At 53.2% G+C, this 115,318-nt stretch carries 106 protein-coding genes and 1 other annotated feature (1 of these 107 cut by a window edge); of the genes, 37 read left to right on the forward strand and 69 right to left on the reverse strand.

Annotated elements, in window-relative coordinates; genetic code table 11:
* From OGX93_RS21755 to dagR, 14 genes are all read right to left on the reverse strand, one after another.
* On the reverse strand, positions 1 to 570 hold the 5' portion of the coding sequence (locus OGX93_RS21755) for a helix-turn-helix domain-containing protein (protein ID WP_012135796.1). It extends 69 nt beyond the left edge of the window; the window shows 570 of its 639 coding nt (coding positions 1-570); the start codon lies at positions 568 to 570; the stop codon falls past the left edge of the window.
* A gap of 16 nt (positions 571 to 586) precedes the next feature.
* On the reverse strand, positions 587 to 1,318 hold the full coding sequence (locus OGX93_RS21760; RefSeq protein ID WP_286448752.1) for a fimbrial biogenesis chaperone: 732 nt from the start codon (positions 1,316 to 1,318) through the stop codon (positions 587 to 589).
* A 10-nt stretch (positions 1,319 to 1,328) separates the two neighbouring features.
* Positions 1,329 to 2,414: a fimbrial protein gene (locus tag OGX93_RS21765; RefSeq protein WP_049008083.1), complete on the reverse strand. Its 1,086-nt coding sequence runs from the start codon at positions 2,412 to 2,414 to the stop codon at positions 1,329 to 1,331.
* 14 nt (positions 2,415 to 2,428) lie between these two features.
* Complete coding sequence (locus tag OGX93_RS21770) at positions 2,429 to 4,849, reverse strand: fimbria/pilus outer membrane usher protein (protein WP_223849112.1); 2,421 nt, start codon at positions 4,847 to 4,849, stop codon at positions 2,429 to 2,431.
* A 94-nt stretch (positions 4,850 to 4,943) separates the two neighbouring features.
* Positions 4,944 to 5,690 (reverse strand): fimbrial biogenesis chaperone, encoded by a 747-nt coding sequence (locus tag OGX93_RS21775; RefSeq protein WP_286448755.1) that lies wholly within the window; start codon positions 5,688 to 5,690, stop codon positions 4,944 to 4,946.
* 52 nt (positions 5,691 to 5,742) lie between these two features.
* Complete coding sequence (locus OGX93_RS21780) at positions 5,743 to 6,300, reverse strand: fimbrial protein (protein WP_012135801.1); 558 nt, start codon at positions 6,298 to 6,300, stop codon at positions 5,743 to 5,745.
* A 901-nt stretch (positions 6,301 to 7,201) separates the two neighbouring features.
* The gene (gene nlpA, locus OGX93_RS21785) at positions 7,202 to 8,020 is read right to left on the reverse strand and encodes a lipoprotein NlpA (protein ID WP_049008078.1); all 819 of its coding nucleotides are present in this window, start codon (positions 8,018 to 8,020) and stop codon (positions 7,202 to 7,204) included.
* Positions 8,021 to 8,180: 160 nt separating this feature from the next.
* Positions 8,181 to 8,924: a 2-dehydro-3-deoxy-phosphogluconate aldolase gene (gene dagF, locus OGX93_RS21790; RefSeq protein WP_071259151.1), complete on the reverse strand. Its 744-nt coding sequence runs from the start codon at positions 8,922 to 8,924 to the stop codon at positions 8,181 to 8,183.
* On the reverse strand, positions 8,911 to 10,020 hold the full coding sequence (dgaE, locus tag OGX93_RS21795; protein ID WP_286448757.1) for a D-glucosaminate-6-phosphate ammonia lyase: 1,110 nt from the start codon (positions 10,018 to 10,020) through the stop codon (positions 8,911 to 8,913). Before dgaE ends, dagF begins: the two co-directional genes overlap by 14 nt.
* A 3-nt stretch (positions 10,021 to 10,023) precedes the next feature.
* On the reverse strand, positions 10,024 to 10,884 hold the full coding sequence (locus tag OGX93_RS21800; RefSeq protein ID WP_012135806.1) for a PTS system mannose/fructose/sorbose family transporter subunit IID: 861 nt from the start codon (positions 10,882 to 10,884) through the stop codon (positions 10,024 to 10,026).
* Entirely contained in the window at positions 10,881 to 11,630 is a 750-nt protein-coding gene (locus tag OGX93_RS21805; protein WP_012135807.1) for a PTS mannose/fructose/sorbose/N-acetylgalactosamine transporter subunit IIC, read from the reverse strand. The genes OGX93_RS21800 and OGX93_RS21805 overlap by 4 nt, the downstream gene beginning before the upstream one ends.
* Before the next feature lie 23 nt (positions 11,631 to 11,653).
* Positions 11,654 to 12,139: a PTS sugar transporter subunit IIB gene (locus tag OGX93_RS21810; RefSeq protein ID WP_042323421.1), complete on the reverse strand. Its 486-nt coding sequence runs from the start codon at positions 12,137 to 12,139 to the stop codon at positions 11,654 to 11,656.
* Positions 12,140 to 12,150: 11 nt separating this feature from the next.
* Entirely contained in the window at positions 12,151 to 12,576 is a 426-nt protein-coding gene (locus OGX93_RS21815; RefSeq protein ID WP_024131069.1) for a PTS sugar transporter subunit IIA, read from the reverse strand.
* A 226-nt stretch (positions 12,577 to 12,802) separates the two neighbouring features.
* A complete protein-coding gene (gene dagR / locus OGX93_RS21820; RefSeq protein WP_071259145.1) occupies positions 12,803 to 15,601 on the reverse strand; it encodes a transcriptional regulator DagR in 2,799 nt (932 codons plus the stop codon).
* 188 nt (positions 15,602 to 15,789) lie between these two features.
* On the opposite strand from dagR, the gene OGX93_RS21825 reads away from it, so the two are divergent.
* On the forward strand, positions 15,790 to 16,083 hold the full coding sequence (locus tag OGX93_RS21825; protein WP_024131070.1) for a YicS family protein: 294 nt from the start codon (positions 15,790 to 15,792) through the stop codon (positions 16,081 to 16,083).
* A 39-nt stretch (positions 16,084 to 16,122) separates the two neighbouring features.
* Here OGX93_RS21825 and nepI read toward each other — a convergent pair whose 3' ends face one another.
* From nepI to OGX93_RS21840, 3 genes are all read right to left on the reverse strand, one after another.
* A complete protein-coding gene (nepI, locus tag OGX93_RS21830; protein ID WP_024131071.1) occupies positions 16,123 to 17,316 on the reverse strand; it encodes a purine ribonucleoside efflux pump NepI in 1,194 nt (397 codons plus the stop codon).
* 152 nt (positions 17,317 to 17,468) lie between these two features.
* Complete coding sequence (locus OGX93_RS21835; protein ID WP_012135814.1) at positions 17,469 to 17,921, reverse strand: DUF1198 domain-containing protein; 453 nt, start codon at positions 17,919 to 17,921, stop codon at positions 17,469 to 17,471.
* An 11-nt stretch (positions 17,922 to 17,932) separates the two neighbouring features.
* On the reverse strand, positions 17,933 to 18,688 hold the full coding sequence (locus OGX93_RS21840) for an IclR family transcriptional regulator (RefSeq protein ID WP_012135815.1): 756 nt from the start codon (positions 18,686 to 18,688) through the stop codon (positions 17,933 to 17,935).
* Between the two features lie 243 nt (positions 18,689 to 18,931).
* On the opposite strand from OGX93_RS21840, the gene OGX93_RS21845 reads away from it, so the two are divergent.
* The 5 genes from OGX93_RS21845 (at position 18,932) to OGX93_RS21865 (ending at position 24,302) form a co-directional block, all read left to right on the forward strand.
* A complete protein-coding gene (locus tag OGX93_RS21845; protein WP_024131072.1) occupies positions 18,932 to 19,831 on the forward strand; it encodes a dihydrodipicolinate synthase family protein in 900 nt (299 codons plus the stop codon).
* A gap of 21 nt (positions 19,832 to 19,852) precedes the next feature.
* Positions 19,853 to 21,370 (forward strand): UxaA family hydrolase, encoded by a 1,518-nt coding sequence (locus OGX93_RS21850; protein WP_024130069.1) that lies wholly within the window; start codon positions 19,853 to 19,855, stop codon positions 21,368 to 21,370.
* Positions 21,371 to 21,433: 63 nt separating this feature from the next.
* Positions 21,434 to 22,744 carry an MFS transporter gene (locus OGX93_RS21855; RefSeq protein WP_012000761.1) on the forward strand — a complete coding sequence of 437 codons (1,311 nt, stop codon included), beginning with the start codon at positions 21,434 to 21,436 and terminating at the stop codon, positions 22,742 to 22,744.
* Between the two features lie 54 nt (positions 22,745 to 22,798).
* Positions 22,799 to 23,701, forward strand: coding sequence for a 2-dehydro-3-deoxygalactonokinase (locus OGX93_RS21860; RefSeq protein ID WP_049008034.1), 903 nt, complete (start codon positions 22,799 to 22,801; stop codon positions 23,699 to 23,701).
* Positions 23,688 to 24,302: a 2-dehydro-3-deoxy-6-phosphogalactonate aldolase gene (locus tag OGX93_RS21865; RefSeq protein WP_012000764.1), complete on the forward strand. Its 615-nt coding sequence runs from the start codon at positions 23,688 to 23,690 to the stop codon at positions 24,300 to 24,302. Before OGX93_RS21860 ends, OGX93_RS21865 begins: the two co-directional genes overlap by 14 nt.
* 43 nt (positions 24,303 to 24,345) lie before the next feature.
* On the opposite strand, the gene uhpT is transcribed toward OGX93_RS21865, so the two are convergent.
* From uhpT to ivbL, 8 genes are all read right to left on the reverse strand, one after another.
* Positions 24,346 to 25,737, reverse strand: coding sequence for a hexose-6-phosphate:phosphate antiporter UhpT (uhpT, locus tag OGX93_RS21870; protein ID WP_012000765.1), 1,392 nt, complete (start codon positions 25,735 to 25,737; stop codon positions 24,346 to 24,348).
* 144 nt (positions 25,738 to 25,881) lie between these two features.
* Positions 25,882 to 27,210: an MFS transporter gene (locus OGX93_RS21875; RefSeq protein WP_286448759.1), complete on the reverse strand. Its 1,329-nt coding sequence runs from the start codon at positions 27,208 to 27,210 to the stop codon at positions 25,882 to 25,884.
* A gap of 9 nt (positions 27,211 to 27,219) precedes the next feature.
* Positions 27,220 to 28,722 carry a signal transduction histidine-protein kinase/phosphatase UhpB gene (gene uhpB, locus OGX93_RS21880; protein WP_286448760.1) on the reverse strand — a complete coding sequence of 501 codons (1,503 nt, stop codon included), beginning with the start codon at positions 28,720 to 28,722 and terminating at the stop codon, positions 27,220 to 27,222.
* Positions 28,722 to 29,312: a response regulator transcription factor UhpA gene (gene uhpA / locus OGX93_RS21885; RefSeq protein WP_024130070.1), complete on the reverse strand. Its 591-nt coding sequence runs from the start codon at positions 29,310 to 29,312 to the stop codon at positions 28,722 to 28,724. Before uhpA ends, uhpB begins: the two co-directional genes overlap by 1 nt.
* 167 nt (positions 29,313 to 29,479) lie before the next feature.
* The gene (locus OGX93_RS21890) at positions 29,480 to 30,481 is read right to left on the reverse strand and encodes a glycosyltransferase family 52 protein (protein WP_047460168.1); all 1,002 of its coding nucleotides are present in this window, start codon (positions 30,479 to 30,481) and stop codon (positions 29,480 to 29,482) included.
* A 251-nt stretch (positions 30,482 to 30,732) separates the two neighbouring features.
* Positions 30,733 to 31,023 (reverse strand): acetolactate synthase small subunit, encoded by a 291-nt coding sequence (ilvN, locus tag OGX93_RS21895; RefSeq protein WP_012000771.1) that lies wholly within the window; start codon positions 31,021 to 31,023, stop codon positions 30,733 to 30,735.
* 3 nt (positions 31,024 to 31,026) lie between these two features.
* On the reverse strand, positions 31,027 to 32,721 hold the full coding sequence (gene ilvB, locus OGX93_RS21900; protein ID WP_275165885.1) for an acetolactate synthase large subunit: 1,695 nt from the start codon (positions 32,719 to 32,721) through the stop codon (positions 31,027 to 31,029).
* Between the two features lie 107 nt (positions 32,722 to 32,828).
* On the reverse strand, positions 32,829 to 32,927 hold the full coding sequence (gene ivbL, locus OGX93_RS21905; RefSeq protein ID WP_047460165.1) for an ilvB operon leader peptide IvbL: 99 nt from the start codon (positions 32,925 to 32,927) through the stop codon (positions 32,829 to 32,831).
* A gap of 530 nt (positions 32,928 to 33,457) precedes the next feature.
* On the opposite strand from ivbL, the gene tisB reads away from it, so the two are divergent.
* The 3 genes from tisB (at position 33,458) to emrD (ending at position 35,931) form a co-directional block, all read left to right on the forward strand.
* Positions 33,458 to 33,547 (forward strand): type I toxin-antitoxin system toxin TisB, encoded by a 90-nt coding sequence (tisB, locus tag OGX93_RS21910; protein ID WP_047460159.1) that lies wholly within the window; start codon positions 33,458 to 33,460, stop codon positions 33,545 to 33,547.
* Positions 33,548 to 33,666: 119 nt separating this feature from the next.
* Positions 33,667 to 34,500: an EamA family transporter gene (locus OGX93_RS21915; protein WP_012000775.1), complete on the forward strand. Its 834-nt coding sequence runs from the start codon at positions 33,667 to 33,669 to the stop codon at positions 34,498 to 34,500.
* Between the two features lie 246 nt (positions 34,501 to 34,746).
* Positions 34,747 to 35,931 (forward strand): multidrug efflux MFS transporter EmrD, encoded by a 1,185-nt coding sequence (gene emrD, locus OGX93_RS21920; RefSeq protein WP_058668305.1) that lies wholly within the window; start codon positions 34,747 to 34,749, stop codon positions 35,929 to 35,931.
* Here emrD and OGX93_RS21925 read toward each other — a convergent pair.
* Both OGX93_RS21925 and dsdC read right to left on the reverse strand, forming a co-directional pair.
* Positions 35,858 to 36,919 (reverse strand): cellulase family glycosylhydrolase, encoded by a 1,062-nt coding sequence (locus OGX93_RS21925; protein WP_200024279.1) that lies wholly within the window; start codon positions 36,917 to 36,919, stop codon positions 35,858 to 35,860. The genes emrD and OGX93_RS21925 overlap by 74 nt on opposite strands.
* A gap of 89 nt (positions 36,920 to 37,008) precedes the next feature.
* Positions 37,009 to 37,935, reverse strand: coding sequence for a DNA-binding transcriptional regulator DsdC (dsdC, locus tag OGX93_RS21930; RefSeq protein ID WP_024130072.1), 927 nt, complete (start codon positions 37,933 to 37,935; stop codon positions 37,009 to 37,011).
* Positions 37,936 to 38,162: 227 nt separating this feature from the next.
* On the opposite strand from dsdC, the gene dsdX reads away from it, so the two are divergent.
* A complete protein-coding gene (gene dsdX, locus OGX93_RS21935; protein ID WP_047460149.1) occupies positions 38,163 to 39,500 on the forward strand; it encodes a D-serine transporter DsdX in 1,338 nt (445 codons plus the stop codon).
* Positions 39,501 to 39,517: 17 nt separating this feature from the next.
* A complete protein-coding gene (gene dsdA, locus OGX93_RS21940) occupies positions 39,518 to 40,846 on the forward strand; it encodes a D-serine ammonia-lyase (RefSeq protein ID WP_230009541.1) in 1,329 nt (442 codons plus the stop codon).
* A 12-nt stretch (positions 40,847 to 40,858) separates the two neighbouring features.
* Here the strand turns inward: dsdA and OGX93_RS21945 are convergent, their stop codons facing one another.
* The 5 genes from OGX93_RS21945 to OGX93_RS21965 all read right to left on the reverse strand — a co-directional run bounded on the left by OGX93_RS21945 (position 40,859) and on the right by OGX93_RS21965 (position 46,068).
* Positions 40,859 to 41,971 (reverse strand): anaerobic sulfatase maturase, encoded by a 1,113-nt coding sequence (locus OGX93_RS21945; protein ID WP_286448761.1) that lies wholly within the window; start codon positions 41,969 to 41,971, stop codon positions 40,859 to 40,861.
* Positions 41,968 to 42,330: a DUF202 domain-containing protein gene (locus tag OGX93_RS21950; RefSeq protein WP_012000783.1), complete on the reverse strand. Its 363-nt coding sequence runs from the start codon at positions 42,328 to 42,330 to the stop codon at positions 41,968 to 41,970. The genes OGX93_RS21945 and OGX93_RS21950 overlap by 4 nt, the downstream gene beginning before the upstream one ends.
* The gene (locus OGX93_RS21955; protein ID WP_012000784.1) at positions 42,320 to 42,667 is read right to left on the reverse strand and encodes a YidH family protein; all 348 of its coding nucleotides are present in this window, start codon (positions 42,665 to 42,667) and stop codon (positions 42,320 to 42,322) included. The genes OGX93_RS21950 and OGX93_RS21955 overlap by 11 nt, the downstream gene beginning before the upstream one ends.
* A gap of 195 nt (positions 42,668 to 42,862) precedes the next feature.
* Positions 42,863 to 44,356, reverse strand: coding sequence for a sulfatase-like hydrolase/transferase (locus tag OGX93_RS21960; protein ID WP_058668309.1), 1,494 nt, complete (start codon positions 44,354 to 44,356; stop codon positions 42,863 to 42,865).
* Positions 44,353 to 46,068, reverse strand: coding sequence for a solute:sodium symporter family transporter (locus OGX93_RS21965; protein WP_024130074.1), 1,716 nt, complete (start codon positions 46,066 to 46,068; stop codon positions 44,353 to 44,355). The genes OGX93_RS21960 and OGX93_RS21965 overlap by 4 nt, the downstream gene beginning before the upstream one ends.
* Before the next feature lie 167 nt (positions 46,069 to 46,235).
* Between OGX93_RS21965 and OGX93_RS21970 the strand changes: the two genes are divergently transcribed.
* Complete coding sequence (locus OGX93_RS21970) at positions 46,236 to 47,129, forward strand: helix-turn-helix transcriptional regulator (RefSeq protein ID WP_110493629.1); 894 nt, start codon at positions 46,236 to 46,238, stop codon at positions 47,127 to 47,129.
* On the opposite strand, the gene OGX93_RS21975 is transcribed toward OGX93_RS21970, so the two are convergent.
* Together OGX93_RS21975 and OGX93_RS21980 are read right to left on the reverse strand one after the other, a co-directional pair.
* Positions 47,126 to 48,448 carry a 6-phospho-alpha-glucosidase gene (locus OGX93_RS21975; RefSeq protein WP_047460135.1) on the reverse strand — a complete coding sequence of 441 codons (1,323 nt, stop codon included), beginning with the start codon at positions 48,446 to 48,448 and terminating at the stop codon, positions 47,126 to 47,128. The two genes, OGX93_RS21970 and OGX93_RS21975, sit on opposite strands and share 4 nt — an antisense overlap.
* Positions 48,445 to 50,064, reverse strand: a complete 1,620-nt coding sequence (locus tag OGX93_RS21980; protein ID WP_071259109.1) for an alpha-glucoside-specific PTS transporter subunit IIBC — start codon at positions 50,062 to 50,064, stop codon at positions 48,445 to 48,447. The genes OGX93_RS21975 and OGX93_RS21980 overlap by 4 nt, the downstream gene beginning before the upstream one ends.
* Positions 50,065 to 50,286: 222 nt before the next feature.
* Between OGX93_RS21980 and OGX93_RS21985 the strand changes: the two genes are divergently transcribed.
* On the forward strand, positions 50,287 to 51,009 hold the full coding sequence (locus OGX93_RS21985; RefSeq protein WP_012000790.1) for a GntR family transcriptional regulator: 723 nt from the start codon (positions 50,287 to 50,289) through the stop codon (positions 51,007 to 51,009).
* Here the strand turns inward: OGX93_RS21985 and OGX93_RS21990 are convergent.
* From OGX93_RS21990 to ibpA, 4 genes are all read right to left on the reverse strand, one after another.
* A complete protein-coding gene (locus OGX93_RS21990; protein WP_101744157.1) occupies positions 51,006 to 52,667 on the reverse strand; it encodes a putative transporter in 1,662 nt (553 codons plus the stop codon). The genes OGX93_RS21985 and OGX93_RS21990 overlap by 4 nt on opposite strands.
* 124 nt (positions 52,668 to 52,791) lie before the next feature.
* Positions 52,792 to 53,607 carry a DNA damage-inducible protein D gene (gene dinD, locus OGX93_RS21995; protein WP_134768917.1) on the reverse strand — a complete coding sequence of 272 codons (816 nt, stop codon included), beginning with the start codon at positions 53,605 to 53,607 and terminating at the stop codon, positions 52,792 to 52,794.
* A 170-nt stretch (positions 53,608 to 53,777) separates the two neighbouring features.
* A complete protein-coding gene (gene ibpB / locus OGX93_RS22000) occupies positions 53,778 to 54,206 on the reverse strand; it encodes a small heat shock chaperone IbpB (RefSeq protein WP_047460126.1) in 429 nt (142 codons plus the stop codon).
* A gap of 240 nt (positions 54,207 to 54,446) precedes the next feature.
* On the reverse strand, positions 54,447 to 54,860 hold the full coding sequence (gene ibpA, locus OGX93_RS22005; RefSeq protein WP_006687722.1) for a small heat shock chaperone IbpA: 414 nt from the start codon (positions 54,858 to 54,860) through the stop codon (positions 54,447 to 54,449).
* Positions 54,854 to 54,926, reverse strand: a sequence feature (ROSE (Repression Of Heat Shock gene Expression) occurs in the 5'-region of heat shock genes and acts as an RNA thermometer to modulate expression.). It overlaps the preceding gene by 7 nt.
* Positions 54,927 to 55,166: 240 nt before the next feature.
* On the opposite strand from ibpA, the gene OGX93_RS22010 reads away from it, so the two are divergent.
* Positions 55,167 to 55,499 (forward strand): YceK/YidQ family lipoprotein, encoded by a 333-nt coding sequence (locus OGX93_RS22010; RefSeq protein WP_012000796.1) that lies wholly within the window; start codon positions 55,167 to 55,169, stop codon positions 55,497 to 55,499.
* A 1-nt stretch (position 55,500) separates the two neighbouring features.
* On the opposite strand, the gene OGX93_RS22015 is transcribed toward OGX93_RS22010, so the two are convergent.
* Positions 55,501 to 56,727, reverse strand: coding sequence for a YidR family protein (locus tag OGX93_RS22015; protein WP_286448763.1), 1,227 nt, complete (start codon positions 56,725 to 56,727; stop codon positions 55,501 to 55,503).
* Positions 56,728 to 57,062: 335 nt separating this feature from the next.
* On the opposite strand from OGX93_RS22015, the gene OGX93_RS22020 reads away from it, so the two are divergent.
* From OGX93_RS22020 to senB, 4 genes are all read left to right on the forward strand, one after another.
* Complete coding sequence (locus OGX93_RS22020) at positions 57,063 to 57,941, forward strand: ChaN family lipoprotein (protein ID WP_071259096.1); 879 nt, start codon at positions 57,063 to 57,065, stop codon at positions 57,939 to 57,941.
* Positions 57,942 to 57,948: 7 nt separating this feature from the next.
* On the forward strand, positions 57,949 to 58,737 hold the full coding sequence (locus OGX93_RS22025) for an energy transducer TonB family protein (protein ID WP_110493625.1): 789 nt from the start codon (positions 57,949 to 57,951) through the stop codon (positions 58,735 to 58,737).
* A 164-nt stretch (positions 58,738 to 58,901) separates the two neighbouring features.
* Positions 58,902 to 61,163, forward strand: a complete 2,262-nt coding sequence (locus OGX93_RS22030; RefSeq protein ID WP_286448765.1) for a TonB-dependent receptor domain-containing protein — start codon at positions 58,902 to 58,904, stop codon at positions 61,161 to 61,163.
* Positions 61,164 to 61,231: 68 nt separating this feature from the next.
* Positions 61,232 to 62,407 (forward strand): enterotoxin production-related protein TieB, encoded by a 1,176-nt coding sequence (gene senB / locus OGX93_RS22035; RefSeq protein WP_286448766.1) that lies wholly within the window; start codon positions 61,232 to 61,234, stop codon positions 62,405 to 62,407.
* A gap of 113 nt (positions 62,408 to 62,520) precedes the next feature.
* Here the strand turns inward: senB and yidA are convergent, their stop codons facing one another.
* The 5 genes from yidA to dnaA form a co-directional block, all read right to left on the reverse strand.
* Positions 62,521 to 63,333, reverse strand: a complete 813-nt coding sequence (yidA, locus tag OGX93_RS22040) for a sugar-phosphatase (RefSeq protein ID WP_286448767.1) — start codon at positions 63,331 to 63,333, stop codon at positions 62,521 to 62,523.
* 198 nt (positions 63,334 to 63,531) lie between these two features.
* Positions 63,532 to 65,946: a DNA topoisomerase (ATP-hydrolyzing) subunit B gene (gene gyrB / locus OGX93_RS22045; RefSeq protein ID WP_012000804.1), complete on the reverse strand. Its 2,415-nt coding sequence runs from the start codon at positions 65,944 to 65,946 to the stop codon at positions 63,532 to 63,534.
* A 28-nt stretch (positions 65,947 to 65,974) separates the two neighbouring features.
* The gene (recF, locus tag OGX93_RS22050) at positions 65,975 to 67,048 is read right to left on the reverse strand and encodes a DNA replication/repair protein RecF (protein WP_012000805.1); all 1,074 of its coding nucleotides are present in this window, start codon (positions 67,046 to 67,048) and stop codon (positions 65,975 to 65,977) included.
* Positions 67,048 to 68,148: a DNA polymerase III subunit beta gene (gene dnaN / locus OGX93_RS22055; protein ID WP_012000806.1), complete on the reverse strand. Its 1,101-nt coding sequence runs from the start codon at positions 68,146 to 68,148 to the stop codon at positions 67,048 to 67,050. The genes recF and dnaN overlap by 1 nt, the downstream gene beginning before the upstream one ends.
* Positions 68,149 to 68,152: 4 nt before the next feature.
* On the reverse strand, positions 68,153 to 69,556 hold the full coding sequence (dnaA, locus tag OGX93_RS22060) for a chromosomal replication initiator protein DnaA (protein ID WP_286448768.1): 1,404 nt from the start codon (positions 69,554 to 69,556) through the stop codon (positions 68,153 to 68,155).
* Positions 69,557 to 70,139: 583 nt separating this feature from the next.
* On the opposite strand from dnaA, the gene OGX93_RS22400 reads away from it, so the two are divergent.
* From OGX93_RS22400 to OGX93_RS22105, 10 genes are all read left to right on the forward strand, one after another.
* Positions 70,140 to 70,202 carry a hypothetical protein gene (locus OGX93_RS22400; protein ID WP_422647621.1) on the forward strand — a complete coding sequence of 21 codons (63 nt, stop codon included), beginning with the start codon at positions 70,140 to 70,142 and terminating at the stop codon, positions 70,200 to 70,202.
* Positions 70,203 to 70,430: 228 nt separating this feature from the next.
* Positions 70,431 to 70,571 carry a 50S ribosomal protein L34 gene (gene rpmH / locus OGX93_RS22065; RefSeq protein ID WP_000831330.1) on the forward strand — a complete coding sequence of 47 codons (141 nt, stop codon included), beginning with the start codon at positions 70,431 to 70,433 and terminating at the stop codon, positions 70,569 to 70,571.
* Between the two features lie 17 nt (positions 70,572 to 70,588).
* Positions 70,589 to 70,948, forward strand: a complete 360-nt coding sequence (rnpA, locus tag OGX93_RS22070) for a ribonuclease P protein component (RefSeq protein ID WP_012000809.1) — start codon at positions 70,589 to 70,591, stop codon at positions 70,946 to 70,948.
* The gene (gene yidD / locus OGX93_RS22075; protein ID WP_001307474.1) at positions 70,912 to 71,169 is read left to right on the forward strand and encodes a membrane protein insertion efficiency factor YidD; all 258 of its coding nucleotides are present in this window, start codon (positions 70,912 to 70,914) and stop codon (positions 71,167 to 71,169) included. The genes rnpA and yidD overlap by 37 nt, the downstream gene beginning before the upstream one ends.
* Positions 71,170 to 71,171: 2 nt before the next feature.
* Complete coding sequence (yidC, locus tag OGX93_RS22080; protein ID WP_012000810.1) at positions 71,172 to 72,818, forward strand: membrane protein insertase YidC; 1,647 nt, start codon at positions 71,172 to 71,174, stop codon at positions 72,816 to 72,818.
* Positions 72,819 to 72,919: 101 nt separating this feature from the next.
* Positions 72,920 to 74,284, forward strand: a complete 1,365-nt coding sequence (mnmE, locus tag OGX93_RS22085) for a tRNA uridine-5-carboxymethylaminomethyl(34) synthesis GTPase MnmE (RefSeq protein ID WP_199977418.1) — start codon at positions 72,920 to 72,922, stop codon at positions 74,282 to 74,284.
* A 180-nt stretch (positions 74,285 to 74,464) separates the two neighbouring features.
* Complete coding sequence (locus OGX93_RS22090) at positions 74,465 to 75,637, forward strand: MFS transporter (protein WP_275165883.1); 1,173 nt, start codon at positions 74,465 to 74,467, stop codon at positions 75,635 to 75,637.
* Complete coding sequence (gene yidZ, locus OGX93_RS22095; RefSeq protein ID WP_012000814.1) at positions 75,606 to 76,565, forward strand: HTH-type transcriptional regulator YidZ; 960 nt, start codon at positions 75,606 to 75,608, stop codon at positions 76,563 to 76,565. The genes OGX93_RS22090 and yidZ overlap by 32 nt, the downstream gene beginning before the upstream one ends.
* A 147-nt stretch (positions 76,566 to 76,712) precedes the next feature.
* On the forward strand, positions 76,713 to 77,465 hold the full coding sequence (locus OGX93_RS22100; RefSeq protein ID WP_071259092.1) for a 4'-phosphopantetheinyl transferase family protein: 753 nt from the start codon (positions 76,713 to 76,715) through the stop codon (positions 77,463 to 77,465).
* A gap of 40 nt (positions 77,466 to 77,505) precedes the next feature.
* The gene (locus tag OGX93_RS22105) at positions 77,506 to 78,072 is read left to right on the forward strand and encodes an NADPH-dependent FMN reductase (protein WP_012000816.1); all 567 of its coding nucleotides are present in this window, start codon (positions 77,506 to 77,508) and stop codon (positions 78,070 to 78,072) included.
* 125 nt (positions 78,073 to 78,197) lie between these two features.
* Here OGX93_RS22105 and adeP read toward each other — a convergent pair whose 3' ends face one another.
* Positions 78,198 to 79,535 (reverse strand): adenine permease AdeP, encoded by a 1,338-nt coding sequence (adeP, locus tag OGX93_RS22110; RefSeq protein WP_012000818.1) that lies wholly within the window; start codon positions 79,533 to 79,535, stop codon positions 78,198 to 78,200.
* Between the two features lie 164 nt (positions 79,536 to 79,699).
* Between adeP and yieH the strand changes: the two genes are divergently transcribed.
* Positions 79,700 to 80,365 carry a 6-phosphogluconate phosphatase gene (gene yieH / locus OGX93_RS22115; protein WP_115609826.1) on the forward strand — a complete coding sequence of 222 codons (666 nt, stop codon included), beginning with the start codon at positions 79,700 to 79,702 and terminating at the stop codon, positions 80,363 to 80,365.
* A 121-nt stretch (positions 80,366 to 80,486) separates the two neighbouring features.
* Here yieH and phoU read toward each other — a convergent pair whose 3' ends face one another.
* The 20 genes from phoU to asnC form a co-directional block, all read right to left on the reverse strand.
* Positions 80,487 to 81,212: a phosphate signaling complex protein PhoU gene (gene phoU / locus OGX93_RS22120; RefSeq protein ID WP_012000820.1), complete on the reverse strand. Its 726-nt coding sequence runs from the start codon at positions 81,210 to 81,212 to the stop codon at positions 80,487 to 80,489.
* Between the two features lie 13 nt (positions 81,213 to 81,225).
* Positions 81,226 to 81,999, reverse strand: coding sequence for a phosphate ABC transporter ATP-binding protein PstB (gene pstB, locus OGX93_RS22125; protein WP_012000821.1), 774 nt, complete (start codon positions 81,997 to 81,999; stop codon positions 81,226 to 81,228).
* A gap of 110 nt (positions 82,000 to 82,109) precedes the next feature.
* Complete coding sequence (gene pstA / locus OGX93_RS22130; RefSeq protein ID WP_012000822.1) at positions 82,110 to 83,000, reverse strand: phosphate ABC transporter permease PstA; 891 nt, start codon at positions 82,998 to 83,000, stop codon at positions 82,110 to 82,112.
* On the reverse strand, positions 83,000 to 83,959 hold the full coding sequence (pstC, locus tag OGX93_RS22135; protein ID WP_012000823.1) for a phosphate ABC transporter permease PstC: 960 nt from the start codon (positions 83,957 to 83,959) through the stop codon (positions 83,000 to 83,002). Before pstC ends, pstA begins: the two co-directional genes overlap by 1 nt.
* A 144-nt stretch (positions 83,960 to 84,103) precedes the next feature.
* Positions 84,104 to 85,144: a phosphate ABC transporter substrate-binding protein PstS gene (gene pstS / locus OGX93_RS22140; RefSeq protein WP_024130085.1), complete on the reverse strand. Its 1,041-nt coding sequence runs from the start codon at positions 85,142 to 85,144 to the stop codon at positions 84,104 to 84,106.
* Positions 85,145 to 85,463: 319 nt separating this feature from the next.
* Positions 85,464 to 87,293 carry a glutamine--fructose-6-phosphate transaminase (isomerizing) gene (glmS, locus tag OGX93_RS22145; protein ID WP_286448769.1) on the reverse strand — a complete coding sequence of 610 codons (1,830 nt, stop codon included), beginning with the start codon at positions 87,291 to 87,293 and terminating at the stop codon, positions 85,464 to 85,466.
* Between the two features lie 240 nt (positions 87,294 to 87,533).
* Positions 87,534 to 88,904 carry a bifunctional UDP-N-acetylglucosamine diphosphorylase/glucosamine-1-phosphate N-acetyltransferase GlmU gene (glmU, locus tag OGX93_RS22150; protein WP_286448770.1) on the reverse strand — a complete coding sequence of 457 codons (1,371 nt, stop codon included), beginning with the start codon at positions 88,902 to 88,904 and terminating at the stop codon, positions 87,534 to 87,536.
* A 312-nt stretch (positions 88,905 to 89,216) separates the two neighbouring features.
* Entirely contained in the window at positions 89,217 to 89,636 is a 420-nt protein-coding gene (locus OGX93_RS22155; protein WP_012000828.1) for a F0F1 ATP synthase subunit epsilon, read from the reverse strand.
* 20 nt (positions 89,637 to 89,656) lie between these two features.
* Entirely contained in the window at positions 89,657 to 91,039 is a 1,383-nt protein-coding gene (gene atpD / locus OGX93_RS22160) for a F0F1 ATP synthase subunit beta (RefSeq protein WP_012000829.1), read from the reverse strand.
* Between the two features lie 26 nt (positions 91,040 to 91,065).
* Positions 91,066 to 91,929 carry a F0F1 ATP synthase subunit gamma gene (gene atpG, locus OGX93_RS22165; RefSeq protein WP_047460091.1) on the reverse strand — a complete coding sequence of 288 codons (864 nt, stop codon included), beginning with the start codon at positions 91,927 to 91,929 and terminating at the stop codon, positions 91,066 to 91,068.
* A 50-nt stretch (positions 91,930 to 91,979) separates the two neighbouring features.
* Complete coding sequence (gene atpA / locus OGX93_RS22170) at positions 91,980 to 93,521, reverse strand: F0F1 ATP synthase subunit alpha (RefSeq protein WP_012000831.1); 1,542 nt, start codon at positions 93,519 to 93,521, stop codon at positions 91,980 to 91,982.
* 12 nt (positions 93,522 to 93,533) lie between these two features.
* Positions 93,534 to 94,067: a F0F1 ATP synthase subunit delta gene (gene atpH / locus OGX93_RS22175; protein ID WP_012000833.1), complete on the reverse strand. Its 534-nt coding sequence runs from the start codon at positions 94,065 to 94,067 to the stop codon at positions 93,534 to 93,536.
* Between the two features lie 14 nt (positions 94,068 to 94,081).
* Positions 94,082 to 94,552 (reverse strand): F0F1 ATP synthase subunit B, encoded by a 471-nt coding sequence (atpF, locus tag OGX93_RS22180; RefSeq protein ID WP_003827022.1) that lies wholly within the window; start codon positions 94,550 to 94,552, stop codon positions 94,082 to 94,084.
* Positions 94,553 to 94,611: 59 nt separating this feature from the next.
* The gene (gene atpE, locus OGX93_RS22185) at positions 94,612 to 94,851 is read right to left on the reverse strand and encodes a F0F1 ATP synthase subunit C (protein ID WP_000429386.1); all 240 of its coding nucleotides are present in this window, start codon (positions 94,849 to 94,851) and stop codon (positions 94,612 to 94,614) included.
* 47 nt (positions 94,852 to 94,898) lie between these two features.
* On the reverse strand, positions 94,899 to 95,714 hold the full coding sequence (gene atpB / locus OGX93_RS22190; protein WP_047460083.1) for a F0F1 ATP synthase subunit A: 816 nt from the start codon (positions 95,712 to 95,714) through the stop codon (positions 94,899 to 94,901).
* 8 nt (positions 95,715 to 95,722) lie between these two features.
* Positions 95,723 to 96,103 carry a F0F1 ATP synthase subunit I gene (gene atpI / locus OGX93_RS22195; RefSeq protein ID WP_012131096.1) on the reverse strand — a complete coding sequence of 127 codons (381 nt, stop codon included), beginning with the start codon at positions 96,101 to 96,103 and terminating at the stop codon, positions 95,723 to 95,725.
* A 615-nt stretch (positions 96,104 to 96,718) separates the two neighbouring features.
* On the reverse strand, positions 96,719 to 97,342 hold the full coding sequence (rsmG, locus tag OGX93_RS22200; protein WP_047460080.1) for a 16S rRNA (guanine(527)-N(7))-methyltransferase RsmG: 624 nt from the start codon (positions 97,340 to 97,342) through the stop codon (positions 96,719 to 96,721).
* Positions 97,343 to 97,444: 102 nt separating this feature from the next.
* Entirely contained in the window at positions 97,445 to 99,334 is a 1,890-nt protein-coding gene (gene mnmG / locus OGX93_RS22205) for a tRNA uridine-5-carboxymethylaminomethyl(34) synthesis enzyme MnmG (protein ID WP_071259081.1), read from the reverse strand.
* Positions 99,335 to 99,706: 372 nt separating this feature from the next.
* Positions 99,707 to 100,156, reverse strand: a complete 450-nt coding sequence (mioC, locus tag OGX93_RS22210) for an FMN-binding protein MioC (RefSeq protein ID WP_286448771.1) — start codon at positions 100,154 to 100,156, stop codon at positions 99,707 to 99,709.
* Positions 100,157 to 100,244: 88 nt separating this feature from the next.
* A complete protein-coding gene (asnC, locus tag OGX93_RS22215; RefSeq protein WP_286448772.1) occupies positions 100,245 to 100,703 on the reverse strand; it encodes a transcriptional regulator AsnC in 459 nt (152 codons plus the stop codon).
* Positions 100,704 to 100,854: 151 nt separating this feature from the next.
* Here asnC and asnA point away from each other — a divergent pair, with 151 nt between their 5' ends.
* Positions 100,855 to 101,847 (forward strand): aspartate--ammonia ligase, encoded by a 993-nt coding sequence (gene asnA, locus OGX93_RS22220; RefSeq protein WP_024130086.1) that lies wholly within the window; start codon positions 100,855 to 100,857, stop codon positions 101,845 to 101,847.
* Positions 101,848 to 101,851: 4 nt separating this feature from the next.
* Here asnA and viaA read toward each other — a convergent pair whose 3' ends face one another.
* On the reverse strand, positions 101,852 to 103,303 hold the full coding sequence (viaA, locus tag OGX93_RS22225; protein WP_012131102.1) for an ATPase RavA stimulator ViaA: 1,452 nt from the start codon (positions 103,301 to 103,303) through the stop codon (positions 101,852 to 101,854).
* The gene (gene ravA, locus OGX93_RS22230; RefSeq protein ID WP_286487826.1) at positions 103,297 to 104,793 is read right to left on the reverse strand and encodes an ATPase RavA; all 1,497 of its coding nucleotides are present in this window, start codon (positions 104,791 to 104,793) and stop codon (positions 103,297 to 103,299) included. Before ravA ends, viaA begins: the two co-directional genes overlap by 7 nt.
* Before the next feature lie 304 nt (positions 104,794 to 105,097).
* On the opposite strand from ravA, the gene kup reads away from it, so the two are divergent.
* The 7 genes from kup (at position 105,098) to rbsR (ending at position 113,028) form a co-directional block, all read left to right on the forward strand.
* Positions 105,098 to 106,966, forward strand: coding sequence for a low affinity potassium transporter Kup (gene kup / locus OGX93_RS22235; protein ID WP_012131104.1), 1,869 nt, complete (start codon positions 105,098 to 105,100; stop codon positions 106,964 to 106,966).
* A 171-nt stretch (positions 106,967 to 107,137) separates the two neighbouring features.
* Positions 107,138 to 107,557 carry a D-ribose pyranase gene (gene rbsD, locus OGX93_RS22240; protein WP_024130088.1) on the forward strand — a complete coding sequence of 140 codons (420 nt, stop codon included), beginning with the start codon at positions 107,138 to 107,140 and terminating at the stop codon, positions 107,555 to 107,557.
* Positions 107,558 to 107,564: 7 nt separating this feature from the next.
* Positions 107,565 to 109,070, forward strand: a complete 1,506-nt coding sequence (gene rbsA, locus OGX93_RS22245; protein ID WP_012131106.1) for a ribose ABC transporter ATP-binding protein RbsA — start codon at positions 107,565 to 107,567, stop codon at positions 109,068 to 109,070.
* 5 nt (positions 109,071 to 109,075) lie between these two features.
* Complete coding sequence (gene rbsC, locus OGX93_RS22250) at positions 109,076 to 110,041, forward strand: ribose ABC transporter permease (RefSeq protein ID WP_012131107.1); 966 nt, start codon at positions 109,076 to 109,078, stop codon at positions 110,039 to 110,041.
* Between the two features lie 24 nt (positions 110,042 to 110,065).
* The gene (gene rbsB, locus OGX93_RS22255) at positions 110,066 to 110,956 is read left to right on the forward strand and encodes a ribose ABC transporter substrate-binding protein RbsB (protein WP_012131108.1); all 891 of its coding nucleotides are present in this window, start codon (positions 110,066 to 110,068) and stop codon (positions 110,954 to 110,956) included.
* A 140-nt stretch (positions 110,957 to 111,096) separates the two neighbouring features.
* On the forward strand, positions 111,097 to 112,026 hold the full coding sequence (gene rbsK, locus OGX93_RS22260; protein WP_199977430.1) for a ribokinase: 930 nt from the start codon (positions 111,097 to 111,099) through the stop codon (positions 112,024 to 112,026).
* A 3-nt stretch (positions 112,027 to 112,029) separates the two neighbouring features.
* Positions 112,030 to 113,028 (forward strand): ribose operon transcriptional repressor RbsR, encoded by a 999-nt coding sequence (rbsR, locus tag OGX93_RS22265; RefSeq protein ID WP_101744155.1) that lies wholly within the window; start codon positions 112,030 to 112,032, stop codon positions 113,026 to 113,028.
* On the opposite strand, the gene mdtD is transcribed toward rbsR, so the two are convergent.
* Positions 112,994 to 114,421 (reverse strand): multidrug transporter subunit MdtD, encoded by a 1,428-nt coding sequence (gene mdtD, locus OGX93_RS22270; protein ID WP_286448773.1) that lies wholly within the window; start codon positions 114,419 to 114,421, stop codon positions 112,994 to 112,996. The two genes, rbsR and mdtD, sit on opposite strands and share 35 nt — an antisense overlap.
* An 11-nt stretch (positions 114,422 to 114,432) precedes the next feature.
* Positions 114,433 to 115,137 carry a FadR/GntR family transcriptional regulator gene (locus tag OGX93_RS22275; protein ID WP_012131112.1) on the reverse strand — a complete coding sequence of 235 codons (705 nt, stop codon included), beginning with the start codon at positions 115,135 to 115,137 and terminating at the stop codon, positions 114,433 to 114,435.
* Positions 115,138 to 115,318 lie beyond the last annotated feature (181 nt).

Genomic DNA, 115,318 nt, shown 5'->3' on the forward strand with positions numbered 1-115,318 from the left:
CGTCAGCGCCCAGCGCTCCCGATAAACCAGTTTATCGCTCACATTTAATTCCAGTGCGATTTCTTTAACCGACATGCCTTGTAAGAGATGAAACACAATTTGCTGCTCACGCAGCGTGAACAAGAAACTACTTGAACGGCATTTTCTATTGCCATTAATCACCGCATTACAATGCACCATGAAAGCATCCATGCGCTCCCTGACCGCCGTAAGGCCATGCAGTCCGGCGACCGAAAGAAAAGAGGTATGGTCAGGGTTATACATATCGACAAAAAAGAGTATATGATTAAAACGCATTCGCTTTATCTCTTCCCCTTTTGCCGAGAGGGTAATATCGTGTTCGAGCGTGCGACTGCGTTGTTTATACGTCGCATCAAACCGCAATGAAAACGGAATAAAATTACTGTACTTATCGATCAGGTGAAAGGGTATATCTTCATTAAGCCCCATTTTCAATCCTGATTCATGCAGGGCATCTTCAAAAAGTGTATGAATGGCAATACCATCATAAATATTTTTTGTCAGGTAAATAAATTTAAAACGTAAGGATGAAGGGTTAAAATTAAGCATAACGTTATCCTTCGCATTAGTAGTTATAGGTATTGACCACGCCATAATCATCAATCCATGAGAGTGTTTTGACTGTGCCCTCCCCTTTTGTGTTTTTGGGTAAAACAACCGTTTTAGTTGACAATGGTGCCCAAAGACCATCATCAGGTAATTGCTTTATTTCTGTACCGTCATTCAACGTAAGATCCATTAATGTTACGTACAAAGGTGAGTTATTCTTTACTAACAGGCAGCGTTTTCCTCCACAATCAGATAAAGAGATGTGTAATTCTTTTATACTTTCCTCAAGGGTGATTGCTGCCAGTGCAGTGGGCCGCCAGAATAACTTCACCCGAGTACGAAAAGCGACCTGTAGCGCGCCCTTCTCCGCTTTACTATCAGCCACAGGAGGGACTTCCAGCGTGTTCAGCCAGAATAAAGACTCTCTGTCAGCAGGTAATGTATGCTGGTCGCCAGTAAACTGTACCCGCACCGCCCGGGATGTTTTTCCTTCAAGCCGAAAAATCGGAGGTAAAATGATAAACGGTGTTTTAATCTCTTCGAGACGATCAAAAATATTGTCTTTTTCAGTCCACAACTGTAATAAAACGGGTTTCAGCCCTTCATTGTAAATAGTAAATGATGTTTCGCGCGCCTTTTCATTAATTATCACTCGCGTGTAATTAATATACGTTGCCGACATAGCCGATGACGGCAATAAAAGTAAAATCAGGAAGTGGTTCAGAACATATTTTAGCCGTTTCGCCATGCCCCCTCCTCTATTTATAGACAAGGGTGAATGTCACTGCACCTCTGACATCGCCAGAAGAGACATTTGCCGCAGTCTGATATAAACCGGCACGCAGTGGCACGGTATAATTCGCATTGTCCTGAGCCGGATCATAATCCGTCAGGAGATATGCCGTATTAAACGACAGAGGGATATTCTGATCGTCCAACAACTGGATACCCACGCCGCTCGCCGTTGAGGTGCTCGCCAGCGCAAAAACACCGTTGGCGTTATCAATAATGGCCGTGGTCGGCGTAAACAAATAGCTGATGCTCGATAACCCTGCCGGGCATTTTGTAAAGTTCAGATTAAAATCAGTACGCGCAGCGGTATAACCTATACCACTAAAATCAGTTCGGCTAACAGCCGGTAAATTAACCGTGACATCCGACGTCGTACAGGTTCCCCCGGTGGTGGATATGATCAGCCCTCCCGCCAGAAAATCAGCGATCATATAGGTGCCGCTGCCAACAGACGTACTGCCCCCGTATGTCTGGTAGTGTCGCATATACATCGGGTCAAAGACGGAAGTGCTGCCTGCGGTTAACGATGTCGAGGTTTTTACAAAACGGATTTGGACATCCACGCCGAGATTCCATGAACTTCCATCGCCTGTCACCGTAAATAACTGCGAAGGCGTCTGCTGCCCTCCGGTCGCAATGGTAAGAGGATACCAGTCGCTGGTTTGCCCTTTTACCGTATAGCGCCAGCGAGCGATATACCCCAACCCGGTTTTTACCGTCGTGTTATAGACAGTATACGTTTGCCCATCGACCTGGGTAGTTCCCCAAACGGTGTAGGGGGGATACCCCTGTACCGCCATCGGGATGGCGTAGCTTTGATAATTAGTACGATGAGAGCAAGTCCATGCCGTCGGGTTGTAAGAGGTCGCCCAGGTACCTAATAAATCACCGACGGCAGCATCTTTACCCACCTGTACGGTCGTAGAGTCAAAGTACTGGTAGTAGCCATTGGTACGCTCACAGTTCACCCACGTCCCGTCCGCTCGCGCCACGCCGCACATCGCCGCCAGTGCCAGAAAAGAGAGGGCAATGCCCGTTACGATAGTTTTCATCTTTCACTCCTTAATTACTGGCATACCGCATCAGCCCGACGTAAGTCGGCGACATCTGCGCTTTTCTGCTCTGATAAGCGGTAACTGAACTGGCACTCCTGACCCGATCCACTTCCCCATTTCACGCGCAATTTGCCCGCCAGATTCTTAACGCGCGCAAAACTTTGCCCACCCTGGGCGATGTAACCGACAGTATTGCCGCTCTCATCGACCACGTCGGCGCCAAAAGGCAGCACATCACCGGCATGGCGGAGAGTGAAAAGCACGGAATACCCTGTATCCGTGGCGTATTTCATCAACACCACGGCACCTGCGGTAGGGACGCTGTTCTGGCTGGTGACGTCCAGGGAGATGTCATTCGATAGCCCCCGAGGGTCGAGCTCAATCGTGTTCTGGCGATAGGGTGAGAGGTAAGGCACTGCGGCATTGCCATTGCGGTTAAGGCTAAGGCTGCTGTTGTTTGCCACCTTTGCGCCTCCCGCATGTTCCGCTTCAATGACCGCCATGGTGTCCCCCATGATCGGCGTCAGCACAACGCCATTTTGCCAGGCGACAACACCGCCAGAGAGGTTCATGCCGTATTGCTGGTAGCCCTGGCCTGCTGAGAAACTGCCGCCCATGCTGGTCCACGGCGAAGTCCAGTTACCACTGACGCCGCCCGTGGTTTTATTGCTGCTATGGTCGTAGTCATCCTGATTGACGAACGCGCCCCAGTTATACTGACGGTTCTCCCCGGAGGTGCCGGCGATTGAGTTTTGCAGCCCCCGATGTCCGCTTTCCTGAACATAGGTGGTACTGAGATAAGCCGAGCGCGCGCTGTTCCCTAACGGCAGGGAAATCCCTATCGCGATTTTGTTATCCCATTTGTCTTTCACTAAATCGCGGGTACGGCTGGCGTTGAGGTTAAAATTGAACCACTTGAACGCATTGGTGTAACCCAACTGATACTCGGTATCACGCCCGCTTTTGTTCCAGTAATCCTGAGTGCTGGCACTGAGATTAATGCTCCCAAGCGTCTCGGAAATAGTTTGCGTTGCGCTGAGTTGCAGACGATTCTTGCGGTTAATGCTGCTGGAATAAGCCCCTTTATTTGTCCGCTCTAAATCACGCATCAACATCGCATCGTCAATATCGTAATAACCGGAGCTGGAATAGCGATAGCTCGCCAGGGTGATATTGGTATCAACGACGGGCAGAATCCTGGCAAATGAAAAGCGGATGCTCTGGCCTTCACGCTTACTGTTATCCGCAAGCGTCGTTCGCGCATGTGTTATGTCAGCAGAAAGCGCGCCAATGAGCGTATTGAGCGCGACGCCACCTGCGACCGATTGATAATCCTCCCCGCCCATCGCACCGGTGTAAGTGGTCAGTAAGTTAGTAAAACCATGACGGAATGTCCCCATCGCAATCTGTGGTTTCTCATTCACGGAGGTATTCCGATAGCGCCCCGCCATCAGCGAATAGCGACTGGTTCCCGGGCGGAGCAGTTCAGCGATGGAAGCATAGGTCACGGTAAAACTGTGCTCACTCCCATCTGCCTCTTTAATCGTTACCAGCAGATCGCCGCCGGTACCATTGGGGTACAGGTCATCAATACGGAACGCGCCAGGCGGAACCGTCGTTTGATAGATACGCGCGCCGCGCTGACTCACGCTGACGAGTGCGTTGGTGTTTGCAACACCGGTAATAACTGGCGCATAGCCTCGCTGGGAATCCTCATACATACGATCGTCAGAAGTCAGCATTACGCCCCGAAAACCAACGCTGTCGAAGACCTGGCCATCCGTGGTGGAATCACCCATCACTAGTTTGCTGCGCAGCGGAATAATGCCGCGCTCAAGATAAGTGCTGGTTGAGTCATAATGCCAACCCTGATCGTTGTTCCAGTTGAAAACACCGCGATAGCGTAAGCGCCAGGCATCCCAATTGAGCCCTCCCATCAGGCTCAGATACTGAGATGACATAGAGTCCGTTCCAGACATCTCTGCATGCCATGCGTTGTAATCATATTGCAACGTCGCAGCAGGAATACCGTTATCCCATAATTCAGGATTAACATAGCCGCGAACCTGGCGAAGCAGCCATATCTGAGGCGCCTGCACATTGATGCGCTGTGTCGTCACATCGTAATAAGCTGTTAAATCAGAAGATATATCACCAATACGCACACAACTTTCATTATTCTTTAACGACTGGCGCAGCATTGGATCAATTTTATCAATATCGATTCCCAGCGTTGATATCAGCTTCAGCGTAAAACACGGCTTGGCTACTACGGCATTGCTTTTATCATTTTCGAACTTAACTTCACCACGTCCTCGCCATTTGTCGTTCACATACAGATCGACATTATATTGTCCCTGCGGAACCGGGTTTCCCTGAGAATAGTTGCTAACATCAATCGCTGAGCGTAAAAAATCGCTATTAAATTGCACTTCATCATTTTCAGCGAAGGCAACCTGAACAGAAATAAAAGATAAAACAACGAATTGAGCAATGCGGGTTAATCTCAGAGGACAAGAAATAACGTTATGGGCTACTTTGTAATTTTTGCTCATTTGTTGTTTCTCCACCATAATCATTTATTACACTGTAAAAAACTGAAGCACCGCTCAATTGCGTCGATTTTTTATTAGCGAGCGGGAATATTATTTCGCTTTTTGGCTTCACCATACGCTGGGGGAAGTTTTCTACAGCAGCTAATACAGCTGACCCTGTTGTTCGACGAATCTCAACCTTGCTGAAAGTGATGTAATAGGGAGAGTCGTTTACTACTTTTATGTTGTTCCCTTGTTGGAATATTTTTAATTCTTTATAAGACTGTAATGGTGTTGGTTGCAGATTACCCGGGCGGTAGAATAATTTTATTCGGGTACGAAATGCCAACTGCATATGCGTTTTGCCCGACGTTGAATCCTGTGCTTTTGGCGGAATTTCCAGCATGTTGAACCAAAACAAGGACTCCCTGTCCTGCGGCAATGACGGGTTCGTCGCCATGATTCGCACAGCTTGCCCTTTCGCCGGATCAATACGAACAACGGGAGGAGCAATGAGGAACGGAACCGTGATCTCCCCAGGCTTTGCATTTGGGTTACCATCATCCATCCATATTTGTAAAAGATAAGGATTATTCCCCCGGTTTTTTAACTGTACCGTTGATTCCTTGTCTTTTGCATTAAATACAATGCGTGTTCCGTTAATCACAACGTCAGCCATAGCATTCAGTGAGAACGCCGAAAATAACAATACCAGCCCGGAAGATAATATCTTTAACATCTCATCACCTCATAATCAGGAGTAAAGGACGCCGCCTTTACTCCTGTCTTTATTACTCGTAAACCATGGTGTAATCGACCTGAGTCGTTACAGAACCCGCAGTAGATGCGCCAGTAGCATAATATTGCGCAAAGTAATTCAGCGTACCGTTTCCAGAAGAGATATCGACAGGGATATCATTCTGGCCATTCGCTACTGAAGCCCCTGCAACAATGGCGTCACGATCGGCGTTTAATAATTGAACCTGCACGTTAGTCGCTGCATCTGCCGCTGCTGAATCAATGTTCAGACGACCGGTTGTGCTATCAACATAAGCGCCAGGTTCGAAGTAGGTGCTGGCGGTATTTAAAGATGTTCCTGAGCAGTTACTCAGCGAGATAGTGAACGGCGTAGCACCTGCCGTTGCGCCTGCTGCGCCGAGCGTAGTAGACGAAACGGTTGGCAGCGTTACCGTTGCATCATTACTGCCACCGTCGACAGAAATAGTACAAGTTGTATCAGTAATTTGTCCGTTAATTGTAATAGTTCCATCCACCGCAAATGCTGAAGCAGTAAATGCGGAAGTGATAACCATTGCTAACGCGGATAACGCATAATTATATTTACGCATAATAAATTCCCCTGGTGTTGTTGATATAAATGAACGACGTATTGAATGTGTTATTAAGGCAAAACAAACCTCACCCCATTATCAAAAATGAGTACTGAATAACACCTTCCGGTTCCATTGACATAATATACGCAAAACTTTCATCCGCAATATTAGGATTTTTCAACCAAAAGAAATCAAATCCAAATGCTTACAGGAAAATAAAGTACCGCATAATATCTGCGCTATTCACCATGCAAAATATATCGATAACCAGGTTTTTATAAGACAGTATCAGTTAAAAAAAGATAAAATTTTATAAATCAAATAAATTGATCCAGATCACTGCACAACCCAAAACAGTCGAAATTTAAACATATAAAAAACACAATAAAAACCAAATATCAAACAAACAAAAACAAAACGATTACATTTATTGCTGCATTATTAGCCAGAAAACACCACTTTTAGAATTACGAGAATAATCCTGACAATACGACTAAAGTATTTTATATAATTTATTAATAATTAATGAGTTATTACAAACAAATCATTTTTTTAATTTTTTACAAGAATAATCCTATTTAGATTCTAAACGTAACTATTGTTAAGCTAAGGTTACAATACATACCATTTCCAGGAATTTTACCGGAACGATCTTTTCTTTTAATCACCTACTATTTCTCAGTATAAAAATCTAAAGATTGCTTACCACAACCTTACAAAAAAGGACAATCCACTATTAGAATCGGCTTTTTTGAGCACAAAAAAGAATGGAAGGGGAAAGTTTGTTGAAAACTCCGAACGGGGAAAAAAGAAGAGAAATTTCGCTATTGTCGTTAAGCGGGAAATACCATGCTGCATGTTATCGCCAGAAAAGAGTCTCTGGCGATAAAGTTCATTTAACTTAAAGCGTTACCGATCACCACCCCGGCACCGCGCCACCGTTAAAGATAGTCTCTGCGGCTTTCGCAACTTCCGGCGATTGATAAGACTGCAAAAACGCTTTCACATTTTCAGCATCTTTGTTGTCTTCCCGCGCCACCAGTATGTTCACATACGGCGAGTTTTTATCTTCGATAAAGACGCTGTCATGTACCGGCGAAAGTCCGGTTTGCTGGATGTAGGTGGTGCTAATGATCGCCACATCCACTTTCGCATCGTCCAGTACGCGCGGCAGCTGCGCGCCTTCCAGCTCCATAATATTCAGATGACGTGGGTTGTCGGTGATATCCAGCGCCGTTGGTAACAGACCTTTCCCCTCTTTCAGGGTAATCAACTTCTCTTTTTGCAGCAGCAGGAGCGCACGCCCGAGGTTGGTCGGATCGTTAGGAATGGCGATCGTCGCCCCGTCTTTCAGTTGATCAACCGTTTTAATTTTTTTCGAGTAGCCCGCCATCGGGAAAACAAAGGTGTTGCCTACCGCTACCAGCGTGTAGTTATGGGCTTTGTTATCTTGTTCGAGGAACGGTCGATGCTGGAACACGTTGGCGTCCAGTTCGCCGTGATTGGTCGCATCGTTAGGCAGCAATGAACCGCTGAATCCTACCAGTTCCACATCAAGACCGTACTTCTCTTTGGCAACTTTCTTCGCGACTTCCGCCACATCCTGCTCGGCGCCGTTAATCACGCCGACTTTGATGTGTTTCGCGTCGCTGCTTTGCTGATCGCACCCCGCCAGCAATATGCCCGCCAACAGTACCGCCGCCCCTGCCCGTAAATGAGATATCGTCAATTTCACGTTTTTATCCTTATTAAATAACCATCTGATGGGTAATGAAATGACTATAGCGGGAAGGCCGCTGCGGTTTAAAAAACGAAAAGGCATCAGCAAGAAGAAAAAGGCATATACAAAAAGCCCGGTGGCGCGAACGCTTGCCGGGCCTACGTAAACTACGCCATCAAACCAGCGCTTTCACGATCTCCATTAACCTGACGATATCGTCAGGCCGGGTGTTTCCGGTTTGCGGATCGATAATCGAGCTGTAAACATGCGGCATCACGCGCGGCACGCCCGCCTCCAGACAGGTTTGCAAAATAACGCCGAAATTTTCCAGGGAAATGCCGCCGGTCGGTTCGATCAGCGTCATCCCGTTGCGGGCTGCGCTGGTTGCCAGCACATACAGCTCCGGTAACGACGTCTCGCCGCCCATCGGAAAAAACTTCGCCGCGTGCGCCCCCATATCCTGCATCATGCGTACCGCTGCATCGCAGGAAACGCGGGCCGGCGTCCCCTGGCTGCTGCGAACACCAGTGGAGATAAGCACCTCGCCCGGCGTGCCTGTCGGGCTGACCAGCGCGTTGATATGCGTTTTCTCGCCGCCCGTTGCCGCCAGCGCGCCAGCGGCAAAACCACATCCGGTAAAGGTCTGGTTGACGTGCGCCGGGTGTACCTTTGCAGCAATCATCGCCGCCTTATAGTATTGCGCCGGATCGCCCGCTCCCAGCCCCACGGAGATGCACGGCACCTCCGCCATCCAGCGTTTTACCTCCTGAACACCGTCCTCCACTGAGGCAAACTGTGCGGAGAGGACGCCGATCGCCGCATGGCCTTCGGCAGCATCATAGATTTCCCTGGCATTGGCGATATCTTTCGCCAGTACGTTAATCGCCACACGATTACGATAAAAATTAATCTGCTGCATGGTCGGCAATCTCCTTCAGTCGCGCCACGATTAACGCCATTTCCCCTTCTGCGACCGTTCGCGGGTCGAGGCTGAAAACGCCCTGGTGGAGGTTATAGCGACGGGCATAAATGGCGATATCGCCGCCGCGCAGCTGAGCTTCGACTTCGCGGGCATCCCGCCCCAGTTCACGGGCATTCACCCGAATACGAATACGCCAGATCGCGCGCCCGGCCTCATCCTGCTCGATATCCGCACTCAACCCACGAATCGCTGAAATGGCGTCGGCTACCGGCTGAAGCTGTTCGGCGGTGACTACCGTCTGCCCCTGGTGATAATTCTCCAGCGCATACACCAGCCCGACCATATTCTCCTTACCGATCTTCATCGCTCTGGCGATGCCGTGATGCTGCGCTTTGCAGGCGGCGATCCACGTTCTCTTGCCGGTGATAAATCCAGAGGTTGGCGCATTGAAGGCTTTCGCGCCGCTGTAGACAACCATATCCGCACCGCTTGCCACCCAGACGTGCAAATCCTCCTCGGCAGCGGCATCAACAATTAACGGCAGGTTGTGGATCTGCGCCACCTGGACGAAGTCCTCAATGCCCAACATCCCCTTCTGCACGCAGTGATGTGATTTCACATACAGCAGGGCGGCGGTGTCATCGGTAATCGCACTCTCCAGTTGCCAGCGCGCGGCCAGGTTGCTCGACCCTACTTCCACTACGCGCCCGCCACCCAGACGGATTGCGCTGGTGATCGGCGCGCCGTAATCCACATTATGCCCACGCAGCATCACCACTTCATTGGCCATACCGGTACTGTCCGGCATTAGTGTCACCCTGAACGGGTCGCCACGGGTAATGGCGGCGGCAACGGCAATCGCAATTCCCGCCGAGGCGCATGAGGTGACATAACTGTCTTCCGCGCCGGTATAGCGGGAGACCCGCTCACCGGTTTTTTCCACCAGCTTGTCGATCTCGACAAAAGCGGAGGCCGCACGCGCCGTGGCGTGCATCACCTCCGGCGCGACGCTGGAGACGCCAAGAATCGTCATCTTGCCGCAGGCGTTAATCACCTGCTTTAGCCCCAGCTGTTGATAGATATTCTGTGTCATGGCTTACAACACTCCCAGCAGCGAGCAGACCACGCTAAGCGCCACAATCGACAGCAGAATGGTGGTATAACGCGGCCCTTTCTTCACCAGAAAGATATAGATGGCAAATACTGCCGCCAGCGGCAGCAGGCCAGGCGCAATCGAATCGAGGATCTGCTGAACCACCACTTCAGAACCTTTCAGGGCGCTGATTTTCAGCGGGGTGGTGATCTTGACGTAGCTCGCCGACAGCGCCCCCATCATGATCAGCCCCAGCACGTTAGCGCCGTAGATCAGTTCCTTGATTCGCCCCCCTTGCAACAGCCCGACGATGGAATCACGTCCCAGCGTATAGCCTTTGTGAATCAGGCCGTAGCTGATCGCCAACGTAATGGCCGGATAGAGAATCAGCGGCGCAATACCCCCGAATGCGCTGCCATTGGCGGCGAACGGAATAAAAATCGCAATCAACAGCGGCATCACCGCCGCCCAGACGATGGAATCGCCCATCCCGGCCAGCGGCCCCATCAGGCCGGTTTTAATCCCGGTGATGGAGGCGTCGCTGATCGGTTCGCCACGCGTTTTCTGCTCTTCCATAGCGATGGAGATGCCCTGGATCACCGCGCCAAAGGTCTGTTCTGAGTTAAAGAAGTTCAGATGGCGCTTCAGCGCTTCCACCTGTTCCTCTTTTTGCGGGTAGAGTTTTTTGATGATCGGCGTCATCGAGGCGCAGAAAATCAGGCTCTGTAAACGTTCATAGGAGTTAGAAACCTCCGCGCCCAGCCAGTAGATAAACCACGCCCTGGTGATGTCCGCTTTGGTCAGCGCTCCGGTTTCCCGCGCACGCTCAACCAGTTCATGTTGCATTACGTCGCTGCTCATCATGCTGCTCCTTCATTTTTCGCCAGACCTTTAATCAGGAAGGCCACACAGGTGCCGAAGATTGCCATCGCCATGATGTCGACCTTGAGGTACAGCACCGCGAAGAATCCACCGATAAACCACGGCAGCAGACTCTTTTTGCCGATCACCATAATGGTGATGGCGAAGCCCAGCGCCGGGAGAATCCCGCCCATAATTTCAAAGGAGTGGGTCAGCCAGTGCGGCATCAGCTTGAGGAAGCTTTCTACTACGTTCTGGCCGAAATAGTTGGCGGCGAACACCACCGGGAAACGCAGCGCCAGACCGAGTAACGCCGGGTAAAGGAAAGCGCAGCGCATAATGCCCGCCATGTTTGCCGTTTCCGCGTGTTTGTCGGCCATATGTACCCAGGCGGCGTTCAGCGTACGGCGTAGCTGGTCGAGGAATACGCCGATCACGCCAAACGGAATCGCCAGCGCAATCGCCAGGTTGGGATCCATTCCGGCTTTAACCGCAATGGGGATCGAGATACAGGCCGCCAGCGCCGGATCTGACGGCACGTTGCCGCCCGGCGTCGAGGTCACGCCCAGATAGACGAGCTGCATACCCGCCCCGATGATCATCGCCGTCTGCATATTCCCGAGCAGCAGCCCCACAAAGACCGCGACAACCACCGGCTGAAGCAGCATGGCGGAGAAGGTATAGCCAAGGCGTAATCGGGCAAACCAGTAATACAACCCCATCAGGCTTGCAAAGACTAAAGTATCCATAGTGTTATCCCATTATCAGAGGGTTAGAATTTTTTCAGGATATCGTCCAGCGACTGTGGTTTATCTTCCGGGATAGTCTGGAAGAACACCTGAATCCCACGACTTTTCAGGTCGTTAAGAATGCCAACGTCTTTTTCATCGAGCGTAATGTTCTGGAAAACCGCTTTGCGGTTTGGCCCGCCGCCTAAGCCCCCAACCTGAATGGTGGTGACATCAAATCCCTGCTGCACGGCCTGTTGAATGGCCGCCAGAGACGGGAACAACACCAGCACATTGCCGTCGCCGAGTTGGTTTTCTTTCCACGATGCCGCAAAGCTCTGGTTGCTGTAGCAATCCACTTTGATGTTTGGCGGCGCGGCCATCAGGTAGATATTTTTCATAAACGGATCGGCGTCCAGTTCGTCACTGACCACAGCAATCCGGTTTGCCTGGGATTGTCCGACCCACTTCGTCACGACCTGCCCATGAATCAGACGGCTGTCGATGCGACATAACACGATGTTTGCCATAATGATTTTCCTTATTGTGATTGTTGTAATTGACGAACATGGGCGACGACATCCAGACAACTGCTGCGCCCGGCTTCCACCAGACCGCTCACGCAGGCGGTAAGCGGGCCGTGTTCGCGCCGGTCCAGCGCCTCCAGCAGCAGCGAGGCGTTCAGCCCGGAAACCACCGCCACCGGATAATCCGCACTCAGTCGTGCCGCCACGTTGGAGGTCGTGCCGCCAACAAAATCGGTCAGAATAAGTGAGCCTTCCGGCATGGTTTTCACCACGGCTTCGACACGTTGATAAAACTCGCCCAGCGTATCCACGGGCATGAGCGCAATTTCTGTTACGCCTTTAATTTCCCCCATCACCATGCGAAGGCTGTTGCAGAGCTGTTGTCCCCAGCCGCCATGCGTCAGCAGCAGGATCTGGGGCAAGGATTCAGTGGTAGTCAAAATGGCCTCCTGGCTCGATTACATGAGACTGGCAATGCCCGATAGCGCCATCCGGCACACATTGCCCGGTGGCGCTACGCTTACCGGGCCTACGAACCGGGCCTACGAATAGCAAACGCCATCCGGCAAAACTCATCAGAGTAAGAGCAAAGGCTGTGCCAGGATTAGTGTCACGCGAGGGGAGAAGAGAGGTCTGGCGAGGCGCAGCGCCACGCCAGATAAGGGATCAGCTATAGAGTAATTCGTAGATATAAAAATATTCCGCGTCCGATAAACGGATGGCATAAGCCTCTTCAATCGGCAGGAAAGCCGATTTGATGACACTAAACGCGCGGGCATCCAGATCCGGTTTGTTTTCCAGCGCCATCTGTAACGGTTTTCGGTTAATCACGATACGCTCGACCATGCAGCAGCAGTGGATCAGGAAGCGCAGTGTCACCTGGCGGCTTGGTTTCAGCGAAAGCGCGGTGGTCAGATGGTTAAGCACCCCTTCCATTTCTTTCAGAATGCGCTGCGGGTTAAGCACTGAAATATGGTTGATGATGCTCTCCATCGTCAGCGCGCTGATAAAGCGCATTGCGCTGCGTTCCATTTCCAGGCGGCGTTCAGCGCTGGTGAGGTCCGGCGTTAACAGGCTCAACACCAGTTCCGGCCCCTGCTCAGAGAACAATTCCTCCAGCGAAATGAATGGAATATCCGGCAGCCCCGGCTGGAAGGTGCCAACAATACCTGCCAGTCGTTCACTGGCATGCAGCGACTGCTGGACGCGCTCCAGGCTGCGAACATCGTTGTAATCGAGGATCACCATCCGCGTGTCTTGCGACATCAGCTCGCCAAAACTCTCCTCCAGCACCTTTTTGATTTTTTCCGCCGTGCCCATGCCGGTAATACAGGAGATAACCAGCACTTTGCCGCCGTTTTCCTGCTGTGGCGTACAAAGCTGGCAGGGGATGCTTTTACCCTGCATTAACGCCGCCAGTTGCGGCAGGTCGCTGGTTTCATAGCTTAAATCCAGCCCCACCTCCAGCAGGCTGGTCAGGGTTATATTTGGCATCAGCAGAACGTCAATCTGGAATAATTTGCTGATCGTACTGCCAAAATGTACCAGCGAGCCGATGTCCACCATCAGGATCAGCCGCTGATAACGTCGGGTCTGAATCATCTGGGTCAGGGTTTCCAGCGTGTCATGCACCGACTGCTCAAACGGCATATCGATAGCACTGAACAACTCGCGCTCCAGCACCCGATTCACATACTGCGCCATGCTTGTGGCCGTCGTTGCGCCGTGAGCAATCAGGATCACCCCGCAGTCCGGGCTGGCGTCGATACGCTGACGATAATGACGACACTCTTTGAGGAACAGACACAGCCAGACCACTTCCGTCGCCGGACACTGAATATGCAGCAATTCATTGATTTTTCGGCACAACAATGTGGCGTTGTCGTACTCATCTTTGCAACGATCGAGGATCAGGCTGGAAGAATAAAGCTGCGGAATCAGGCCGCGCTGAACGTAGCCAATCAGCGCCAGAAAATGTTTACGCAGCGGATTTACCAGGTTCTCCGGCAGCGTAAACGTAAGCACCTGCTCCACGCAGCCAATAAGCAGCGTCACGCGTTCCTCAATCTGGTCGCCATAACGCGGCGGATGCGCAATATTGTCGCGACTGTAGAGGCCATATTCAAAAATCGAGCTGAGCTTATTTTTCAGGATCGCCAGCGTTTCCGCCGGAGGCACGTTACTGTTGCGCAGATTGACGTATTCGCGGGTCAGGAAGCTGTAAAAGAGATCGCTCTCTTCAATCTCGGCACCCGTCGCCAGCGACGTTTTCAAGGCGGGCAACGTGCGCGCGTCAACGTTCAAGCGCTCTTTGCCATCAAACAGCGTGTCCACCAGCAGACGTTGCTCCGGCGTGGCGTTAAACGGCATTTCCGCCAGCCGTTTATCCAGTTGCAGCGTATCGTTATGCTCCGTCATCCCCGACGCCCACGCCTGAGCGCAGAGGAACTGGATATCACTCTTGAGCTGGCCGATGTTGCCTTCCAGCGGCTTATTCAGCAGCCAGAGCAGCAGCGTTTTGTCGATACTCACCGTGCGCTCAATTTTGCGACTTTCACGTTGCAAAAAGCCGACAATCAGCTCCACCTGTTCTTCGATTGAACGCTGGCGAATGCCCGGCAGATCGATACAGACCTGAATACGCCGCTGGAAAGTACGCAACAACGCCGAACTTACCGGTTCTGTCGTCGCGCAAATCAGGCGTACCGATATCGAACGCGCCTTGCTGCTTGCCCCCAGCGGACGGTATTCACCTTTATCGAGAATGGAGAACAGCTTTTCCTGCCCTTCATATGGCAGACGGTGTACCTCATCCAGCAGCAGATAGCCGCCGTCCGCCTGCTCCACCAGGCCAGGTTTATTCTCGCTCGCTCCGGTAAACGCCCCCTGTCGATGACCGAAAAGGTGCGAAGAGAGCAGTTCCGGGTTATGGGCATATTCCGCACAGTTAAAATAGACCAGCGGCGGCGGGGAGCCTGCGGCGTGCTCGCAGGCAAAGCGGTGCATCAGTTCAGCAAAGAAGGTTTTGCCAACGCCGGAAGGTCCGGTCAGCAACACATGCAACCCGTGGGGGTAAAGCACTGCGGCGCGGCCTTTTTCTACTGCATCGCGCAGGCTGCGATCGTAGCCAATCAGACCGGTAAAGGGATCGTCGATTGTGTGCCCTTCCTGACGCGGCAACAGATCGGCAATCGTACGTACTTCACGTTCGGCGTCATCCAGCTTACGCCCCAGCAGCGTTTCCAGCGCCTGACGGTGCAGGAAAAACACCGGGCGGCCCCGGCTTTTGATCGCCAGACCATCATTGCAGAGTTGATTGAGATCTTTACTGACCGAGTTGCGCGCCAGCCCGAGGTTAAAGCCAATGGCTTCCGCCGTAAATGCCGTCTCCTGCGCCAGATCGGCAAGATTCAGCCCGCGCGTCAGCCGTTCGAGTTCCCCCAGTATTACCTCAATCCGTCTCATCTCTTTACCGCTTAAGAAATAAATGATTGTTCAGAACATACACTATTCTGCTGCGCAAGAAAGTGAGAGAGCGGGGAGAATCCGCCTACAACTTACAGACGAGACGGTTTTGCGAAGTAATGCGGACCGCTGAGAGAGTCGTGTTCTGTCTATACTTATGCTTAAACTTTGAATACTGGATGATGACGATGAAACAAACCGCTCTGCTGCTCTTTACCGCCCTTCTCGCGCTGCCAGGCATTGCGTTGGCTAACTCGCCTTATAGCTCGCTTCAGACCGCTAACGAAAAAAGCACCGTCCTGAAAGAGCTACGCAAAATGTGTACGCCGCAGGCATCGCTGTCGGATGAGGCATGGGAGAAAATGATCATGTCGAATGAGAGTAATCAACAGCACATCCGCGAAGCCATCGTGGCGATAGAAAGGAACAACCAGAATAACTACTGGGAAGCGCTCGGCAAAGTCGAATGCCCGGATATGTAAAACGTCATGGGTGACCGAATCGTCACCCCTTTTGATGTATTATCGCGTCGTTTGTATGCGAACTTTTACCGTCACCAGCAGCGCCGTCAGCAACATCAGGCTGCCGGAGAGCGCCAGCGGCGACAGCAGACCAAGGTTATCAAGCGCATAGCCGCCAACAGCCGCACCGCAGGTATTGGCAAGCTGGATCACCGCAACCTGAACGGACCCGGCTTTTTCCGCCTGATCGGCAAGCGTACGGGTGATCCACGTTGACCACCCTACCGGCACCAGCGCAAACGACAGCCCCCAGACAATCGCGATCCCTGCCGCCACCACTTTTTCGCTTCCCCACAACGTCAGCACCAGCGCGCTGACGGCCAGAACCAACGGCGCGCCTGCCAGCGCCAGTTTGACCGAGCGTTTAAGAATAAAAGAGGAGAGCGACGTTCCCACAAAACTGGCGATGCCAAAGCTCAGCAGCACCAGCGTCAGGCCATCGACATCAAAGCCCGCCAGATTCATATACACCGGGCGGATGTAGGTAAAGAACGCGAACTGTCCGGCAAAGGACATAAAGATGGCGATCATCCCCGCCATTACGCCGGGACGTTGCAACAGACTGAAGATATTTTGCTTTTGGTGAGACGGTTCGCCAGGCAGCGAAGGTAACGATTTCACTACCCAAATAACACACAGTACGCCCATCACCGCCGCCGCGTTAAAAACATGACGCCAGCCAATAATCCCACCTAAAAAACTGCCCAGCGGCGCGGCGATCACCAGCGCGATGGAGACCGCGCCAAAAATAACCGACAACGCTTTAGGCACGGTACGCGGCGGCACCAGACGCATCGTCAACGAAGCCGACATCGCCCAGAATCCCCCCAACGCCAGCCCCAGGCAGGCACGCCCGGCCAACAGCAGCGTGAAGGAAGTTGCAAACGAGACCAGCAGACAGGAAAGCGTTAATAAAACGGCAAACAGGATCACCACATAGCGACGATCGGTCGCCTGAATAATTTGGGTGATAAACAGGCTGGCAAACATGGCGACAAACGCCGTTACCGTTACCGACTGCCCGGCGACGCCTTCAGAGATTCCGAGGTCCTGCGCCATCGGCGTCAGCAGGCTGACGGGCAAAAACTCAACGGTGATCAGGCAGGCAACACAGAACGCCACAGCGAAAACAGCCGACCAGTTTGGCCGGATAATCGTCTCAGCATGGGATTGTTCTTCGATTCTTGCACTCATTTCGTTACCTGCGTCTTTCTCTGCCAGAAAAGCCGTGCAGTGTAACATCTAAAGTGTGACGTATTTAACGTTTTAGCAACTATATTAATAGCCGGATGGCGCTGACGCTTATCCGGCCTACAGATTCATCGTGCCTGCGGGAATGGACGACCTCAATGCAACCAGTGCACGCCATCTTCAGGTTGAAAAAGGGCGTTGTAGCGTATCTGGAAGGCGTTAATTTCTTGCATATCCGGTTCTATTTCGCGCAGAAACCCCAGCGCCAGGCGTACCTGCGCGTCAGTAATTGGCGCGGCCAGACGCGTTTTTTGCAGCTGACGATACCACTGTTGCAGGTTCTGATCGCTGCCATCCACAATCACGATCTGCCAGATTAGCAATATCTGGGCGGCATTTTGCAGATGTGATTCATCAGGACGATGCAGGTACTGTAAAAACGCCTCTCCAGGCGCTTTGCCCATCTGGTCGATCATTGATTCCACCGGCACCACGCTGATGCCCAGACGCTCGCTTAACCGACGAATCGCACGCCGGGCCCCCGAGGTGAGCACCCTGAAGCCAACAATAAACACCACGACCAGCGTGGCCAGCATGATCCAAATCATAACCTGCCCTGTTAAACCAACTTTGCAGAAAGCGCCTGACAGGCTTCACGAACCCACTGCGAATATTGTGGAATGCACTCTTTTGGCATTTGCAATTCAACACCGCTGATACTGATCGCAGCAATCACCTCATGATTACGATTAAACACCGGCGCAGCGATACAATAAATACCTGGGGAATCTTCCGCGTTATCAAAAACCCATCCTTGCTCACGGATTCTGGCAAACTCCTTTAGCAAGGCTTTCTTACTGGTGATGGTGGTCTCAGTGTATTGCGGTAACTGCTCATCCGGCAAAAGTTCGTCCATTTTGTCCTGCGGTAACCAGGCACAAAGCGCTTTCCCCACGCCGGAACTGTGCATCGGCAGCTTTTTACCGACCCAGGTACGAATACCGATTGGCTGAGTGTTCTCAAGCTTCATCAGGTAAATGGGCGCGACTTCATCCAGGATACCCAGATGGCAGGTCAGATCGGTTTGCTCACGCAATTTCTCCAGAACAGGCAGAGCAACGTTGCGGATATCAAATTGCTCCAGCGAACGATTACCCCATTCGTACAATTTCAGGCCCAGGAAAAAGCGCCCCTTTTCCAGACGCAAAAGGTGATGTTCGACCAATGCGTTTAACAATGATGACGTGCTGCTTTTAGGTAATGCTAAATCTTGTTGGATCTGGCTGAACGTCGCCCCTGGTGTATTGAAGAGGTAATTACAGATTTTTACCGTCTTATCCAGTGCGGGAACAGAGGTCGTAATATCCTGGCTCATACGAAATTAATCTTTTCTATTCATAGACTCCTCTCAGTATACCGCAATCACTTTCCTCAGGAATGCGGCTTTTTTGCGCATAGAGGAAGCACAGGCAATTCCTGAAATGTTAACCACCTAAATCAGATCGCTATCACAATTGTTCATTTGTTCTGCAAAAATCATTGACGAATGATTTGGATATTTGCTGTACTAATTTCAATATACAGAACATTAGTTCCATATACTGAACAAGAGGTAGCAATGTCGAACGTATTTAAAGGTATCTTTCCGCCAGTCCCAACCATTGTTGACAATCATGGCGAATTAGATCGCGCCGGAATGGCCACCATGATTGACCATGTCATTAACAACAGGGCTGACGGAATGCTGATTCTGGGCAGCGGCGGTGAGTTTTCACATTTTTCCACTGAGCAGAGAAAACAGATCGCCGAATTCAGTCTGCAATATGTTGCAGGAAGAGTACCGGTGTTAATTGGTATTGCCTGCGCCAGCACCGCAGAAACCATCCAGTTAGGTGAACACGCACAAAACGCAGGCGCTACGGGCGTACTGGTGGTGAATCCTTACTATGCGAAACTCAGTGATGACGCGCGTTTCACGCATTACAAACGCATTGCCGAAGCACTCAGTATACCTGTCTTTTTGTATAACTTCCCTGAGTTAACTGGCCAGGATATCGGTCTGGACGTGATCACCCGACTCGCCCGTGAAGTGCCTAATATTGTAGGAATTAAAGACACCATTGATAACATCAGCCACACCCGGGAAATTATTAATCGCGTCCACCCATTCCGCCCGGAGTTTATTGTCTTTAGCGGTTATGACGAATATTTGCTTGATACGCTATTGTTGGGCGGTCACGGTGGAATCCCTGCAACATTTAACTTTGCCCCACACATTACCAGAGGCATATATCAGGCATTTATTCGTGAAGACCTCACTACGGCTAAAGCACTACAGCAGCAACTGGCAACGCTTTCTCCTCTGTATGCATTAGAACAGCCTTTTTTTGGCGTCATCAAGACAGCTATCAAATTAACTGGAGTGGATATTTCAACTGCCGTAGTTCCACCAGCCTTACCACTCAATGAGGAAAAAACAGCCCTTGTTCGAAATATTCTGGCCCGTATTACTCTGTAAATCAGCATGAGAGCAATGATAATGAACATCAACCCTGTACTAAAACTCAATCCAAAAGATGATGTGGTTATCGCAAGACAGTGTGTTCCCGCTGGCACCTGGCTTGAAGAAGAACAAATTACAGTTATCAGCGACATTCCCGCAGGACATAAAATTGCCCTACGCTCACTAAACATCGGAGAGGCAGTGAAACGGTATGGGCAGATTATCGGTTTCGCTACCCAACCTATTCAAGCCGGCGAGCATATACATATGCACAACCTAGGCATGGGCGATTTTGAGCGTGATTACGCCTGGGGCGTGGATCGGCATTCCCCCACACCCGCCGAACATCAGGATATATTTCAGGGAATTCGTCGCGCTGACGGGCGTGCCGCCACGCGTAACTATATTGGCATTTTAAGTTCGGTTAACTGTAGCGCGACGGTCGTCAGAGCGATTGAGGATCATTTTCGTCTACACGGTCTGGCCGATTACCCAAATGTCGATGGCGTGGTGTCGCTTCCACAAAGTTTTGGTTGCGCGATTGGCTCTAAAAGTGAGTCCATGGCGGTCATGCGGCGCACGATGGCAGGTTACGCCACACACGCCAACTTTGCTGGCGTCATTATTATTGGGCTGGGTTGTGAGTCCAGCCAAATCAAAGACATGATGAATGCCCATGGGTTGGAAGATGGTCCAATGATGCACAGCTATACTATCCAGGACGTTGGCGGAACACGGCATGCCATTCAGAAAGGGATTGATCTGGTAAATCAAATGCTTCCCCTCGCGAACCGGGTCATCCGCGAACCCATTCCCGCCTCGGAAATTATTCTGGCGCTGGAATGCGGTGGCTCTGACAGCTATTCCGGTATTTCCGCCAATCCAGCGCTCGGCTATGCGGTGGATAAGCTGGTACAGCAGGGTGGCACGGCCATTCTGTCTGAAACATCAGAAATTTATGGCGCAGAACATTTATTGACCCGCCGCGCTGTCTCGCGCGAGGTTGGCGAAAAACTGATTGCGCGGATTCACTGGTGGGAAGACTACTGTCGTCGCAGCGGAAGCGAAATGAATAACAACCCTTCAGCAGGTAATAAGGTTGGCGGACTTACCACGATTCTGGAGAAATCCCTCGGCGGTATTGCCAAAGCCGGAACCACTAATCTGACAGAGGTTTATGAATACGCAGAACCAGTTACAGCAAAAGGGTTCGTCTTTATGGATACCCCCGGCTATGACCCTATTGCCGTTACCGGGCAAATCGCAGGCGGCGCGAATCTGCTTTGCTTCACCACTGGCCGGGGTTCGGCATTTGGATCCAAACCAACGCCCAGCCTGAAACTGGCTACCAACAACGCGCTCTGGCTGCGCCAACAGGAAGATATGGACATTAACTGCGGCACCATTGTCGAAGGTGAAGAGACGATCGCAGAAGTCGGTGAACGTATTTATCAAATGATCCTTGATATGGCATCCGGCAAAAAAACAAAAAGTGAAGAATTTGGCTATGGTAGTCAGGAATTTGTCCCCTGGACAATTGGCTCCATAATGTAACGCTCCACAATATAACAATACCTCGTACCGCCATGCTCACTATGAGCATGGCAAGGAGTTCCTATGTCTATTGTTAACGTAAATACTGAAGAAGAAAAATTAAAGGCTACAACAGTAAGATGGCGAATATTTATTATTATGCTTTTGTTGGGTGCGATTAATTATATTGATCGCACATCGCTTTCTATTGCCATGCCCTATATTACCGATGAATTTGGCATTACTGATACCCGGGTTGTCGGTGTTATCCATAGCGCTTTCTTCTGGGCTTATGCACTGATGCAAATTCCCAGCGGCGTGATTGCAGATAAGTTCAAAGCCAGAAATATTATCGCACTGGCTACCATCTTATGGGGAGCATTCCAGGCCGTTGCCGCCTTATGTCACTCCATTTTCACGCTTTCACTTTCCCGTCTTGGTCTGGGCGTCACAGAATCCCCTATCATGCCCGCAGGCGCAAAATTAATGGGGACATGGTTAACGCCAACTGAGCGTGGGCGCGGCTCAATGTTGCTCGATGGCGGCGCGCCATTAGGAACCGCGCTGGGTGCGGTCATCATCGCCGGGTTGATTGCCTTTTTCGACTCGTGGCGTATGGCGTTTGTTGTCGCGGGGGTTGGCACGATGCTCGTCGGTTTACTTGCATGGTGGTATATCCGTACTTATCCGTCAGAACACCCACGTATTAACCAGGCGGAACTGGACCATATCACCGCGGCAAACGGCCCAGCCACCAACAGTAAAAAATACCGTCTCGCTGATATCAAACCTTACCTCAAGCAGCGCAATGTGCTTGCGTTGATCGGCGGATGGGTATGCTACAGCTTTGTGTTCTATGGCCTGATGACCTGGCTGCCACTCTATTTCCAGGCCACTTATGGCTTTGATATTAAGTCGATGGGTGGCGCGATGGCGCTGATCTTCCTGCTGTGCTTTATTGGTCAGCTCACAGGCGGTTACATCATGGATAAATGGCGCAGTAAAGGCGCAAAAACCAGCCGCGTTATGCATACCATGTTGGCAATTTCCGCCACTACCGCAGGGGTAGGGATTTTTCTATGCGCCCAAAGTTCAACACCAGCCATTGCGATTACATTGCTGACAATCGCGCTCTTCCCGTTACGTTGGGCCAGTGTCTACTGGTCAATACCGGGTCTGCTGGGAGCACAATCGGTAGCAGGGACTATCTGTGGCACCATGAACTTTACCAGTAACCTGTTCGCTGCCATTTTGCCTATTTTTATCGGCTTCCTGGTGCAATCTACCGGTAATTACTATGCCGCGATGATGTTCTTTGCGCTGGCCGCAGTGGGTTACCTCATCTGCTCGCTGCTCATTAACTTCGATAAAAAAATGGATATTGCTGAAAAGTAATTACCCGTCTCCGGCCCGCTCGCGGGCCATTTTTTATGGCATCAGGAACGAAGTATGTTCAATTCAGAGAACTTTATTGCCGTCGACTGGGGCTCCAGCAACCTACGCCTGTGGGTTTACCAGAAGGGGAGCTGTGTCTGGCGTCACGCCAGTCATGATGGGGTGATCAATCACCATGCAGGGCAGTTCAAAGATATTTGGCTGACATTGCTCGAACAGTGCCCACACACTCTGGCAGATAATACGACGGTTATCATGAGCGGCATGATTGGCAGCAATATTGGCTGGGTAGACAGTCACTATTTACTCTGTCCTGTCTCCCTGCAAACCCTGTCGCAGCATCTCACTCAAGTTCATGACGCGGGCCATCTCCCTGTATTCATCATTCCTGGTTTGCAGTTAGCGGGATCTGAAACCTGTAACGTGATGCGCGGTGAAGAAACACAGCTTCTTGGCGCGTTATCAGAAAATAGCTGGTATGCCTTCCCTGGCACCCACAGTAAATGGGTACGCATGGAGAACGATACGGTCCGTGATTTTCAAACCATCATGACCGGCGAATTTTTCCACCTGCTGACCCGACACTCCATCGTGGGAAAACACGCAACGGTACAACAGCACAATGTCGATGCTTTTTTAGCGGGCGCAAAACGTGGTCAACATGAAAACTGCCTTTCTCGCGGCGTCTTTGATCTCAGAGCACGAACACTAAGTCATATCCTTCCTCAGGACGCGCTTTTTGATGCCTTATCCGGTCTGCTGATCGGCCATGAAATCGCACAAATGCTGCAACATTACGCAATCCCTGCACACGAAGAAATTGTACTGGTCGGCAGCGACGAGCTGCTCGTCCGCTACCAGACCGTATTCCAGCTTTTTGGCCAGCGCTGTCGCCTCCTCAACGGTGAAACAGCATTCATTAACGGCATCAGGAGTGTTTTACATGAACATCCGTAATCCTTTGGTCGCAATACTACGAGGTATAACGCCCGATGAAGTTCTGGCGCATATTGATGTACTCGCAACAGCAGGTTTTACCACCGTAGAAATTCCGCTGAATTCCCCCGACTGGCAAACCAGTATCGCCATAGCCGTTGCACACTATGGTCAGACGATACATATCGGCGCAGGAACCGTGACCGCCGTTAGCGAAGTTAACCTGTTATCCGCATTCAAGTGCTCGTTTATTTTGACGCCGAATACCGACCCGTCAGTTATTGACGCGGCACGAGATGCCGGAATGACGACCTGTATCGGCTGTCATACCGCCAGCGAAGCGTTTGTCGCGATCCATCACGGCGCCAGCGCATTAAAAATTTTCCCGGCAGGCGAACTGGGGCCAGGATACATCCGCGCATTAAAAGCCGTTCTACCGACGCATATTCCACTCTATGCCGTCGGTGGCATCCGTCCCGACAATCTGGCTGACTATCTGAATGCAGGATGCATTGGCGCAGGATTAGGCAGCGATCTGTACCGCGCCGGACAAACCGTAAACCAGACGGCAAAAAATGCCCAGGCCTTTATCGAGGCGTGGAACGCCTGTAAGCAGCAATAAAAAAGCCCGGCGCCAGGCCGGGCAAAACGTTACCAATACACACTTAAGCGACTTTCAGTTGCTGTATTTTTTTCTCGCGGCGAATTTTACGTTCTTCCAGCACCGCGACCATCGCCATCAGGCAGATGCAGCTAATGGCAGCGGCATCCAGCGCGGCGAAGGTGCCCGCCCAACCGGTCAGACCAAAGACTGGCGTACCGTCGGCAATCATCCCCAGCCCCAGCTTGGCGAAGCTGTCGCCGATCAGGTAAGCGAAGGTGCCTTTAATGCCGTCCGCCGCGCCGATCGCTTTTTTCGGAACGAAGCCGACTGCCGCCACGCCGATCAGCAACTGCGGGCCAAACACCAGGAAGCCGAGCGCGAACAGGGACGCCAGATAGACGTACTGGTTGCTGGCATGCTGGTAAACGCCGAGGGTGGCGATAATCAGCGCCAGCGCAACGCAGGCCACCAGCGCGCGACGACCGTTCGCCAGATCCGACAGCCAGCCCCACAGCAGCGTGCCGACCAGCGCGCCCACTTCAAACAGGGTAAAGCCCTGAATCGCCACTTCTTTAGAAAGTTTCAGTTCCTGGAATGCGTAAACGGTAGACCACTGGTCGATACCAATACGCACCACGTACAGGAAGATGTTGGAGAAGCACAGCAGCCAGATCACTTTGTTTTTCAGGACGTATTCCACAAAGATCTGCCACTTGGTCATCTCATTTTCTTCGGTCTCTTTGTCCTCTTCGCTGATCTCTTCGCCGAACAACTCTTCCGCCTTACCAAGACCATAAGATTCCGGGGAGTCGCTGCCAAAGCGCAGGCCGATGAAGCCCACAATCAGCGCGATGATCGACGGGAAGATAAACATGCCGATCACATGGCCGTCGAACAGGTAGTTCGCGCCGAACAGCGCCACGCCTGCCGCGCCAGCGCCGCCGAGGTTGTGGGAGATATTCCAGAAGCCGAGGAAGGTGCCGCGCTTACGACGGGGCGTCCATTTGGTGATGGTGGAGTAACTGCACGACCCGCCGGTACTCTGGAAGAAACCGCTCAGCGCGTAGAAGGCGATCATCAGGAACAGGCTAACGGAACCACTCCCCATGCTGGCGCTGAAGCCCAGCATACAGATAGCGGAAAGAATCAGCATAAACGGCAGGAACTGCTTGGTGTTTTTGCCGTCGGCATAGTAGGAAACCAGCGTTTTGCCTACGCCATAGGTGATCGAGAAGCCCAGACCAATCATCCCCAGTTGCGTCATGCTCAGCCCGTAGGTGGAGATCATGTCGTTCTGGGCGATGTTGAAGTTTTTGCGGATCAGGTACATGGTCAGGTAGCCGATAAAGACCACCAGATAGGACTGCATGAACGGTTTGAACCACATTTTGCGCCGTACATCGAGCGGCAGATCCAGGGTCGGCTTACGCACCTGGTTTAAGAAGTTCAGCATGGGACGGGTATCTCCTGATTTTTTAAGCCTGCTTTATTGCAGGCATTGTAAAAATCAGCCGCCCAACCAGCCTGAGACAGCGTCCAGGCGAAACCGGGAAAATTTCTTAGTTTTGCCCCACTCGGGGTAAAAAGGTGAAGTCCGTCACGTAATGCTGGCCTCGCGCGGCGCCTGCGCGTTCAAAAACGGCAGCAGCAGCAGGGCGGAAATGCCCGCCGCGATGGCAATCACCACAAAGAACCCGGTCCAGTGCCAGGTTTCCATCACCTGCGCCAGCGGCCAGCCGGAGAGTGATGCGCCAAGATAGGCAAACAGACCGACAAAACCGGTTGCCGCCCCCGCCGCCTCTTTGTGCGAACATTCCGCAGCCGCCATGCCGATCAGCATCTGTGGGCCAAAGACAAAAAAGCCGGTGGTGAAGAAGCACGCCGCCTGCATCACGTAACTGGCGAACGGCATCAGCCATAACGAACCGACAGAGAGCAGTATTCCGGCAGCGAAAATCAGGTTCATTGGCCCACGGTTGCCGTTGAACAGTTTATCTGAACCCCAGCCCGCCACCAGCGCGCCGATAAACCCGCCCAGCTCGAACATCGTGACCGCCATGTTGGCGGTGACCAGATCGACACCCAGCGTCTCCGACATATACAGGTTGCCCCAGTCGTTGATCGCCGCGCGTACCACGTACACCAACACATAGCACAGCGAGAGCAGCCAGATATAGGGATTCAACAGCACGTATTTGGTCAGGATCTCTTTGCGGGTCAGCCCCGCGCCCTCCTGCTGCTGAGCGATTTCCAGCTCATCATGCCGCCAGTCCCCGACCGCTGGCAAACCGATAACCTGTGGCCTGTCGCGCAGCCGCCAGCAGAGAAAAATACCGACGATAATCGCCAGCGTTCCGGCAATCATCATCCCGGCGCGCCAGCCGTAATGCAGAGCGGCAGCAGCCATGACGATCGGAATCAGCGCCCCACCGACGTTATGCGCGGTATTCCAGATGGCCCACCACCCGCCACGCTCATTACGCGAGTACCAGGACGTCAGCAGACGGGCGCACACCGGCGCTCCCCAGCCCTGGAAGAAGGCATTCAACGCCCACAGTAATGCAAAGGCCCACAGCGACGTGGAGAAACCGAACAGGATATTCACCACGCCGGTGGCGATCAGCCCAATGCCCATAAAATAACGGGCGTTGGAACGGTCGCTGACGATGCCGGAGACAAACTTCGACAGGCCATAGGTGATGTAAAACAGCGTCGCCAGCAGGCCGATATCACTGCGGGTCAGCACGCCGCTGACGAGGATCTCCGGTACGGCGGCATTAAAACTTTTACGGGTGAAATAGAACAGCGCATAGCCAAGCCAGATGGTAAGTAAGATCTGTCGCCGCCAGTAGCGGTAACGCGCATCGACTTCGTGTTTATCGGTTATCAACGGCGCATTTGCCGGAGCTTTCAGAAACGTCAGCATCGCCGCTCCTTAAACGTAACGCAGAGGCAACGACACGCTAACGCGCGTGCCGTGCGTACAGGAGATGGCCAGCACGCCGCCAAGCGCCGTCACGCGCTCGCGCATCCCGGTCAGACCAAAGCCTTGCTGGCCGGAATCCGGCGGCAGGCCGCTGCCATCATCTTCAATCACCAGCATCAGCCGCTCATCCTGCTGCCAGCCCTGTAGCGTAACTGCGCTGGCATTAGCGTGTTTCACAATGTTGTTCAGCCCTTCCTGACAGACGCGAAACAGCGTTACCCGCTGGCTTTCGCTGAGCGCAGACTCATCTATTCGCCAGTCGAGATGGCTGATAATGCCGCGACTTTCCAGCTCCATTTCCCGCATCAGCGAACGGATAGCCTGTTCCAGCGTCAGGTCATCCAACTGGCGTGGACGCAAGCGCCCCAGCAGGCGACGCACCGAGTCATACACGCCCAGCGACAGTTGCTCAATGTGCGCCCCGCTCTGTTTTACGCCGCCATTATCCACCGCCAGTCGCTGTACAATTCCCGCCTGAGTGCGAATGGCGGTGATGGTCTGACCGATGTCGTCGTGCAGTTCCCGCGCTACGTCGCGCCGCACGCTCTCTTCCGTTTCCAGCAGGCGTTCCGCCAGACGATGGTTGCGCGCCAGCTCATTTTGCAGCGACTGGTTGAGTTCGCGCAGGCGCTGAATCCCCGCGCCAAGCAGCAGCCCGGTCAGGCTTTGCGCCAGCAGAGAAAGCAGTAAATCAACGGGATGATCGTGCCAGGTCTGGCTGGCAATCAGCGCGATGGCGTTCATCAACGTCGCGATCAGCGCCCCTTGCCAGCCGTAATGCCAGGCGAGTGCAATAATCGGCAGCGCAAGGCAGAACGGCGTAAAGCGTGACAGCTCAGCCGGTAGACCCAGCTGTAGCCACAGGCTGACGCTGAACAGCAGCAGATACCAGACCAGATGCCGCCCGCGCCAGTTCACCGGCTGCGAGACCAGCGCCGGGCCGAGCGGTAACCAGGTGGTGCTGGTCAGGTAATGCCAGAACACCAGACAGATGGGCGCCAGCGTCAACCCGCCGGTAAGCGTCAGCAGCAGCGCGTTTAACGTCTCTTCCCCCTGGCCTAACCAGGGCAGAGACTGTAACAATGCCGCCGCCGTCAAGGCCGCGCCCTGTAACAGCAGGGTGCGCCAGTCGCGCTGATGGCGATAGCGGGAGATTAATGCCACAGGCAGCAGCGTCAACAGGCTTCCGATCATCAAAAGCGGTAGATGCGCCAGCGCCACTTCCTGCGCCAGCCACCAGACCAGCAGCCATTCCGCGCCCAGCAATACCGGCCAGTAGCTGCGCGGACACTGCAACATCAGCCCCAGGCGTAAACCGAACGGGAACAGCAGTACCGCCAGCTCCGGGCGCTCAACCAGGTGCAGGCTGATGCTCCACAGGCAAAACCACGCGGCGGAGAAGATAAAAAAGCAGGCAATAACGGTAATTAACCGGGAGAGGATGGTTTTCATCACCAACCATCAAACATGCGGCGCGCCAGCTCAACGTCGTTGCTGACGCCCAGTTTTTCCAGAAGATTGGCGCGATGTACGTGTACCGTTTTTGGCGACAGCCCCAGCTCGGCGGCGATCTCTTTCACCGCCATTCCCTGCGCCAGCTTTTCCGCCACCTGGCGTTCACGTCTGGTCAGCGGGTCCTGCCGTCCGGCCGCCAGTTTAACGGCGATATCCGGCGTCAGGTAACAGCCTCCCGTCGCCACCGTGTGTACCGCGGCAATCAGCTCGTCAGGGCTACAGCGCTTGGAAAGGAAGCCGCGCGCACCGGCGTTCAGCGCCTGTTCCACCAGCGCCGGACTGTCATGTACCGACAGCATTATCGTCGCCATCCCTTTAGGAAGCTGACTTAATAACTCCAGCCCGGAGATATCCGGCATGGAGATATCGCAGATGCAGACCTGCACGCCGCGCCCCGGTAATCCCGCCAGCGCCTCCTGCCCCGAGCCAAACTCGGCCACAACCTGTAAATCAGGTTCCAGCCCCAGCAGCTGCGCAAAGCCGGAGCGGACGATAAGGTGATCGTCAATAAGGGCGATGGTGATCATGGTTCTGTCCTGGTACTTGAAAGTGCCTGATGGCGCTGCGCTTATCAGGCCTACGGGCGGGAGCCGTTGTAGGCCGGCCATCCAACAAAGCGCTTACCTTAACGATAAGCGCATGGCTGTTCAAGCCGTGAGCAGTATTCAATGCGTCTGGCGGGCGTACGACTCCGTTATGGTTCCATACTGTCCAGGTCGCAGATACGCACTTTGTCGCAATCAGAAAAAAGCGCAAAGGAATCCCGAATATCGGGCCGGATCAGGGTGGTTTTTAGCAGTGTGATGTAGACATTCTCTAATTTCATCACATTAAGCTGGCAAGTGCTTGCAAACCCAAAGACATTCACTCGCTGGTAAGCCGAAGATAACTGGCAAATATAATCTTCAGAAATGGCGTTCAGCGTAATTTCCGTCATGCCAAACACCTGCTGGCTGTACTCTCTTGGGTGCCTGAGGTACTGGAGTGAAGGATAGTGCGCTGCGAGCGTCTCTATCTTATGAATCAACGCAATAAGGTTGGAATCATTTTTCACATCAAGGATATCTTTAAATTTCGAGCCCACAAAGACATTGATCTCCCCGGCATAGACAGGCGCACTGCGCTCAGTATGCAAGCGCTGTTTCTCCTCTGAGAGAACATCAATATAAACAATATCGCAGTCTACATTTCTACTTTTGCTTTTATGCTTTACGATAGAGAAATGCAGCTCACTTCTTTTCGCGATATCCCTGATATTATAATGCTGACCAAGCCACATTCGCGTTAACTTACGACCGGGGCCTTTTCGTAGTTTTATTTGTTTATCAAGATAGCCTGCGGAGTTGATACTCAGAATGCCATCATCAAACGTTCTAATCTTAACGTCATCAGACAACATTTTTAGAATGTATTGCACTGAAAGATGGCTGATATTCGCCATATAGACATAATGGATTGTTTTATGAGAAAGAAAGCGATTGATTTTCAGCATGTTAATAAAGCCATAATCCATACTGGCGACTAAGCCAGAAGAGAATTCATTATTAACCGTTTCATATATATAGGACTTTAACTCTACCTTTGTTTTAAGGTAGATGATATGAAAACGCGCGTGTTTATACCTCGCTTTAATCTTAGAAACAATTCTGAGCTGAAGCGGGGAGCAAACAATAAAAAGATGCTCAACGATTTCCATTAGTTATTCGCTCTGAATCACAGCAACCCGGCGCATAATATCATTGCAATATGACATCGTAAAGAAGCGCCCCGGACGCTCAGGCGAGTATTGGTCACTTTGTCCGAAAAGATACTTTCTATACTGCAAACAAGACAGATCATAAACCGGATAATAAAGACACGTCACGTCCGAAAATATTACTTATAGTTATATAACACTCTCAAATAATTAACCTGAACAAGGGTTTCCCCTTGTTCATGTAGCCATTACTACTCAAAGAAAACCGAGATTTTATTAAACATTGACGGATCGGACTGATTGCGCGCCACTTTCACCACATCTTCCAGTTTATCGATCTGACTAATCATCTGCTCCAGACGCTGATCGTCGTTGACCAGTAGCCAGATGCGGCTCTGGTCGCTGCTCTGGATGGGTAGACAAAGAATCCCTTCCACGTTGAAAGCGCGACGGGCGAACAGCCCACAAACGTGCGTCATGACGCCAGGGTGGTTACGGACGGTGAGTTCCAGGATAACGTTCTCATGTGATTGTTTCTGCATGGTTTATTCCCCCACCATCTCAGTATTGGCCGCACCCGGCGGCACCATCGGATAAACTTTTTCTTCTGCATCAATACGTACATGGATCAGCGCCGGTCCTGGGCGGCTGATGATTTCCCGCAGCGCCGCTTGCGGATCGGCTTCATTATTTAAATCACAGGTTTCCAGACCAAAACCTGCGGCAATCTGCATAAAGTTGATCATCCCTGGATAGGTGGCAGCAAACACGCCCTGCTTGTAGAACAGGCTTTGTTGCTGATGCACCAGCCCCAACGCTTCGTTATTCATCAGGATAATTTTTACATCCAGTTGGTTTTCGCTGGCGGTCGCCATCTCCTGAATATTCATCATCAGGCTGCCGTCGCCGGAGAAGCACAACACTTTCTTGTCCGGGTTCGCCAGCGCCGCGCCAATCGCCGCAGGCAAGCCAAAACCCATCGTCCCCAGCCCGCCGGAAGTCAGCCACTGACGCGGACGGTTGAGCGGATAAGCCTGTGCGGCCCACATCTGGTGCTGGCCTACATCGGTCGTGATAATCGCGCTGTCATCCACGCAGGCGGCAACGGCATTAATCAGCCCGTAATGGCTGAGCGGATCGCTGGCTTCAGGGATCGCGCACGGGAACTCGCGCTGCAAATCCGCCACCAGTTGATGCCACTCTTCGCGTGGCTGAGCCTCAATGTGCGGAATCAACTGCGCCAGAACGTCATCAACATCAGCCTGAATGGCAACGTGCGGTTGTTTAATTTTACCCAGTTCCGCGCGATCGATATCCACATGGATGATTTTGGCATTCGGGCAGAATTGTTCGGTTTTGCCAATCGCCCGGTCATCAAAACGTGCCCCCAGAACCACCAGCAGATCCGCCTCTTGCAGAATATAGTTTGTGCTGCGCGCGCCATGCATCCCCAGCATCCCCAGAGAAAGCGGATGCGCCTTCGGTAGTATGCCCAGCGCCATCAGAGTCATAGTGGTGGGCAGTCTGGCTTTTTCCGCCAGTTCACGCACGCGCGCAGGCGCGTTAATCACGCCGCCGCCAAGATACAGCACCGGGCGCTTCGCGGCGTTGATCATCGCCGCCGCATCACGAATGCTCTCAGCGCTGAATTCCGGCGCCGCCATTTTTTCAGCCGGAGCAGGCAACACTTCAATGTCAAACACCGCCGTCTGTATATCCTTAGGAATGTCTATCCACACCGGCCCAGGGCGCCCGGACTGGGCAAGACGAAACGCATCGCACATTACCTGTGGCAACTCATTGATATCTCTGACCAGATAGTTATGTTTTGTGATGGGGATAGAGATGCCGTAGGTGTCGACTTCCTGAAACGCATCGGTGCCGATCATCGAGGCCGGAACCTGACCGGTGATGCATACCAACGGAATGGAGTCGAGACGCGCGTCGGCAATGGCGGTGACCAGGTTAGTCGCGCCCGGCCCGCTACAGGCCATACATACCGCGGGTTTACCGTCGGTTCGCGCCATCCCCTGAGCGATAAACCCCGCCCCCTGTTCATGGCGCGCCAAGATGTGGCGGATTTGCGTACTTTGGCTTAAGGCGTCGTAAACGGGGAGAATCGAACCGCCCGGAATGCCAGTGACGATGTTAATGCCCTGACGTTCCAGAAAATGAACGATAAACTCTGCGCCCGTAAAGCGCGTACGCGGGGATGTTGATGTTGTGCCCGAACTTGCCATGCTCCAGTCCTTTTATTCTGGGCCGACTTGCCGGGAAGGTGTCTTAAACGAAAAACCCCGCCCGGTTTGCGCCGGCGGGGTTTTGGAATCGTGTGTTGTTCCAGTCCCTACGGCGCATTGCCGACGACCACCACCACACGCACGACGACCACTGCGGCAGGTTGCGCAGTTTTTAGTAGGGTCGCAGTCAGCATGGAAGGGTTCATTAGGGACCTTGTCTGTTTATGGATTAACAGGTTTTATACAAGCACAGCTTTTCAGGCATGACAACGGAAAATTTTTCATCTGCACAAAAATGCGTCGACGATCACGCTTTGCCAGATGCCGACGCAGGCCTGCAAAACAAAAAACCCCGCCGGAGCGAGGTTTTTATCAGCGTTATGCGGTTGGTTGCCGCAAAGCACACTGTGTTATATCAACATCAGAAGTATACGCGTTCCGCGAAGAACACGCAATTTCGGCACGAATTTTGACGCATTTGAGTATGGATCAGAAGTCGCGATCCGTCCACAAAATACTGTTCATTCATACAGTATTTATCTATAATATCACTGTACGCAATGTGTTATAGGGGGCCGCATCGTAACCGGCGCAACAAAGTCCTGGCTGAAACGGGTGGTGCCGTCAGCGCCTTAACCCCCGTGTGAGCACACTGTGTTATGTCAACAAAAGGTGCTGACAACAGGCGGCGGAGAGGTACGTCAGCACCGTGCTCCTTTTACCAGAAGGAGAGCGTATGAGCCTCGTGGATATCGCTATTCTTATCCTGAAACTCATTGTTGCTGCACTGCAACTGCTTGATGCCGTTCTGAAATACCTCCGGTAATTCAGATTCAAGCCGCACCGAAGGGGAGCGGGCAACCGCTCCCCTTTCATCATCTGCCTGGTGCTTGTCCATCGTCGATATGTTACGTTTTTATGACAACCACTGACGATACCTGAACCATGACCCTTTCCATTTTCTGCATTTTACTGTTTGCCGCGCTGCTGCATGCCAGCTGGAACGCCATCGTGAAGGCGGGAAATGACAAACTTTACTCCGCAATCAGCGTCAGTGGTTCCGCAGCGTTGATGGCGCTGGCGTGTCTGCCCTTCGCCCCGCCCCTTCCCGCCGCCAGCATCCCTTTTTTAGCCGCCTCCACCGCCTTACAGGTGGTTTATACCGTGCTGGTCGCCAAAACCTATCAGGTTTCGGATATGAGCCAGACTTATCCCCTGATGCGCGGCACCGCACCGCTGCTGGTGGCGATAATTAGCGTCCTGTTTCTTGGCGATAGCCTTTCCACAATGGCCTGGCTCGGCATCGCGGTAATTTGCCTGGCGATTCTCGGCATGGCCTGTAACGGTCGTGCCCGCTCCCGGCGGGGTATCACGCTGGCGCTGATCAACGCCTGTTTTATCGCTGGCTATACGCTGGTGGACGGCACGGGCGTGCGGGTGTCGGAAACCGCGCTGGGTTATACGCTGTGGACCTTCTTGTTGAACGGTACCTGTCTGCTTGGCTGGGCGATGATTGCCCGGCGGCGGGAAGCCTCGCGCTATCTGGCGCAGCACTGGAAGAAAGGCATTTTTGGCGGTATCGGCACGATGGGTTCCTATGGGCTGGCGCTGTGGGCGATGACTCAGGCGCCGCTGGCCGTGGTGGCCGCACTGCGTGAAACATCCATTCTGTTCGGCGCGCTGATTGCCTGGCTGCTGCTCAATGAAAAAGTCGCCGGGCTACGGTTGGTCGCGGCTGGCGGGATTGCCGCCGGGGCGATATTGCTGCGTTTATCCTGATTGCCGGATGGCGGCTACGCCTTATCCGGCCTACGGGAGCCGCCGGGCACCATCAAACTGCGGTAAAATAATCTTTCGGCAACAATTGTTGCCGCTTTTTGTTTACATATCCTGCCGTTCGGCTCCCGCGCTATTCCCGCCGTGAATATGGCCTTCTTTTTTTAGTGTGGTAGATTCCACTCGCATTTATGGGAATGCGTAGCACCTTATTCTTATTTTTTTCTTTTTTTAAAAGTAATCAGCGAAATGAAAAGGCAGAGAAGCGTCAATTTGTTGTTGATGTTGGTATTACTGGTGGCCGTCGGGCAGATGGCGCAAACCATTTATATCCCCGCCATTGCCGATATGGCGCGTGAACTGAACGTTCGTGAAGGGGCAGTACAAAGCGTCATGGCCGCTTACCTGCTCACCTATGGCGTATCGCAACTGTTTTACGGCCCGCTTTCCGATCGGGTAGGGCGCCGCCCGGTGATCCTCGTCGGGATGTCCATTTTTATGCTGGCTACGCTGGTCGCGATTACCACCCACAGCCTGACGGTATTGATTGCCGCCAGCGCGTTGCAGGGCATGGGCACCGGCGTCGGCGGCGTGATGGCGCGTACGCTACCGCGCGATCTGTATGAAGGTACGCAGTTACGCCACGCTAACAGCCTGCTGAATATGGGGATTCTGGTGAGTCCGTTGCTGGCGCCGCTGATTGGCGGACTGCTGGATACCGTCTGGAACTGGCGCGCCTGTTACGTTTTCCTGCTGGTTCTCTGCGCAGGCGTCACCTTCAGTATGGCACGCTGGATGCCGGAGACGCGCCCCACAGGCGCACCACGTACCCGCCTGATCGCCAGCTATAAAACATTATTCGGCAACGGCGCATTTACCTGTTATCTGCTGATGCTGATTGGCGGACTGGCGGGAATCGCCGTCTTTGAAGCCTGCTCCGGCGTGCTGATGGGAGCGGTGCTGGGTCTGAGCAGCATGGTGGTGAGCATCCTGTTTATTTTGCCAATTCCGGCGGCGTTTTTCGGCGCGTGGTTTGCGGGTCGCCCGAATAAGCGCTTCGCAACGCTGATGTGGCAGTCGGTATTCAGTTGCCTGTTGGCGGGCGTCATGATGTGGGTCCCAGGTCTGTTTGGCGTGATGAACGTCTGGACACTGCTGATCCCCGCCGCGCTGTTCTTCTTCGGCGCCGGAATGCTGTTCCCACTGGCGACCAGCGGCGCGATGGAACCTTTCCCGTTCCTCGCCGGAACGGCTGGCGCGCTGGTGGGCGGCCTGCAAAACATCGGCTCCGGCGTGCTGGCGTGGCTCTCCGCAATGCTGCCGCAAACCGGGCAGGGTAGCCTCGGCTTTTTGATGACGCTTATGGGGCTGCTGATTTTACTGTGCTGGCTGCCGCTGGCGTCGCGTGTGCCGCATCAGGGGCAGACGATTTAATCGAATGATGGCCCGGTTTCCCGCCGGGCTTTTCACATACCGGCGAGATCATCGTGGTCAGGAGCGGCTCCAGCGCCGGGCGCCACGCCCCTTCTTCCCCGTCATAAAACTGCGTATCCGCGTTAATCGCATACGGAATATTCACCCTTTGCAACTCGCACGCCATAAATCGGGCAAACGCGAGCTGCGAAGCGGAAGGGCTATTTTTGATTGATTCGCCCGGCGCCCAGCCGCCAACCCAACTGACATGGCCGGTTTTTTGCTGCCAGCGCGCGGCGGCGTTAATTCGCGCGCGAATCGCCGCTTTCTCCGCCGCCGTGCCCGACGTCCACGGGTATTTACCGTTATTTTTCAATGGCCCCCACGGAAAGATATGCCACTCCGCCAGCACATAATTCTGGCTTTGCGGGGGCAGTTTTAGGGCCGACAACGCTTCCGGCGCGGCGCGCAGACGAGGCGCGACAAAAATCATGCGTTGGGGGTCAATCGCGTGAAGGGTGCGGATGGTTTTGTCATATACCCGGTTCAGGGAAGCCTGGCTGTGGTTGAGTTTCTCCGCCGGTTCATAAATCAGGTCAAACCCCAGCAGCGGCGAACGTTGCGCAAAATAGTGCGCGACGGCTACCCACCAGTTGATCACCTCTTGTTCATTGCCGGGACTGGGGTCGTTTTTATACTCATCGGCCTGATAAGCAATGATCGGAATCACGCCGTACTGCTCACACGCCTCCACCAGTTTTCGCAGGTGGATGAGTCGCGCTTCCGTCGGCTCTCCCGCGACGCGTATGCGCACATGCTTAAATCCCTTCGCCTGAAAATCACGCACCACCAGAGGATCAAACTCCCGGATACCCCGTTCGGTGCGCGCCCAGTCAACGTCCATCCCCACACCAAGCTGCTGCGCATAGCGCGAAGCGGTCAACGGCGGCTGAGCCGCGCACACCGTGGCGCTGACGAGCAGGAAGAGAGAAGCAAGCGGCTTTAACACGATTGTCCTTAAGCAAATCATCAGGAGTCATATCACGTATTTAGCACGCTTTCTGGCTTTACATGCAATAAATCTTCGCGTGGCAAACGCTACGTCGCCTGCTCCTGCAACCAGCCGATAAACGCCTCAATTTTCGGCCACTGTCTGCCAGGCAGCGTGGTTACATAATAGTGCTGGTGGCATTTCAGCGTCATCTCACCGAAAGGCGCAATCAGTTCGCCGCTATCAAGACGCTTTTGCACCAGCCGTTTACGCCCCATCGCCACGCCGATATGGTTCATTGCCGCAATAACGGCTAAATCGGAACGATCGAAGCCAATGCCCGACGATGTCGGCAGATTCACGCCAAAATGCTGCGCCCAACTGTGCCATTCATCGGTGCCGGAGTCGTTGCTCCATGCCTGTCGGTCATGCAGGAGCGTACAGTGGCGCAGGTTAACCCGCGCATTCGTTAAGTCATGATGACGGGCATATTCGGGGCTGCACACCGGCAGAATGGCCTCATCCATCAGGAAGTGATGCGTCAGCTGCGCCGAAGGCGCATCATCAAAATAGATCGCTAAATCAATCCCTGCCCGCTGGAGATTCACGTTGTCATTACCGGTCAACATGGTCAGCGAGATGGACGGATAGCGGCGAGTAAAATCTCCCAGCGCAGGCACCAGCCAGCACTGAGCAATCGAAGGCCGCGAATAGACGGTCAGCGTCCCTGACAACTCCTGATTTTTAATATCGAGGATTTCCTGATTCAGCGTATCCAGCGACGATTTCAACGCCCAGAATACCCGCTTGCCCTCATGGGTGAGTTCCACTTTGCGGTGCGAACGGACAAAGAGCTGAATCCCCAGCTCCTCTTCCAGTTGATTGATTCGATGGCTGACCGCGCTGGGACTTAGCGACAGCTCATCCGCCGCCAGCGCAAAAGACTGATGCCTGGCCGCCACTTCAAAGGTGTACAGCTTTGATAATTGCCAGCCGTTGAGTAAACGGTTTCGGCCGTCGCGTAAGGGTTCCATCGCCGCCTCTGTGACCTCTTTTTGGCTTTGCAGTGTAAAAAAATGCGCCTGGAAAATCAGCGCAAAGATGAATCAAAGTGAACCATATCGCATAAACAGACCATTATTGGATGCAAATCACCCTTTTGATTCAATCTGGTTCATGCGAAGGGCAATTTATATCGTTTGTCAGCAAGTGCCGTTTTTTCGTCCAATACGCCTATGTTAATCACAGGGTAAGGTGAGATATGCACTCTCAAATTTGGGTTGTGAGCACGCTGCTGGTAAGCATCGTGTTAATCGTGCTGACCATCGTGAAATTCAGGTTCCACCCGTTTCTGGCACTGCTGCTGGCCAGTTTCTTTGTGGGAGCGATGATGGGCATGGGGCCGCTGGAGATGGTCAATGCGATTGAAAGCGGTATTGGCGGCACGTTAGGCTTCCTCGCCGCCGTCATCGGTCTCGGAACCATTCTCGGCAAAATGATGGAAGTGTCCGGCGCGGCAGAACGGATCGGCCTGACGCTCCAGCGTTGCCGCTGGCTTTCCGCTGACGTGATCATGGTGCTGGTGGGGCTGATTTGCGGCATCACGCTGTTTGTGGAAGTGGGTGTGGTGCTGCTCATCCCACTGGCATTTTCGATAGCGAAGAAAACCAACACGTCGCTGCTGAAGCTGGCTATTCCGCTGTGTACCGCGCTAATGGCGGTGCATTGCGTGGTGCCGCCGCATCCGGCTGCGCTGTTTGTGGCGAATAAGCTGGGCGCGGATATCGGTTCCGTTATCGTCTACGGTTTGCTGGTTGGGCTGGTGGCGTCGCTGGTCGGCGGGCCGCTATTCCTGAAGTTCCTCGGCAACCGCCTGCCGTTTAAGCCGGTGCCGACGGAGTTTGCGGATCTCGAAGTGCGCGATGAAAATACGCTGCCTTCTTTACGCGCGACGCTGTTTACCGTCCTGCTGCCGATTGGCCTGATGCTGGTAAAAACCGTTGCCGAACTGAATATGACGCAGGGCGGCACGCTGTATACGCTGCTGGAGTTTATCGGCAACCCGATCACCGCAATGTTTATCGCCGTTTTCGTGGCCTATTACATTCTCGGCCTGCGTCAGCATATCGGTATGGGTACGTTGCTGACCCATACCGAAAACGGCTTTGGCTCGATTGCTAACATCCTGCTGATTATCGGTGCAGGCGGCGCGTTCAACGCTATCCTCAAAAGCAGCGGTCTGGCGGATACGCTGGCGGTGATCCTCTCCAATATGCACATGCACCCGATTCTGCTGGCCTGGCTGGTGGCGCTGATTCTGCACGCCGCAGTGGGTTCCGCAACGGTTGCGATGATGGGCGCGACGGCGATTGTCGCGCCGATGCTGCCGCTCTACCCCAACGTCAGCCCGGAGATCATCGCCATTGCCATCGGTTCCGGCGCGATTGGCTGCACGATCGTGACCGATTCCCTCTTCTGGCTGGTGAAGCAATACTGCGGCGCCACCCTGAATGAAACATTTAAGTACTATACAACCGCGACATTTATCGCGTCGGTTGTTGCTCTGGCGGGCACATTCCTGCTTTCCTTTATCATCTAAGCGCAAAGAGACGTATTATGGAAAACGCTAAAATGACTTCACTCATCGCTCAGTATCCTCTGGTAGAGGATCTGATCGCCCTCAAAGAAACGACCTGGTTTAACCCAGGCGCCACCTCTCTTGCGGAAGGTTTACCCTATGTTGGTCTGACAGCGCAGGATGTACAGGATGCGCATGCCCGCCTGGCCCGTTTCGCGCCGTATCTGGCAAAAGCCTTCCCGGAAACCGCCGCAACCGGCGGGATTATTGAGTCTGAACTGGCGATCATCCCCGCAATGCAGCAACGGCTGGAAAAAGAGTACGGACAGAAAATCAGCGGCGAACTTCTGCTGAAAAAAGACAGTCACTTACCGATTTCCGGCTCGATAAAAGCCCGTGGCGGGATTTATGAAGTGCTGGCCCACGCGGAAAAACTGGCGCTGGAGGCGGGTCTGCTGACGACCGAAGATGACTACAGCGTAATGCTTTCACCGGAGTTCAGGCAGTTCTTCAGCCAGTACAGCATTGCCGTGGGTTCAACCGGTAATCTGGGGCTGTCGATTGGCATTATGAGCGCCTGTATCGGCTTTAAGGTGACGGTGCATATGTCCGCCGACGCCCGCGCCTGGAAGAAAGCCAAACTACGCAGCCACGGCGTAACGGTAGTGGAATACGAAGAGGATTACGGCGTAGCGGTTGAGCAAGGACGCAAAGCGGCACAGTCCGATCCAAACTGTTTCTTCATTGACGATGAAAACTCCCGCACGCTGTTTTTGGGCTATGCGGTGGCCGGGCAACGCCTGAAGGCTCAGTTTGCGCAGCAGGGGCGCGTGGTGGATGCCGACCATCCGCTGTTTGTCTACCTGCCGTGCGGCGTTGGCGGCGGCCCTGGCGGCGTGGCTTTTGGTCTGAAACTGGCATTTGGCGACAACGTCCACTGCTTCTTCGCCGAACCAACCCACTCTCCGTGCATGTTACTGGGCGTGTATACCGGTCTGCATGATGCCATTTCCGTCCAGGAGATTGGCGTCGATAACCTGACGGCGGCAGACGGCCTGGCGGTGGGGCGCGCATCCGGGTTTGTAGGGCGGGCAATGGAACGTCTGCTGGACGGGCTGTACACCCTCGACGATCGGACGATGTACGACATGCTGGGTTGGCTGGCGCAGGAAGAAGGCATTCGCCTGGAGCCGTCCGCACTGGCGGGAATGGCCGGGCCGCAGCGTGTTTGCCGTTCGACGGATTACCAGCAGATGCACGCCTTCAGCGCTGAGCAGCTTAATCACGCCACGCATCTGGTGTGGGCGACCGGCGGCGGTATGGTGCCGGAAGAAGAGATGGCGCAGTACCTGGCGAAAGGGCGCTAAACGTCACTGACCTTAACGCAGCATCGCCATCAACTCCATCGGTGAGCGATGCTGTTTAATCAGATCCCGCATAACGCGCATATGCGGCGACGTGTAGTTAATAAACGCTTTATACCCGCCGCACAGCACGCTTTTCCCGCTTAAATCCCGATGCTTTGGACAATCACCGTTGCAGAATCGCAATAAGGCGCAGTCCAGGCAATCCGCCCCCAACGTTGATTTTTTCTGCTGTCCAAATTCTCTCGCCTGCGGGCTGGCGTTTAGCATATGTAGCGGCGTTTGATGGATATTACCCAGCCGGAACGCCGGGTAGACATAGTGATCGCACTGATAGAGATCGCCGTTTGCTTCCAGGGCGAACGCGTGACCGCAGGTTTCGCTAAGCGCGCACATTTGTGCCGGATGCCCGCTCCACACGCCCAGCATCGAATCAAACAGTTGCACAAAAACGCGCCCAATATCTTCCCGAACCCAGAGATCAAACACATCGTTGAGAAAACGCCCCCAGCCTTCCGACGTCACGGAATCAGCGGTCAGTTTGCCGCTATCGTCACGTTCAACCAACGGAATGAACTGAAGAAAAGGCGTGCCAAGCTGGCGAAGATAGCGATACATACGCGCAGGCTGCTGGCTGTTCAGCCGATTCACCACCACCAACAGGTTGAAGTCCACGCGATGGGCAACCAGCCTTGCTATCGCTTCCACCACCTTATGATGCGTTGGTTTTCCACTACGGCTAACGCGGTAAGCATCATGTAAATCGGCGGGGCCATCCAGTGAGATACCGACCAGCCAGCCGTTATCGCGTAAGAATCGGCACCACTCGTCACTGAGTAAAATGCCGTTGGTCTGGAAGGTATTCTGGATGAGTTTCCCCTCTCCATAGCGTTTTTGCAACGCGACCACGCGGTGAAAAAAATCGAGTCCACACAGCGTCGGCTCTCCGCCCTGCCAGGCAAACAGCACATCATCAACCGGCTGCGCGGCAATATGCTGGCAAATAAAAGCCTCTAAGGTCGCGTCATCCATAACGGGTTGAGAGGGTTTATCGATATAAAAACAGTAATGACAATCAAGGTTACAACGTGAGCTGGCCGGTTTAGCCATGACCTGACATCCTGTCATGCAACATCCCTAATAAAGACGATAAGTTGACGAATATGCGTTACAGCAAACAGTATTGCGAGGGACAACACCGCGAGAGAGATCAAAAATTTGTCACGCACGGCGCGAGATTCGGAAAAATCACTGTGCGCCACATCCATCAGGTTACGGCTGCGGGTATAGCGCCAGAGGATGAGCGCGACAATCGCCAGCACGCCAATAGAAACCCAGAACAGAAACCCCGCCTGATGCCAGTTATGTTTCAGCGCCAGCGCCATCAATGCGCCATAGCCTAACAGGGTACGAAACCAGGCCAGCGACGTGCGCTCCGGCTGTAGACCGGGATCAACCTGACGGCGGGCTTTGCGGCTATCCGGCATACAACACCAGCGCCATGACAATCACCGCAACAATCATCAGCATCAGGCTGATTATCATCAGGCTATGGGTGTACGGCAGGTCTTCTTTCAGACGCATCGCTTTTTCGTTGCGTAGCCAGCGCAGATAGCCATAAATCGCCAGGCCGCCCGCAAAGAGACACAGCAGCAGCGCCAGCAGTTCGCGAATCACCGGCGTGGCGAAGTCCGGCGCGAGTTGATCAAGCCCGACGCCCGCCGCCAGAAACCCCAGCGCGGTGCGAATCCACGCCAGAAAGGTACGCTCATTTGCCAGCGAGAAGCGGTAATCCGGCGCTTCTCCGAGGCGGGAAATCTTCATGACGGCTCCTTTAAATTATTGCCGGATGGCGGCGTAAACGCCTTATCCGGCCTACGGTATTGCGCTTTTGTAGGCCCGGTAAGCACAGCGCCACCGGGCATCATTATTGCCGGATGGCGGCGTAAATGCCTTATCCGGCCTACGGTGTTGCGCTTTTGTAGGCCCGGTAAGCGCAGCGCCACCGGGCATAACGCATCAAAACTTCTGCTTTTTCTCTTCTACTTTCACGCCTTGCGTGGGCAAACCGGTATCGTAATCACGTACCACCGGAGAATAACCGTCTTGCGGGCGTGGGCGGAATGCCCCCATCCAGCGCGGCCGGGCATCTTTACGCCACGGACGCAGGCTCCACTGATACGTGCGGAACGGGTCGCGGATTTTATCCATGTAATCCAGCAGCGCGTCGTGCATCTGACTGCGAACACCGGCAAATTCCGGCGCAGCAATCAGATTATGCAGTTCATCCGGGTCATTACGCCTGTCGTACAGCTCATCGCTGGTAAACAGGTTCAGCACCAGCTTCCAGTTATCCGTCACCCAGCAGCGCACCGGAATAAAGCCGCCAAAGCTGTCATGCTCGATCTCATAGCGGTTGAACTCCACCATCACCCCGCGCGGCGCTTCAACGGCCAGGATGTTTTCACCCGGAAGAATATCGGGCTTATCAATCCCCGCCAGCGCCATCATCGTAGGCAGCAGGTCAATATGGCTGACCGGCGTATCGATCTGCTGCGGCGCTCCCTGCGGCGGGCGCATAATCAGCGGGATGCGGGTAATGTCATCATACATTGCCGCCCCTTTGCTGATGAGTTTGTGCGCCCCCATCATTTCACCGTGATCGGAGGTATAAATCACCCAGGTATTCTCACGTTGTTCCGGGGTTAACGCATTGATCACCCGCCCAATCTGATCGTCAACAAAGTCATTGCAGGCAAAGTAGAGCGGATGATGATAACAGCCATCATCGCCCACCGGAGACGGCATCGCCTGCGCCCATAGCCGATGGTGCTCAGGTTTATTGCTCAGCGAATCCTGCGCCTTCGCGCCCAGGTCATAATAAAAATCCTGATACTTCTCCAGATACTCAACCGGACAGGTAAACGGATGATGCGGCTCATCATAAGAGACCACCATCAGGAACGGTTCGTCATCTCTCGCTGGCTGATGGAGAAAATCAACCGCCCGGTTGCTGATGCGATACGCCCAGGTAAAGGTCTCATCAATATTATTGGTCTGCAAATCCTCAATACTGTTCAGTCCGTTACGCCACAGGCTGATTTCATTCTCCGTCAGTTCAGAAAGGTAGTTCGCGCCGTCATACCAGTAGTCGGCATCCCACTCAGGCGGGCACTCGCCGGTGCCAAAGTAATCGTGCCCGTCGAGGTGCCATTTGCCGATATAGCAGGTGTGATAGCCTGCATCCTTAAAATAACGCCCCATCGTGGAAATGTTCTTCCCCGGCGCGACGTTGTTCGTCCACGGGCCGGACTGATTGGCATAAATACCGGTAAAAAGCCCCGCGCGGGCTGGCGTACACACCGGCGAGCAGGTATACGCGGAGTTAAAGCGAATCCCTTCAGCGGCCAGGCTGTCAATATGCTGCGTGTTCAGTGGCTTACCGCTATAGCAACCCACCATATTGGTCGCCTGTGTATCGGTCATAATGAACAGAAAATTCGGACGGGTCATGCTTTATCCTTAGCGTCAGAAACATAAACCACAGGCGCGGAATGGCGCGTCTGCCATGAGCTGTAAATCAGGTAAACAACCACCGCAGCGGTGATGGCGTAGCTGAGAATGGTCAGCCACCGGGTCTGATAGCCACCGAACTGCGCCAGACCAGAATAGACGCCAATCATCGCGAACAGGACGCCAACGGCGGCGATCTTCACGTTTTTCCACGGTTTCATGTCAACCGCAAACGCATCATGAAATTTAAACGGCGTTGCACGCGGCTTAATCACGCCAATGAGCAGCATCACCACGACGTTGATACAGAAGGTACAGGCCAGCACATAGAGGAAATGAAAATCAAATTTCACCAGGTAGTTGATGGTGATGTAACTGACAATACCGAGTCCCATTGCGACCTTCGCGGCCAGCGCCGGAATACGCGGGAAGAAGAAGCCCATAATAACAATGGTCACCAACGGCACGTTATAAATCCCGTTGAGCTGTTTCATCCAACTGTAGAGCCCTTGCGGCGCATAGGCGATCCACGGCGCCACCAGTACGGAGATCACGGCCACAATAAAGCCAAAGCGACGACCAACAGTGACCAGTTTATCGGGGCTGGCCTGTTCATTAATCAGTCGGCGATAGATACCGAGGCTAAACAGGGTCGAAGCACTGTTCAAAAAACCGCAGAATGCGCTGATAATCGCGCCAAACAGCACCGCGCTAAAAAAGCCAATCAGCGGCAGCGGCATCACTTTGTTCACCAGCGCCGGGTAGGCCATGTCTGCTTTCGGTAGATCCTGAAAGAGATGAAAAGCGATAACGCCCGGCAGCACCAGAATCAGCGGGTCCAGCATCTTCAACACCGCCGTAAGCAGCGCCCCTTTTTGCCCTTCCGATAAACTTTTTGATGCCAGCGTACGCTGAACGATCCCCTGGTTGGTGCACCAGTAGAACGTATTGACCAGGATAAGCCCGGTCAACGCCGCGCCAATCGGCACCGGGTCGTTGCTGCCGCCAATCGAGTTCAGCATCTGGCTGTGATCCTGGGTTAAACGCGTAATACCTTCGCTCAGACTGCCTTTCCCCATCGCCATCAAACCAAACAGCGGCACCATCAGGCCACCAATCACCAGGCCGATACCGTTAATCACATCGGCAATGGCAATCGCCCGCATCCCGCCGACGACAGCATACAGGATGCCGCTAATCCCCAGCACGACAGCCATTAGCCAGATCGCCGTATGTTGTGAAATACCAAAGGTTTCAGTGACATGAAACATGCTGTTAAAGGCAAGCGCGCCGGAATACAGAATGATGGGTAAAAAACAGATTCCCGTCGCAATCAAAAAACAGCAATCGATAATGATGCGGGTGGTTTTGTCATAGCGCTCTTCAATAAAATCCGGGATCGTTGCAATGCCGCGTTGCAGATAGCGTGGCAGAAAGATCAGCGCCAGAAAAATAAGCGGAATTGCGGAGATGACTTCCCATGCCATTACCGACATACCGCTGCGGTAAGCCTGGCCGGTTAATCCCACCAGTTGTTCCGTTGAGAGGTTAGTTAACATCAGCGAGGCGGCAATAACCGGCGCTTTTAACGAACGTCCCGCCAGAAAATATCCCTGCTGCGAACCGGTATCCGCTTTTCGTAACTTCCACCAGGTGATAACCGCCACCAGTAGCGTAAAACCAACAAAGCTCAAAATTTGTAGCGTATTCATCTCATAGCCCTTGTTTTTCATTATGTCCCGACAGCGGTAGGGTCAACACGAGGTAAAGCGTGCCGGGTCAGGCAGTCAGATTTCTTAATTACAAACATCGCCTCCCTGAAGCATTCACTTTCTGTTATGTTCAGGTTGTGGGCATCATTCTCCGGCGAGAAAATAAAATGAATGGAAACTTGCTAAGTTCGCATGTAAAAAACGAAACTACGTACAATATTCCCCTGCTGATTAATGAAAATGTGATCTCCAGCGGAATTTCATTGATCTCGCTGTGGCATACCTACGCTGACGAAAATTACCGTGTTATATGGCCGCGAGATAAGAAAAAACCGCTAATCGCCAATTCGTGGGTCGCGGTCTATACCGTACAGGGGTGCGGGAAAATCCTGCTGAAAGACGGCGAGCAAATTACATTAAACGGCAACTGCATTATCTTTTTAAAACCCACCGATATACAGTCTTACCATTGCGAAGGTTTATTGTGGGAACAATACTGGATGGAATTTACCCCAACCAGTATTATGGATATTCCTATCCGACAACAAAGCGTTATTTATAACGGTGACGTTTATAATCAGGAACTGGCCGAAGTTTCACAATTAATTACCCGCCCGGAACCGATTAAAAATAATCTCGCCGTCGCGTTTCTCACGAAAATTATTTATCAGTGGATTTGTCTTATTGACTCAAACGGGAAAAAAGACCCACAACGCATACAGGTTGAAAAGTTAATTGCGGCGTTACATGCCAGCCTGCAACGCCGCTGGAGCGTGGCGGATATGGCAGCCACGATCCCCTGTAGCGAAGCCTGGCTGCGTCGTCTGTTTTTACGCTATACCGGGAAAACACCGAAAGAATATTATCTGGACGCCCGGCTGGAACTGGCATTATCGCTGTTAAAACAGGAAGGGAATACGGTGGGTCAGGTAGCGGATATGCTCAACTTCTTTGACTCATTTCATTTCAGCAAAGCATTTAAGCATAAATTTGGCTACGCGCCGTCGGCGGTGTTGAAACATCCTGACCGGCACCCGCTGGATGCCGGTCAACAAGATTAGTGCAGTTCAGGCCAGTATTCTTTGTTGGCTTCAATCAGATCATCAAGAATCGCTTTGGCGACAGACGCGCTCGGCACGGTTTTGGAGAGCGTAATCGCCTGCCACAGACGCTGATAGGAGCGATGCTCCCAGGCATCGACCACCAGTTTCTCGACGGCCACCTGCTGGCTCATCAGCCCTTTCTGGAACTGCGGAATATCGCCAACCGTCAGAGGTTCCGGCCCGTTATGCCCCACCAGGCAAGGGATCTCCACCATCGCTTCATCATCAAAGTTATGAATCGCCCCGTTGTTTGGCACAATCAGCAGCATCCGTTCCTGCGTATTAAAGGCGATTGCCGTTGCCAGATCGACGATATAAGACGCGTGTTCATCAATTTCCAGCTCGCCAGCGGAGGAGTGGCCCGCTTCAATAATGGCGCGGCAGGAGCCAAATACCTGTTTTTCACGGTGATCCATCACCTCATTAGCACGCGTGCGCGCCGGGTTCGAGTGCTGCACCACATAGTCCGGGAACAGATAGTATTTCAGATAGGTATTCGGCATGGTGTCCGGGTCCAGCGCCTGCACATCCTTCGCTTTGGCGAATGTATCATTCCAGCTCGCTTCAGTATGCGGATCGTTAGATGGCGGAACATAACCGTGTTTCGCGACGTATTCCCGCAGTTTCGGCATCAGGTCGTTACCCTGCAAGTCCTCAATCGACGTCCACCAGCCAAAGTGGTTCAGCCCGTAATAACGCACGCGCATTTGCTTACGATCTTGCAGGCCGACAATCTGCGCCATCCGCCCTTCAATGCCGATCGGCATATCACAGATATTGAGGATTTTGGCGTTCGGGCGCAGACGGCGCGTCGCCTCGGCCACTATCGCCGCCGGGTTGGAGTAGTTCAGCATCCACGCGTTCGGGGAGTATTTCTCCATGTAATCCACCAACTCCAGCACGCCGCCAATAGAACGCATCCCATACGCAATCCCGCCCGGACCACAGGTTTCCTGGCCTAATACGCCGTGGCGCAGCGGGATTTTTTCGTCTTTTTCCCGCATCGGGTATTTGCCCACGCGGATATGCGCCATCACGAAATCAACATCGGTAAACGCTGCTTCGGGATCGGTGGTGTAACTAAACTCAATCTCCGGCGCCTGCTCTTTAAGGATGATTTTGCACGCTTCGGCAATCACTTCCTGGCGAGCGCCGTCGTTGTCATAGAATTTCAGCGCGCGAAGCGGAAAACGGTCCTGGTTTGCCAGCAACATCAATACGATGCCCGGCGTAAATGTGCTGCCGCCGCCTGCGATAACCACTGAGAATTTTTTCATGATACTGCCTCCGTCATGGGGATTTGTTCGGTCGATAAGGGGGATTTCATTAGCGTTTCAAGCTGGTCACGCACCTGGGGCACATGCAGGCCGACAATCACCTGGATGCCATTGCCACGGCGAACCACACCGTGCGCGCCCAGCGCTTTAAAGACGTCATCACTCTGGGTCTGCGCCATATCGTGGAGCGCGATACGTAAGCGCGTGGCGCAGTTATTAATGCTTTCGATATTGCCCGCGCCGCCCAGCGCCTGGAGGAATCCGGCTGCCTGCCCAAGTTTTGCGTCCGGCGCGGGCGCCGTTGTCTGTCCACGCGCGGCCTTGTAATCCGCTTTGCTATAGAGTCTGACTTCACTCTCTTCACGACCCGGCGTTTTCAGGTTGAAGCGCAGGATCAGGGTGCGGAAAACCACAAAATAGAGGGCGGTGAATGCCAGCCCGATGCCTATCTGGGTAAACATCATTCCGGCATGGTTGTGGAACATCGGGATCCAGTTTTGCGGTAAGAACTGATCCAGCAGTCCGCCGCCCATATTTCCTACCACGCCGCAGATATACATCACCGTTGCCATTGAGGCCGCCAGCACCGCGTGTACGGCAAACAGCAGTGGAGAAATAAACAGGAAAGTGAATTCCAGCGGTTCCGTAATGCCCACCAGTACAGCGGTCAACGTGGCGGGGATCAGCAAACCGGCGACCTTCACCCGGTTTTCTGGCGATGCGGTGTAATAGAGCGCCAGCGCAATCCCGACGGAGCCAAAGATTTTTGAGTTACCGTGCAGGGCAAAACCGCCTTCCGGGAATAACGTCTTCAGCGATTCCGTGCTCTGGCTGAACGCCTGCATGTGTTGCGCCCAGTAAACCTGAATGCCACCTTCTACCGCCGCCGGGCCAAAAATGAAGGGGCCATAGACGAAGTGGTGTAACCCTGTCGGGATCAGAATACGTTCGAGGAAGGTGTAGACCCACACGCCCAGCGCGCCCGCTGAACGCAGGAAAGCCTGTAGGGATTCAATGCCCATCTGCACTTTTGGCCAGCCGAGTAGCGTCAGCCAGGCGCAGGGGATCATCACCAGGAACGCGATAATCACCACAAACGACGTGCCCTGAAAAATACCGAGGAACACGGGCAACGGCTTATCGAAATAGCGGTTGTGCAGCGCGGTGACGATGCCCGAAATCATAATGGCGCCGATAATGCTGGTATCGAGCGTTTTTATTCCGGCCATCATCGTCAGACCGCTGCCTGCCGTCGGATCTACGCTGAAGTCCACGCCGAAAAAATGACCCCAGGTCATACCCATGGCATTAATGAAATAGTTCCATGTCAGGAAGCTGACCAGCACCGCCAGACAAGCTCGGCCTTGCGCCTGTTTAGCCAGGCCAATCGGCAAGCCGACGGCGAAAATCAGCGGCATATTACGGAAAACCGTCCAGCCGCCTTCTTCAATAATATGAACGATTTGCGCGAATAAACTGTTGGGATCGGTCAGCGCTTCGCCAACAAAAAGCGGGTTGCGCAGCATGATGGCGATACCCACGACAATACCGGCGAACGGGAACAGCAGTACCGGGGTAAACATAGCGCCGCCAAAGCGTTGTATTTGACTGAGCATTTTTACATCCTCATATAACAACCAGTAGGGAGAGGCCTTTTTTGTAGTGATTGCTGGCCTGATACGAGAATAGGTAGTTGCGATTCTGAGAACATGACGCGCCGCTTCGATTCGTGATCGCATTCATGGTTTTAATTCAGTCAATGATGTCTACTTTTTACATAAAAGTTAGACATCAAAAGGTTCGTAGCGCGGAAATTAAAGGGAAAAAGAGGTCTGGTAGTGATCTATAAATCAATAGCGGAACGACTAAGAATCCGGCTCAACTCATCTGATTACAACATCGGTAGCCCGTTGCCTGGTGAAAAAAAGCTGGCGGAAGAGTTTGCTGTGTCACGAATGACCATCCGCAAAGCCGTCGATATGCTGGTGGGGTGGGGACTGGTGGTGCGGCGGCACGGGAGCGGCACATACGTGGCGCGTAAAGACGTTCATCATGAAACCACCAACCTGACCGGACTGGCGGAAGTGCTGCGGCGTCAGGGAAAAGAGGTCACCAGCCAGGTGCTGGTGTTTGAAGTGATGCCTGCGCCCCCCGCCATTGCCAGCCAGTTGCGGATTCAGATCAACGAACGTATCTACTTTTCCCGCCGCGTGCGCTATGTGGATGGCAAACCGCTGATGCTGGAGGACAGCTATATGCCCGTCAGGCTGTTCCGTAACCTCTCGCTGATCCACCTGGAAGGGTCGAAATTTGATTATATTGAGAAAGAGTGCGGCATCACCATCAGTGGCAACTATGAAAGCCTGACGCCCGTACTGGCCGATAAACAGCTCTCCGCGCAAATGAATGTCCCCGAGCAAACGCCGCTACTGCGGATCACATCGCTTTCTTACAGCGACAGCGGGGAGTTTTTGAATTATTCGGTCATGTTCAGAAATGCCAGCGAATACCAGGTGGACTACCATTTACGGCGCGTCCACCCGGATGCAAACCTGACCTAGCCTAACCCCCAGAAAAGCACCGCCAGCAGTTGCGGGGTGATAATCCGCAGGAACATTACCAGTGGATAAACAGTGGCGTAAGATAGCGCCGCCGCGCCGCTGGTGGCATGCAGGTTGTTAGCGAACGCCAGTGCAGGCGGATCGGTCATTGACCCCGCCAGCATCCCGCATAGCGTCAGGTAGTTCATTTTGGCAAAGATACGCGCCAGAAGACCGACGGTAATCAGCGGAATGGCAGTAATAAAGATGCCGTAACCAATCCAGCTCAGACCATCACCCTGAGTCAACGTATCAATAAAGTCACCGCCAGATTTCAGCCCGACCACCGCAAGAAACAGCACGATCCCCAGCTCACGCAGCGCCAGGTTGGCGCTTGGCGGCATAAACCAGTACAGCTTGCCGATGCTGCCGATACGTCCCAGAATCAGCGCCATGATCAGCGGCCCGCCCGCCAGTCCCAGCTTTAACGCTACCGGGAATCCAGGGACAAACAACGGAATCGACCCCAACAGCACGCCCAGACCAATACCGATAAACACCGGTAACATCTGCACCTGTTGCAGCTTTTGCTGGGCGTTACCCACAACATTGGCCACCGCATCAATTGAAGAGGGACGGCCAACCAGATTGAGGATGTCACCGAATTGCAGGCTGGCGTCGCTACTGGCCACCAGCTCTACGCCCGCACGGTTCAGACGGGAGATCACCACGTCATAGCGCTCTTTAAAATGGAGGTCGCGAATGCGTTTACCGAGCACCTTTTCGTTAGTGACCACGACGCGTTCAACGCGCAAATCCGTCCCTCGCGTTGAGAGCGAGGTGTCCACCTCCTGACCAATGACCAGCTGCGCGTTATGCAGATCGGCGGGCTGTCCCACCAGATGCAACAGGTCGCCCGACTGGATGATCGTTCCCGGTGAAGGCACCATCAGCGTCTCGTCGCGTTTCAGACGCGAACAGATGATTTTATCGCTGTTCAGGATGGGCACATCCTGGATCGCCATATTGTTGAGATTCGGGTTCTCAACACGGATATTCATGGTCTGAATTAACGAGTGTCCATTGCTAAGCGTGTCTTCATGCTGCTTCGCTTCCGCCTCCACGTTGACGCGAAAAATCATCCGCATCAGCCACATGGTGAGCAAAATACCGCAAATCCCGAAAGGATAGGCCATCGCATAGCTCATCCCCATCTGATCCACCGCTTCCATTGGCGTTCCCAGATCGCGCAGAATTTGCTGCCCTGCCCCCAGCGCTGGCGTATTGGTGACCGCGCCGGAGAAAATCCCCAGCACCACCGGTAGCGGGATAGCGAAGATTTTATGCAGAATGGCGGTAACCAGCCCACCGATAATGACAATCAGGATGGCAAAGAGATTAAGGCGCAACCCTGAGACGCGCAGAGAGGCAAAGAACCCCGGCCCCACCTGGATACCAATGGTGTAAACGAAGAGTATCAGGCCGAATTCCTGGATAAAGTGCAGCATGTCACTGCTCAGCGTCATCCCGGCCTGATCGACAAAGTGGCCGACGATAATCCCGCCGAACAGTACGCCGCCAATGCCAAAACCGACACCCCGCACCTTGATATTGCCGATCCACAACCCGACAACCGCCACCAACGCCAGAACGCTGACCGTCAATGCTATATCACTCATCTTCTTTTCCCTGTGAATAACATTTCAATTTACGTGGATTATGACTGAACCGTTCAGGCATATATGCAGCATGGCGCACATTATCACGTTACAACGCCCCTGAGATGCCCGTCGCAAGGGCGTTTCAGGTCTTTTTCTTAATAGAAATCTGAAGTTGCTGAATGCTTTTTTCTGGTAAAGGCAGCGCTTCAGGCATTGTTCCCCCCAGATCCTCGATGGTCTGGCGGACTTTACGCCCGACATTGTAATGCGTTTGGTTGGCCTGCTGCTTCGTATTAACAGAATCCCTACGCAGCTTTTCTTCCGTTTGAGTCGCCCGAAAAAGGTTCGCCGCCAGTTCAGTTGAGCCCATATGGTCAAGTATTTTTTGGTTTTTCTTCAATCCCTTACGTTCATGGATGGCTCGCTGATCCAAACCACCATACAGCCCCTTGTAGCCATGGTTCTGGAAGATAGCAAAGTCAAAAGTGGTCTCGACACCAGCCTGCTGAGCAGTTTCAACCAGATGCTTATTATGTTCTTTCAGTTCATTGCGTAAAAACAGGCGCTTTTCATCTTCGCGCAAGGACTTAAAAGCGGCATCATCGGCCAATTCCTGGCGTCGGGTTTGAATGGCAAAGTACGTTTGCCCTGCCGCAATGACGGGTTTTGAAGGGTCCCCATTCTGAACGACCAGATAGCAGGCGTAGCGGGATAACTTCATATCTTTCAGTTCCCGACACGCACCGGAACCAATCCGTACCATAGCGAGGATCTCCTCGAAATGGTCGCAGGCTAACTGGCCGCTGGTACGGCATGATTCCACAGCTTTTTTCAGCACGGGTACAAAATGTCGATACTCTGAATATTCAAGAGCCTTAGCCAGTGCGCGCGCTGACCAAAACTCAATACCCTGATCATCAAGCTGTTTCATTACTTCAAATGGTTGATGCTCACTCATAAAAACATTCCTTCGTTAAAGAGCTTTTGTACTGGATATTCTTACAGTAAAACATCTATTACAACAACGTGATTTAGTGTGCTTTCACGCACAAAAATGCCCCGTCATTGCTGGCGGGGCGATTTGCCGGATGGCGGCTACGCCTTATCCGGCCTACAGGTAGTCCTGGATTAGCTATTTAACGCGGGACGTTCGCTAATAGCGATACGCTGCGGAGCGATGGTTTCCGGCTCGTTGCGGGTTAAATCAATGTGCAATAACCCATTGGTGAAGGTCGCGCCGCTGACCTCCATATTTTCTGCCAGAGTAAAACTCAGACTGAATGGCTGTGTCACCAGCCCCTGATGCAACCATTTGGTTTCTTTTTCCGGCTGCGCTGGCGTGCCTTTTACGGTCAGGCGCGTGCCTTCCAGTTGAATATCCAGATCTTCCTGACGGAAACCGGCTAACGCGAGGGTAATGCGGTAGTGGTTGTCATCGCTTTTTTCAATGTTATAGGGCGGGAAGCTCTGGCTTTCACCGGTGTTTTGCAGGGCGTTGGCCAGTTTGTCAAAACCGATCCATTGACGCAGCAGTGGGGATAAATCGTAATTACGCATGATAATCATCTCCTTCTAAGAAGCGAGTAATACCCGTCATACTTCACGCCGCAGATGCGTTGTCTGCGCTCGCTCACCCCAGTCACGTACTTTTGTACGCTCCCGGGGATTTGCTTGCTTGCCGCCTTCCTGCGACGCAAATTATTTAGGGTATATTATTGCCAGCGAATCCTCAGATTCGCATATGCTCCCTGACGGCGAGCATGGGGATAACAGGCCGCCGGCGGCGACCTGACTGAATCAGTTAATTTCGATACGGCGCGGTTTGTTCGCTTCTGGAATCACGCGCTCCAGGTCGATATACAGCAGACCGTTCACCAGGTTAGCGCCGCGAACATGAATGTTCTCTGCTAACTGGAATTTGCGTTCAAAGTTACGCTCTGCGATGCCCTGGTAAAGATAGGTACGTTCTTTTTGCTCATCCGCATGAGCGCCTTTTACCACCAGCAGATTATCCTGAGCAGTAATTTCCAGTTCGCTTTCCGCAAAGCCTGCAACGGCAATCGCAATGCGGTAATGGTTTTCATCCACCAGCTCGACGTTATACGGAGGATAACCGCCATTACTCTGGCTCTGGTTGTTTTCTAAGAGGTTAAACAGACGATCAAAACCAATGGCAGAACGGTACAGCGGGGATAAGTCAAAGTTACGCATAATGAATAGCTCCTGAAATCAGCGAGAATAGTTGACCTTCCATCATGGACAGGTCAGGTAGCCAGAACACCCATCAGGCGTGCTCTTTATTTGCCTACACCCTAAAAATGGGTCTGGAAATGAACTTTTCAAGCGCTTGCAGGGGACTTTTTTTGCAGTTTGTTGTCTATCGCATAGACTGGGTGAACAGCACACATTGTTAAAGTGCGATAAGCGCCACAGTGCGACGTGATGGTGATGTTATTTTTCGCGACGGATCGCTATAACTCATCATGCAAACACCGATAATCAACAGATGAATAAATCATGATAAAAAATGTGTTGTTAACGCTGATGATGTGCAGTGGATTGGTTTTACTGGGTGGCTGCTCCAGCGTAATGTCACATACCGGCGGCAAAGAGGGGACCTACCCCGGCACACGCGCCAGCGCCGAAATGATCGGCAGCAGTGATACAAACTGGGGCACCAAATCGCTGGCAATCCTGGATATGCCCTTTACCGCCGTCATGGATACGATACTCTTGCCGTGGGACTTCTTCCGCACAGACAGCTCAGTGAAGTCGCGAGTGGAAAAGAGCGAGGAGAAAACAAAGATGACCAACGCCGTTATCCCCCCGGCAAGAATGCCCGCTCACTGATTTATCGTTCGGTTTCCGTCACCCAAAGCTGGCGGAAACCGTCAACCTCTTCCATCCACGCGATTAACGCCCCATCCGGCGAAAAAACAACGGCGTCCGCGGAAGGCGGGCTGTCATGACTCTCCGTTAAAAAGGCGATTGCCCCGCTCTGCGCGTCGCAGCAGGCAATGCGATTTTCCAGCACAAACCCCAACCACTGGCCTGACGGGTGCCAGTTGAACGCTGACTGAATATCGGTCGCGTTATGCGTAAGCTGGCGCGGCTCTCCCCCCTGCGCCGGGATCAGCCAGAGCTGGACAATACCGCGATCATCGCGCATCAAAAACGCAATGTCCGTGGCTTGCGGGTTACTCCGCACCCAATGGCGCGGAACGTTTACCAGCCCAGGGAAAGCGCGATCGTGCGTAAAGGTCAGACGGCGCTGAACAACGCCCGCAGGCGGCGCTGGCAGCGTTGATTCTGTTCCGGTCAGCGGCATATCGCCTGCCTGTTTCCAGCCTTTTTCATCCTGCGGCAACGCCACCAGAAACAGCTCCGGCACTTTTTCACCCTTCGCCGACAAGGTATCGCCAATAAACGCCAACGCATGATCGCCCACCCACCCCTCTTCGTAGGCGCGGTTAATGTCATCGCTGCCCGGCCGTGGCGCCGGCGTGGTCTGGCTCACCAACACGCACCAGTGGCTGCCGCTGTACTCCCGAGGATGCTGAACCGCTACCGTAACCGGGCCATACGGCACCGCAACGCCGACGTTACGCAAGTCCAGCGCCGGACTGAGCTCACGCAGTACATGGTCGTTATAGGTGAAGCTGACACGCTCGCCGTTCGGACTGAACACATGCACATGGCTGCCGCCGCGCAGCGCGCCGGGCGTATACGGCACGGTGATGTCCATTGCATCCAGATTCGTCACGCGGTTTTGCGCCGCTATCACGCCGCGACGATGGTGGAAATCATAATGCCACGTCTCATCCGGGTTCTCCGGGCCATGAATGAACACATAGCGATCGTCTTGTGGATGAACGGTCACCACGCCAACGTGCGCGCCCTGCGTAGCGCGATAAATGACCTCAATCTCGCCAGTCCGTACGTTGACGCGCTCAATCGTCTCACCGGTAAACGAGGCGCCTGACGGACGCACATCAAAAACCAGCCACTGGCTGTCCGCCGTCCAGGTGTTGGTATTCGTAAGCTGATGATGACGCGAAGCGAAAGTGATTTGTTTCATGGAGATACCCTGATGCGCGGTTTTCGCATCAGGGTATAGCATTGGAAGAAATTAGCCTACCCGTTTAACGTCGCCGACCAGCAGGATATAAGAGAGCTCCATTTGGGGAGGGTAGCTACCGCTTTTAAAAACTCAGAATATTAACTTACTAACAGTCATGTTATTGCGATATTTAACTAAAATGTTGGCAACAAAAAGTGAATTCAGGATGCTGCTAATGATAATATAGGTGATAATGAGTTTCATTCGCGATTATGGTTTGTTAACATACCTGCCTGTTATAAACCAGTCTGCATCAATAAAATGGCCAGTGAAGGCCTCTTCCAGGCAGAGATATGCGAAAAAAAATAATCCTGACTTCTTTGATAGCGTTAGCCAGTCTGAGCCTGAGCTCCTGTAGCCAGCCTGCATCAATAAACCAGAATAAACCATTACAAACAGCCCGTGTTTCTGACGGGCAAATAGTTGATTTAAAAAGTAATAAAACCATTACCAAACAAGAGCTTTTGGCTGAGCTTGCCGTTGCCCGGCAGCTTATTATTGGCGAAAAACACGATAATGCCGGACATCATCAGATTGAGCTCTGGCTTATTCAAAACCTGCCCACCCGGCGACCACAGGGGAGTGTGCTGCTTGAGATGCTGACGGCAGACCAGCAGCCCCGCGTTAACCAGGTTAAACGCTGGCTGAAAGATGATCCCGTGGTCCGGGATGGCCGTATTCAGGAACTGCTTAACTGGCAAAAAGGGTGGCCCTGGGAGATGTATGGCGACATAGTCATGCAGGCATTACGTGCGCCTTACCCTCTGCTCAATGCCAACATTGACCGGGATCGGGTAATGGCGCTGTACAAAAAAAACGAATTTCCTGAAGGGAAAAAATCCACAGCACCTGCGGTACAAGAAGCTCTGCGCGAAACCATCATAGCCATGCATGAAGGCAACATTGAAGGCCAGCAACTGGCGTCAATGCTCTCTGTTCAGCAACAGCGGGATCGCTACATGGCCCGCCAGCTTCTGGATGCCCCGGCTCCGTCGTTGTTGATTGCAGGAGGTTATCACGCGTCAAAAAGCATCGGCGTACCGTTACACATAGAAGATCTCGCCCCCGGCACCCAGCCTGTGGTGTTGATGCTCGCAGAAAAAGGGATGAACATCACCGTAGATCATGCTGACTACGTATGGTTCGTGACGCCAGACACTGCAAAACGGTAAACCATGGATGATGAATATTCTCTACCTTCCACGACCGGCAAAATGGAGCGGCTGGTTTATCTGTTCACTGCTGCTTCATGGACTGCTTTTCCTTGCGTTTGTCTGGCGGTTTTCCGACGTACAGCCCGCCACGCCTCCTGCCCCGGCGATAATGCTGCAATGGGCCGATAATATCGAGGCTCCTTCTTCTCCTCTTCCGCTTCCGGTGGGAATCGCTCAGCAGGAATCCGCAGCGGCAGAAGAAAAGCAGCAGGCTGAGGACAGGCAGCAGCGTCCTGTCACTGAAGACAGGGATGCGACCATTGAAATAACCAGGAAGAAAAAGGCATCCGACGGGGAAAAGAAAAAGCCACGTCCGCCACGTAAGATAAAGGATCAAACCAGCGACAGCAGCCACGCAGCCGTTTCCAGTAATGCCGCGCCTCAGGCCCCGGTCGAATCATCCCGTATTGCTGCGCCTTTCAACAGCGACTCAGCGAAGCGAGACAATTCCGGTGCATCCTGGGAAAGCAGAGTGAAAGGCCACCTTAACCGTTATAAACGTTACCCAGGCGATGCCAGAAAACGCGCACGAACCGGCACAGCCATAGTGACTTTTACCGTTAACGCGGAAGGCACCGTTGTCAGTAATTCTCTGGCAACGTCTTCAGGAACCCTCTCTCTCGATCGCGAAGCTGTTGCCGTTTTAGAACGCGCTCAACCACTTCCCAGACCACCAGCTGAAATATTAGAGGGAGGCTTCTTTAAAGTAAAAATGCCGATTACCTTTGATCTGACGGAGTTAAGGGAAAATTAGCGACTCTGGTTCGTTTAACTGAAATTTGATATTCATTTTTATGCTGAACATTTTATCAGACTTCACTGCTGTCGAAAAAATCAAGAAAACGTCAGAGAAGTTTTATTAAAAAAATAAACAAAGATCTGGATCTTTTATTTATTACGATACTTCTAAGGATATGTATGAACGTTATTAAACTGGCCATCGGCTCAGGCATATTATTGCTCAGCTGCGGTGCTTACGCACAATCCATCAGTGAAAAAACAGGTACCGATAAAAAAGGAGCGGCAGAATTCAGCCCGCTCAACGTTTCTATCGGGAAGACGACCAGTGAGCAGGAGGCTCTTGAGAAAACAGGCGCGACCAGTTCCCGGACAACGGACAAAAACCTGCAATCACTCGACGCAACGCTGCGCAGCATGCCCGGTACTTATACCCAAATCGATCCAGGCCAGGGAGCAGTAAGTGTGAATATTCGCGGCATGAGCGGATTTGGCCGCGTAAACACTATGGTGGACGGTATCACCCAAAGTTTTTACGGCTCCTCAACCTCCGGTACCACTGCACATGGCTCAACCAACAATATGGCTGGCGTACTTATCGACCCTAATTTTCTGGTAGCAGTTGATGTTACGCGCGGCGACAGCAGTGGCCCGGCAGGAGTCAACGCCCTGGCCGGTAGTGCAAACATGCGTACTATTGGCGTTGACGATGTGATATTTAACGGTAATACATATGGCCTTCGTTCACGTTTCTCAGTCGGCAGCAATGGGCTTGGGCGCAGCGGAATGATCGCCGTCAGTGGAAAAACCGACGCTTTTACGGATACAGGCAGCGTTGGCGTTATGGCCGCTGTGAGCGGCAGTTCTGTTTACTCTAATTTCTCAAATGGCTCTGGAATTAACAGCAAAGAGTTTGGTTATGATAAATATATGAAGCAGAACCCCAAATCCCAACTGTATAAAATGGATATCAGACCAGACGAATTTAACAGCTTCGAACTTTCCGCTCGAACCTATGAAAATAAATTTACACGTCGTGATATAACCAGTGACGACTATTACATTAAATATCATTACACCCCTTTTTCTGAATTAATTGACTTTAACGTAACGGCCAGTACCAGCCGCGGTAATCAAAAGTATCGTGATGGCTCGCTGTATACTTTCTACAAAACCTCAGCGCAAAATCGTTCTGACGCGCTGGATATCAACAATACCAGCCGGTTCACTGTCGCGGACAATGACCTGGAGTTTATGCTGGGCAGCAAACTGATGCGTACCCGCTATGACCGGACCATTCACTCAGCGGCGGGTGACCCGAAAGCGAATCAGGAAGCGATCGAGAACAATCCGTTCGCACCCTCCGGCCAGCAGGATATTTCAGCGCTGTATACCGGGCTGAAGGTTACGCGCGGCATCTGGGAGGCAGATTTCAATCTCAACTACACACGTAACAGGATCACAGGGTACAAGCCCGCCTGCGATTCACGCGTTATCTGCGTGCCACAGGGTAGCTACGATATTGACGATAAGGAGGGTGGCTTCAACCCTTCAGTTCAGCTTTCTGCTCAGGTAACACCATGGCTTCAGCCGTTCATTGGCTACAGCAAATCCATGCGCGCCCCGAACATCCAGGAGATGTTCTTCTCTAATTCAGGAGGCGCATCCATGAACCCATTCCTGAAGCCTGAACGTGCAGAAACCTGGCAGGCGGGTTTTAACATTGATACCAGAGATTTACTGGTCGAACAGGATGCCCTGCGCTTTAAGGCTCTGGCGTACCGCAGCAGGATCCAGAACTACATCTACAGCGAGTCTTATCTGGTTTGTTCTGGAGGTCGTAAATGCAGTATGGCTGAGGTGATTGGCAATGACTGGGAGGGCATGAGCGATGAATACAGCGACAATATGTACATCTACGTTAACTCGGCAAGCGACGTTATCGCAAAGGGCTTCGAACTGGAGATGGATTATGATGCAGGTTTTGCCTTTGGTCGACTCTCTTTCAGCCAGCAGCAAACAGACCAGCCAACCTCCATCGCCAGCACCTACTTTGGCGCAGGGGATATGACCGAACTGCCCAGAAAATACATGACGCTGGATACCGGTGTTCGCTTCTTCGATAACGCGTTGACCCTGGGCACTATCATAAAATACACAGGCAAAGCTCGTCGCCTGTCGCCTGATTTTGAGCAGGACGAACATACCGGCGCAATAATCAAACAGGATTTGCCGCAGATCCCAACGATTATCGATCTCTATGGTACTTACGAGTACAACCGCAATCTGACACTGAAACTTTCGGTACAAAACCTGATGAACAGAGATTATTCGGAGGCGCTGAATAAGCTCAACATGATGCCAGGTCTTGGTGACGAGACCCACCCAGCCAATTCCGCGCGTGGCAGAACATGGATATTTGGCGGGGACATTCGTTTCTGATGACAATTTCCGCCAGGTTCAGACAATACGTTTTCTCTCTTATGTCAATTTTATTGCAGGAACGAAAAATGAATATTTTCACTTTATCCAAAGCACCGCTATACCTGTTAATTTCACTATTTTTACCCACGATGGCCATGGCTATCGATCCACCTGAACGCGAACTTTCGCGATTTGCCCTGAAAACTAATTACCTTCAGTCCCCTGATGAAGGCGTCTATGAACTGGCGTTTGATAATGCCAGTAAAAAGGTGTTTGCAGCAGTCACCGATCGTGTAAATCGTGAAGCGAATAAAGGCTATCTGTATTCGTTTAATTCAGATTCGCTGAAAGTCGAAAATAAATACACGATGCCATACCGGGCATTTTCGCTGGCGATAAATCAGGATAAACATCAGCTCTATATCGGACACACCCAGTCAGCGTCCCTGCGTATCAGTATGTTTGACACCCCAACCGGCAAACTGGTAAGAACCAGCGACAGGTTAAGTTTTAAAGCGGCAAACGCTGCAGATTCGCGTTTTGAGCATTTGCGCCATATGGTTTACAGCCAGGATTCCGATACCCTGTTTGTGAGTTATAGCAATATGCTGAAAACGGCCGAGGGCATGAAGCCTCTGCATAAGCTGTTAATGCTCGACGGGACGACGCTTGCCTTAAAAGGCGAGGTTAAGGATGCTTACAAAGGTACAGCGTATGGTCTGACGATGGATGAAAAAACACAGAAAATCTACGTTGGCGGAAGAGATTACATCAACGAAATTGATGCGAAAAATCAGACGCTGCTGCGTACCATCCCGTTGAAAGATCCGAAACCACAAATCACAAGTGTGCAGAATCTGGCGGTGGACTCCGCTTCTGACCGTGCCTTTGTGGTGGTATTCGACCATGACGATCGCTCCGGTACAAAAGATGGACTCTATATTTTTGACTTACGCGACGGTAAACAGCTTGGCTATGTGCACACAGGAGCCGGAGCTAACGCGGTGAAGTACAATCCGAAATATAACGAACTGTATATCACCAACTTCACCAGCGGCACCATCAGCGTAGTGGATGCCACCAAATACAGCATCACCCGTGAATTTAACATGCCGGTCTACCCAAACCAGATGGTGTTATCGGACGACATGGATACCCTTTACATTGGCATCAAAGAGGGCTTTAACCGCGACTGGGATCCAGATGTGTTTGTAGAAGGGGCTAAAGAACGCATTCTGAGCATTGATTTGAATAAGTCGTGATCGGACCGTTCCCCCGTCAAACTGGCCGGGGGAACGGCAAACCAGCGAAGTACTGTAGTCCGCCGCGTCAGTGGGTTCCCGGATGGCGGTTTCTCTTAATCCAGGCCAGCCACTTAATTCATCACAAATTTCTCAATTGCGTATGCCACTCCGTCTTCCAGGTTGGATTTGGTGACAAAATTAGCCACCTCTTTCACCGACGGAATCGCGTTGTCCATCGCCACCCCCATGCCTGCATATTCGATCATCGCGATGTCGTTTTCCTGATCGCCAATCGCCATGATTTCTTCCGGCTTGATCCCCAGCGCATCGGCCAGCGACTTCACGCCAGTGCCTTTATTGACGCGTTTATCCAGGATTTCGAGGAAGTACGGCGCACTTTTTAGCACGGTATATTTCTCTTTTACTTCCGCCGGAATACGCGCAATGGCCTGATCAAGGATGACAGGCTCATCAATCATCATCACTTTCAGGAACTGCGTTGCCGGGTCCATTTTCTCCGCTTCACAGAACACCAGCGGAATGGTGGCGACATAGGATTCATGTACGGTGTAGTAGCTGATATCACGGTTTGCGGTGTACAGCGTGTTGCGATCCAGCGCGTGGAAGTGTGAGCCGACTTCGCGGGACAACTTCTCCAGAAAGCGGTAATCGTCATAGCTCAGCGCCGTTTGCGCAACGGTACTGCCATCGCCCGCTTTCTGCACCAGCGCGCCATTGTAGGTGATGCAGTAGTCGCCGGGTTGTTCCATGTGAAGCTCTTTCAGATAGCTATGGACACCCGCATACGGACGGCCAGTGGTCAGCACCACGTTAACGCCACGGGCGCGCGCGGCGGCAATCGCCGTTTTTACCGCAGGTGAAATGGTGTGATCGGGCAGCAAAAGGGTGCCATCCATATCGATAGCAATGAGTTTGATAGCCATGAGTTCCCCGGATTAAATGAGTCCGTCCTCATGCTAACGCGATTCCGCTCAAAAAACAGCAACGAAAAGGGGGATGGAAAGGGGAACCGGGATTCCCCTTTTGCAGATCGGTTGTAGGCCGGATAAGGCCTAAGCCGCCATCCGGCAAAGGCTGACGAACTGCCTGATGGCGCTTCGCTTATCAGGCCTACAAGCTGATTAGATATCGATGTTTGCCGCTTTCAGGGCGTTCTCTTCGATAAAGGCGCGACGCGGTTCAACGGCATCGCCCATCAGCGTAGTGAACAGCTGGTCGGCGGCAATCGCATCTTTCACGGTGACGCGCAGCATACGACGGCTTTCCGGGTCCATCGTGGTTTCCCACAGCTGATCCGGGTTCATCTCGCCCAGACCTTTATAGCGCTGAATCGCCAGGCCACGACGGGACTCTTTCACCAGCCACTCCAGCGCCTGCTCGAAGCTCGCAACCGGCTGACGGCGCTCGCCGCGTTCAATGAACGCATCGTCTTCGATCAGACCGCGCAGCTTCTCGCCGAGCGTGCAGATGCGACGGTATTCGCCGCCGGTAACAAACTCGTGATCCAGCGGATAGTCGGTATCCACGCCGTGAGTACGCACGCGAACAATCGGTTCGAACTGCTGCTGTTCGGCGTTCTCGCGAACGTCAAACTTCCACTGGCTGCCGTGCTGCTCTTTCTCGTTCAGCTCGGTAATCAGCGCGTTCACCCAACGGGTGACAGCCTGTTCGTTGCTAAGATCGGCTTCCGTCAGCGTCGGCTGATAAACCAGCTCTTTCAGCAGCGCTTTCGGGAAGCGACGCTCCATGCGGCCAATCATTTTCTGCGTCGCGTTGTAATCAGAAACCAGTTTTTCTAACGCTTCGCCCGCCAGTGCCGGTGCGCTGGCATTGGTGTGCAGCGTTGCGCCATCCAGAGCGATGGAGATCTGGTACTGATCCATCGCTTCATCGTCTTTAATGTACTGTTCCTGCTTGCCTTTCTTCACTTTGTACAGCGGCGGCTGCGCAATGTAGACGTGACCGCGCTCGACGATTTCCGGCATCTGACGATAGAAGAAGGTCAACAGCAGCGTACGGATGTGCGAGCCGTCGACGTCCGCATCGGTCATGATGATGATGCTGTGATAGCGCAGTTTATCCGGGTTGTACTCGTCACGACCGATGCCGCAGCCCAGTGCGGTGATCAGCGTCGCCACTTCCTGGGAAGAGAGCATCTTGTCGAAGCGCGCTTTCTCCACGTTGAGGATTTTACCCTTCAGCGGCAGAATCGCCTGGTTCTTGCGGTTACGACCCTGTTTAGCAGAGCCGCCCGCGGAGTCCCCTTCCACAAGGTACAGTTCAGACAGCGCCGGGTCGCGTTCCTGACAATCCGCCAGTTTACCCGGCAGACCCGCCAGATCCAGCGCGCCTTTACGACGCGTCATTTCACGCGCACGACGCGCGGCTTCACGCGCACGCGCCGCATCGATAATTTTGCCGACCACGATTTTAGCGTCGGACGGGTTTTCCAGCAGGTATTCGCTCAGCAGCTCGTTCATCTGCTGTTCCACCGCCGATTTCACCTCGGAAGAGACCAGTTTATCTTTAGTCTGGGAGGAGAATTTCGGGTCCGGCACCTTCACGGAAACCACGGCAATCAGGCCTTCACGCGCATCGTCGCCAGTGGCGCTGACTTTGGCTTTCTTGCTGTAGCCTTCTTTATCCATATAGGCGTTCAGGGTACGGGTCATCGCCGCACGGAAGCCTGCAAGGTGCGTACCGCCGTCACGCTGCGGAATGTTGTTGGTAAAGCAGTAGATGTTTTCCTGGAAACCGTCGTTCCACTGCAATGCCACTTCCACGCCGATACCGTCTTTTTCGGTGGAGAAGTAGAAGATATTCGGGTGGATCGGCGTTTTGTTCTTGTTGAGGTACTCAACAAACGCTTTGATGCCGCCTTCGTAGTGGAAATGGTCTTCTTTGCCGTCGCGCTTGTCTTTCAGACGAATAGAGACGCCGGAGTTCAGGAAGGACAGCTCACGCAGACGCTTAGCCAGAATTTCGTATTCAAATTCGGTGACGTTGGTGAAGGTTTCCAGGCTCGGCCAGAAACGCACCATCGTACCGGTTTTGTCAGTTTCGCCGGTCACCGCCAGCGGCGCCTGCGGTACGCCATGTTCATAGATCTGACGGTGGATTTTGTTATCGCGCTGGATAACCAGTTCCAGTTTCTGGGACAGGGCGTTAACCACGGAAACACCCACGCCGTGTAGACCGCCGGACACTTTATAGGAGTTATCGTCGAATTTACCGCCCGCGTGCAGCACGGTCATGATCACTTCCGCAGCAGAAACGCCCTCTTCCGGGTGAATACCGGTCGGGATGCCACGCCCGTCATCCTGCACGGATACGGAGTTATCGGCATGAATAGTGACGATAATGTCTTTACAGTGACCCGCGAGCGCTTCGTCGATAGCGTTATCTACCACCTCGAATACCATGTGGTGCAGACCGGTGCCGTCATCCGTGTCGCCGATATACATACCCGGGCGCTTACGCACCGCATCCAGCCCTTTCAGGACTTTGATACTGGAGGAGTCATAAGAATTCGACATCAACGTTTCTCGCTCAATTTATCTTGGGTTAATCCGTTATTTTACCCTTTTCCACGGTGAACATCTTCGAATTTTTGTCCGACATGTCCAGAACGTGTTCAGCGCTGATTGCGCTGACAAAGACCTGTGATTGCGTCGCTTTCAAGCGGCTGGCCAGCAGCCCGCGACGCGCATCATCAAGTTCAGAGGCAAAATCATCTATCAGGTAGAGACACCGCCGCCCGCTTTCACGGGTGAGGAACTCCCCTTGCGCCAGTCGTAAAGCGCACATCAGCAGTTTAAGCTGCCCACGCGATAAGGTATCTTCCACCGGCGCACCGTCAGCACGAATGCGGAAATCCGCTTTGTGCGGGCCATGCGCGGTGTAGGTCAACATGCGATCGCGTTCGAAGCTCCGCTCCAGCACCTCGGCATAATCCGTCTCTTTTTCCCAACCGCGCTGAAAAGAGAAGGTGAGGGAGAACTCCGGTAGAAATTGCTGGCAGGTATCCGCCATATCCTGCGCAATACCAGCACTGTACTCAGCACGCCAGGTACTGATTTGTTCCGCGAGAGGAATCAACTCCTTATCCCACGGACGCAATTGTTCATAACGGCTTACCTGGCGCAGCGCCGCGTTGCGCTGCTTGAGCAACCGCTTCAGGTTGCTCCAGGCGGTAAAAAAACCGACTTCGTTGTGAAAGCATCCCCAGTCAAGGAACGCTCTTCTGTATTTGGGGCCGCCGTTGAGTAAAGTAAACCCCTCAGGGGTAATCAACTGCATCGGCATCAGGTGCGCCAGCTCCGCCACTTTGTGGCCGTCGGTGCCGTCGATGCGCACTTTGCTGTCGCCCAGCTTGTCTTTCGTCAGGCCGATGGCGGTTTCGCGCTCTTCCCCTTGCAAACGTCCGTGGAGGACAAACGACTCCTGCTCGTGACGAATGACGCGGCCAATCTGCAAACTGCGAAACGCCCGGCCGTGGCCGAGCGTATAGATAGCCTCCAGCACGCTGGTTTTGCCGCTACCGTTTGCGCCAACCAGGAAGTTAAAGCCGGGGGATAAAGCGAGATCCGCATTTTCAATATTGCGAAAGTCGCGGATCAACAGGCGGGTGAGCGACATTACAGTCTCATTGGCATCACAACATACGCAGCACTTTGAGACGCCGCATCTTCAATCTGTACGCTGGAAACGGAGTCTGTCAGCAGAATACGCACGGTTTCACATTTCAGCGCGTTCAGCACATCGAGCACGTAGCTGACGTTAAAGCCGATCTCCATCTCAGTACCGCCGTAGGTGACGTCCAGAATTTCTTCCGCTTCTTCCTGTTCCGGGTTGTTGGCGGTGATTTTGAGTTGGTTTTCGCTCACATACAGGCGTACGCCACGGAATTTCTCGTTGGAGAGAATCGCCGCGCGGGCAAACGCCTGCTTGAGAATATCGCAACCCGCTTCCAGCGTTTTGTCCGGGTTCTTCGGCAATACGCGGCGATAATCCGGGAAACGACCATCAACCAGCTTGGACGTAAAGATAAAATCACCGACGTGGGCGCGGATGTTATTACTGCCGATCTGTACGCGCAGCGGGGTTTCGCCGCCGTCGAGCATACGCATCAGCTCAATCACACCTTTACGCGGCACAATCACCGAATGGTTAGGCAGAGATTGCCCGACCGGCATAGAGCAGACCGCCAGACGGTGACCGTCGGTCGCGACGGTACGCAACTCTTCACCTTCAGTCTCAAACAGCATGCCGTTTAAGTAGTAACGCACGTCCTGATGCGCCATTGAGAACTGGGTGGCTTCAATCAGGCGCTTCATCGTTGCCTGCGGCAGGGTGAATTCGACTTCGCTCTGCCAGTCATCCAGATTAGGGAAATCGGCGGCAGGCAGCGTGGAAAGCGAGAAACGGCTACGCCCGGAGCGCACCAGCATCCGATCGCCTTCCAGCTGGACGGCGATTTCAGCCCCTTCCGGCAAGCCACGGCAGATATCAAAGAATTTCCGCGCCGGGACGGTAGTTGCGCCTGGTTCATGAGGCTGAATCAACGCAACGCGCGCCACCATTTCCATTTCAAGATCGGTGCCCGTCAGCGACAGCGTACCGTCAGCCACCTGCAACAGCAGGTTACCGAGAATGGGCAGCGTAGGACGACCGCCCAGCGGGCCACTGACCTGCTGAAGCGGTTTTAATAAATGTTCACGTTCAACGGTAAATTTCATAGCGTCACGAAGATAATGTTCTGATTAAGTTTGAGAAATCTTCTTTAATATCATGGCTTTCTTCACGCAACTGCTCAATCTTACGGCAGGCATGAAGTACGGTAGTGTGGTCACGTCCACCAAACGCGTCGCCAATTTCCGGCAGACTGTGGTTGGTGAGCTCCTTTGCCAGCGCCATAGCCATCTGACGCGGGCGCGCTACCGAGCGAGATCGACGCTTGGAAAGCAGATCCGCGATTTTAATTTTGTAATACTCCGCCACCGTCTTCTGGATATTGTCGATGGTGACCAGCTTTTCCTGCAACGCCAGCAGATCGCGCAGCGCTTCACGCACAAAGTCGATAGTGATAGCGCGTCCGGTAAAGTTAGCGTTAGCGATCACGCGGTTCAGCGCCCCTTCCAGCTCACGCACGTTAGAGCGTAGTCGCTTGGCAATAAAGAACGCCACCTCGCCAGGCAGACGAATATCATTTTCGTCCGCTTTTTTCATCAGGATCGCCACGCGGGTTTCCAGCTCAGGCGGTTCGATCGCCACCGTCAACCCCCAACCGAAGCGGGATTTCAGACGATCTTCGACGCCGTTGATCTCTTTTGGATAACGATCCGACGTCAAAATGATCTGCTGATTACCTTCTAACAGGGCGTTAAAGGTGTGGAAAAACTCTTCCTGGGATCGTTCTTTATTGGCGAAGAATTGAATGTCATCAATAAGCAGTGCGTCAACGGAACGGTAGTAGCGTTTAAACTCTTCGATCGCGTTGTTTTGCAAGGCTTTAACCATGTCCTGCACAAAGCGCTCGGAGTGCATATACACCACTTTCGCATTCGGTTTGCGCGCCATAATACCGTTGCCCACCGCATGCAACAGGTGAGTTTTACCCAGACCGGTGCCGCCGTAGAGGAACAAGGGATTGTAGGCGCCGCCGGGGTTGTCCGCCACCTGACGAGCCGCCGCGCGCGCCAGTTGGTTGGATTTACCTTCGACGAAGTTATCAAACGTGTGTTTCACGTTAACGTTAGAGCGGTAGGTCGGTTCTGCCGGAGCCGGCACGTTATCCCAGCCCGGGCGCGCCGCGGCTGGCGCCGCACGCTGTGGCTGCGCCTGAGCGACCTGCGCAGGCGCAACAACATTGTTGACCGGCGTTTTGAGCGTTTGAGTGATGGGTTTCGTCCCGACCTCAAAACGCAGTTGTGGGGCATCCGCTCCGCAGAAATTATTCAGCAGTCCATTGATATTATTGAGGTACTTGTCTCTTACCCAATCGAGCACAAAACGGTTTGGCGCATACAAAGCCAGCGTGTTATCGCTCAGTTCCGCCTGCAACGGGCGTATCCACATACTGAATTCTGTGGCTGGTAACTCATCCTGCAATCGGGCAAGACACTGCTGCCAAAGCGAAAGTGACACGGCGGACTCCACTCGAACAAAAGTCGATAAATGACAAAGGCTGAAACATTCATGATTGTTGACGCACGTCGAAAAGACCCTGTGCATAAAAGGGTGACGTGCGAATTGCTATCTGCAATTTTACCCGATCAGGATCCGTTGAAACGATCAGGACCGCGGATCATAGCCTAAACTGAGCAAGAGATCTTCTGTTTCTCACAGATTCTTCCCGATTTATCCACAGGATGATCCAGAACCGGGTAAGTGTAAACGATCCAGGCGAAGTGCTGCACGATTTCGCGCGCATATTGAAAAAATTAATGAGTAAAGATGCCAGGCTGTGCCCTCAATTGCGCGTGGCGTCGACGCTGAGCCAGAAACGCGTAGTCAAGGCGGAAGGCGCTGGACATAGTGGGCCTATGTTCAAGCCTGACAACGCAGAGTACGCGTTTCTGGCACGCGTCCCGAAGGGCTGGGACTATTTTGGCCCATTGCCGCGTTGCTCTCCGCGCATTTGGGCCCCCAAACCCCACGGTTCGCGCCTTGCCCTGGGCCAAAATAATCGCCAGCGACGTTCACGATCAATTGAGGGCACAGCCTGATACTGCATAAACGATCTAATAAAGATCCCGTGCGATCCTTGCGCTTTGCCCGGCAGTCCGTATAATCCTCCACCCGTTGTACAATGCCCATCGTACGGCGTTAGCGCTGCTTGTTTTTCGCGCGAAAAGGTGCGGAAAAACGCAGGGTTTTAAGGAAAGAGAATTGACTCTGGAGTGTACAATTATTACAATCCGGCCTCTTTAATCACCCACGCTGAGGCGTAAGTCGTTCGATAATCGTTCGGGTATACGCAAAAGTCAGTGAATTTATTCAAGTTTAGGTAGAAATCGCCATGAAACGCACTTTTCAACCGTCTGTACTGAAGCGCAACCGTTCTCACGGCTTCCGTGCTCGTATGGCTACTAAAAATGGTCGTCAGGTTCTGGCACGTCGTCGTGCTAAAGGCCGCGCTCGTCTGACCGTTTCCAAGTAATAAAAGCTAACCCCTGAGTGGTTAAGCTCGCATTTCCCAGGGAGTTACGTTTGTTAACTCCCAGTCATTTCACATTTGTCTTCCAGCAGCCACAACGGGCTGGCACGCCGCAAATCACCATTCTCGGCCGCCTGAATTCGCTGGGGCATCCCCGCATCGGTCTAACCGTCGCCAAGAAAAACGTTCGACGCGCGCATGAACGCAATCGGATTAAACGTCTGACGCGTGAAAGCTTCCGTCTGCGTCAACATGAACTCCCTGCAATGGATTTCGTGGTGGTGGCGAAAAAAGGGGTTGCCGACCTCGATAACCGTGCTCTCTCGGAAGCGTTGGAAAAATTATGGCGCCGCCACTGTCGCCTGGCTCGCGGGTCCTGATAGCCCTTATACGGGTCTATCAACGCCTGATCAGTCCGCTGCTTGGGCCGCATTGCCGTTTCACGCCAACCTGCTCAAGCTACGGAATTGAGGCATTGCGCAGGTTTGGAGTGATAAAAGGCAGTTGGTTGACGGTGAAACGCGTATTAAAATGCCACCCTTTACACCCTGGTGGTGACGATCCCGTCCCGCCCGGACCATTTGATACCAGAGAACACTAACGATGGATTCGCAACGCAATCTTTTAGTCATCGCTTTGCTGTTCGTGTCTTTCATGATCTGGCAAGCCTGGGAGCAGGATAAAAATCCGCAGCCTCAGACCCAACAGACCACGCAGACAACGACCACCGCAGCGGGTAGCGCCGCCGACCAGGGCGTACCGGCCAGTGGCCAGGGGAAACTGATTACGGTTAAGACCGACGTGCTTGATCTGACCATCAACACCCGTGGCGGTGATGTTGAGCAGGCCTTGCTGCCAACTTACCCGAAAGAGCTGGGTTCTAAAGAACCGTTCCAGTTGCTGGAAACGACTCCGCAGTTTATCTACCAGGCGCAAAGCGGCCTGACCGGTCGTGATGGCCCGGATAACCCGGCTAACGGCCCGCGTCCGCTGTACAGCGTCGATAACGACACGTTTGTCCTCGCGGATGGCCAGAACGAACTGCATGTTCCGATGACCTGGACTGACGCCGCTGGCAACACCTTCACCAAAACGTTTGTCCTCAAACGCGGTGAATATGCGGTCAACGTCAACTACAGCGTGCAGAACGCCGGTGAGAAACCGCTGGAGATCTCCACCTTTGGTCAGTTGAAGCAATCCATCAATCTGCCGTCTCATCGCGACACCGGTAGCAGCAATTTTGCACTGCATACCTTCCGTGGCGCGGCGTACTCCACGCCGGATGAGAAGTACGAAAAATACAAATTCGACACCATTGCCGATAACGAAAACCTGAACGTCAGCTCCAACGGCGGCTGGGTCGCCATGTTGCAGCAGTACTTCGCAACGGCATGGATTCCACGTAACGACGGCACCAATAACTTCTATACCGCTAATCTGGGTAACGGCATTGCCGCTATCGGCTATAAATCTCAGCCGGTTCTGGTACAGCCGGGTCAGACTGGCGCCATGACCAGCACCCTGTGGGTTGGCCCGGAAATTCAGGATAAAATGGCGGCCGTTGCACCGCACCTGGATCTGACCGTTGATTACGGTTGGCTGTGGTTCATCTCTCAGCCGCTGTTCAAACTGCTGAAATGGATTCATAGCTTCCTGGGTAACTGGGGCTTCTCCATCATCGTTATCACCTTTATCGTTCGTGGCATCATGTACCCGCTGACAAAAGCGCAGTACACCTCCATGGCGAAGATGCGTATGCTACAGCCGAAGATTCAGGCTATGCGCGAGCGTCTGGGCGATGACAAACAGCGTCAGAGCCAGGAAATGATGGCCCTGTACAAAGCTGAGAAGGTTAACCCGCTGGGCGGCTGCTTCCCGCTGATCATCCAGATGCCTATCTTCCTGGCGTTGTACTACATGCTGATGGGCTCCATTGAACTGCGTCATGCGCCGTTCGCACTGTGGATCCATGACCTGTCCGCACAGGACCCGTACTACATCCTGCCGATCCTGATGGGCGTGACGATGTTCTTCATCCAGAAGATGTCTCCGACCACCGTGACCGACCCGATGCAGCAGAAGATCATGACCTTTATGCCGGTCATCTTCACGGTATTCTTCCTGTGGTTCCCGTCAGGTCTGGTGCTGTACTATATCGTCAGCAACCTGGTAACCATCATCCAGCAGCAGCTGATTTACCGTGGTCTGGAGAAACGTGGCCTGCATAGCCGCGAGAAGAAAAGCTCCTGATTCCATGTAGGCCGGGTAAGCGTAGCGCCACCCGGCAATCAGAACAGCGATGACAGGGCGGTCAATTGACCGCCTTTTTTATTAGCAAAAAAGAGAAGATCATGAGCCATAACGACACTATCGTCGCCCAGGCTACCCCACCGGGACGCGGTGGCGTCGGTATCCTGCGCATTTCCGGCCTCAAGGCGCGCGAGGTGGCCGAAGCCGTATTGGGCAAGCTACCAAAACCGCGTTACGCCGATTACCTGCCGTTTAAAGATGCCGATGGCACGGCGCTGGATCAGGGGATCGCGCTGTGGTTTCCCGGCCCGAACTCGTTCACTGGTGAAGACGTACTGGAACTGCAAGGGCATGGCGGCCCGGTCATTCTCGACCTGCTGTTAAAACGTATTCTGACGCTCCCCGGCCTGCGCATTGCCAGACCGGGCGAGTTCTCCGAGCGCGCGTTCCTCAATGACAAGCTCGACTTAGCCCAGGCAGAAGCGATTGCCGACCTGATCGACGCCAGTTCCGAGCAGGCGGCACGCTCGGCGCTGAACTCGCTACAGGGGGCATTTTCCGCGCGTGTGAATCATCTTGTGGAAGCACTCACTCACCTGCGCATCTATGTGGAAGCGGCCATTGACTTCCCGGACGAGGAGATCGACTTCCTCTCCGACGGCAAAATTGAAGCCCAGCTCAACGGCGTGATCGCCGATCTTGATGCGGTACGCGCCGAAGCGCGTCAGGGCAGCCTGCTGCGTGAAGGGATGAAGGTGGTCATTGCCGGACGCCCTAACGCCGGGAAATCGAGCCTGCTGAACGCCCTGGCGGGCCGTGAGGCCGCCATTGTCACCGATATCGCTGGCACCACCCGCGACGTGCTGCGCGAGCATATTCACATCGACGGAATGCCGCTGCACATCATCGATACCGCCGGTCTGCGCGATGCCAGCGATGAAGTGGAACGTATTGGGATTGAGCGCGCCTGGCAGGAGATAGAACAGGCCGACCGCGTGCTGTTTATGGTAGATGGCACAACCACCAATGCCGTTGATCCGGCGGAAATCTGGCCGGACTTTATCGCCCGTTTACCGGCGAAACTGCCGATCACCGTTGTGCGCAACAAAGCTGACATCACTGGCGAGACGCTGGGTATCAGCGAGGTGAATGGTCACTCACTTGTCCGTCTTTCCGCCCGTACCGGCGAAGGCGTGGACGTATTGCGTAACCATCTCAAACAAAGCATGGGCTTTGACACCAATATGGAAGGCGGCTTCCTTGCCCGCCGTCGCCATCTTCAGGCGCTGGCAGAAGCCGCAGAACATCTCCAGCAGGGCAAATCACAGCTGCTTGGCGCCTGGGCAGGCGAACTGCTGGCGGAGGAGCTGCGTCTGGCGCAGCAGGCGCTGAGTGAGATCACCGGCGAGTTTACCTCCGACGATCTGCTGGGCCGTATTTTCTCCAGCTTCTGTATTGGCAAGTGATGTTGTTTTGCCCGGTGGCGCTACGCTTACCGGGCCGACTAAATCTGTAGGCCGGATAAGGCAAAGTCGCTATCCGGCAATAATGAATTTCCTCACAGGAAATCATCGTTGTCCAAATGGCAACTCGCGTCACTGAAAAGCTCCCCGTATTCTTAGCGCCACGCTTATTGTGAGGACGCTATGACCCGCTTTCTAATCTGTAGTTTTGCCCTTGTTTTACTCTACCCAGCCGGCATCGACATGTATCTGGTCGGTTTACCCCGTATTGCCGCCGATCTGAACGCCAGCGAGGCGCAGCTGCACATCGCGTTTTCGGTATACCTGGCCGGGATGGCTACCGCAATGCTGTTTGCGGGTAAAATTGCAGACCAGTCAGGGCGCAAACCGGTGGCGATAGCGGGCGCGGTGATATTCATCATCGCCTCCATGCTTTGCTCACGAGCAACGGACGGGTCGCTGTTCCTGACCGGGCGCTTTATTCAGGGCATCGGGGCGGGGTGCTGTTATGTGGTGGCGTTTGCGATTCTGCGCGACACGCTTGACGATCGCCGCCGGGCAAAGGTGTTATCGCTATTAAACGGAATTACCTGCATTGTGCCGGTATTAGCGCCAGTGTTAGGGCATTTGATTATGCTTAAATTCCCGTGGCAAAGTCTGTTTTACACGATGATAGCGATGGGTATCGCGGTATGCCTGCTCTCGGTGTTTATCCTGAAAGAAACGCGCCCGGCAACATGCTCATCGACCTCGCGCCCTCAGCAAAATGCAGAGTCGCTGCTCAACCGCTTTTTCCTCAGCCGTCTGGCGATCACCACGTTGAGCGTGTCGGTGATCCTCACATTTGTAAACACCTCGCCGGTGTTGCTCATGGAAATGATGGGCTTTGATCGCGGTGAATACGCCACCACAATGGCGCTGACGGCAGGCATCAGCATGGCGGTGTCGTTCTCAACGCCCTTTGCGCTGAGCGTATTTAAACCGCGCACGCTGATGCTCACGTCGCAAGGGCTGTTTCTGGCTGCGGGCATCGTACTCAGCCTCTCATCCTCTCACGCCGTCACGCTCTTTGGCCTGACGCTCATCTGCGCGGGTTTTTCAGTTGGCTTTGGCGTGGCGATGAGCCAGGCATTAGGCCCATTCTCACTGCGTGCTGGCGTCGCAAGCTCTGTACTCGGCATTGCACAGGTCTGCGGGTCATCGCTATGGATATGGCTGGCGGCAGTCATTGGCTTTAACGCCCTGAATATGCTGATCGGGATTCTGATTGGCTGTAGCATGGTCTGTATCCTGTTACTGATGACCATACAGCCCGCAGCGCACTATGAAAAAATCCATCACCAGTCTCGATCTTAATCTGTTGTTATGTTTGCAGCTTCTGATGCAGGAGCGCAGCGTCACCAAAGCGGCGAAGCGGATGAACGTCACGCCCTCGGCGGTGAGTAAGTCGCTGTCAAAGCTGCGAACATGGTTTGATGACCCGCTGTTTGTGAACACGCCGCTGGGGCTGACGCCGACGCCGCTGATGGTCAATATGGAGCAAAGCCTGGCGGACTGGATGCAGATGAGCAATCAGCTGCTTGATAAACCACATCACGAATCGCCACGCGGCCTGAAATTTGAACTGGCGGCAGAGTCGCCGCTGGTAATGATCATGTTCAATTCTCTGTCGCAGCAGATTTATCAGCGCTATCCGCAGGCCACAATCAAGGTGCGTAACTGGGATTACGACTCGCTGGATGCCATCACACGCGGCGAGGTGGATCTCGGCTTTACCGGAAGGGAGAGCCATCCCCGTTCGCGGGAGCTTCTCAGCCTGCTGCCGCTGTCTATCGATTTTGAAGTCCTGTTCAGCGACCTCCCCTGGGTCTGGCTGCGGGAAGATCACCCGGCGCTACAAGAAGAGTGGAATCTGGAAACATTTTTACGCTATCCGCATATCAGCATTTGCTGGGAGCAAAGCGACACCTGGGCGCTGGATGATGTATTGCAGGAGATGGGCCGCAAACGCAACATCGCCTTAAGTTTACCGGGGTTTGAACAATCGCTGTTTATGGCCGCCCAGCCGAACCACTCGCTGCTGGCGACCGCGCCTCTCTACTGCCAGCGTTATAACCAGCTCCACCAGCTCCCGTTGGTCGCGCGTCCTCTCCCTTTTGACGCCGCCCAGCGAGAAAAGCTGATGGTGCCTTTTACCCTCCTTTGGCATAAACGTAACAGCCATAACCCTAAAATTATCTGGTTAAAAGAGACCATTAAAACGCTCTATAGCCACCTCTCCTGACGGTAAATTAACCACTACCGCATCAGAAATGTAAAAGTCGCGTAAGCGCCGCTGTTTTTGTCGAACTTTTGACCAGTAAAACCTGTCCATAATCTACGTAAATGTTACTCTCGTAATAATCACGGACCATTAATCACGGAGCGAAAAATGGCGACACATTTTGCCAGAGGGATTCTTACGGAGGGACACCTGATTTCAGTCCGTCTGCCTTCTCCATGCCACATCGAAGCCAGAAACCTTCCCGCTCACCGCCGGACACGTTTTTTGGCTTCACGCGGCTTACTCGCTGAACTGATGTTTATGCTCTACGGAACCAGCGAGCTGCCGGAAATTGCTATTCAGGCCAAAGGGAAGCCTGTCTTTCGCGATAAAAATTTGCCCGCGTTCTCCATCTCATATGCCGGGAATATGGTAGGCGTGGCGCTGACAACGGAGGGGGAATGCGGCCTGGATATGGAATTACAGCGAGCCATACGAGGCTTCCATAGCCCACTTTCAGCCGAGAGTCCGGCGTTCTCCAGCAACGAAAATCTGTGGATCAACAATCAGAGCGATCCCAACGAAGCGCGCGCGCAACTGATCACCTTACGCCAGAGCGTGCTAAAGCTAACCGGTGACGTACTGAATGACGATCCGCGTGAACTCCAGCTCCTTCCCGGCGCAGGCCGCCTGAAATGCGCCCACGTTACGCAGGTGGAGGCAATATGCGACGCGGAAGATATTCTGGTCTGGTCGGTGGCGGTTACGCCAGCCATTGAAAAACTGAATGTTTGGGAGTTTGATAGTAAGCAAGGATGGAAAAGCCTGGCCGATATCCAGACCCGGGCGAATGAACCCACCGGTCGCCTGATGCGATTCGCTCAATTATCCACAGCAAAGTCATCTTATACACTTAGCTGATTCGGCCCTGTCCCGGCCGCCATGATGAAAAGGAGTAATCATGTCCGAAACGTTGAATGTTGTTACGTTACTGGGGAGCCTGCGCAAAGGTTCATTTAACGGTATGGTCGCCCGCACGCTACCGAAAATTGCCCCGGCAGGCATGGAGGTCAGCGCATTACCTTCGATTGGCGATATTCCGCTGTATGACGCTGACGTGCAGCAGGAAGAGGGGTTCCCGGCGAGCGTTGAAGCGCTGGCGGAGCAAATCCGTAAAGCGGACGGCGTCGTCATCGTCACACCGGAATACAACTACTCGGTGCCTGGCGGACTGAAGAACGCGATCGACTGGCTGTCCCGCCTGCCAGAACAGCCGTTAGCCGGGAAACCGGTGCTGATCCAGACCAGCTCAATGGGGGCAATCGGCGGCGCTCGCTGTCAGTATCATCTGCGCCAGATTCTGGTATTCCTTGATGCGATGGTAATGAACAAACCGGAGTTTATGGGTGGCGTGATTCAGAACAAAGTTGACCCGCAAACCGGGGAAGTGGTTGATCAAAGCACGATTGATCATCTTACCGGCCAGCTAACCGCATTTGGCGATTACATTCAGCGCGTTAAAGCGTGATAACAGCGCGCGCGTAGGGCCGCAGGCCGGATAAGGCGTTTGACCGCCATCCGGCTATCAAATTTGCCTGATGGCGCTACGCTTGTCAGGCCTGGACACCTCGCGCAGCGCCGTATCAGCGGCAATTAGTGCGCGTCGATAAACACAATCTTCAGCACAAACAACAACGCCACGACCACCACGCAAGGGCTCAGCTCACGCAGACGTCCGGTGCCGATTTTCATCACACAGTAAGAGATAAAGCCCAGCGCGATACCTTCGGTAATCGAGAAGCTGAACGGCATCATCACGGCAGTAATAAATGCCGGAACAGACTCGGTAAGGTCCTGCCATTTCACGCGCGCCAGACTGGAAGTCATCAGGACGCCAACATAGATCAGCGCCCCGGCAGCGGCATAACCCGGCACCATTCCCGCCAGCGGCGACAGGAAGATAACCAGCAGGAACAGCAGACCGACAACAACGGCGGTCAGGCCCGTGCGCCCGCCGACGGATACGCCGGATGAGGACTCGATATAGGCAGTAACCGACGAAGTTCCGATAAACGCCCCGGTCACAGAAGAGACGCTATCGACAAACAGCGCCTGCTTCATCCGCGGGAATTTACCTTTCTCATCAGCCAGACCGGCTTTGTCGGTAACGCCAATCAGCGTACCGGAGGAGTCGAACAGGTTCACCAGCATGAAGGAGAAAATCACGCCAGCCAGACCAATGTTAAACGAGCCCGCCAGATCCACATGCCCGATCACAGAGCTAACGCTTGGCGGCGCAGAGACAATGCCGTTGTAATGCACATCACCCATCATCCAGCCGAGCAGCGTCGTTACAATAATAGAGACCAGCACGGCGGCATGAATGTTACGTGATGCCAGAATAGCGATGATGAAGAAGCCCAGCACGCCGAGCAGTACGCTGTGAGAGGTCAGATTACCGATGCTCACCAGGGTTTCCGGGTTCGCGACGATAACGCCTGCGTTTTTCAGCCCCATCATGCCGATAAACAGGCCGATACCGCTGGTGATGCCCACGCGCAGACTGACCGGAATGTTAGCAATCATCCAGTAACGCACACGGAAGATGGTCAGCAGCAGCAGGCCGATCGCTCCCCAGAAGATTGCGCCCATACCAACCTGCCAGGACAGCCCCATCGCGCCAACGACCACGAAGGCGAAAAACGCGTTCAGACCCATAGCCGGCGCCAGCGCGACCGGTAAATTAGCAAACAGCCCCATCAGAATGCTGCCGAACGCCGCGATAAGACAGGTAGTAACGAAGACGGCGCTGGTGTCCATGCCAGCAACGCCAAGAATCTGCGGGTTAACAAAAACGATGTAAACCATCGTCAGGAAGGTGGTAAAACCGGCGATCACTTCGGTTCGTGCCGTCGTGCCATGTTCGCGCAGTTTAAACACGCGTTCCAGCATACCCTGACCAGAAGTCTGGGTGGTGTGTTGTTGACTCATTATCTATTTCCGAACAAGGAGGGAAAATTCGTCGCTATCCTATACCAAAATGCGACAATAAGGGCAGTTGTGAGACACTTTTTTCATTGAATTTGCTTATACGGCAACGATTGCGTCGCACAATAAGGCATTACGAAAACGTTAAACTAGCGAGAAAAGAAAGCATGTCCCAGATTCAAGCGGTATTTTTCGACTGCGACGGTACGCTGGTCGACAGTGAAGTCATTTGCTCCCGCGCGTATGTCGCGATGTTCCAGGAATTCGGCATCACGCTCGATCTCGAAGAGGTGTTCAAACGCTTTAAAGGCGTAAAACTCTACGAAATCATCGATATCATTAACGAGGAGCAGGGTGTGTCGTTAGCAAAAGCGGATTTAGAACCCGTTTACCGCGCCGAGGTCGCACGCCTGTTCGACTCAGAACTGGAGGTGATCGCAGGGGCGAATGCGCTGCTGGACAGCATGACGGTGCCGATGTGCGTCGTCTCTAACGGCCCGGTCAGCAAAATGCAGCATTCACTGGGCAAGCTGGGCATGTTGCATCATTTTCCAGAAAAATTGTTCAGCGGCTATGACATTCAACGCTGGAAGCCCGATCCGGCTCTGATGTTCCACGCGGCGAAAGCCATGAACGTTAACGTGGAGAATTGCATTCTGGTGGATGATTCCAGTGCCGGCGCCCGGTCGGGAATCGATGCGGGAATGGAGGTGTTCTACTTCTGCGCCGATCCGCACAACAAACCGATCGATCATCCGAAAGTGACGACGTTTACCGATCTGGCGCAGTTGCCGGAATTATGGAAAGCGCGCGGGTGGGATATCGTCGATTAAACCGTAGACCTGATAAGCAAAGCGCCATCAGGCGAATGGCGCAGAATGCCGGATGCGGCGTAACGCCTTATCCGGCCTACAATAGCGACGCCGGGGGATCCCGGCGAACGCAACAAGCCGCTTATTCCTTCGGATCTTTGCCTGCCAGCAGTTTATCCAGCTCGTCACCACCGACGTGGCGGAAATCCTGTCCCTTCACGAAGTAGAAGATGTACTCGCAGATATTCTGGCAACGGTCGCCAATGCGCTCAATGGAGCGTGCGCAGAACAGCGCGGTCAGCACGCTTGGAATGGTGCGCGAATCTTCCATCATGTAGGTCATCAGCTGACGCACGATACCTTCGTATTCCTGGTCAACTTTCTTATCTTCTCGGTAGATACGCACCGCTTCGTCAATATCCATTCGCGCGAACGCGTCCAGCACGTCATGCAGCATCTGTACGGTGTGACGCCCCAGCGACTCCAGGCTCACCAGTAGCGGCTGGTGCTGGTGGGAGAATTTCTCCAGCGCGGTGCGACAAATTTTGTCCGCCACGTCGCCAATGCGCTCCAGTTCAGCGATGGTTTTGATGATCGCCATCACCAGGCGCAGGTCGCTCGCTGTCGGCTGGCGTTTGGCAATGATGCGCACGCACGCTTCATCGATCGCCACTTCCATCATGTTGACGTGCTTATCGCCGTCAATAACGCGTTTCGCCAGTTCGCTATCCTGATTATGCATCGCGGTGATCGCATCAGAAAGCTGTTGCTCCACCATGCCGCCCATGGTCATCACCTGGGTGCGGATGCTTTCCAGTTCTGCGTTGAACTGGCCGGAAATATGTTTGTTAAGGTTTAGGTTGTCCATGGTTAGCTCCAAATCAACCGTAGCGGCCAGTAATATAATCTTCGGTTTGTTTCTTCGCGGGCTTAGTGAACAGATCGTCCGTGTTGCTGAACTCAATCAACTCGCCCAGATACATAAACGCCGTGTGATCGGAACAACGCGCAGCCTGCTGCATGTTGTGCGTCACGATCACCACGGTGTAGTCCTGCTTCAGCTCAGTGATCAGCTCTTCAATACGCCCGGTGGAAATCGGGTCCAGCGCTGAACACGGCTCATCCAACAGCAGAACTTCCGGGCGAATGGCGATACCACGCGCAATGCACAGACGCTGCTGCTGACCACCCGAGAGAGAGTACCCGCTCTGGTGCAATTTATCTTTGGTTTCGTTCCATAATGCGGCTTTGGTCAACGCCCACTGAACGCGTTCGTCCATATCGGCGCGAGACAGTTTCTCAAACAGGCGCACGCCAAAAGCGATGTTGTCATAGATAGACATCGGGAACGGCGTCGGCTTCTGGAACACCATCCCCACTTTGGCACGCAGCAGAGCGATATCCTGGGTGTTGGTGAGAATATTATCGCCATCCAACAAGATCTCGCCTTCCGCGCGCTGCTCTGGATACAACGAATACATTTTGTTAAAGGTACGCAGCAGTGTGGATTTACCACAGCCAGACGGTCCAATAAACGCCGTGACCTGGTTCTTCGCGATATCCAGGTTGATATCCTTCAGGGCATGGAATTTGCCGTAGTAGAAGTTCAAATCACGAACCTGAATCTTACCCGGAGCAGTATCAACCATACTCATTTCAATCTCTTCCTCATTCGGCGTCGCCGTTGGCCGCGCCGTAAAAAATTAACCGCTGTTCACATCTGTAGGCCAGATAAGGCGTTTACGCCGCCATCCGGCACCTGAAATTAACCGTGTTTACTCTTCGCAAAAATGATGCGCGCCAGAATATTCAGCAACAATACGCACAGGGTAATGATCAACACCCCAGCCCAGGCCAGTTGCTGCCACTCCGCGAACGGACTCATCGCAAATTTAAAGATAGTGACCGGCAGGTTAGCGATAGGCTGCATCATGTCGGTGCTCCAGAACTGGTTGGAAAGCGCAGTAAAGAGCAGCGGCGCGGTTTCACCCGCAATACGGGCAACCGCCAGCAGTACGCCAGTGATGATCCCGGAAATCGAGGCTTTCAGGGTAATCGCCGAGATCATTTTCCATTTCGGCGTCCCCAGCGCATAGGCCGCTTCACGCAGGCTATCCGGCACCAGTTTCAGCATGTTCTCTGTGGTACGAATGACGATAGGCACCTGTAGCAGCGCCAGCGCAATCACGCCCGCCCAACCGGAGAAGTGCTCCATTTGCGCCACCACGATGGTGTAAACAAACAGACCGACCACGATAGACGGCGCGGAAAGCAGGATGTCGTTAATGAAACGTATCACTTCCGCAAGCCAGGATTTACGGCCATATTCCGCCAGGTAGATCCCCGCCATGATGCCAAGCGGCGTACCAAATACCGTCGCCCACAAAATTAACAGTCCGCTCCCCGCCAGGGCGTTCGCCAGACCACCGCCAGCGGTATTCGGCGGCGGCGTCATTTCGGTAAACAGCGCCAGCGACATGCCGTCGAAACCACGCGTAATGGTGGACATCAGGATCCAGATGAGCCAGAACAGCCCAAACGCCATCGTCGCCATTGAGAGCGTCAATGCGATGCGGTTTCTCGTGCGGCGCTTAGCCTGCATTTTACGGCGGGATTCCGCCAGTTCTGCGGTCGTTTGCATTTCAAGCGTAGCCATTAGCGTGCCCCCTCATTCTTCGCCAGACGCATAATCATCAGCTTAGAAATCGCCAGCACAATGAAGGTAATCACAAACAGAATCAGACCCAGTTCCATCAACGCGGCAACGTGCAGACCAGACTCCGCTTCGGCAAATTCGTTCGCCAGCGCAGAGGTGATACTGTTGCCCGGCATGTACAGCGAAACGCTGTCGAGCTGGTAGGTGTTACCGATGATAAAGGTCACCGCCATGGTTTCTCCCAGCGCACGACCCAGTCCCAGCATAACGCCGCCAATCACCCCATTTTTGGTGAACGGAAGGACGATACGCCAGATAACTTCCCAGGTGGTGCAGCCGATGCCGTAGGCCGACTCTTTCATCATCACCGGGGTTTGTTCGAAGACATCGCGCATAACTGCCGCGATGTAAGGAATGATCATAATGGCGAGAATAACGCCCGCCGCCAGAATACCGATACCAAATGCCGGGCCAGAGAACAGTGCGCCAACAAACGGAATGTTGGAAAGAATATTCCCGACCGGTTCCTGGAACCAGGTAGCAAACAGCGGCGCGAAGATAAACAGGCCCCACATGCCGTAGACGATACTGGGGATAGCCGCCAGCAGTTCGATGGCGATGCCCAGCGGGCGACGCAGCCAGCCCGGTGCCAGTTCCGTCAGAAACAGGGCAATACCGAAGCTCACCGGAACGGCGATCAGCAGAGCGATAAACGAGGTAACCAGCGTGCCATAAATGGGAACCAGCGCGCCGTAGATATCGTTTGGCGCATCCCACTCTTTAGTCCACAGGAACGAGAAGCCAAACTTCTCAATGCTTGGCCAGGAGGAGATAATCAGCGAGACAATAATGCCACCCAACATCAATAGCACAATCAGCGCAGCCAGTTTTACCAGCGCGCTGAATATCATGTCACCCTTTTTACCCGGCGGGTTAAAAGCAGGCTTGGTTGCAGCCATAAATTACTCTTTCCATTAAACGCGTTTACGAAGTTGCCCATGCCGGATGGCGCTACGCTTATCCGGCCTACAAATCGGGCCTACAGTCGGAACTGTAGGGCGGATAAGCGTAGCGCCATCCGCCAGTTCGTTAAAGATATTCTATTAGTACAGCGCCTTACCGCTGCTGTCCTTCACATTGGTCTTCCATGCTGCACGAACCTGCTCAACAACGCTGTCCGGCAGGCTGGCGTAATCCAGGTCATTCGCCTGTTTGCCGCCATTTTTGTATGCCCAGTCGAAGAACTTCAGCACTTCAGCGCCCTGCTCAGGTTTCTTCTGCTCTTTGTGGACCAGGATGAAGGTGGTGGAAGTGATTGGCCACGCATCGTCACCTTGCTGGTTCGTCAGATCCTGAGCGAAAGAGGTGCTCCAGTCAGCGCCTTTCGCGGCGTTAGCAAAGCTCTCTTCGGTCGGGCTTACGGGTTTACCATCCGCTGAAATCAGTTTGGTGTAAGCCAGGTTGTTCTGCTTCGCATAAGCGTATTCAACATAGCCGATAGAGCCTGGCAGACGCTGTACGAATGCGGCGATACCGTCGTTACCTTTACCGCCCAGACCGGTCGGCCAGTTAACGGTAGAGCCAGCGCCGACTTTAGATTTCCACTCTTCGTTCACTTTCGCCAGGTAGCTGGTGAAAACGAAAGAAGTGCCGGAACCATCTGCACGACGCACAACGGCGATGTTCTGAGAAGGCAGTTTCAGACCCGGATTCAGTTTGGTGATGGCTTCATCATCCCACTTCTTAATTTTACCCAGATAGATGTCACCCAGGGTTTTCCCATCCAGCACCAGTTCGCCAGACTTCAGACCCGGGATATTCACCGCCAGCACTACGCCGCCAATGACGGTCGGGAACTGGAACAGACCTTCCTGCTCCAGTTTTTCGTCAGACAGCGGAGCGTCGGATGCACCGAAATCAACGGTGTTAGCCGTAATTTGTTTTACACCACCGGAGGAGCCGATACCCTGGTAGTTTACTTTGCTACCGGTCTCTTTCTGATAGGTATCAGCCCATTTGGCATACACCGGCGCAGGGAAAGTTGCACCTGCACCTGTCAGGCTCGCTGCTGCGAAAGCAGAGAACGCGCTCATGGATAAGGTCGCGGCGACAACAGTTGCGACAGTGGTACGCATGACTTTCATAATGTCTCCTGCAAGATTTTCGTAAATCATTGTTAAGTGGCTACGATGAGCAAAATAGGACAAACAGGTGACAGTTAAATGTACGAAATATGACAGTTTTATGACAACGAAAACTAATGAAATAAATCACAGAAAAAATAATTTATAAACAATCAGTTAATTCACTTCATGACAATGCGATTTCATGAAAATTTTCTTTTTATGACACTGAAAACAGTAGCTGAAGATGACGGTTTGTCACATTAAAACGACGGGAGAATTGATTAAAAACAGAACAGCGCAGAAAAAAATGCCCCGCTTTCGCAGGGCATCATCACGATTACTCAACGGTAACTGATTTCGCCAGGTTACGCGGCTGGTCCACATCGGTGCCTTTGATCAGCGCAACGTGATACGCCAGCAGTTGCAGCGGAACGGTGTAGAAGATCGGTGCAATCACCCCTTCCACATGCGGCATCTCAATGATGTGCATGTTGTCGCTGCTGACAAAACCGGCATCCTGGTCGGCGAAGACGTACAACTGGCCGCCACGGGCGCGGACTTCTTCGATGTTGGATTTCAGTTTTTCCAGCAATTCGTTGTTCGGCGCCACCACGATAACCGGCATATCTGCGTCGATCAGCGCCAGCGGGCCATGTTTCAGCTCACCTGCCGCATACGCTTCTGCGTGAATATAAGAGATCTCTTTCAGCTTCAGCGCGCCTTCCAGCGCGATCGGATACTGATCGCCACGGCCCAGGAACAGGGCATGGTGTTTGTCAGAGAAATCTTCCGCCAGCGCTTCGATACGCTTGTCCTGAGACAGCATCTGTTCAATACGGCTCGGCAGCGCCTGCAAACCGTGAACGATGTCGTGCTCGATAGACGCATCCAGACCTTTCAGACGCGCCAGCTTCGCCACCAGCATCAGCAGAACGGTCAGCTGAGTGGTAAACGCTTTGGTGGAGGCCACGCCGATTTCCGTCCCGGCGTTGGTCATCATCGCCAGATCGGATTCACGCACCAGGGAAGAACCCGGAACGTTACAGATGGCGAGAGAACCCAGATAGCCCAGCTCTTTCGACAGGCGCAAACCGGCCAGGGTATCCGCCGTTTCGCCAGACTGAGACAGGGTGATCATCAGGCTGTTACGACGCACGGCGGATTTGCGGTAGCGGAATTCAGAGGCGATTTCGACGTCGCACGGAATACCGGCCAGCGATTCAAACCAGTAGCGAGAGACCATACCGGAGTTATACGACGTGCCACAGGCGATAATCTGAATATGTTCAACCTGAGACAGCAGTTCGTTCGCTTTTGGCCCCAGCTCGCTTAAATCCACTTCACCGTGGCTGATACGCCCGGTCAGCGTATTTTTAATCGCATTCGGCTGTTCGTAGATCTCTTTCTGCATGTAGTGGCGGTAAATACCTTTATCGCCCGCGTCATATTGCAGACTGGATTCGATATCCTGACGTTTCACTTCCGCGCCGGATTTATCGAAGATGGAGACCGAACGACGGGTCACTTCCGCAATATCGCCTTCTTCCAGGAAGATGAAGCGACGGGTTACCGGCAGCAGCGCCAGCTGGTCGGAAGCGATAAAGTTTTCGCCCATACCCAGACCGATAACCAGCGGGCTGCCAGAGCGCGCCGCCAGCAGCGTATCCGGGTGACGGGTATCCATGATTACCGTGCCGTACGCGCCGCGCAGTTGCGGAATCGCACGCATAACCGCTTCACGCAGCGTCCCGCCCTGTTCCAGCTCCCAGTGCACTAAGTGAGCAATCACTTCGGTGTCGGTCTCAGAAACGAAGGTATAACCACGCGCTTTCAGTTCTTCACGCAGTGGTTCATGGTTTTCGATGATGCCGTTATGCACCACCACAATGTGGTCAGAAACATGCGGATGCGCGTTTGCTTCCGAAGGTTCGCCGTGGGTCGCCCAGCGGGTGTGAGCAATACCGGTGCCGCCAGACAGAGGATGGTCTTCCGCTGCCTGGGCCAGCATCTGTACTTTACCAAGGCGACGCAGACGGGTCATGTGACCTTCCGCATCAACCACAGCCAGACCGGCAGAGTCATAACCACGGTATTCCAGACGACGTAAACCTTCGAGAAGGATTTCAGCTACATCACGTTGCGCGATAGCGCCAACAATTCCACACATAGTATTTAATTCCGATTTTGGCATTAAGCCTGTCGTTGTCGCCGACCTGTATACCCGTATTTTCGGGCGCCCCGAGCCTTGTAGAGAGTGGGGTTATTTTTATAGGTACTGCTTTTGGGCGAGCGATATATCTTTATCGCCTCATCCCTCATCTGCCGGATGGCGCTTACGCTTATCCGGCCTACAGAACGTCATCGAACGTAGGTCGGATAAGGCAAAGCCGCCATCCGGCAAAAAGACTTACTTCTTCTTCACCGGACGCTGCCAGCCCTGCTTATGCACCTGCGGCACGCGGCTTAACACCAGTTCGTTATCCGCGACATTGCGGGTAACGGTTGTGCCGGCGGCGATGGTCGCACCTTTACCCACGGTAACTGGCGCCACCAGCTGAGTATCAGAACCGACAAACACATCATCGCCAATAATCGTTTTGAATTTATTTGCGCCATCGTAGTTGCAGGTAATGGTGCCCGCGCCGATATTCACGTTGTCGCCAATTTCCGCATCACCCAGATAGCTCAGGTGGCCCGCTTTCGAACCTTTCCCCAGACGCGCTTTTTTCATTTCAACGAAGTTGCCGACATGAGCGCCTTCCCGCAGGTCCGCGCCGGGGCGCAGACGGGCAAACGGACCAATAGTACAGGCCGCTTCCAGGTGCGCATCTTCCACCACGCTGTACGGGCTGATGTCACAGTCATCGCCAATTACGCTGTTTTTAATAACGCAACCCGCGCCAATCTTCACGCGGTGACCCAGCGTGACGTTGCCTTCGATGATAACGTTAGTATCAATTTCAACATCGCGCCCGTGGGTGAGAGCGCCGCGCAGGTCAAAACGCGCGGGATCGCGCAGCATCACACCAGCCAGCAGCAGCTTTTCGGCCTGTTCGGACTGATAAACGCGTTCCAGACGAGAGAGTTGCAAACGGTTGTTTACGCCTTCCACTTCGCTTAAACGATCCGGGTGTACAGCAGCGATTTCGCGGCCTTCCTGATACGCCAGCGCAATGATGTCGGTAATGTAATATTCACCCTGAGCATTATTGTTGGTCAGTTTCGCCAGCCAGCGCTTCATGTCCGCACCATTAGCGATCAGGATACCGGTATTGATTTCCTGGATCTGACGCTGTTCGTCGGTGGCATCTTTATGCTCAACGATGCCGGTCACTTTACCGTTCTCACGCGTAATACGACCGTAACCGCTCGGATCGTCCAGCTTCACGGTTAACAAACCAATGCCGCCCTGCGGTTTGGCGTCACGCAGACGCTGTAAGGTTTCCACAGAGATCAGCGGCACATCGCCATAGAGCATTAAAATGTCTTCGTCATCGCTAAAGAACGGCGCCGCCTGCTGCATCGCATGACCCGTTCCCAGTTGCTCTGCCTGCAAAACCCAGTTCAGGTTGTCATTTTTAAGGGTGTTTTTAAGCAGATCGCCGCCGTGGCCATAGACCAGATGCACCTGAGATGCGCCTAATTCATTAGCGGCATCAATGACATGCTGAACCATCGCTTTTCCCGCAAGGGTATGCAGCACTTTAGGAAGATCGGAATACATACGCGTGCCTTTGCCTGCGGCAAGGATCACTACGCTCATAGCACTATTCAACATACGCGTCCTGACTGTAATTTGAGAACGAACTTATACCGTTTCACATTGAAAATACTACATTTTTTTCATCGTGAAATGGGTAGAAGAGAAAACGCTCAACGCGGGGTTTTCACCGCTTGTTAATGGGATATTTTCGTTCATCGCCCTGCCTTTTGTCTTCAGAAAAGTCAGACTTACCTTTCATTAAAGGCTTAGGTTAATGTTTTTGCTATTTTTTTGACCCATGAATAAAGATGAAACAGCACGGAATAACATTCAGGCAAAAAAAAACCAGCCTGATTTCAGACTGGTTTTTATGCTTTCAAGCCGGTGTTACATCGCTTTTTTGGTCAACTCGATAACGCGCAGTTTGGCGATCGCTTTGGCCAGTTCCGCAGATGCCTGAGCGTAATCCACGTCACCATGAGAGCTCTTAATGCGCTCTTCAGCCTTACGTTTCGCTTCCAGAGCTCGCGCTTCGTCGAGATCCTGGCCGCGAATCGCGGTATCAGCCAGTACGGTCACGCTGCCAGGCTGCACTTCAAGAATGCCGCCAGACAGGTAGATAAACTCTTCATGACCGAACTGTTTAACGATGCGGATCATACCAGGCTTAATGGCGGTGAGCAGCGGCGCGTGGCCCGGGTAAATACCCAGTTCACCTTCACTACCCGTTACCTGGATTTTTTCGACCAGACCAGAGAACATTTGTTGCTCTGCGCTGACGACGTCCAGGTGGTAAGTCATTGCCATATCACCCTCCGATTAAGGCGTTAAAGTTTTTTGGCTTTTTCCACGGCTTCGTCGATGGAACCGACCATATAGAACGCCTGCTCCGGCAGGTGATCGTATTCGCCTTCCATGATGCCTTTAAAGCCACGGATGGTGTCTTTCAGGGAGACGTATTTACCCGGAGAACCGGTAAATACTTCTGCCACGAAGAACGGCTGGGACAGGAAGCGCTGGATCTTACGTGCGCGAGCTACCACCAGTTTGTCTTCTTCAGACAGTTCATCCATACCCAGGATGGCGATGATGTCTTTCAGTTCCTGGTAACGTTGCAGGATAGACTGTACGCCACGCGCGGTGTCGTAGTGCTCCTGACCAACAACCAGCGGGTCCAGTTGACGGCTGGTGGAATCCAGCGGGTCAACGGCCGGGTAGATACCCAGAGACGCGATCTGACGGCTCAGTACCACGGTTGCGTCAAGGTGCGCAAAGGTGGTGGCTGGAGACGGGTCAGTCAAGTCATCCGCAGGTACGTATACCGCCTGTACGGAGGTGATAGAACCGGTTTTGGTGGAGGTGATACGTTCCTGCAAAACACCCATCTCTTCCGCCAGGGTCGGCTGGTAACCTACCGCTGAAGGCATACGACCCAGCAGTGCGGATACTTCCGTACCGGCCAGGGTGTAACGGTAGATGTTGTCGACGAACAGCAGAACGTCACGACCTTCGTCACGGAATTTCTCCGCCATGGTCAGGCCGGTCAGCGCAACGCGCAGACGGTTTCCCGGCGGCTCGTTCATCTGGCCGTAAACCAGGGATACTTTGTCGATAACGTTGGAGTCGGTCATTTCGTGGTAGAAGTCGTTACCCTCACGAGTACGTTCACCTACGCCCGCAAACACGGAGTAACCGGAGTGTTCGATCGCGATGTTACGGATCAGCTCCATCATGTTTACGGTTTTACCTACACCCGCACCACCGAACAGACCCACTTTACCGCCCTTCGCGAACGGACACATCAGGTCGATAACTTTGATACCGGTTTCCAGCAGTTCCTGAGAGTTTGACAACTCTTCGTAGGACGGTGCCGCACGGTGGATAGCCCAACGCTCTTCTTCACCGATCTCGCCTTTCATGTCTACTGGTTCGCCCAGTACGTTCATGATACGACCCAGCGTTGCTTTACCTACCGGGACTTCGATCGGGTGCTCAAGGTCTTTCACATCCAGACCACGACGCAGGCCGTCGGAAGAACCCATGGCGATGGTACGTACGATACCGCCACCGAGCTGCTGCTGAACTTCCAGCACCAGATGTTCATTACCATTCTGCACCTCAAGGGCGTCGTACACGCGCGGTACGGCATCCTGAGGGAACTCGACGTCAACTACGGCGCCGATTACCTGGACAATTTTTCCAGTAGCCATCTTGAATCCTCTACGAATTAACCTGGTTATACCGCGGATGCACCACCGACGATTTCGGTGAGTTCCTGAGTAATGCTGGCCTGACGAGCTTTGTTGTATACCAACTGCAGCTCTTTAATCAGGCTGCCGCCATTGTCGGTCGCGGCTTTCATCGCCACCATACGTGCGGCCTGCTCGCTGGCCAGGTTTTCTACCACGCCCTGATAAACCTGAGATTCCACATAGCGACGCAGGAGGGTATCCAGCAGCGCTTTCGGATCGGGTTCGTACAGGTAATCCCAGGTTTTACGTTTCAGTTCATCATCTTCTGAAGCCGGTAACGGCAGCAGCTGAGTGATAGTCGGAACCTGAGACATGGTGTTAATAAATTTGTTGCTGACAATGTAAAGCTTGTCCAGACGGCCTTCATCATAGGCCTGCAACATCACTTTTACCGGGCCGATCAGTTCGGACAGGGATGGGTTATCCCCCATACCCGTCACCTGGGCGACAACATTGCCACCTACGGAACTAAAGAAAGACACGCCTTTAGAGCCGATCATTGCGAGGTCGCACTGAACGCCTTTATCGGACCATGCTTTCATATCCGCCAGCAGTTTCTTGAACAGGTTAATGTTCAAGCCACCGCACAGACCACGGTCGGTCGACACCACCAGGTAGCCCACGCGCTTAACGTCGCGTTCTTCCAGATAGGGGTGCTTATATTCCAGATTACCGTTCGCAAGGTGACCAATCACTTTGCGCATGGTATCTGCATAAGGACGGCTGGCCGCCATGCGATCCTGCGATTTACGCATTTTGGAAGCGGCGACCATCTCCATCGCTTTAGTGATCTTTTGCGTGTTCTGGACGCTTGCGATCTTACTACGTATCTCTTTTGCGCCGGCCATGAGCTTCTCCTCAATGCCTTGCGGCCTGCCTTAAGGCAGGCCACCAGACGTTACCAGGACTGGGTTGCTTTGAAGGAATCGAGGATGCCTTTCAGCTTGCCTTCGATTTCGTCGTTATAGCCACCGGACTGGTTGATCTCTTGCATCAACGGAGCGTGATCACGGTCGACGTAAGCCAGCAGAGCGGCTTCGAAGCTACCGATTTTCGCCAGTTCTACATCCGCCAGATAACCACGTTCTGCCGCGAACAGAACCAGAGACTGCTGCGCAACGGACATCGGCGCATACTGTTTCTGTTTCAGCAGTTCAGTCACTTTCTGACCGTGGTCAAGCTGTTTACGGGTTGCATCGTCAAGGTCAGATGCAAACTGGGAGAACGCCGCCAGTTCACGATACTGTGCCAGCGCGGTACGGATACCACCGGACAGTTTCTTCATGATCTTGGTCTGCGCTGCACCACCAACACGGGATACGGAGATACCCGGGTTAACCGCAGGACGAATACCAGAGTTAAACAGGTTGGTTTCCAGGAAGATCTGACCATCGGTAATAGAAATTACGTTGGTCGGAACGAACGCAGAAACGTCACCCGCCTGGGTTTCGATAATCGGCAGCGCAGTCAGAGAACCGGTTTTCCCTTTCACTTCACCTTTCGTGAAGGCTTCAACGTATTCAACGTTAACACGCGCAGCACGCTCCAGCAGACGAGAGTGGAGGTAGAATACGTCGCCCGGGAATGCTTCACGTCCTGGCGGACGACGGAGCAGCAGGGAGATCTGACGATAAGCAACAGCCTGTTTGGACAGGTCATCGTAGATGATCAGCGCATCTTCGCCGCGGTCGCGGAAGTATTCGCCCATTGCGCAACCGGCATACGGCGCCAGGTATTGCAGTGCGGCAGATTCAGATGCGGTAGCAACCACAACAATGGTATTTTGCAGCGCGCCGTGTTCTTCCAGCTTACGAACCACGTTAGAGATGGTGGACGCTTTCTGGCCGATAGCCACGTAGACGCACTTGATGCCGGAATCACGCTGGTTGATGATGGCGTCGATTGCCAGAGCGGTTTTACCGGTCTGACGGTCACCGATGATCAATTCACGCTGGCCACGACCGATTGGGATCATGGAGTCAACGGCTTTATAACCCGTCTGAACAGGTTGATCAACGGACTGACGTTCGATTACGCCCGGCGCGATAGCTTCAACAGCAGAGAAGCCATCGTGCTCAACCGGACCTTTACCGTCGATTGGCGCGCCCAGGGTGTTAACCACACGGCCCAGCAGGCCACGGCCAACCGGAACTTCCAGGATACGGCCAGTACATTTAACCTTCATGCCTTCGGCAAGGTCAGCGTACGGACCCATCACAACCGCACCTACAGAGTCGCGCTCCAGGTTCAGTGCGATAGCGTAACGGTTACCCGGCAGGGAGATCATTTCACCCTGCATACAATCGGCCAGGCCGTGAATGCGGATAACACCGTCACTTACAGAAACAATAGTACCTTCGTTGTGAGCTTCACTCACAACATTGAACTGAGCAATGCGCTGCTTGATCAGTTCGCTGATTTCGGTGGAATTCAGTTGCATGCTCCAGTCCCCTTAAGACTGCAAGACGTCTGCAAGGCGTTCAAGACGGCCGCGTACGCTGCCATCAATGACCATATCACCCGCTCGGATGATAACGCCTGCCATTACAGACTTATCGATTTTGCAATTCAGCTTAACTTTGCGTGACAGACGTTTTTCCATCGCAGCGCTAATTTTCGCAAGCTGTTCTTCACTCAATGCGGTGGCGGAAGTTACCTCAACTTCAGAGGTGGACTCACTCGCGGCGCGCAGGTGAATAAACTGCTCCAGAACATCCGGGAGCGCGTTCAGACGATTATTTTCAGCCATCACCCGAATCAGGTTCTGACCGTTTTCGTCCAGTTGCTCACCGCAGACTGCGATAAACGACTCAGCGAGCGTTTCCGGCGCCAGCGCGCCAGAGAGAAGCTCTGCCATTTGTTCGTTCTTGGTTACCTCGGCGGCAAACGCCAGCATGTCCTGCCAGCGCTCTACACTTTGGTGTTCGACGGCAAAGTCAAAAGCTGCTTTGGCGTAGGGGCGAGCTACCGTAACAAATTCAGACATCAGCCCCTCCCTCCTTACAGTTCAGCGACAAGTTTGTCCACGATGTCGCTGTTAGCAGCTTCATCCACGGAACGTTCGATGATCTTCTCGGCGCCAGCAACAGCCAGGATAGCAACTTGCTTACGCAGCTCTTCACGGGCACGTTTACGCTCGGCGTCAATTTCCGCCTGCGCCTGGGCCACGATTTTAGTACGTTCCTGCTCTGCTTCAGTTTTGGCTTCATCCAGGATCTGAGCGCGACGTTTGTTCGCCTGCTCAATGATTACCTGAGCTTCCGCCTTCGCTTTTTTCAGCTGGTCGGTCGCGCTGGCCTTTGCAAGGTCAAGGTCCTTATGTGCTCGTTCTGCGGAAGCAAGACCGTCAGCAATTTCTTTTTGACGTTTTTCGATGGCAGCCATTAACGGCGGCCATACGTACTTCATGCAGAACAGAACGAACAGGACAAACGCGATGGCCTGGCCGAGGATTGTTGCGTTAAGATTCACAGCACAATGCCTCTATCTAGTTAACGTTCTGATATTGCTCTTAATTCAAGCAACGCTTACTACGCGACAGCGAACATCACGTACAGACCCAGACCTACAGCGATCATCGGGATAGCATCCACCAGACCCATAACGATAAAGAACTGAGTACGCAGCAGAGGAATCAGATCAGGTTGACGCGCTGCGCCTTCCAGGAATTTCCCCCCGAGGATGCCGATACCGATCGCAGCACCGATTGCCGCCAGACCCATCATCACAGCGGCAGCCATGTACAGCAGATCCATATTCAGGTTTTCCATGACAGTCTCCAGTTTGTTTCAGTTAAAACGTAGTAGTGTTGGTAAAATTAATGCTCTTCAGACGCCATCGACAGATAGACAATCGTCAGAACCATGAAGATGAAGGCTTGCAGCGTAATGATCAGGATGTGGAAAATGGCCCACGGCACATTCAGAATCCACTGTGACCACCACGGCAACAGACCAGCAATCAGAATGAAAATCAGCTCACCGGCATACATGTTGCCGAACAGTCGCAGACCGAGTGATACCGGTTTGGACAGCAGACTTACCCCTTCAAGGATTAAGTTGACAGGGATGAACGCCCAGTGATTGAACGGCTGTAGCGTCAACTCTTTCGTGAAGCCGCCGATGCCTTTCATTTTGATGCTGTAGAACAGAATGAGGATAAATACGCCCAGCGCCATCGACAGGGTGATGTTCACGTCAGCGGACGGAACGACACGCAGTGCCGGCAGACCGAAGATATGCTCGCCGATATACGGCAGCAGATCGATAGGCAGTAAGTCCATCAGGTTCATCAGGAATACCCAGACGAAGATCGTCAGGGCCAGCGGCGCAATCAGCTTGCTTTTGCCATGGTACATGTCTTTCACGCTACCATGCACAAAGCCGATGACCAGCTCAATCGCGGTCTGAAATTTACCTGGTACGCCGCTGGTCGCCTTTTTGGCTACGCTGCGGAACATAAGCAGGAACAACAGACCCAGCACCACCGAGAAGAACATGGAGTCAATATTGAGCGTCCAGAAGGTGGCTGGGGGGTTATGCGGATCCACCAGCGAGAATGTACGCAGGTCCAACTGAAGGTTGTTCAGATGGTGTCCTATGTAATCCTGCGGCGTCATATTTTCTGAAGCCATGATGCCTTTTACCCTTTGTTGTTAATTACAGCCGGCGCCAGTATCTGAACCACCAGCACCAAAACCCACGTAACGATCAGCGGCAAAAATACCGCCTTAAAAACCGCCAACGCCACCACCAGTAGAACCAGCATCGCTAACACCTTGAAGGCTTCGCCGAAGGCGAATGACCAAGCCACGCGGCCTTTCGCAGGTGTATGCGCCTGGTGACGCCAGGCAAATATCATAAACAACATGTTAGGCAGCAACACTGCCAGGCCTCCGCATAAGGCGGAAGCGCCCCAGAAGGGGTCTTTGAGGCTAAACAGCAATCCACTTGCTATTACCGCCAGAAGCTGAATGAACAGAAGCTTACGAGCAACGTTTCGACTCAAGAGCGACACAGACATCACGTTTTTACTCCTGCTCCCTTCGAGGTATGCCGCGTGTCGTATAAAACGTTCTTTAAGGCTTAGAGTCAAGCATCAAAAAGCGGTCAAATTATACGGTGCGCCCTCGTGATTTCAAACAATAAGTAGCTAAAAGGTGAATAAATGTTTAAATATTTTTCCCTGGTGCACATTTATCACTTTTCATCAAACTGTGAACGATCATGCAAAACTGCAAATGGCGCGTAAATACTGGTGATAAAGCGTGCTTCGGATCACATATTGAGCATATTCGCCCCGGCAGTATTTATTTACTTGGCAAATGATGCCTTTTCATCTTTCTGATATTTAAGCCTAAAATCACTCACTATTTAAAAAACACCCGGTTACAAGCTAAAAACCATTCATTGACATTTATAATAAAAATTCAACATACCTGAGTGATTCTTAGGTTCAATTTTTAGCAACCTGATATTTTCAATGTTGATTAATTCATTTTTTAATAAAAAGAGCTACGTTGTAGCAATGATACAAAACGGTGAACTCATGGTTAACAGTAACAAGGTATAACTATTCGTTACCTCGCGATTGTTAACACGCGAGCGCCCGTTTTTTTTCTATTTTTTTTGATAAAAATTAAATTTTGTTTGGCTTAATGACCACCAAATGACGTTCGCCTTCCAGCTGCGGGACACGCAGTTTAACCACGGACTCGACGCTGAACGCCGCAGGCAGTGAGGCGATTTCCTCTTCCGGCAACTGACCCTTTAACGCATAAAAGCGGCCATTTTCCCCCGGCAGGTGGCGACACCAGCTCAACATGTCATCGAGAGAGGCGAATGCACGGCTGATCACGCCATCAAACGGCGGCTCAGAAGGGAACTCTTCAACGCGGCTCTGCACTGGCGTAATATTTTCCAGCTTGAGTTCGTGCTGAACCTGGCGCAGAAAGCGTACCCGCTTGCCCAGGCTATCCAGCAGCGTGAAATGCGATTCAGGACGGACAATGGAGAGCGGGATCCCCGGCAGCCCCGGTCCCGTACCGACGTCAATAAAACGCTCCCCTTGCAGGTGCGGCGCCACAACGATGCTGTCCAGAATATGGCGTACCAACATCTCGTTAGGATCCCGCACTGACGTCAGGTTGTAGGCTTTGTTCCATTTGTGCAGCATATCGACATACGCAATCAGCTGATTTTTCTGGTGATCGGTAAGCGAAATGCCTGCTTCATCCAGCAGACGGGAGAGTTTGTTAAGCACGGTCGTTACCTGTTAATAATCAAATGCCCGATGCGCTTTCGCTTATCGGGCCTACAAATTTGTAGGGCGGGCAAGCGAAGCGCCCCCGCCAAATTAGTGTTATCAAGCGCTGCGACGCAGCATTCCCTGTTTCTTCAGCCACACCAGCAAAATTGAAATCGCCGCAGGCGTAACGCCGGAAATGCGCGACGCCTGACCGATAGAGACCGGTTTGTGATCGTTCAGCTTGGCGATAACTTCATTTGACAGACCAGAAACCTGGCGATAATCCAGCGTTGCAGGCAGCAATGTGTTCTCGTTACGCAGCTGTTTTTCGATCTCATCCTGCTGACGGGCGATATAGCCTTCGTATTTTACCTGAATCTCAACCTGCTCAGCGGCCTGCGCATCATCAAGACCCGGAGTGAACGGCGTCAGCGAAGTCAGTTGCGCGTAGGTCATTTCCGGGCGACGCAGCAGGTCTTCACCGCTGGCTTCACGCGACAGCGGCGCAGTCAGGTGAGCGTTCACTTCGCCGGCCGATTCCGCCGACGGCGTTACCCAGGTGGATTTCAGACGCTGGCGTTCGCGTTCGATATTCTCCAGCTTCTCGTTGAAGCGCGCCCAGCGCTCATCATCCACCAGACCCAGCTCGCGGCCCATTTCGGTCAGACGCAGGTCGGCGTTATCTTCACGCAACATCAGGCGGTATTCCGCGCGGGAGGTAAACATGCGGTACGGTTCTTTGGTGCCCAGCGTGCAAAGATCGTCCACCAGCACGCCGAGGTAAGCCTGAGAACGCGCAGGCGCCCAGCCTTCTTTGTCCGCAGACAGACGGGCGGCGTTCAGACCGGCGAGCAAACCTTGCGCGGCCGCTTCTTCGTAACCTGTCGTCCCGTTGATTTGCCCGGCGAAGAACAATCCCTGGATAAATTTGCTCTCCAGCGTTGGTTTCAGGTCGCGCGGATCGAAGAAATCGTACTCAATGGCATAACCAGGACGCACGATTTTCGCGTTTTCCATCCCCTGCATTGAGCGGACGATCTGCATCTGCACATCGAACGGCAGGCTGGTGGAGATACCGTTCGGGTAAATTTCGTTAGAGGTCAGTCCTTCCGGTTCAAGGAAGATCTGATGCTGGTTGCGATCGGCAAAGCGCATGACTTTATCTTCGATCGACGGGCAGTAACGCGGGCCGATCCCTTCGATCACACCGGCATACATCGGACTGCGATCGAGGTTGTTGCGGATCACATCATGGGTTTTTTCGTTGGTATGCGTGATGTAGCACGGCACCTGCTGCGGATGCTGGGACGCGTTGCCCATGAAAGAGAACACAGGCATCGGGTTATCGCCGTGCTGCTGCGCCAGTACGCTAAAATCAATGGTGCGCGCATCAATACGCGGCGGCGTACCGGTTTTCAGACGGCTGACGCGCAGCGGAAGTTCACGCAGGCGACGAGACAGTGGAATGGATGGCGGATCGCCTGCACGGCCGCCGCTGTAGTTATCCAGACCAATATGAATTTTGCCGTCAAGGAAAGTCCCGACGGTGAGAACCACCGCTTTAGCCCGGAATTTCAGGCCCATCTGGGTAACTGCGCCCACGACGCGATCGTTTTCAACAATCAGATCTTCAACCGCCTGCTGGAAGATCATCAGGTTCGGCTGATTCTCCAGCGCAGTACGCACCGCCTGGCGATATAGCACGCGATCCGCCTGTGCGCGAGTCGCACGAACGGCCGGACCTTTGCTTGCGTTTAGTATCCTAAACTGGATACCCGCCTGGTCGATCGCTTTCGCCATCAGCCCGCCGAGCGCATCCACTTCTTTTACCAGGTGTCCCTTCCCAATACCGCCAATGGCCGGGTTGCAGCTCATTTGCCCCAGCGTGTCGATATTGTGTGTCAAAAGCAGGGTCTGTTGCCCCATACGCGCTGCGGCCATTGCGGCCTCAGTGCCTGCATGACCCCCGCCAATGATGATGACGTCAAAAGGATCCGGATAAAACATGGTAATTGCCTCGCATACGGCGGTGTGAAAGTGGATTGAAGCCCGGGTCGTGGATTCTACTCAACTTTAGCCGCTGGAGAAAGTCCCGGGATCCTGGGTATTAAAAAGAAGATCTTTTTATTTAGAGATCTGTTTTATTGTGATCTCTTATTAGGATCGCGATTGTCTGTGGATAACCAGGATCCGCTGAATAAGATCAACAAGTTGTTGAGGATCATTAGCTGTGAATGATCGGTGATCCTGGCCCGTATAAGCTGGGATCAGAATGAAGGGTTATGCACAACTCAAAAACTGAACACCGGTTGTTCTTTGGATAACTACTGGTTGATCCAAGCTTCTTACCAGAGTTATCCACACTCGATCGCACGATCTTTACACTATTTTGAGTAAATTAATCCAGCATCCCAGCCAAACCTCTGCCGGATCTTCAGGAATATCGTGTTCAAGGATGTTGATCTTGAGGGTTTCCCCGATCGGTTTTGCGCCTGATGTCTTGAGCGCGGCCTCTATTTTATCGATGGCGCCGCAGAATGTGTCATATTCACGACTTCCGATGCCGATGGCGCCGAAACGAACCTGAGAAAGATCGGGGTTCTGCGACTGAAGCGCTTCATAGAAAGGAGCAAGGTTATCCGGGATATCGCCCGCGCCATGCGTGGAGCTGATAACCAGCCAGGTTCCTGACGCTGACAGATCCTCTAATAGCGGACCGTGCAAGGTTTCGGTTGAAAAACCTGCATCTTCCAGCTTTTCAGCCAGATGTTCTGCAACATATTCGGCACCGCCAAGGGTGCTGCCGCTGATAAGAGTAATGTCTGCCATACGAGCCCATCCTTATAAAGAGGGGCTATTGTACGCTGTGAGCGAGCTGGGATCTACCTGTGGAAAAATGTGGGATTAAAAAAGCCGATCACGGCCGGATAGTACGCATGATCGGGTTTTGCAGGGAGATCAATGTCTCGGTGGACTGAATTTCATCAATTGTTTGGATCTTGTTGATAAGTACCTGTTGCAGGGCGTCGATGGATCGACACATAACCTTAATAAAGATGCTGTAGTGGCCGGTGGTGTAATACGCTTCGGTCACTTCGTCCAGGCTTTCGAGCTTCGCCAGCGCGGATGGGTAGTCTTTCGCGCTTTTTAAAATAATGCCGATAAAACAGCAGACGTCGTATCCGAGCTGTTTTGGACTGACGTCAATCCGCGCGCCGGTAATGATCCCCGCCTGCTTCATTTTTTCTACGCGAACGTGAATCGTCCCCGGGCTGACGCTAAATTGTTTGGCCAGTTCAGCGTATGCCATACGCGCATTTGCCATTAACGCTTCCAGGATGCCGCGATCCAGATTGTCGATCTGATAATTTTCCATAGGTTTTTCTTATGTAGATTAGTGATTCACTCTATTTTAGCGTCTTATTTTATCGAATCAAAAGTGAAGTCGGCTTTTTGTTTGTGGATTATTGAATATCACCCTCAATCTGTTGCTTAATCATAGGCAACAGGACGCAGGAGTATACAAAATGAAAACCGCTTACATCGCCAAACAACGTCAAATTAGCTTCGTGAAATCTCACTTCTCCCGTCAACTGGAGGAGCGTCTGGGTCTGATTGAAGTTCAGGCGCCGATCCTTAGCCGCGTAGGAGATGGCACGCAGGATAACTTGTCGGGCTGTGAAAAAGCGGTACAGGTAAAAGTGAAAGCGTTGCCGGATGCCCAGTTTGAAGTGGTGCATTCACTGGCAAAGTGGAAACGCCAGACGCTGGGACAACACGACTTCAGCGCGGGTGAAGGGCTGTACACGCACATGAAAGCCCTTCGCCCTGACGAAGACCGCCTCTCCCCGCTCCACTCCGTCTATGTCGACCAGTGGGACTGGGAACGCGTTATGGGCGACGGTGAGCGTCAATTCGCCACCCTGAAAAGCACGGTAGAGGCTATCTGGGAAGGCATTAAGGCAACCGAAGCCGCGGTAAGCAAAGAATTTGGTCTGGCACCGTTCCTGCCGGAGCAGATCCACTTTGTTCACAGCCAGGAGCTGCTGGCGCGTTACCCGGATCTGGATGCGAAAGGGCGCGAACGCGCGATCGCGAAAGAGCTTGGCGCCGTTTTCCTGGTCGGTATCGGCGGGAAACTGAGTGACGGTAAACGCCACGACGTGCGTGCGCCGGATTATGATGACTGGAGTTCTGCTTCTGATCTGGGCCATGCTGGTCTGAACGGCGATATCCTGGTCTGGAACCCGGTACTGGAAGATGCGTTTGAGCTTTCCTCAATGGGGATCCGTGTCGACGCCGATGCGCTGAAACGCCAGCTTGCTCTGACCGGAGATGAAGATCGCCTGAGTCTGGAGTGGCACCAGGCGCTGCTGCGCGGCGAGATGCCGCAAACGATCGGCGGCGGTATTGGTCAGTCTCGCCTGACGATGCTGCTACTGCAACTGCCGCACATTGGTCAGGTTCAGTGCGGCGTGTGGCCTGCGCAGGTTCGTGAAAGCGTCGCTTCCCTGCTGTAATTCTCTAACGCCGCCAGCGTCGTAGCAGGCGGCTTCGCATCCCGGTATCAAAGCGCCAGATATGGTCGAAAATGCGCATGATGCCGGGTTTGCCATGTGCCGACATCGCCACCGCATGAAAACGGTGCTGGTGTACCCGCTGTAACTCCCCTACTTTATTCACAACATCGTCAGGTAAGCGCTGGGCGATAAAATCTGAAATGACTACCGCATCCGCATCAAACCATTCTCGCCCCTGCATCCGCTCAATGATGGCGCGAAAACAGCTGGCGATATCCGTGCCGCCGCGAAAGCGCTGGCTCAAAAAGCGGATGGCCTGCTCGATGCCTTCTGGACCAGACAGTTCATAGCGCACGACCTCTGTGGAAAACAGCATGATGAAACAGCGACGGTTATCCGCCAGCGCGACGCGCATCAGCGCCAGGCAAAAGGCTTTCGCGCACTGCTCGTTAAATCCGCCCATTGAGCCGGAAGTGTCCACGCAAACAATGAATGGCCCGCGCGGCTGTTCGTCAAAATCCTGATGAACGACCGGGCGCTCAGTCACTTTCTCACGCCACGCTTCGCCGTGCAGACGGTACGTGAGCAGCTGTTTTTCCACCAGCCGTCGGTAGAATTCATATTCCAGTTCGGTAATGCCGAGCGTTGCCAGCTCAGGCGGCAGCAGGCGCAGAATGTCGTCGCTTTGCTGAATGCCGTCAACCTGTTCTGGAACGGTCGCCGGTTCGCGCACCAGCGTACGAAACGTCTCCATCGGCGCATCTTTGCGCGGCACCGATTTGGCTTCCCTGGAGCGGCCTAACTGTTCCGCCAGGCGTTTCAGTTCGGGTTGTTCTGCCAGGAAGTCGCCATATTTTACGATCAGCTGATAATCGCCGCGTTTGAGCTGCCCTGCGCTCATGTCCCACAGGCGGCCGGCTGCATGGTCATTTTCCGCCAGGACCGGCTCCAGTTGCCCGCTGAGCGTCATGCGTTCCTGCACTTCACTCAGCAATTGCTCGCGCTCCTCTTCCAGCAACTGGTGATTTAAGGCCGTGGTTTGCACGATCAGGCTTAAACGCCAGCGTTGCAGAAAAAGCGTGTGCAGCGCTGGCGTAAAAGTGGCGTTACTGTCCACCAGTTGCTGGGCTTGCCCGGCATAGGGCGAATGTAGTCGGTGCAGCAACGCTAATATCTGCGGCAATTGCACAATAAACTGCGTTGTTCCGAGAAGCTGGCTTTGTTGATAGCACATCACCTCTTCCGTGAGTTCCGGCGGCACGCGCGCGTCTTTAAGACGGCTGCGCAGCGCTTCGCGCCAGCGGGGAAGATCGTCGGAAATGGCTCTCTTTAATCGGGGGAATTTCTCGAAGAAGATAGCCAGCTGCGGGGAGGCCAGCAAAGTGAGGATAATCTCTTCGATAATCCCCTCTTCACTGACCGCCAGCATGACATTCAGCGTGTCCAGTGTCAGCATTGCTGCGCCTGGCGGATCTGCGCACCAACATCCTGTAGGCTGGCTTCAATACGACCTAACCAGTCGCTATGGATAAACAGACATTTTTGCTGTTCGCTGAACCGGCTGTGTTGCTGGTGCCATTCGCTGTCCAGCGCCTCAAGCTGCTGTTTGATTTCGCCGGGCATTCCCTCTTCTGAACTGCCCGGTAGCGCCAGACGGCTGCCCTGTAGGCTGACGTCGCGCACCACCAGATGCTGAGCGCTATCAACTTCCATATTCAGCGTCTGGGCAAAACCGATCCCGTTGAGTTTGCCGCGGATCTCTCCGCCTTTTGCCAGCCACTGCTCAAGGGCGCTGCGTTCAAAAGCGATATGAATGACTTCCATATCATGCAGTTTAAGCGGTTGTTGCAAAAGCAAGGTTAGCACTGGCGCGCTCGCCTCTGGCGGCAGATCGTAATGGGGACGGCGGCTGAATATTCCACCCTGACGAACAACGGTCAAGGCTGTTTTATCGCTTTGTTGCTGTTGCAACTGGAGGCGACGTTGCACAATGCCGCCGAGGCGCGTCAGCATTGCCTGTTGCTGCCAGGCGTGCCCGGTCATCAATATTTCGAGCTGTTGCTGCATCAGATTCAGGCTTTGCGCGTCATACCACAGGCAATCTTTCAGCAGGATAAGATCGATTGGCGCTACGGCGTCGCGTCCGCTAAAGAACGCGCTGGCCTGTAACAGACGAATGGCTTTTTTCCAGCGACGGTCGGAAACATAGGGGGCGTCCGGCAGCGCATCAAGCTGCTGGCGCAGCGTGAAAATCAGTTCAAATACATGATCGGGCAGCGTAATGGCGGAAATATCCTTCTGCCACTGATAATACTCTTCATCAGTCACCTGTAATGAGGCTGGCACCGGGTTGTCGCTTTCGTCCTGCTGGCTTACCAGCATGGAGCGGAAATTCGCCTTATCCTGTACTTTATCCAGCCACAGACGAATGAGCATACGGTCGTATAACGCCTCCAGACTGCTGTCTGCTTCGGGAAGCTCGTTTGAGGCCGCCACCAGCAGGCGCATCGGAATTTTTTCTTCGTGCGCGCCGTTACGGAAATGGCGTTCGTTAATGGCGGTCAGCAGAGTGTTCAGGATTGCCGGACCCGCTTTCCAGATCTCATCCAGAAAGACGATTTCCGCTTCAGGAAGATAACCCGTGGTCAGACGCTCATAGCGACCTTCATCTTTTAGCGCCTGAATGGAGAGAGGACCAAAAACCTCCTCGGGCGTGGAGAAACGCGTCATCAGATACTCAAAGGCGCGGGCGTGCTGAAAGGCGAACTTCAGACGACGGGCTATCAGGCTTTTGGCAATGCCTGGCGGGCCAAGTAAAAAGACGCTCTCACCGCTCAACGCTGCCAGCAGGCAAAGGCGAATGGCGTGGCTACGTTCATAAAGTCCCTTTTCCAGGGCGCTGCTCAGACGGGAAATTCTTTCCGCTAATAAATGTGGGTGAGCCATAATAAGGTGGCGTCCTTCCGCCAGATGTATCATGTTAACAGCGAGTATAGACGTTTCGCCACGAAGCAATAATAGACTGAAGCATCGTTTCTTTTTCTTTGCGCCAGGTTAATCTGACGTCGATTAGGGGTACGATTTTGCGATTAATCGTGCATACTGTGCGCCTTTTTTGTGGGCCAAGGGACTACGCACACATTTCATATATATACACTAAATCATTCAAACTGCATCAAGGTGGCAAAGGAGTGGATCCTCGGGAGCCTTGTCGTTTGAAAGATGCCATGTATAAACGAAAGACGAGTCTATGAGCACTGATAATAAACAATCATTGTCTGCGATCACTCTCGCAGCGATTGGGGTTGTCTATGGTGATATTGGTACCAGCCCACTTTATACACTTCGTGAATGCTTGTCCGGTCAGTTTGGTTTTGGTGTTGAACGTGATGCCGTATTTGGCTTTCTGTCGCTGATTTTCTGGCTGCTGATCTTTGTTGTTTCTATCAAGTATCTGACTTTTGTCATGCGCGCAGATAACGCCGGCGAGGGCGGGATTCTGACCTTAATGTCGCTAGCCGGGCGTAATACGTCGGCGAGAATGACGTCCACGCTGGTCATTATGGGGTTAATTGGCGGTAGCTTCTTCTACGGCGAAGTGGTAATTACACCCGCGATCTCAGTCATGTCGGCTATTGAAGGTCTGGAAATTGTGGCGCCGGAACTGGATACCTGGGTCGTCCCGCTTTCTATTATTGTGCTTACTCTGCTGTTTATGATTCAGAAACACGGAACGGGGATGGTCGGTAAGCTGTTTGCGCCGATTATGCTGACGTGGTTTTTGATTCTGGCCGGACTCGGCCTGCGCAGTATCATCGCTAACCCGGATGTGCTTCATGCCCTCAATCCCATGTGGGCGGCGAAGTTCTTCCTTGAGTACAAAACGGTGTCGTTTATTGCGCTGGGCGCCGTGGTGCTTTCGATCACCGGGGTTGAGGCGCTGTATGCGGATATGGGGCATTTCGGCAAGCTGCCGATTCGTCTGGCCTGGTTCTCGGTTGTTCTTCCTTCATTAACGTTAAACTACTTTGGTCAGGGCGCATTGCTGCTCAAACACCCGGAAGCGATTAAGAACCCGTTCTTCCTGTTGGCGCCGGAGTGGGCGCTGATCCCGCTGCTGATTCTTGCCGCGCTGGCGACGGTTATCGCCTCTCAGGCGGTGATTTCCGGCGTCTTCTCGCTGACGCGCCAGGCGGTGCGGTTGGGATATTTGTCGCCCATGCGCATTATCCACACCTCCGAAATGGAGTCCGGGCAGATCTATATTCCGTTCGTGAACTGGATGCTCTATTTTGCGGTGGTTATTGTTATTGTCAGCTTTGAGCGTTCCAGCAACCTGGCGGCGGCATACGGTATTGCCGTTACCGGTACGATGGTGCTGACCTCGATTCTTTCTACCACCGTGGCGCGTAAAAACTGGCACTGGAATAAGTATTTTGTCGCGCTGATCCTGGTGGCGTTCCTGTGCGTTGATGTTCCGCTGTTCTCGGCAAACCTCGACAAGCTGCTGTCGGGCGGCTGGTTGCCGCTGACGCTGGGGATCGTGATGTTCATCATTATGACGACCTGGAAGAGCGAGCGTTTCCGTCTGCTGCGTCGTATGCATGAGCACGGTAACTCCCTGGAAGCCCTGATCGCCTCGCTGGAGAAATCGCCTCCGGTACGCGTCCCCGGTACGGCGGTGTATATGTCCCGCGCGCTGAACGTCATTCCGTTTGCGTTGCTGCATAACCTCAAGCACAACAAGGTGCTGCATGAACGCGTGATTCTGCTGACGCTACGCACGGAAGACGCACCATACGTACACAATGTTCGCCGGGTGCAGATTGAGCAACTGTCGCCAACCTTCTGGCGCGTGGTGGCCAGCTACGGTTGGCGCGAAACGCCGAACGTTGAGGAAGTGTTCCACCGCTGCGGGCTGGAAGGGCTGAGCTGCCGGATGATGGAAACCTCTTTCTTTATGTCGCATGAATCGCTGATCCTCGGCAAACGCCCGTGGTATTTGCGTTTGCGCGGCAAGCTCTATCTGCTGTTGCAGCGTAATGCGCTGCGTGCGCCGGATCAGTTTGAAATCCCGCCGAACCGGGTTATCGAACTGGGAACGCAGGTCGAGATTTAAGCCTTTTAAAATGCCGGGCGGCGCAGCGTCGCCGGGCAATTATTCCCATCGCATTTCACTTAGCGAAACGTTTCGACCCCGATCACAATTCCGTTACGTCATGATGGTTTTCTGCTCACTTCCGGGAGTAAACTTATTACCAGCGAAACGTTTCGCTAGTGGGGAAAGAAAATGAAGAAAGGCGCGGTACTTAATTCTGATATTTCATCGGTCATCTCCCGTCTGGGGCATACTGATACGCTGGTAGTGTGTGACGCAGGTTTACCTGTTCCATCCAGTACAACGCGTATCGATATGGCGTTAACCCAGGGCGTACCTTCTTTTATGCAGGTACTGGATGTCGTGACCCGTGAAATGCAGGTTGAGGCGGCTATTCTCGCGACGGAAATCAAAGAACATAATCCGCAACTCCACGAAACGTTGCTCAGCCATATTGAGCAACTGCAACAACACCAGGGAAACACCATAGAAATTCGTTACACCACGCATGAACATTTTAAAAAACTAACCGCAGACAGTCAGGCGGTGATTCGCAGCGGGGAGTGCTCCCCGTATGCGAATGTTATTCTCTGTGCTGGCGTCACGTTCTGAGGCCATCATGGACGCATTACTGCAACTCAAAGGGATCGATAAAGCGTTCCCGGGCGTGAAAGCGCTATCTGGCGCCGCGTTAAATGTCTATCCAGGCCGCGTAATGGCGCTGGTGGGCGAAAATGGCGCGGGCAAATCCACCATGATGAAAGTCCTGACCGGTATCTATACCCGTGATGCGGGATCGTTATTGTGGCTGGGTAAAGAAACGACCTTCAATGGCCCAAAATCCTCGCAGGAAGCCGGGATCGGCATCATTCACCAGGAACTGAACCTGATCCCACAGCTCACGATTGCCGAGAATATCTTTCTGGGGCGTGAGTTTGTAAATCGCTTTGGCAAAATCGACTGGAAAAAGATGTATGCCGAAGCGGATGTTCTGCTTGCCAGACTTAACCTGCGCTTCAAAAGCGACAGGCTGGTGGGCGAACTCTCTATCGGCGATCAGCAGATGGTCGAAATCGCCAAGGTACTGAGCTTCGAATCCCGAGTCATCATTATGGATGAACCCACGGATGCGCTCACTGATACCGAAACGGAATCGCTGTTCCGCGTCATCCGCGAGTTGAAATCGCAGGGGCGCGGCATTGTCTATATCTCCCACCGCATGAAAGAGATCTTCGAAATTTGCGATGACGTGACGGTTTTCCGCGACGGGCAGTTTATTGCCGAGCGTGAAGTGGCATCGCTGACCGAAGATTCGCTGATTGAAATGATGGTCGGACGTAAGCTTGAAGATCAGTACCCGCGTCTGGATAAAGCGCCAGGCGAGGTACGCCTGAAAGTCGATAACCTGTGCGGTCCCGGCGTTAATAATGTCTCCTTTACTCTGCGCAAAGGGGAAATTCTGGGGATCTCCGGTTTGATGGGCGCCGGGCGTACGGAACTGATGAAAGTGCTGTACGGCGCGCTGCCGCGCACCAGCGGTTACGTCACGCTCGACGGGCATGAAGTGATTACCCGTTCACCGCAGGATGGCCTGGCTAACGGTATTGTTTATATCTCTGAAGACCGTAAACGTGACGGCTTAGTGCTCGGCATGTCGGTAAAAGAGAATATGTCGCTCACCGCGCTGCGTTATTTCAGCCGCGCTGGCGGCAACCTGAAACATAAAGATGAACAGCAGGCGGTGAGTGACTTTATCCGTCTGTTCAATGTGAAAACGCCGTCGATGGAGCAGGCTATCGGGTTGCTCTCTGGCGGCAATCAGCAGAAAGTCGCCATTGCGCGTGGACTGATGACCCGCCCCAAAGTGCTGATCCTCGATGAGCCAACCCGCGGTGTGGACGTTGGCGCGAAAAAAGAAATTTATCAGCTTATCAACCAGTTTAAGGCCGATGGCCTGAGCATCATTCTGGTCTCATCTGAGATGCCAGAAGTATTGGGTATGAGCGATCGCATTATCGTCATGCATGAAGGGCATCTCGGCGGTGAATTCACTCGCGAGCAGGCCACCCAGGAAGTGTTAATGGCTGCCGCTGTGGGCAAGCTTAATCGCGTGAATCAGGAGTAAAAAAGATGACTATCCAGGCTGTTTCTGGTCGCCGTTATTTCACTAAAGCGTGGCTGATGGAGCAGAAATCGCTCATCGCTCTGCTGGTGCTGATCGCGATTGTTTCTACCATGAGTCCCAACTTTTTTACCGTTAATAACCTGTTTAACATTCTCCAGCAAACGTCCGTCAACGCCATCATGGCCGTTGGGATGACGCTGGTTATCCTGACGTCAGGCATCGATCTGTCCGTTGGTTCCCTGCTGGCGCTTACCGGCGCGGTTGCCGCTTCAATTGTAGGGATTGAAGTGAATGCGCTGGTGGCCGTTGCGGCGGCGCTGGCGTTAGGCGCCGCCATTGGCGCGGTGACCGGTGTGATCGTGGCGAAAGGTCGCGTGCAGGCGTTTATCGCCACGCTGGTAATGATGCTTCTGCTGCGCGGCGTCACGATGGTGTACACCAACGGAAGCCCGGTGAATACTGGCTTTACGGATAACGCCGACCTCTTCGGCTGGTTCGGGATTGGCCGCCCGCTGGGCGTTCCGACGCCGGTCTGGATTATGGGCATCGTCTTCCTGGCGGCGTGGTACATGCTGCATCATACTCGCCTGGGTCGCTATATCTATGCGCTGGGCGGCAACGAAGCGGCAACGCGTCTGTCGGGTATCAGCGTCAGTAAAGTCAAAATCATCGTCTATTCGCTTTGTGGTCTGCTGGCCTCGCTGGCGGGCATCATCGAAGTGGCTCGTCTCTCCTCCGCGCAGCCAACGGCGGGTACGGGTTATGAGCTGGATGCCATCGCAGCGGTTGTGTTAGGCGGCACCAGCCTGGCGGGCGGTAAAGGGCGCATTGTTGGGACATTGATCGGCGCATTGATTCTCGGTTTCCTTAATAATGGTTTGAATTTGTTAGGTGTTTCCTCCTATTACCAGATGATCGTCAAAGCGGTGGTGATTTTGCTGGCGGTACTGGTAGACAACAAAAAGCAGTAACAACGACTACAGGACATCTTAAATATGAACATGAAAAAACTGGCTACCCTGGTTTCTGCTGTTGCGCTGAGCGCCACCGTGAGCGCGAATGCGATGGCGAAAGACACCATTGCTCTGGTGATCTCCACGCTCAACAACCCGTTCTTTGTCACCCTGAAAGAGGGGGCGCAGAAAGAAGCGGATAAACTGGGCTATAACCTGGTCGTGCTGGACTCCCAGAACAACCCGGCGAAAGAGCTGGCTAACGTTCAGGATTTAACCGTTCGCGGCACTAAAATTCTGCTGATCAACCCAACCGATTCCGACGCGGTAGGCAACGCGGTTAAGATGGCTAACCAGGCGAAGATTCCGGTTATCACCCTTGATCGCCAGGCAACCAAAGGCGACGTTGTCAGCCACATTGCTTCCGATAACGTGCTGGGCGGCAAAATCGCCGGTGATTACATCGCGAAGAAAGCAGGTGAAGGCGCGAAAGTGATTGAACTGCAAGGCATCGCCGGAACATCCGCAGCGCGTGAGCGTGGCGAAGGCTTCCAGCAGGCCGTTGCGGCACACAAATTTAATGTACTGGCCAGCCAGCCTGCTGACTTTGACCGCACCAAAGGTCTGAACGTCATGCAGAACCTGCTGACTGCGCATCCTGATGTGCAGGCGGTATTCGCACAGAACGACGAAATGGCGCTGGGTGCGCTGCGCGCTCTGCAAACCGCAGGTAAATCTGATGTGATGGTGGTTGGATTTGATGGTACGCCGGATGGCGAGAAGGCGGTAAATGATGGCAAACTGGCTGCGACTATCGCTCAGTTGCCGGATCAGATTGGCGCTAAAGGCGTTGAAACCGCTGATAAAGTACTGAAAGGCGAGAAAGTTCAGGCCAAATATCCGGTTGACCTGAAACTTGTCATCAAGCAGTAATAACGGCTCAGGCCGTTCGCGGTCTGATGGCGACATAAATACGCCATCCTCAGAGAGTTGTTTGAAGATGAAAGCGTAAAAAGAAAAGCAGGGCACGCGCCACCCTAACCCGGTGGCGCACTTTACTGGACATCCCGAACATGAAAACCGCAGGCAACCTTGTCGTCCTTGGCAGTATTAATGCCGATCACATCCTCAACCTCGAATCTTTTCCTGCGCCAGGCGAAACCGTAACGGGCACCCAATATCAGGTGGCATTCGGCGGTAAAGGCGCGAATCAGGCGGTGGCCGCAGGGCGCAGCGGCGCAAATATCGCGTTTATTGCCTGTACTGGCGATGACGATATTGGCGAGAGCGTGCGTAAACAGTTAGCCAGCGATAACATTGATATTGTTCCGGTCAGCGTGATTAACGGGGAATCTACCGGAGTCGCGCTGATTTTTGTTAATGGCGAAGGGGAAAATGTCATCGGCATTCATGCTGGCGCCAATGCCGCATTGTCGCCAGCGCTGGTGGAAGCGCAACGCGAGCGTATCGCCGGGGCTTCTGCGCTATTGATGCAGCTCGAGTCGCCGATTGAAAGTGTGATGGCGGCGGCAAAAATTGCGCATCAGAACAACACTACCGTTGCGCTTAACCCGGCTCCGGCGCGTGAACTGTCTGATGAGCTGCTGGCGCTGGTGGACATCATTACGCCAAATGAAACCGAAGCGGAAAAGCTCACGGGAATTCGCGTCGAAAGTGATGAAGATGCCGCTAAAGCAGCGCAGGTGCTGCATGATAAAGGCATTCATACCGTACTGATTACGTTAGGCAGCCGCGGCGTGTGGGCCAGCGTGAAGGGCGAAGGCCGTCGTGTGCCGGGGTTTAAAGTGAACGCCGTTGATACGATAGCTGCCGGGGATACTTTTAATGGTGCGTTAGTTACCGCCTTACTGGAAGAGACGCCGCTGCCGGAGGCCATTCGCTTTGCCCATGCCGCTGCTGCGATTGCGGTGACACGCAAAGGTGCGCAACCTTCTGTTCCGTGGCGTGAAGAGATAGAGGCGTTTTTAGGTCAGCAGAGGTAACGTTTGGCTACAATGAAGGATGTTGCCCGTCTGGCGGGCGTTTCCACTTCAACTGTTTCGCACGTTATTAATAAAGATCGCTTTGTCAGTGAAGCTATCACCGGGAAAGTGGAAGCGGCGATTAAAGAGTTAAACTACGCGCCTTCAGCGTTGGCGCGTAGCCTGAAATTAAATCAGACCCGCACAATCGGCATGCTGATCACCGCCAGTACCAATCCTTTTTATTCAGAACTGGTGCGCGGCGTTGAACGTAGCTGCTTTGAGCGGGGCTACAGCCTGGTATTGTGTAATACCGAAGGCGATGAGCAGCGAATGAACCGCAATCTGGAAACGCTGATGCAAAAGCGGGTCGATGGCTTATTGCTGCTCTGTACGGAGACGCATCAACCCTCCCGGGAGATTATGCAGCGTTATCCCTCTATTCCTACCGTGATGATGGACTGGTCGCCCTTTGATGACGAAGGGGATTGCGATCTGATCCAGGACAACTCCCTTCTGGGCGGCGATTTAGCGACGCAATACCTGATTGATAAAGGTTTTACCCGAATAGCTTGCATTACCGGCCCGCTGGACAAAACGCCCGCGCGTTTGCGGCTGGAAGGGTATCGGGAGGCGATGAAACGCGCGGGGCTGGAAATTCCTGAAGGGTATGAGATCACAGGAGATTTCGAGTTTGGCGGCGGATTTGAAACCATGCAAATGCTGCTGTCCCATAAACAACGCCCACAGGCGGTATTTGCCGGCAATGATGCGATGGCCGTCGGTGCGTATCAGGCGCTTTATCAGGCAGGGCTGCGCATCCCGCAGGATATGGCGGTAATTGGCTATGATGATATTGAACTGGCGCGCTACATGACGCCGCCGCTGACGACGATTCATCAACCGAAAGATGAACTGGGTGAGTTGGCCATCGACGTGTTGATTCACCGTATGGCACAACCCACGCTACAACAGCAGCGTCTGCAACTTACTCCTGTTCTGATGGCGCGGGGGTCGGTTTAGGTTTGTGCCGTTCTTTGATCAGATTGCGGCCATCTTTGGCTTTCAGCAACATGAACATCAGCGCGGATACCACCGTAATAGCTCCCATCGTAATAAAGGTATAGTGGAACTGTTCAACCGTATTGGTTCCTTCAATCCCTTCATAGAGACGCAATACGGCGGCGCTGATCGCCACCCCTAAACTGATGGAAAGCTGCTGCGTGACGGCCAGCAGACTGTTGCCGCTGCTGGCGTTATCATCGGTCAGGTCCGCAAGGGTGATGGTGTTCATGGCGGTAAACTGCGTGGACATCGCCATACCCAGAACAAACAGCGGCAGAATCAACATCCATACCGGCATGGCGGGGAATTGCAAAGAGAGCTGCGCAATCATCAGGCCAATAAATACCGTAATACCGACCAGCGTCGTCTTGTACCCCAGTTTGCGCAGTACCTGAGTGACCGCTGATTTCGCCAGAATAGAACCCAGCGCCGTCGGGGCCATCATGCAGCCGGCTATCAGCGCCGGGTATCCAAATCCTACCTGTATCATCAGCGGCATCAGGAAGGGAACGCATCCCGTTCCCAGACGCGTGGCGAGGTTTCCTGCTATCCCAACGGAGAACGTGCGCGTTCTGAACAGCGAAAGTGAAATCAACGGCGTTGGGTGTCGACGCGCATGGCGAATATAGGCCAGTAGCAGCACGATACTGCTCAGAATAATGGTTAATGCTATCCAGGTTGCGACGATCTTCTCGCCGAAAAGCTCCATTCCGCTGGAGAACAGCACCAGACTCAAACCAAAGAGGAAGAAGCCGGTCATGTCGAAACGGCGTCGCGGTGTGGTGAAATTTGGCATGTACTTACGGGCATACAGGATACCGACAATGCCAATGGGAATATTAATCAGGAAGATCCAGTGCCAGCTTGCCCATGTCACCAGTATGCCCCCCAATACCGGGCCGAGGATAGGGCCGACCAGGCCTGGCATCGTCACGAAATTCAGAACCGGAAGCAGTTCACTTCGGGGGTAAGCGCGTAATAATGCCAGACGGGCGACCGGCATCATCATTGCGCCGCCGATCCCCTGCACCACGCGGAAAACAACCAATTCAGCTAATGAGCCAGAAAGCGCGCATGCCAGCGAGCCGAGCGTAAACAGACTGACGGCAATAATAAAGACGCGACGGGTGCCAAAGCGATCGGCCAGCCATCCGCTTACCGGAATCAGCATCGCGACCGTCAGGGTATAACTGATAATAGCGGACTGCATGGCAAGAGGAGAACGGTTGAGGCTGTGCGCGATAGCGGGTAGAGCGGTATTAAGAATGGTGGCATCCAGCGCCTGCATAAAAAAAGCCATAGCCGCTATCCACGGCAACCCGGCCATACTGCGCGCTTTTTTCTCTGACATTCGGTATCCCGTTACTTGTCCGGTTGTTCGTTCGGCGCTATCAACAATGCCTGGCACGCTTTAAAGGCGCGATCGCCATCACTGTCGGCTATGGCATCTACAATAGCCTGGTGTAAATCCAGCTTCACCACATCGTTATAGGTAATAGAGGTGAAGTAGGTGTGATAGACCGAATGGAACAGCGAGGCAAAAGAGATTAAGAACGGATTCGCGCTCATTTCATAAATATGCTCATGCCACGCCATATCGACTTCAATCCAGCGTTCGCGTCTGAAGTTCTTCTTCAACGCCACCATCTCTTCCATTAAGGTATTCAGATGCGCTTTCTGTTCCGCTGATCCGATCGTCGCTGCCAGTGAACATGCCTGCGGTTCGAGACTGATACGCATCACCAGAAAATGATTAATAACCTGATGGAAGTTTTCTTCTGTCATCCACCAGGTGAGCAGTTCCTGATCGAGGAAGTTCCAGTTTGCCTGCGGCATAACCCGCGTACCAATACGAGGACGGGGCAACACCATGCCTTTTGCTGTTAGCGTCTTCACTGCCTCACGTACCGCCGTGCGACTCACGCCAAATTGCTCGCCCAGTTCGATTTCTCCGGGAAGAATGGTGCCGGGCGCGTATTCACCCTTTAAGATTCGCTGCGCCAGCTTCTCAGCCAGAACGTAGGAAAGATTTTTCTGTGCAGCTAACTGTTGTGCGCTTAAAGGCATAAATGTTTGTCCTTTCTCTTTTCTTATTCATTAGTATGCCATCAGGAAGTGTGATTAAGGTTGTAAAAACGGCAAATTGCTTATTTTATGGCATGTTAATAGTGGTTTTGCTTAAAAAGAAAGCAGTCGGAAAATAATTTTAAATTTCCCCTTGTCAGGCCGGAATAACTCCCTATAATGC

Source organism: Citrobacter sp. CK195 (assembly GCF_030333365.1).
GTDB classification, from domain to species: Bacteria; Pseudomonadota; Gammaproteobacteria; order Enterobacterales; family Enterobacteriaceae; genus Citrobacter_B; species Citrobacter_B koseri.

What these genes read in the sequence shown, in the direction of transcription:
- OGX93_RS21860 (WP_049008034.1), top strand. Translation starts at nt 22,799, where the DNA reads ATGTTCAATTCAGAGAACTTTATTGCCGTCGACTGGGGCTCCAGCAAC.
- nepI (WP_024131071.1), bottom strand. Translation starts at nt 17,316, where the DNA reads ATGAGTGCAAGAATCGAAGAACAATCCCATGCTGAGACGATTATCCGG.
- rbsC (WP_012131107.1), top strand. Translation starts at nt 109,076, where the DNA reads ATGACTATCCAGGCTGTTTCTGGTCGCCGTTATTTCACTAAAGCGTGG.
- OGX93_RS21800 (WP_012135806.1), bottom strand. Translation starts at nt 10,884, where the DNA reads ATGATGAGCAGCGACGTAATGCAACATGAACTGGTTGAGCGTGCGCGG.
- atpI (WP_012131096.1), bottom strand. Translation starts at nt 96,103, where the DNA reads ATGTCTGTGTCGCTCTTGAGTCGAAACGTTGCTCGTAAGCTTCTGTTC.
- OGX93_RS22010 (WP_012000796.1), top strand. Translation starts at nt 55,167, where the DNA reads ATGATAAAAAATGTGTTGTTAACGCTGATGATGTGCAGTGGATTGGTT.
- OGX93_RS21990 (WP_101744157.1), bottom strand. Translation starts at nt 52,667, where the DNA reads ATGAGTGATATAGCATTGACGGTCAGCGTTCTGGCGTTGGTGGCGGTT.
- OGX93_RS21915 (WP_012000775.1), top strand. Translation starts at nt 33,667, where the DNA reads ATGACCCTTTCCATTTTCTGCATTTTACTGTTTGCCGCGCTGCTGCAT.
- rbsA (WP_012131106.1), top strand. Translation starts at nt 107,565, where the DNA reads ATGGACGCATTACTGCAACTCAAAGGGATCGATAAAGCGTTCCCGGGC.
- OGX93_RS21835 (WP_012135814.1), bottom strand. Translation starts at nt 17,921, where the DNA reads ATGATTTGGATCATGCTGGCCACGCTGGTCGTGGTGTTTATTGTTGGC.
- mnmG (WP_071259081.1), bottom strand. Translation starts at nt 99,334, where the DNA reads ATGTTTTATCCGGATCCTTTTGACGTCATCATCATTGGCGGGGGTCAT.
- ibpA (WP_006687722.1), bottom strand. Translation starts at nt 54,860, where the DNA reads ATGCGTAACTTTGACTTATCCCCGCTGTACCGTTCTGCCATTGGTTTT.
- atpH (WP_012000833.1), bottom strand. Translation starts at nt 94,067, where the DNA reads ATGTCTGAATTTGTTACGGTAGCTCGCCCCTACGCCAAAGCAGCTTTT.
- ilvB (WP_275165885.1), bottom strand. Translation starts at nt 32,721, where the DNA reads ATGGCAAGTTCGGGCACAACATCAACATCCCCGCGTACGCGCTTTACG.
- dnaN (WP_012000806.1), bottom strand. Translation starts at nt 68,148, where the DNA reads ATGAAATTTACCGTTGAACGTGAACATTTATTAAAACCGCTTCAGCAG.
- OGX93_RS21775 (WP_286448755.1), bottom strand. Translation starts at nt 5,690, where the DNA reads ATGTTAAAGATATTATCTTCCGGGCTGGTATTGTTATTTTCGGCGTTC.
- rbsK (WP_199977430.1), top strand. Translation starts at nt 111,097, where the DNA reads ATGAAAACCGCAGGCAACCTTGTCGTCCTTGGCAGTATTAATGCCGAT.
- OGX93_RS21980 (WP_071259109.1), bottom strand. Translation starts at nt 50,064, where the DNA reads ATGCTCAGTCAAATACAACGCTTTGGCGGCGCTATGTTTACCCCGGTA.
- OGX93_RS21765 (WP_049008083.1), bottom strand. Translation starts at nt 2,414, where the DNA reads ATGAAAACTATCGTAACGGGCATTGCCCTCTCTTTTCTGGCACTGGCG.
- OGX93_RS22030 (WP_286448765.1), top strand. Translation starts at nt 58,902, where the DNA reads ATGAACGTTATTAAACTGGCCATCGGCTCAGGCATATTATTGCTCAGC.
- phoU (WP_012000820.1), bottom strand. Translation starts at nt 81,212, where the DNA reads ATGGACAACCTAAACCTTAACAAACATATTTCCGGCCAGTTCAACGCA.
- OGX93_RS21865 (WP_012000764.1), top strand. Translation starts at nt 23,688, where the DNA reads ATGAACATCCGTAATCCTTTGGTCGCAATACTACGAGGTATAACGCCC.
- uhpB (WP_286448760.1), bottom strand. Translation starts at nt 28,722, where the DNA reads ATGAAAACCATCCTCTCCCGGTTAATTACCGTTATTGCCTGCTTTTTT.
- atpE (WP_000429386.1), bottom strand. Translation starts at nt 94,851, where the DNA reads ATGGAAAACCTGAATATGGATCTGCTGTACATGGCTGCCGCTGTGATG.
- OGX93_RS21840 (WP_012135815.1), bottom strand. Translation starts at nt 18,688, where the DNA reads ATGAGCCAGGATATTACGACCTCTGTTCCCGCACTGGATAAGACGGTA.
- rbsD (WP_024130088.1), top strand. Translation starts at nt 107,138, where the DNA reads ATGAAGAAAGGCGCGGTACTTAATTCTGATATTTCATCGGTCATCTCC.
- OGX93_RS22020 (WP_071259096.1), top strand. Translation starts at nt 57,063, where the DNA reads ATGCGAAAAAAAATAATCCTGACTTCTTTGATAGCGTTAGCCAGTCTG.
- OGX93_RS22105 (WP_012000816.1), top strand. Translation starts at nt 77,506, where the DNA reads ATGTCCGAAACGTTGAATGTTGTTACGTTACTGGGGAGCCTGCGCAAA.
- OGX93_RS21810 (WP_042323421.1), bottom strand. Translation starts at nt 12,139, where the DNA reads ATGGCAAACATCGTGTTATGTCGCATCGACAGCCGTCTGATTCATGGG.
- OGX93_RS21780 (WP_012135801.1), bottom strand. Translation starts at nt 6,300, where the DNA reads ATGCGTAAATATAATTATGCGTTATCCGCGTTAGCAATGGTTATCACT.
- OGX93_RS21845 (WP_024131072.1), top strand. Translation starts at nt 18,932, where the DNA reads ATGTCGAACGTATTTAAAGGTATCTTTCCGCCAGTCCCAACCATTGTT.
- OGX93_RS21955 (WP_012000784.1), bottom strand. Translation starts at nt 42,667, where the DNA reads ATGAAGATTTCCCGCCTCGGAGAAGCGCCGGATTACCGCTTCTCGCTG.
- OGX93_RS21890 (WP_047460168.1), bottom strand. Translation starts at nt 30,481, where the DNA reads ATGGAAATCGTTGAGCATCTTTTTATTGTTTGCTCCCCGCTTCAGCTC.
- mdtD (WP_286448773.1), bottom strand. Translation starts at nt 114,421, where the DNA reads ATGTCAGAGAAAAAAGCGCGCAGTATGGCCGGGTTGCCGTGGATAGCG.
- OGX93_RS21960 (WP_058668309.1), bottom strand. Translation starts at nt 44,356, where the DNA reads ATGACCCGTCCGAATTTTCTGTTCATTATGACCGATACACAGGCGACC.
- ilvN (WP_012000771.1), bottom strand. Translation starts at nt 31,023, where the DNA reads ATGCAGAAACAATCACATGAGAACGTTATCCTGGAACTCACCGTCCGT.
- adeP (WP_012000818.1), bottom strand. Translation starts at nt 79,535, where the DNA reads ATGAGTCAACAACACACCACCCAGACTTCTGGTCAGGGTATGCTGGAA.
- gyrB (WP_012000804.1), bottom strand. Translation starts at nt 65,946, where the DNA reads ATGTCGAATTCTTATGACTCCTCCAGTATCAAAGTCCTGAAAGGGCTG.
- ivbL (WP_047460165.1), bottom strand. Translation starts at nt 32,927, where the DNA reads ATGAACCCTTCCATGCTGACTGCGACCCTACTAAAAACTGCGCAACCT.
- dsdX (WP_047460149.1), top strand. Translation starts at nt 38,163, where the DNA reads ATGCACTCTCAAATTTGGGTTGTGAGCACGCTGCTGGTAAGCATCGTG.
- OGX93_RS22275 (WP_012131112.1), bottom strand. Translation starts at nt 115,137, where the DNA reads ATGCCTTTAAGCGCACAACAGTTAGCTGCACAGAAAAATCTTTCCTAC.
- OGX93_RS21945 (WP_286448761.1), bottom strand. Translation starts at nt 41,971, where the DNA reads ATGACAGGATGTCAGGTCATGGCTAAACCGGCCAGCTCACGTTGTAAC.
- uhpT (WP_012000765.1), bottom strand. Translation starts at nt 25,737, where the DNA reads ATGCTGAACTTCTTAAACCAGGTGCGTAAGCCGACCCTGGATCTGCCG.
- pstA (WP_012000822.1), bottom strand. Translation starts at nt 83,000, where the DNA reads ATGGCTACGCTTGAAATGCAAACGACCGCAGAACTGGCGGAATCCCGC.
- dsdA (WP_230009541.1), top strand. Translation starts at nt 39,518, where the DNA reads ATGGAAAACGCTAAAATGACTTCACTCATCGCTCAGTATCCTCTGGTA.
- kup (WP_012131104.1), top strand. Translation starts at nt 105,098, where the DNA reads ATGAGCACTGATAATAAACAATCATTGTCTGCGATCACTCTCGCAGCG.
- ibpB (WP_047460126.1), bottom strand. Translation starts at nt 54,206, where the DNA reads ATGCGTAATTACGATTTATCCCCACTGCTGCGTCAATGGATCGGTTTT.
- dsdC (WP_024130072.1), bottom strand. Translation starts at nt 37,935, where the DNA reads ATGGAACCCTTACGCGACGGCCGAAACCGTTTACTCAACGGCTGGCAA.
- yidC (WP_012000810.1), top strand. Translation starts at nt 71,172, where the DNA reads ATGGATTCGCAACGCAATCTTTTAGTCATCGCTTTGCTGTTCGTGTCT.
- OGX93_RS21760 (WP_286448752.1), bottom strand. Translation starts at nt 1,318, where the DNA reads ATGGCGAAACGGCTAAAATATGTTCTGAACCACTTCCTGATTTTACTT.
- rbsB (WP_012131108.1), top strand. Translation starts at nt 110,066, where the DNA reads ATGAACATGAAAAAACTGGCTACCCTGGTTTCTGCTGTTGCGCTGAGC.
- OGX93_RS22155 (WP_012000828.1), bottom strand. Translation starts at nt 89,636, where the DNA reads ATGGCAATGACTTACCACCTGGACGTCGTCAGCGCAGAGCAACAAATG.
- atpG (WP_047460091.1), bottom strand. Translation starts at nt 91,929, where the DNA reads ATGGCCGGCGCAAAAGAGATACGTAGTAAGATCGCAAGCGTCCAGAAC.
- OGX93_RS22090 (WP_275165883.1), top strand. Translation starts at nt 74,465, where the DNA reads ATGACCCGCTTTCTAATCTGTAGTTTTGCCCTTGTTTTACTCTACCCA.
- yidZ (WP_012000814.1), top strand. Translation starts at nt 75,606, where the DNA reads ATGAAAAAATCCATCACCAGTCTCGATCTTAATCTGTTGTTATGTTTG.
- rpmH (WP_000831330.1), top strand. Translation starts at nt 70,431, where the DNA reads ATGAAACGCACTTTTCAACCGTCTGTACTGAAGCGCAACCGTTCTCAC.
- uhpA (WP_024130070.1), bottom strand. Translation starts at nt 29,312, where the DNA reads ATGATCACCATCGCCCTTATTGACGATCACCTTATCGTCCGCTCCGGC.
- yidD (WP_001307474.1), top strand. Translation starts at nt 70,912, where the DNA reads ATGGCGCCGCCACTGTCGCCTGGCTCGCGGGTCCTGATAGCCCTTATA.
- OGX93_RS21825 (WP_024131070.1), top strand. Translation starts at nt 15,790, where the DNA reads ATGAAACAAACCGCTCTGCTGCTCTTTACCGCCCTTCTCGCGCTGCCA.
- OGX93_RS22015 (WP_286448763.1), bottom strand. Translation starts at nt 56,727, where the DNA reads ATGAAACAAATCACTTTCGCTTCGCGTCATCATCAGCTTACGAATACC.
- dagF (WP_071259151.1), bottom strand. Translation starts at nt 8,924, where the DNA reads ATGCAGCAGATTAATTTTTATCGTAATCGTGTGGCGATTAACGTACTG.
- OGX93_RS21855 (WP_012000761.1), top strand. Translation starts at nt 21,434, where the DNA reads ATGTCTATTGTTAACGTAAATACTGAAGAAGAAAAATTAAAGGCTACA.
- OGX93_RS21805 (WP_012135807.1), bottom strand. Translation starts at nt 11,630, where the DNA reads ATGGATACTTTAGTCTTTGCAAGCCTGATGGGGTTGTATTACTGGTTT.
- senB (WP_286448766.1), top strand. Translation starts at nt 61,232, where the DNA reads ATGAATATTTTCACTTTATCCAAAGCACCGCTATACCTGTTAATTTCA.
- dgaE (WP_286448757.1), bottom strand. Translation starts at nt 10,020, where the DNA reads ATGACACAGAATATCTATCAACAGCTGGGGCTAAAGCAGGTGATTAAC.
- asnC (WP_286448772.1), bottom strand. Translation starts at nt 100,703, where the DNA reads ATGGAAAATTATCAGATCGACAATCTGGATCGCGGCATCCTGGAAGCG.
- ravA (WP_286487826.1), bottom strand. Translation starts at nt 104,793, where the DNA reads ATGGCTCACCCACATTTATTAGCGGAAAGAATTTCCCGTCTGAGCAGC.
- emrD (WP_058668305.1), top strand. Translation starts at nt 34,747, where the DNA reads ATGAAAAGGCAGAGAAGCGTCAATTTGTTGTTGATGTTGGTATTACTG.
- dinD (WP_134768917.1), bottom strand. Translation starts at nt 53,607, where the DNA reads ATGAGTGAGCATCAACCATTTGAAGTAATGAAACAGCTTGATGATCAG.
- pstB (WP_012000821.1), bottom strand. Translation starts at nt 81,999, where the DNA reads ATGAGTATGGTTGATACTGCTCCGGGTAAGATTCAGGTTCGTGATTTG.
- recF (WP_012000805.1), bottom strand. Translation starts at nt 67,048, where the DNA reads ATGTCGCTCACCCGCCTGTTGATCCGCGACTTTCGCAATATTGAAAAT.
- viaA (WP_012131102.1), bottom strand. Translation starts at nt 103,303, where the DNA reads ATGCTGACACTGGACACGCTGAATGTCATGCTGGCGGTCAGTGAAGAG.
- OGX93_RS21950 (WP_012000783.1), bottom strand. Translation starts at nt 42,330, where the DNA reads ATGCCGGATAGCCGCAAAGCCCGCCGTCAGGTTGATCCCGGTCTACAG.
- asnA (WP_024130086.1), top strand. Translation starts at nt 100,855, where the DNA reads ATGAAAACCGCTTACATCGCCAAACAACGTCAAATTAGCTTCGTGAAA.
- atpB (WP_047460083.1), bottom strand. Translation starts at nt 95,714, where the DNA reads ATGGCTTCAGAAAATATGACGCCGCAGGATTACATAGGACACCATCTG.
- mnmE (WP_199977418.1), top strand. Translation starts at nt 72,920, where the DNA reads ATGAGCCATAACGACACTATCGTCGCCCAGGCTACCCCACCGGGACGC.
- atpD (WP_012000829.1), bottom strand. Translation starts at nt 91,039, where the DNA reads ATGGCTACTGGAAAAATTGTCCAGGTAATCGGCGCCGTAGTTGACGTC.
- mioC (WP_286448771.1), bottom strand. Translation starts at nt 100,156, where the DNA reads ATGGCAGACATTACTCTTATCAGCGGCAGCACCCTTGGCGGTGCCGAA.
- pstC (WP_012000823.1), bottom strand. Translation starts at nt 83,959, where the DNA reads ATGGCTGCAACCAAGCCTGCTTTTAACCCGCCGGGTAAAAAGGGTGAC.
- pstS (WP_024130085.1), bottom strand. Translation starts at nt 85,144, where the DNA reads ATGAAAGTCATGCGTACCACTGTCGCAACTGTTGTCGCCGCGACCTTA.
- OGX93_RS21975 (WP_047460135.1), bottom strand. Translation starts at nt 48,448, where the DNA reads ATGAAAAAATTCTCAGTGGTTATCGCAGGCGGCGGCAGCACATTTACG.
- OGX93_RS22100 (WP_071259092.1), top strand. Translation starts at nt 76,713, where the DNA reads ATGGCGACACATTTTGCCAGAGGGATTCTTACGGAGGGACACCTGATT.
- tisB (WP_047460159.1), top strand. Translation starts at nt 33,458, where the DNA reads ATGAGCCTCGTGGATATCGCTATTCTTATCCTGAAACTCATTGTTGCT.
- OGX93_RS21965 (WP_024130074.1), bottom strand. Translation starts at nt 46,068, where the DNA reads ATGAATACGCTACAAATTTTGAGCTTTGTTGGTTTTACGCTACTGGTG.
- glmU (WP_286448770.1), bottom strand. Translation starts at nt 88,904, where the DNA reads ATGTTGAATAGTGCTATGAGCGTAGTGATCCTTGCCGCAGGCAAAGGC.
- OGX93_RS21850 (WP_024130069.1), top strand. Translation starts at nt 19,853, where the DNA reads ATGAACATCAACCCTGTACTAAAACTCAATCCAAAAGATGATGTGGTT.
- yieH (WP_115609826.1), top strand. Translation starts at nt 79,700, where the DNA reads ATGTCCCAGATTCAAGCGGTATTTTTCGACTGCGACGGTACGCTGGTC.
- OGX93_RS21875 (WP_286448759.1), bottom strand. Translation starts at nt 27,210, where the DNA reads ATGCTGACGTTTCTGAAAGCTCCGGCAAATGCGCCGTTGATAACCGAT.
- OGX93_RS22025 (WP_110493625.1), top strand. Translation starts at nt 57,949, where the DNA reads ATGATGAATATTCTCTACCTTCCACGACCGGCAAAATGGAGCGGCTGG.
- dagR (WP_071259145.1), bottom strand. Translation starts at nt 15,601, where the DNA reads ATGAGACGGATTGAGGTAATACTGGGGGAACTCGAACGGCTGACGCGC.
- atpA (WP_012000831.1), bottom strand. Translation starts at nt 93,521, where the DNA reads ATGCAACTGAATTCCACCGAAATCAGCGAACTGATCAAGCAGCGCATT.
- yidA (WP_286448767.1), bottom strand. Translation starts at nt 63,333, where the DNA reads ATGGCTATCAAACTCATTGCTATCGATATGGATGGCACCCTTTTGCTG.
- glmS (WP_286448769.1), bottom strand. Translation starts at nt 87,293, where the DNA reads ATGTGTGGAATTGTTGGCGCTATCGCGCAACGTGATGTAGCTGAAATC.
- OGX93_RS21970 (WP_110493629.1), top strand. Translation starts at nt 46,236, where the DNA reads ATGAATGGAAACTTGCTAAGTTCGCATGTAAAAAACGAAACTACGTAC.